This is a genomic window from Peribacillus sp. FW305-BF15 (assembly GCF_058783805.1).
Window position 1 is genome coordinate 1 of sequence record NZ_JBYSYV010000018.1, and the last position, 114,464, is coordinate 114,464.

Genomic DNA, 114,464 nt, shown 5'->3' on the forward strand with positions numbered 1-114,464 from the left:
AACTCTAATGAATATTTTGTCATAAAAAAAGCACCTCCAATTGTTAGATGGTGTCTAACAATTGGGGTGCAGTTCATCCTTTAGCGGAATGGTCTTCTTTTTTATCTTTTATTCCTTAAGAATCCAATTGTTGTACTTGAAATAGGTTGTAGTAATGCCCTTGCTTTTTCATAAGTTCTTCGTGTGTTCCCATTTCCGTAATTTCCCCATTATCGATATGAATGATCCGATCTGCATGGGTGATGGTTGATAACCGATGGGCGACGATGATCGTGGTCCGGTTTTTCGCCAAAATATCCAGCGCCTCCTGGATAAAGTGTTCACTTTCCAAATCCAATGCGGAGGTGGCTTCGTCGAGAACAAGGATTGGCGGGTTTTTCAAAAATACCCTCGCAATGGCCACCCGTTGCTTTTGGCCCCCGGATAATTTAACTCCCCGCTCCCCGACTTTCGTTTCATATCCTTCTTTTAGACCCATGATGAAGTCATGGGCATTCGCCGCCTTTGCCGCTTCAAATACTTCTTCATCACTTGCATCAGGTCGTCCCATAAGGATGTTGGCCTTAACCGATTCACTAAATAAGATATTATCCTGTAGTACCATTCCTATTTTATCTCTTAGGCTGCGGACTTGATATTTACGGATATCCGTCCCATCCAATAATACCCTTCCCTCCGTCACATCATAGAAACGGGAAATCAAACTGACGATCGAGGATTTCCCGCCGCCGCTCATACCGACAAGTGCAATGGTTTCCCCTGATTTAACATCCAGGTTTATATGTTTCAAAACGGGTGCCTCTTTCTCGTCATAAGCAAACGATACATCCTGAAAGGTTATTCGGCCATCCACATGCTTCAGCTCTTTCGCCCCTGGTTCATCATCGATATCATACTTCTCATCCACAAACTCAAAAACCCTGTCCATGGACGCCAATGTCTGGGTCATTGTCGTCGAAGAGTTAACTAAACGTCTGAGGGGATTATATAGCCGGTCAATGAAACCGACGAAAGCAACCATGGTACCCAGTGACAATTGTTCATGAATGACCTGATAACCGGCAAATCCTATCACGAGCAAGGGGGCGATATCCGTGATCGTATTCACGACAGCAAATGACTTGGCATTCCAGCTCGTATGCTTTAGGGCTTTATCGAGGAAATTCTTGTTCTGCTTTGCAAACAATTCCTGTTCCCTGTCTTCTATCGCAAAGCTTTTGATGACTGACATCCCTGAAACCCGTTCATGAAGGTGACTCTGTACATCCGCTAAGGCTTGGGACCGAATCCTTGTATACGTTCTCAGCTTGCCAAAGAAATGCTTAATCGAAAATGCGTAAAATGGAAGCATGATGATGGATACAATGGTTAATTTCACATCCATCGTAAACATGATGACTATCACTATGATGATCGTTGCGATATCGAGCCAAAGGTTCATTAAACCCGTGATGACAAAGTTCTTCGTTTGTTCCACGTCCGTGATCATCCTTGAAATGACCTCGCCCACCCTTGTATTGGAATAATATTTAAAACTCAGTTTCTGTATATGGGTAAATAAATCATTACGAATATCATATAAGATTTTCGTTCCGGTCCATTGAGCGAAATATTGTCTGTAATACTCAATCGGCGGTCTAACTGCAACAAAAATGAATATCATGATGGCCATCGCCCATATAAGGCGTTCGGACTTCACGGCTTTGGACAGATCACCGTTTCCGATGATGTCATCCACTATATACTTACTGAGCAATGGAAGCAAAAGCGGAATCGCGAACTTTAGCAGTCCAATCAGTACCGTTCCGATTATCTGCCATTTATATGGTTTGACGAATTGCAAATATCTCTTAATGCTCCCCACGGAATTCCTCCTTTTCTTAATCAATAAATCCAAATGCTAAAAAAGCCCATAACGGTCATTTGGGAATCTTATATGCACTATTCAATTATATTTTCCTTTTCGGTAATTAACTATCAAAAGGATCACTTTCATAAACATTTGTAGGAGGTTTAATGGTTCCTGCGTATTGAAAGAGTGAATCAGATGTGTAGGTAAGATACACAATGAAAAAGCCTGCCAATTATGCAGCAGGCCTTTTCTATCATCGATAGGTTAAAAAGCGTTCATACCAACTATCAATAAACTCTGCGGAGAATGGTCCTTTTCGCTGGCGTATCATATAAATCAAATAGTCTACGTTCTGTTTCAATATTGAATCGATGGCATCCGGGTAATTCATTTCTTTCCGATGCCTTTCATATTCATCCTCATCCAGCAAATTAAACGTCATATCTGGGAATACTTTAATGTCCAGGTCATAATCAATGTATTTCAATGCTCCCGAATCGTATGTGAACGGCGAACTGATATTGCAATAATAATAAACCCCGTCCTCTCTCAACATACCAATAACATTAAACCAATACTTTGAATGAAAATAGCAAATCGCCGGCTCTCTCGTAATCCAAGTCCTTCCATCTGATTCCGTTACCATAGTACGGTCATTCGCTGCTATCACCAGATTTTGGGTCCCTTTTAAAACGGTTGTCTCTTCCCAGATACGATGGATATGTCCATTATGTTTATAGCTATGGATTTGGATTTTTCCTCCTTCGGCAGGAACAATCCCCATTTATCTCTCCCTACTTTCTATAGACACCCTGACAGCGTACTGTGCCCTATTCCGTTTGCAGTTGTTTTGTGTATTTAAAATATATACTTTTTTCCATTTACCCTATATTCCTATATTATAGCGATTTATTCATAAATTTAAAACAAAAGTGGCTAATCTCCCAGTGAAAATGTGTAAATAAGTCGAAAAAGTCTGACCATCCACCCATTTCATCTAAGAAATTAGCCGGTTATTTATCGTATGGCTGCCTGTCCTTGCTGAAAATAACGGATGACTTCTTCCGTTTGCTTTTCGAACATTTCATGGATACTTTTCAATTCCTGCTTTTTAAGTTGAATCTCTTCCTGAATGGTGACCGCTTCACTCTCCTCTTCAAGGGCAAGGAGTTGCTTCTCTATATCTTGGCATCTTTCGATTTCGGATTGTAAAAGTAAAAGCTTATCCATCGTTTTCAACTGGTTGTTTATAAGCCGGTTAAATTCCTCCATGAATGCACCTTCCTAATCTGTATTTTTTCTATAGTATGTATATTCTATTTTTATCAGCTTTCTCCTTTGACATAAAATGTAAACACGACGAAACATTTGTCGAATCTAATGGAAGGCAAAAAAAAAGCACCCTTCATAAGAAGGATGCTTTTCATCGGCAATTAGCCTTGGTTTTTATTGCTTTGAGATTTTTGGTTTTGTTGTTTCACTTCTTGAACGTTAGTTTCAGAAGCAAACTCTGTACCGAATTGGCCTTGTGCTTGACCTTGGCCTTTTCTTTGTTGAGATTGCGCGTTTTGTTGTCTCACTTCTTGAACGTTAGTTTCAGAAGCAAATTCTGTACCGAATTGGCCTTGACCTTGCTGAGATTGCGCGTTTTGTTGTCTTACTTGTTGAACGTCAGTACCTGCTTGTGATTTATTCATGTTGTTTTTAGCCATTGATATCACCTCCACGATAATAAGATAACCATTATCCAGGAGTGCTATCCAACAAAAATCATTTAAATTTTTCCAGTTACATTAAACAAGCAATGAAATGCCTCCATCAACTATTACGGTTTGTCCACGAATCATCCTGGCTCCATCGGAAATTAAAAACAGGATGGTATTCACCATATCTTCCACCTCGACCATGCGTCCAGCGGGAGTCTGTTCTGCCGCCTCAGCAAGCATTTCATCCCGATTCGGGAAAGACTTCAGGGCATCCGTATCGATCACACCGCCTGAAACGGCATTGACACAAATATTTTTAGCAGCCAATTCGACCGCTAAATATCTTGTCAGGGCTTCAAGCGCAGCTTTGGAGACTCCAACAGCTGTATAATTTTTCAAATAGCGAATGGATCCTAGTGAACTGATGCTGACGATTTTCCCCCCGCCGTTCCTCTCCATTAGTTTCGCCGCTTCCTGTGCGCAGAAAAGGAGAGCTTTTGTATTGATGTCCATGGTCCAGTTCCAATGGGATTCCTCCAGCTCCATCAATGGACGCTGGACGCCAGAGGCCGCATTATTGATGAAGATATCCAAACGTCCGTAATAAGCATCGATTTCCTCGAACATGCCTTTCACTTTCGCAACATCACCGACATTTGCCTTGACTACAAGGGCTTTTCGCCCCAACGCTTCAATTTCGGCTGCCACTTCTAATGCTTTCGACTTGCTCCGGGCATAATTAATAACGAGGTCGTAACCCTCCTCTGCAAGCCTTATTGCCGTGCTTCTGCCTAAACCTTTACTGCTACCTGTAACGAGTGCCACTTTTTGTTCCATTCGTTTATTCATCCTTTCTGAGTAAACACCGAGTAATAAAAATCTTTTTTAAGGAGTGTTACTGTTATGTATGTTGGACGTGATATGACTGAGTTGTCGATGATGAAAAAATCGGATTGGGAAAATAGTGAACTTGCCTATTTTCATCACTCCCTTCAACAAATGGTACCTTATTTAAACCAAGAAGGACAGAGTATCCATAGCGAAATCGTCAAAGAAATTGAAAATAGAGGCGGACTTAACAGGCAAGAAGCCGATTATACTCATGGAACGAAAACCAGTTACGAATGATTTTATACGGTTATTGCTTTGAAAATCAACCAAAGGAAGAGGATATCTTATCGGATATCCTCTTTTATGCATATATCACGATTTCATTCGCTTATTCAATGCACTCCTTTTTCTTTATACGCCTTCATCATTTTTTGGTGGGAGACCGGAAATGCCAACTGCTCCATCTCTGCTTCACTCACCCACTTAAGTTGCTGTTCTTTTAGTGTCTCTTCATCGATGTCCTCTTTGACCACGCCGATATACGTATCCATTTTCCAAACGAGATGTGAGAAAACATGTTCAATTCTTACAAGTGATTCAGTTATTTCCGGTTTGACGCCATACATTTCCTTAAACCGACTCTCGAAGAATTCCCTCTTATGCAAGAGGGATGTATGGTTTTCGAAATTCGGATATTCCCAAAGATTAGCTAGCAATCCTTCTGACGCTCGCTTGTGAATTAAAAATTCACCTTTTTCATTCGTTAAAACGGCGGCTACAATTGGTACATCCCTTGTTTTTTTCTTTTGGATTTTTACCGGCAATTCCGACTGAACCCCTGCTTCAAATGCTAGACAATGACTTTGAACGGGGCATAATAGGCAGGCAGGCTTACCAGGTGTGCAGATTAATGCTCCAAGTTCCATCAAGGCTTGATTGAAGGCAGAGGTATGTTCATGATCGATCAGCTTCCTGACGGCAGCTTCGAATGTTTTTCTTGTCTTTGGCTTTGCTATGTCTTCATATATCATTAATATCCTTGATAAAACACGCATGACGTTTCCATCAACGGCTGGCTCCGGCTTGCCGTATGCGATACTTAGAATCGCACCGGCAGTATATGGGCCGACACCTTTCAATTTGGAGATTTCCTCGGGATCATTCGGTACAATCCCATTGTAGGATGACTTCACTTCCTGAACGGCACTATGCAGATTCCTTACACGCGAGTAATACCCCAGCCCTTCCCATGCTTTCAGGACCTTCTCTTCATCTGCATTGGCAAAGTCCTCGAGTGTCGGGAACCATTCGATGAACCGGTTGAAAAAAGGAATCACCGTATCCACTCTCGTTTGCTGCAGCATTATTTCAGAAACCCAAACGCGGTAAGGGTCCTTATTTTCCCTCCATGGCAATTCTCTTTGTTCTTCAAGAAACCAGGAAACCAAATCTTTTTGAAATTCATCGATTTTTATTTTTTCTATTGTCGGGATCGTTATTTCTTTCACATCAGTTCCTCCAAAGATGTTACACTCTAATCAAAATTGGGAATACCTATAGTAGGCCATTCTTTTTTTAATATCATGTTCATATCCATTTATTTGTAACGGGTCACTTGAAATAAATCAAAATTATATTCATTTGATGGTTAATATATAAATACGGTATGATGAAAGAAGACCATTTTTTTCAAATTGTGGCAGGGAGGTTAGTTTTTTGGATACAGGTACTCACTTTGTCATGGGAATTGCTCTTGGAGGTCTTGCCACATTAGATCCCGTCATTGCGCAGAGCCCAGTTACTGCAAGTGCAGTCATAGCAGGTACGATATTGGGATCACAAGCTCCGGACATTGACACCGTTTTAAAATTAAGGAATAACGCTGTATATATACGTAACCACCGTGGAATCACGCATTCCATTCCCGCTGTTTTACTTTGGCCCTTGATTATTAGCGGAGCAATTTTCGCCATCATACCTGAAGCAAATTACCTTCATCTTTGGCTTTGGACCTTTTTAGCCGTATTCCTTCACGTATTCGTGGATATATTCAATGCTTATGGGACCCAGGCTCTTAGGCCGATTTCGTCAAAATGGGTAGCTTTAGGGGTCATCAATACATTCGATCCATTCATTTTTGGAATACATGTTGCAGGCCTGATATTATGGGGCTTCGGATTTCCTCCAGGCTATTTATTTCTTTCCATTTACGGGATACTCGTCATTTATTACATTTCCAGGTTCAGGGAACAAGCTTTTATAAAAAGAGTGGTCAAACAGCAAATTCCTGGAGCAAGGAAAATTCTTTTATCACCGACGATGCGTTTTCACCGCTGGAAAATTGCGGTGATTACCGAAAAGAATTATTATGTGGCACGAGCCGATAATGGATATGTGAAGATTCTTGATACGTTCGATCGGGTGCCATTGCCTGAAAGTGAAATTCTCGAAGCCGCCAAGAAGGATATCAACTTGGCAGCCTTTCTGTCCTTTTCTCCGGTTTACCGATTCGAAATCGAACAGATAAAAGAATATTACGAAGTCCGTTTTATCGATCTAAGATATCGCAGCAATGGATATTACCCGTTTGTGGCAGTGGTCCATTTAGACAGCGAATTGAATATCTTGAATTCTTATACCGGCTGGATCTTTAGTGAAGCGAAGCTGCAGAAGAAATTGAATATTATTTTATAGTACATTGAAAAAGAGCTGATTCCAGGGAACTCCTCTGGAATCAGCTTTTTTAATGCAGTCGATTCTGCTGATTTAATAACTGCTGATATTTAGGGTTCTTTGCAATGAATTCGTGGAATTGCTCACCGTAGTTATCAATCCAGGTCCTTACAACGCGCGATGTCATTTCTTCACCGGCATATTCATGCCCAGCCTTTGCATAGGTCGCTTCGAAATCTTCCCATAATAATTCCACCCAAGTCAAAGCTTGCTCATACGTGATGTGTTCATTTTTCTCAAGCAGTATCTTGGTTAATCTTTCATGGTAATCATTCATTAGAACCACCTCATTGCCAATATTTTTACAGAATGAACTATACTGTCCCATACCCATACTAGTTGTAAGCGGAAACGCTTCTTTCTTAATCTGATGCTTGGAGGAGAAAAAATTTGCGAAATAAACAAAAAGGATTCCCCAACCAAAACAATAACAAATTCCAAGGCGAGCCTCGTGCAAAGGCAAGATATGCTTCAAAGCGTGCAGATGGAAGTATTAATACACACCCTCAAGAAAGAATGAAAGCTTCAAACGAGCGATCGAATTAAAAGGTACATCAGAAGGAACCGGGTACTTCCCCGGTTCCTTTTTATTTCAGCATTGAAATCGGGAGTGCTTCTTCCTTACCGCTACCGCCCAAGCGGTAACCCCAAGCGAATACGCCGTTCATATAATCAATTTTGAAATAGACACCGGGATCTCCGTCAATTTGATATATTTCACCTTTTTTGAAATCATCAGGATTTAACAAATAGGCCTTGGCCATCGTCACTTTTCGTTCCAATACTGAATATTCATTAACCATTCCCAATTGCTCTGCTTTTCTCGCTTTTTCAGTCAACGCTGCGATTTCCTGTTGCAGTTCATAGGCAGACAGCTTGCTGTATCTTACGTCGCTCATATATATGACTCCTCAAATGAAATAATTAATTTACTTCTATATTAAACAAAATTTTGTGATTTGGCTATTGATGCACTTAATCACCATCAGGATTGGAAAGATAACGCTCAATCAATTCTATTGGAAAACCTTTTCGGTATAATGCCTGCTTCATTTTTTGTTCATATTCGAAGCCTTCATGGTTTTTATATCGGCGTTGCATTTTTTCGGCATGGTGGCAAAGGGAATCCCATTGTTCATCCTCATCCTTTTCCACCGTCACATCTTCAAGTGCTTCATGGATGATATCTCTTGGGAAACCTTTCCGTAACAAGGTTTGTTCAACCTTCAGCCTTAAAGCTCGTTCGGAAATGTTTTTTTCCTTTTTGACCGCTTTTCCAGCCAGATTCCTTGCATGTTCAATTTGAATGTCATAAGGGTATTCCTTCAATGCCTCGACAATCACCTTATCTTGCACCCCTTTTTCCTTAAGCTCAAGCTTAAGGGTAGTGGGCCCTTTATTCCCTCCATTCACATGGGTCCGCACGTAAGCCTTGGAAAATTCAAGGTCGTCTAAATAGTTAAAACTGTATAGTTTATGTATCGCTTCCTTAATGATCGGCTCTTCCGTTTCCTTCTTTTTTAAATAAAGGCGAATTTCCGATTCCGAGCGCATCCGGTATGATAAATAATTAAGTGCATCGGTAAATGCTTTTTGGATTTCATCATGGAATTGTATTTCGGCCAAAAGCAGGTCATCAAGTTCCATACCCTTTTTCAACTGAAATTTCAATAGCACTTCTTCGTCTACACTGAAGGCATATTTTTCGTCAACGAAGATGTTATAACGATCCTTACGTTTCTTTTGGGTTGTTATTTTTGTTATGTTTGGCATAAATCCACCCCCCACACCTACTTTACCCCTTTACGTTTACCATTTCTATATATAGCATGCCTAAAAATGAAAAAAGAACATGGGCATGTTAAAGTGAAGGAAAGACAGGGAAAGGAAGTGGTTTTCATGAAAATAGCCATTGCTGGTGGAAGCGGTTTTGTCGGCACAGCCCTAATTGATGAATTATCAAAAGAAAATCATGATATATATATTTTGACCCGTCATCCCGAAAAATTTAAGAAACAGACTAATTTGACATATATCGGCTGGTTGACCGAGGAGGCAACGCCGGAAATGCACTTGGAGGGGCTCGATGTGTTCATTAACCTTGCTGGTGAATCTCTGAACAGCGGCCGTTGGACACCTGAACGAAAGCGCCGGATTGTCGAAAGCAGGATTGAGGCTTCCAAAGAGATGAACCGGATCATTTCCATACTGCCCTCCAAAGTGTCCGTCATCATTAATGCAAGTGCAATCGGATATTATGGTATTTCGGACGATGAGACCTTTACCGAAACCTCTGAATCCATTGGTGATGATTTCTTGGCCCGTACTGTTCAACTATGGGAAAAGGAAGCGGCTAAATCACGCTCTTACAGTAAAAGGTTGATCTTAACAAGATTCGGGGTGATTCTTGGAGAAAAAGACGGAGCACTGCCAATGATGGCCTTCCCCTATAAACTATTTGGCGGAGGAAAGATTGGCAAAGGGAATCAGTGGCTTTCCTGGATTCATATCCATGACGCGGTCCGTGCAATCATCTTTAGCATGAATGATGCTAGGATAGAAGGTCCAGTCAATTTTACGGCACCGAACCCCGTCCAGATGGATACATTCGGTAAAACGATTGGAACTGTCCTGCACCGGCCCCATTGGTTAACTGTCCCCCCTTTCTTCCTCAAGAAATTGTTGGGGGAAATGAGCATCCTTGTACTTGAAGGGCAAAATGTCCTTCCCACTAAACTTAAAGAAGAAGGATTCACCTTCTCCTTTCCAACCCTTAAAGAAGCCTTACAAAATATCTTAAAAGAAGATTCCCACGTATGAAAGGGTCATTTTAGGAAAAAATAGGGATATTAAGTGAATGGAGATGATCTAATTGCTCAAAAAACACGATAAAGAAAAAAGTAACTTAACTAGTACACAAGCGATTCTTTATGCTCGCGAATTTAAAAAAGCAGATCGAGCTGGTGGATATACCGAGAAGAAATCCCGTCGTTAGGTTTGGAGTTTTTTTCCTTACATTTTGAACAGCCACTCAACACAAAATAAGCTGGAGATGATTAGTGAAATTCATCTCCAGCTTATTTATATTCCAGGGGGCGATAACATGGGACGAAATAACATACACCATAATCGAGATAAGAACACACAGAAACTTCCTCAGGTTCCCAAAAACCTGAAAAGTGACGGACTTGACGTTGAATATTCTTCCGAACTGGCTGACCAGGAAGATATCGAGGCACAAGCCCGTGCAAATGCGGCTGACCGCCGTGCTCATAATCGCCGATAAGCAGAATAAACCAACCCAAGGGGCTGTAAGTTAGCCCCTTGGTCCTCTTTATTTACATAGCTTATCCACAACCCTGTGTATATTGTGGATATATTCTGAAAATACTGACAAAAAATAAGTCCATTAACTCACCTTATCAACATGAAAATAATGTTATTTCTGGATAACCCTGTGGATTATGTGGATAAAGGAGAGATTGGGCTAACCACGCTACATTTTCGTTGTGGATAACTATTCTCTCTCCTTCATTTGTTCCACAAGGTTATTATTTATAAAATAATTTATCCAAATCTTTTTCCAGCAATTCTAAACCCTATCTTGGTATTTCACCGGCTGCTGACCCCGGCATTTAAAGAAGATTCCCCAAACCTTTGCTATCAACATTTTCTTCCAACTGTTTACGAAGCAAGAACTTTTGTATCTTCCCACTTGCGTTCCGAGGCAGCTCATTACAGAAGATATATCTCCTTGGACGTTTATAGTTCGCCAAACTATTACTGTTCTTACACCAAGTTTCTAAATCGCTTTCGGCAAGCATTGGGTCTTTGGCTACGATGAATGCCGTTACCGTTTCCCCCCATTGATCATCTGGCTGACCAAGTACCGCACAGTCGAGGACGCCTTGATTCTCATATAGTGTATCTTCCACTTCACGCGGATAAATATTTTCCCCTCCAGAAATAATCATGTCGTCCACACGGTCCTTGACCCACAGATATCCATCTTCATCCAGGAAACCGATGTCACCGGAATGGTACCAGCCTTTGTAAAGCGCCTTTTCGGTCTCTCTATCTTTTTGAAAGTAACCCTGCATGATACACGGACCCTTTACAAGGATTTCCCCTGTTTCCCCAGGTTCCAGCATATCCTCGGGATCTGATGGCCCATCGTCATTCGGACGGGCAATGATGATTTCATGTTCGGAACATGCCTTGCCGGCAGAACCCGCTTTCCTAATTTGATCTTCCTCCAATAGGAGAGTTATGGCCGGCCCCATTTCAGTCATTCCATAGGCCTGGATGAACTGGATGCCGAGTTTCTCCTGACAGGCACGTACAAGGGATGGAGCCATCGGGGCTGCTCCATAAAGCCCTAACTTCAAGCTCTGGAATTTATACTCCTCCAATTTTTCCTGAATGAGCATGTTCCACATCGTAGGTGCAGCAAAAAACTTGGTGACCCCCTCGGATTCAATCAGTTCCATGACCTTTTTGGGATGAAACTGATGTAATATGACATTAGCTGCACCGACCTGTACACGAGGTAAAAAAGAGCAGTGCAATTCAGCACAATGAAACATCGGTGCAGTAATCAAACCGATATCAGAGCGTTCATACTTCATGGCCTCTATTAAAATCTCGGCTTGTTTGACCATGTCTTTATGAAGGTGAATGACCCCTTTGGGACGTCCGGTAGTTCCGCTCGTATACATGATGGCATAAATGTCATCTTCGTGAACTTCAACTTCATCTGGCTTTGAGGAGATACTGGCCAATTTTTGGCGGTAACCTTTGGCATACCCAGGCACATCCTCATCTATATACCAGAAGGCCGTTTCCGGAAATCGCTTTTCAACCGCGGCGACGTTCGTTTCCAATTCGCGTTCGAATAGAACGACCTTTGGAGCAGCGTCATTCAAAATGAAGGCCAACTCTTCCGGCATTAAACGGAAGTTGATCGGATTGAAGATTGCACCGATTTTTGCACAGGCAAAGAACGCTGTTGCAAGCTCTTCATTGTTGTAAAGGTAAGTAGATACCCTGTCCCCTTTTCGCACCCCTTCCGCTTGAAGGGCCGCCGCCAACCTATTCACCTGTTCATTCCATTGGATGTACGTATAGCGGATATTTCTTCTCACGTCGTAGATAGCTTCTTTAATGGGGAATTTCTGAACCGTCTGATCAAAGATATTTTTAATCGTTACTGACAAATCATTCTCCTCCTCAAGTAACCACCATCAACAGGAAGAATTCAGCAAAGCCTGCCGATGGTCGACTTCATCCCTTTTTCAGCTTTTACTTTCGTGCGAATTACGAATATTCATAAATGGATAGTCCAGCTTCAGTCCATTCTTTCAATGATGGTGGCATTCGCCATGCCGTGGCCTTCACACATCGTTTGCAGCCCATAACGGCCGCCCGTCCTTTCTAATTCATGGATCATGGACACCATCAAACGGGCCCCGCTGCCGCCAAGAGGATGCCCCAATGCAATCGCCCCGCCATTTGGATTCAGCTTCTTTGGGTCTGCCCCCGTTTCTTTTAGCCATGCAATCGGTACAGGAGCGAAAGCCTCGTTCACTTCAAAGATATCGATATCATCAATTGTAAGACCCGCTTTTTCCAAAGCTTTTTGGGTGGCGGGAATCGGTCCCGTTAGCATCAGGGTGGGATCCGACCCGACAACAACCCGTGTATGCACTTTAAAGCGCGGTTTCAATCCAAGTTCTTCTGCTTTACTGCGTTCCATCAATAATAAAGCGGCAGCACCGTCACTGATCTGACTAGAATTCCCTGCATGGATTAAACCGCCTTCTTGAAATGCCGGTTTCAATCCAGCCAGCACTTCAAGCGTAGTTCCGCCCCTTGGGCCTTGATCTTCCGTAACTTCGATTTGATTTCCTTCTTTATCAGTACCCATTACTGATATCAGTTCACGGTTAAAATGTCCTTCTTTTTGAGCACGTATTGCCTTGGCATGACTTTCAACGGAAAACCGATCACAATCTTCACGTGTTATTCCCCACTTGTCTGCGATTCTTTCAGCTGATAAACCTTGGTTGATCACCTCGTAAAGGTCCATATACTTTTGGCTTGTTACAGCACCTTGAAGATTTGACCCCATGGGAACTCGTGACATGTTTTCCACTCCACCTGCCACTACCACATCCATATCACCCGACAGGATGGCCTGGGAAGCAAAATGGACTGCCTGTTGACTTGATCCGCATTGACGGTCAATCGTCGTTCCCGGCACTTCAATCGGAAATCCGGCTATCAGTGCGGCAACCCTTGCTATATCACCGGCCTGTTCGCCCGACTGTGAAACACAACCTAAAATGACATCATCGACAATAGCAGGATCGATGCCCGCCTTTTCAATCAGCTTCTTCAATACTTCCCCTGCCAGATCATCAGGGCGAACGTCTTTCAAGACACCGTTCCTTCTGCCTACCGGCGTGCGAATTCCTTCAACGATAACCACTTCCCGCATATACTCTCTTCCCTTCTCATCTTTACTATAGGCCCAGATTCTTAGCGATGATTTTCTTCATGATTTCATTTGTGCCGGCATAGATGCTTGCTACCGGAACATCCCGATACCTTCTGGCAATTTTGTATTCCTCCATATATCCATAGCCGCCATGGAGCTGCATGCATTCAATGGATATTTTTCTGGCAGTCTCCGTCAAACGCCATTTCGCCATCGAAACTTCCGTTACAACCTGTTCACCAGCCATATGTTTGGTGATCAATTGATCTAGGAAAGCACGCCCCATTTTTATCTCCGTAGCCATTTCCGCGATTTTGAATTGAGTATTTTGAAACTGACTTACAGACTTTCCGAACGCTTCCCTGCCCTTCACATACCCAATCGTATCGGCCAGCATATCCTCAGACGCGGTTTGAGCACAAATTGCCACCACAAGGCGTTCCTGCTGCAGTTTTTCCATTAAATAAATAAACCCCTTGCCTTCTTCACCAAGCAGGTTTTCCTTTGGAACACGGCAATCCTCGAAGATGAGTTCTGCTGTATCCTGACTGTGCAAGCCAAGTTTCTTCAGTTTTCTCCCCCTGGAAAATCCGGGTGTATCCCTTTCGACCACGACTAAGCTAACGCCTTTATGTTTCGGAACGGCGCTGGGATCCGTTTTACAGGCAACAATGATCAAATCCGAATGAATGCCATTTGTGATGAATGTCTTTTGACCATTTAATATGTAATGATCTCCATCCAAAATGGCAGTCGTTTTAATATTGGCCAAATCCGAACCTGTACCAGGCTCTGTCATGGCAATGGCTGTAATGATTTCCCCTGTCGTACATTTTCGAAGCCAGCGCTGTTTCTGCGACTCATTTCCGTAGGAGGAAATATACGGTACGGTGATATCACTGTGAAGTCCGAAACCAATGAACCCAGAACCAACTCTTTCCAATTCTTCATTAATGATAACGGCAAAGCCCCAATCTACCCCGGAACCCCCATAATCTTCTTCAAGGTCCGGACATAAAAAACCCTGTTCCCCCATTTTCACCCAAAAAGACCGGGGAATGATCCTCTCTTCTTCCCAACGTTCATAGTGGGGAACTGCTTCTTTCTCTAAAAACTTTCGGAAGGACATACGGAAAATTTCATGTTCTTCACTTAGGTACGGATGCTTCATCTGTTTTATCTCCTCTCCATTCCTTTGTCGGAGGCTCTTTTTCTAGATTTACAATGGTTTGATTGACAACTTACCTTGGTGACATTCTAATGGCCCCATCCAGTCTGATTGTTTCCCCATTCAGCATTGGATTCGTTATGATGCTTTCCGTTAGTTTAGCGTACTCTTCTGGATACCCGAGCCTTGATGGGAATGGCACGGTTTTCCCTAATGACGTCCTGGCTTCTTCAGGTAATGAATCGAACATCGGTGTATGGAATAGACCCGGTGCAATCGATACGACACGTATCCCTTTGATGGCAAGCTCCCTTGCGATTGGCAGAGTCATACCGACAATCCCTCCCTTGGAGGCACTATATGCGGCTTGTCCGATTTGTCCTTCAAAGGCAGCGACCGAAGCTGTATTGATGATGACTCCACGCTCCCCCTCTTGATTCGGTTCATTTTCGACCATTTTTTCAGCTGCAAGCCGGATTACGTTAAATGTACCGACCAAATTGATTTGCACGACTTTTGAGAACGCTTTCAATTCATGTATGCCTTTCCTGCCTATGACCTTCTCTGCAATGGCAATGCCTGCACAGTTGATGACAGTATTGATGCTACCGAAATTTTTTAATCCTTCATCCAATGCTATAGATACGCTATCTTCACTAGTTACATCCGTTTTAATAAACAGGACCGAATCGCCCAACTCCTGAGCCATTTTAGCGCCATTTTCCTCCGAGAGGTCGAATATGACCGCTTTTCCACCTTTTTTAATGATGTTTCTTACTGTCGCCGCTCCCAGACCTGAAGCCCCGCCTGTCACAACTGCAATGGTTTCTTGAATTTCCAAATTCTCACCCCATCTGTTTCTAGAATATATATTCATCTTTCACTATCATCAAAACCTATTTTCAAGATTAATTTCACCGCTTGCCTGTTTTATCGTTCATTTTCAACTCAAGAAGGGTTTCGGTAAAGCCTTTGATTACCTGTTCAAAATCCTGCTTCAACCCATCCAGCTCTTTAATTCGTTCATTAAGTTCGTTTAACTTCTGTCCTGCAGTTTCAATCGTTTTTTCCAATTGCTTAATGCCTGTCCTATCCTTATCGAATAAAAGGACTATATCCTTTATTTCCACTAACGAAAAACCATACTTCTTACCGCGCATTATGATTTTGAGCTGTGCATATTCTTTCTTTCCATAAACTCTTTTTCCCGTTTCGGTACGCATTGGCCTAAGCATACCCAGTTCCTCATAATAACGGAGGGTCCTTGTCGTCAATTCGAATTCTTTTGCTAACTCAGAAATGGTGTACATGTTAAAACCACACTTTGCAAAGGGATTATTTACCTTTATTCTAACATTAACGTTAACGTAAACTTCAATGAAATATTCACAAAATTTATAATATATGAATCTGCATGGAAGATTTATATTGATATACTATGGGTATATTCTTTTTATAGAAGGGAATGATCGATCAATGCTATGTTCAAAAATATTAGTTGCTTATGATGAATCTGAGTTGGCACTAAAGTCTTTAGAAAAAGCGATTGAATTAGCAAAGCTGGATCCCGCTATCGAAATCCAGGTGCTTCACGCTGTTACACTGCCAATCAAGCCAAGTATATATGGCAGTGCTTTTCAGGAAATTGAAGAATCCATGCTTAAGCATGGCAAGGAAGTGATTAAAAAAGCGGAAGCCCTTTTATCCGAAATCCCGAATGCATCCCAAACATTTGTCGTAGAAGGTTCAGCCATCACGACTTTATTGGAACATGCAAAATCCGAGAATTGTGACCTTATTATCATGGGCAGCCGCGGATTGAGCGGCTTCAAGGAATTCCTGGGCAGCGTGAGCCACTATATCGTTCAACATTCTCCAGTTCCTGTCTTGTTGGTCAAATGAAATTTACGGCAGATATGGCCAGCCCCTTCATAGGCTGGGTTCCCCTTTGGAATCCAGCTTATTTATGCGTGCATGAACTCCAAACTTATCATGTTTTACAAACACTTCCGTTTACGGGTAAAATGAAACTAATTTCAAACGAGGATAACAGGTGACGCAATGGATATTAAACATTTGCAATACTTTATAGAGGTTGCCAATTTCAATAGCTTCACTAGGGCTGCCGATCATTTATTCATTACACAGCCGACCATCAGCAAGATGATTAAAAACCTGGAAACCGAGCTAGGTGTTGAACTTTTTGATCGTTCACGTAAGCAACTGATCTTGACCGATGCAGGCAGGGTTGTCTTAGACCAGGCAAAATTGATCGATAAGGCCTTTCACAATTTAGAAACGGAAATGGACAATTTATTAGGTTTAAAAAAGGGACATATACGCATCGGGCTGCCGCCGATCATCGACGCTTCTTTCTTCCCCCGAATTCTTAGCCGTTTTCACCAGGACTATCCCAATATCACCTTTCAATTAGTGGAGGATGGTTCAAAGAAAATAGAAGAATCCGTCCAAAATGATTTAATCGATATAGGCGTAATAGTCCTGCCAACCAACAACGCGCTTTTTCACCATTTTGCTTTTTTGGAAGAAGACATCAACTTGATAGTTCATCCCTCCCACCCCCATGCTTGTGTGGAAGAAATTGATTTGGCCGACCTGGAAAAGGAATCTTTCATCTTATTCAATAAAGATTACGTCCTTCGAGATCTCATCATTTCATCCTGTAGTGAAGCTGGTTTTTCTCCACATATCGTCACGGAAAGTTCACGATGGGATTTTATTGAGGAAATGGTTTACTGTAAACTTGGCGTTGCTCTATTACCTGAAAGTTTATGCCGTCATGATGATCGCGTAAAGACAATCAAGGTTAGAAACCCCTCCATTAGCTGGAATTTAGGATTCATATGGAGTAAGGACCATTACCTTTCATACGCTGCAAAAGAATGGCTGAAATATACTAGGGAAGCATTGTCCCATAAGTAGTGGATTATCCAGCAAGATTGATGAAAGCACTATCATAGATTTGGGTTATGCACGTAATAACATCTAACCATTTTACAATGAGTTACGGCGGGGGTAGACTAGTATGAGTAAAAAGCACGTTGAATGCTGATGGATTCCATATGTTCTAAAAAGGAGATATTCATGATCACTTTATCTAATGTCGATGAGTTACAGGCATCAGAAGCAGCTCTGGAGAAAATTAAATATTCATACCCCGAACTATTTAATAAACTGCTCCATGTCGTTGCCTTAACACGGGCTCTCCAATTTAAATATCAATTTATGGGCACATTAATCATGGATGAAAACCCTAACGAATACACCCCTGAATTCGTTATGCCCTCCGTTATCGAATTATATATTGAGGAAGTTCAAAAGTTAAAGGATGATCCGAATATCCAGGTATTACTTCAGACCTTCTCCCAAAGTAAAAATATTGGATATGCAAAAATCAGTATGCTTGTGCTCGGTAAAAGCCCTGAATCGCTTTTAGGAGCTTCATGCATAAAATGAAGCCCCCTGATATGCCCCGAAAAAAAACCTCCCATAATGGAAGGTTTTTTTCTTTACGTGTAATTAAAGGACTTTACTCAAAAAGGCTTTAGTTCTTTCCTGCTGGGGATTATTAAAAATCTCACTAGGAATATTTTCTTCAATAATATAACCTTCGTCCATGAAGATCACGCGATCTCCAACTTCTTTTGCAAACCCCATCTCATGGGTCACAACTACCATGGTCATGCCTTCCTTGGCCAGTTGCTTCATGACCTCAAGGACTTCACCGACCATTTCCGGATCCAGGGCGGAAGTGGGCTCGTCGAATAGCATGATTTTGGGTTCCATCGCCAACGCCCTGGCAATTGCGACACGTTGCTTTTGTCCACCTGATAATGAATCCGGATATGCGTTCGCTTTCTCTGCAAGTCCCACTTTCTTAAGCAGTTCCATCCCTCTTTGGGAAGCCTGCTCTTTGGATATCTTGCGGACCTTTATAGGCGCCAGCATTATATTCTCAAGAACAGTCTTATGCGGAAATAAGTTAAAATGCTGAAATACCATGCCAACTTCCGTCCGGACTTTATTGATATTGACCTTCTTGTCTGTCGTATCAAGCCCTTCAATGAAAATATGGCCTCCCGTAATCGTTTCAAGTTGATTGATGCATCTGAGAAAAGTGGATTTACCCGATCCAGAAGGACCAATTACCACGACTACTTCCCGTGGGGAAACGATTGCATTGATATTTTTCAATACATCATTTTCGCCAAATGACTTCTTTAGATTCTCCACCTTTATCATTCTGTTTTCAACCTTCTTTCGAGTCTATTTAATACGAAACTTAAAATGAGGGTCAGGAATAGATAGATGAAGGCACAAGCCAAGTATGGCTCCCACACTTTAAAGTACTGGCTCCCCATCGCTTTCCCCCAGTACATTAATTCCGGGGCAGCAATGACACAAAGCAGGGATGAATCCTTCAATAATACGATAAATTCATTTCCTAACGGAGGAATCATTCGTTTGAAAGCTTGTGGCAATACAACATGTATCATTGTTTGGGCATGGGTCATCCCCAATGAACGCGCCCCTTCCATTTGCCCTTTATCGATGGATTGAATGCCCGCCCGGAATATTTCTGCGATATACGCGGCTGCATTTAACGATAAAGCAATGACACCGGCGGTTACTGCATTCGTTTCCCCGGTAAAAAAGGGCACGATTCCAAAATGGATTAAAAAGATTTGAACTAAAAGCGGTGTTCCGCGAAAAACCGTGACATAACCGTAAAATGGAAAGGCAAGCACTTTGTTTTTCATGATTTTCCCTAAACCGATCAATAACCCCAAAAAAGTTCCGATCAGGATGGAGGAAACCGAAAGCCCAATAGTAAGCAATGTCCCTTTTAATAAGAAAGGAGCATACTCAAAAATAATATCCCAGCGAAAACTCATTTCGTTCCCCTCCTAAAGGCCAAAAAAACTGCGTAACTTCATACGTAAAGTTACGCAATCTTTTACTATCCATTTGTTTTATTGTTGTGCTTTCAACGTTTCAATATCTGGGTCAGTGCCAAACCACTCTTTATAAATTTCTGCATATTTCCCATTTTCATAAATGGCATTCACGGCTTTATCGAACTCCGATTTCAATTCACTGCCTTTTGGGAACATAAGACCATAAAACTCCTCATTGAAACTTTTGCTGTCTTCAACGACTTTCAGTTTTTGATCGGGGTTATTTTTCACATATTCTTCAACAACCGTATTATCTGCAACGACAGCCGATGCTCCGCCCTTCAGTAATTCCTGAATGGCCAGGTTATTATTTTCGAATTTTTTGATATCCTTGTGATTCTTTCCAAGGAGTTTCTCTACCGCTTCCTGTCCAGTAGTACCGGTCTGAACGGCAATGACGTTTCCTTTCAATTCATCTCCAGATTTTATATCACTATCCTCAGGAACGAGAATTTTGTTTGTGGATAAGAAATACGGAACCGAGAAGTCATAAGATTGTTTTCTTTCGTCATTCACTGTAATCGCAGATATGGCGACATCCGCTCTCTTACCTTCGATTTCAACAAAAATCGGATCCCAGCCAACACTTTCCAATTTAACTTCATATCCCGCTTCTTTTGCAACGGCATTGATGAAATCAACATCGAATCCTACAATCTTATCGCCTTCAAGATATTCAAATGGAGCATAGTTGGCGTCAGTCACGATCCTGAGTGTTTTCCCATTTGACTCTTCTTCTTTACCAGTTGTCGAGACTTCCTTATCCTTCCCGCATCCTGTCATGACTAGTAACAAAGAAGCAAACATGGCAAACACTAAAAAAGAAACCTTTTTCAAAATAATCCCCTCTTCTCTCTCGTAAACTCTCTTTTTTTTAAAAAAACAGATAAATCTAACTTTAGAGAACTTTCAGTTTATTCTTTTAAGAATATTATACGTTTATTTGTTTTTTTATGCAATAAAAAGTCGATAAATAACTTTAGTAAAATAAAATTTTAATCAATTAACTCGGTAAATTAAAAACGCAACTGTGCTCTAATGGGGAAAGAGGCAACTTTCTTCCCTTCACTCGAATTAATGGATATTATATTGAAAACAGATAGTGCCACCGTTCAAAAGATTTAATGGAACAAAAATAAGCAGCGGCCATATTAGCGGCCGCTGCTCAAATGATTATTATGGTACTTCCGTATTCCCCTCTTCAATATCCAACATATCCAACAGGAAGATGAATATCGGTATTCCGATGATCAATCCCCATATTCCAAGGAAATGCTCGGAAAACAATAGGATGATGAAGGTGAAAAATGTTGGAAGATTCGTTTTTGCCGACATGAATTTCGGATTTAAAATATAGCTTTCAATTGCATGGATCACAACAATCATGATTAATACAGCAATCACTTTGGGCATGCCGCCGATGCTATAGGCAATCATGCTAAGCGGGATGAGGGAGATGATGACCCCTGCAACCGGAATCAAACCAAGAAAGAAAATCATGATCCCTAGACCAAGCAACTGCGGGAAGCCAAGAATCCATAAGAAAGTTACTGATAGGACGGCATTCGTAATGGCTATCAAGAACTGGACCTCGATCACCTTCCCGAATGAATTGATGAATTTGACGCCAAAGTGGCTTAAGTTTATAAAGAAAGACTTGAATTTGGCGCGCTTGAATTTAGAAGTGAAGCGAATGATTTTATCTTTTTCCAATAAGAAAAATAGACTAAGCAACATGGAAATGAAAATTTGAAATGCCAGTTTACCGAAATCGGATATATAAAGATAGAGTGTATTCATCTGTTTTTGAAGATCGAGCGGAGATTTCAGCTCGTTCATTATATTAATGGCATATTGAATGACCCTGCTATCTGGTGGATGTTGAAAGAAGAAAACGATCTGTGTCACTAATTCCGTGAATTGTAGCGTGATGACCGGTAGATATTTATAAAGAACGATGGCTAAACAAGAAATGACGACTGCATATAAAAAGCTTATAACAACCTTGGAATTGATATGCATCACTTTATTCAGCCGAATCATGATAATTTGCTCCAGCCTTCCCATCAAGAAGGTGAAAACAAATGTGAATAACACGATATTAACCATACTGCCGATGCTTATTAAAAAGAGGACTAACACAATTAATGTAATTAACCTTGAAAAACCTTCGCTTTGCAAATACTCTTTTACCACTTACCTATCTCCTAACTACCGTTCTGCCGTTATAATTCATTTACCTTTTATTTTACACGTAATTGAGGAATTCTACTACAATTACCTTCCATTTACAACAAAATTATTTGAATGATCAGTAAGGCCCATGATGCAGACGTATTTAAAGACCTTTTTCGGAAATTCGACCATTACTTTGACAGCCATTTCTGCATGAAAAAACATCTGACAAATCGGCAGATGCCAGACCTTGGACAAACTCAATGAAAATCGAGTATGTCTAAGGTTTTTTATTGGTTTGTACTATTTGGACGTTGATTTCCGCTCCAGGCACTCGCTTTCCGCGGGCGGTCGGGGAGCCTCCTCGGCTTGCGCCTGTGGGGTCTCCCCTAGACACGCTTTCCCCGCAGGAGTCTCGTACCTTTCACTTCAATCAACTCTGTTCTTAAATTTAGAAAGAACCTACCTATGGAGTTGAAGGTGTAGCCTCCTCGGCTTGCTCCTGCGGGGTCTCCCCTAGACGCGCTTTCCCCAAAGGAGTCTCGTACCTTCCGCTCCAATCAACTCTGTATAAAATTGAGATAGAACCATACCTGTTGAAGCGTTACTTTGGGTCAATTGGTTCGGGAACTTCGATGAAAGATATGTTTTCCGGGCCCCCTTCTATCTACAAACAAAAGCTGAGGCTATGGCCTCAGCTTTTGTTATGGCTGTACAATTTGGGCGTTGATTTCCGCTCCAGGCACTCACTTTCCACGGGCGGTCGCGGAGCCTCCTCGGCTAGAGGCTGTAGGGTCCTCCCCTAAACGCGCTTTTCTAAGCAGGAGTTCTCGTACCTTCCTCCTTTTTGAAACTCAGCATCTGCCAAATGCTAATCTTCATCTTTTACATCGATATCTTCGGGGATGGGTTCGTTATAATAATCCGCTAAATCCTTCTTATATTTCTCCATCTGTTCAAGATGCATATTAAACTGATCTTTAAAAATCAAATGCTGCTCACCATCATGAACGGTGCGAATTTTATTTTGAATGATCAAACCTTCTATATAAGATTCCGGCATCGATAGATATTCCGCAGTCTCTTTTACTGTCAAGTACATGCCTTCACCCCTTTTCCCCTCTAACTATACTAGATATGAGGCATTATTTGAAGCGCTTGATTTTTAACTGAAAATCCCTTACATGCCAAGGAAAGGACGATACCCGATTCAGGGTATTGTCCTGCAACCTCACGATATTAATCAATTTCCGCCAATGGAACATTTTAGATAAAACAACTTACAATCCCTTCCATCAACATGTAAGATAATGTTAAAGCAATATATCCATAGATTAAGAGGAGTGGACAAAAATGACCTTCTTTTATGTCATTCTTGCGGCAATTTTTGCTGTTTTACTTGTCAATTTCGTTAAAGGGCTAAGTGAACCGGCTAAAATGGAACGCTATCAAAATGAATTCCGTAAATACCGTGAAGAAACATTAAATCTTCATGCAACTGAAGTCGTTTCAGAAGCATTGATAGAAAAGCTTAATAAAGCACTGGATTTCGATTATATGGAAAAGGTCAATACTGAATTCCGCCTGAAGCATCCACGGTACTCACAGTTAAAGGTCAATCAGGCCTGGCGTGAATTGAAACGCTATTTGATTATGGCTGCAGTGTTTGGAAAAATTGAAATGTTTAATTCAGTCATCGATGAGTTATGGCATATCATGCTGAACTATAGTCAGGAATATGATGAGTTTTGCCAGGTTTTCATCGGTAGGACCATTCAGCACCATCCTCATTCAGAACCCGTTTTCAAACCCGAAGAGCGCACTCTTTTTGACTTTTACTATGTACAGCTATTTACGGTGGACTCCCATTCCATTCAAAAATGGGGCAAATTTTTCAAACATGATAAAGGGCTAACACTTCTCCGTGATTTTGAAACGTTGGAGCTGGAGCAGTTAAAAGAGAAATATATGCGGAAACCGACCAGTATACAGGCGGAACGGACCTTTGAAGCCTTCACTTCCCAATTTAAAGAAAATCGCACCATGACAGAATTGAATGGGCGGAAAACGTACGATCAGACTGACTACGCAGCTCCTGCCTATTTCACTTATGCAAGCACCGATGATTTTGACAGCGAATTTAAAGATATATTCGGGAATGAACCGAACACAGTTTCCTCCGGCTCCGGCCATGCCGATCATGGTGGCCATACCGGTTCCCATGACAGCAGTTCTGATTCGTCTTCCAGCTGTTCTTCATGCAGTTCTTGTTCGTCTTGAGCTTTCATTTTGAATAAACGTGAAAAAACCACTCTTTATGCTTTCAGAGTGGTTTTTTATGATTTTGATGATATTCTCATATGTATTTCTCCTAATTCTTCACAAACTTTATCTCAGATTTTTTTGAAAGTCTTCAAAACCAGCTCCATGAAAAGTAAGAGAGATTCTACTATGAGTTTGTTTTTTTAGATAATAATTCAAAATTGAAAAGATATTAACCAAAATTGGAACAATGTCCTTTAATAAATTTTATAGAATTTAATTTATAGCTTTTAGATTATTAGTAAAAAGCGAAGAAAAAATGAAAAAACACTTTTTAGCAATTTTAGCAACGACTTTAATGTTTTCCACTATTGCTCCAACATTTGGTTTTGCTGTCGGTAATAAAACAACAGTTAATATTGAAGAAGATGTAAATAAGACTAATGAATATTCAACTAATATAGCAGATTCAGGTTTAACAAATTTTTTCAATTCTTCCTTCTCACTCTCTATTAAATAGTAGTTTGTCTTTAGTTTGGCTACCTAAACCTTATTAGTAAGACAAAAAGAGCCTCAAAAGAGGGTTATTTTTATTCTAATATAGGAATAAATCATCATTTTTATTTCCTTTTTTGTTCAATTGTGTAATAATATTAAAATATTACCAAATAGAGGAAGTAGCTTGATAGTATTTAAATGTTATGGTAATAAACTACATAGGAGGAAATAAACATTGAAATTATTAAAAACTATCGTATTGGTTCTAGTTATTGCATTAAGCTTCTCTAGCTTCTCTATCAATAAAGCAAGTGCTAACGAAATTAGTAAGGAAGAAGAACAAAATATAGTCGAGGAAGCTAACAAAGTAGCTGAACAATACGGATTGACTCCAGTTTCGGAAGATGAAATACTAAATGATCAAATGCTTAATTTTGATTCAGTTGAAGAGTTTGAAGAATTTTTAAAACAGGAGCAGGAACAAGAAGGTAACGGGGAAAATAATTTTGGAACTCCTATGATTAGTCTTATGGCTGCTGGGGGAACAAAAACATATAGTTATCGTGAGTCAAATGCAACAGGAAGTATTACATCATATGCTAGAGTTACAAGAAATACAAAGGGAGTAGTTAGTAAAGTCAACATATGGAGTGAGCAAACAGGTTTAGTTATGGGAATTACTTGGACACAAAATACTACTTGGCATAATTTGAATTCAACTAAAAAAGGTGGTAAAGCATATGTTAGAGGTACCAAATTATACGGAGCTAATGTAGTAGGTCAAACTCTGGGTTATAGTAAATCAGTTACATACACTGTTAATTTCTAAAGGAGGCATAACATGAATGAAACACATGTTGTGAATTGGTTTGATGTAGGATATCAAATTACTATATTCATATTCTTGGTTGCTTTAATTTCTTTCATTGTCTATTTGGTAAAAAGAAAAAAGCGTAATAAAAAATCTAACTCTTAATATCCAAGAGATCTAGTGGCTCAAGACATACTGAGAACGCCTTAAAGGCGTTGAAAGAACATCAAAAAGGTGAAAGTTTTGGAATTAAACTTTCACCTCTTTTTGATGTTCTTCTTTAGCAGTTCTATTTCTAATGATTTTTTTCTAAATTTTTATTCATTTGGATCTTCTTTATACAGCATCATTCATTTTAATTTCAAAACCCTGGAACATGACTTCTCTTTCCTCTTCTATAACCTGGTCTGATGTAGGTTACATCATCTAGAGTAACGCAAGACCCTTATTTTTTTCTTAAAGTAATCTTTTTATTTTTTAAATATCTTACTCCACCATGACTTTTTTTCCTCATTCATGACTTTTCGCACATCATCAATTGATAATGTTGACCATTTATGGTTTTTTACTTCGTTCACGTCTTTCGTCAATCGTTTATTTCCTGTCTTGCTGCTGCAAGTTCTTCCCTTGCTGTTCGAAGTTCCTTTTGTTGTGCTTCGATCACTTGCATAAACCCTGTTTTCATTTCTTTTCTTGTAATGCCAGGGCAACATCTACGGTTTGACGAGTTTGTTTCTGTTCATTTACTAATTCAATTGTCATCGGATGGATATTCCCAAGCTGTTCATCTACATCCTTAACACTCATGCCAGTGTATACAAACGACGTATTTCATGAACGATCCTCAAAGAATCTCGATGAATTTGATAACTGTTACTGCGTTTACGAGTTTTATAAAATTTAAATAAAATATATTTAATTTTTTTAAAAAAAAGGAGTTACAACTGATATGGGTGATAATGAGATCCGAAAACTCAGACCAGTTTTTGTCTATGCAAATTTGGAAAGTAAAAAAAAATTAGTGCAAGGATTAACTGGAGATCGAGTGAAATTGATTCAAGAACTAGAAAAATACAGAAATGTCCTATCACCATTTTTAATTAATGTTTTGCAAACTAATTTAGATCAGTGGGAAATAGAAATTCATGATCGGCAAGAAGACATTAATAAAATAGAAGCAGGGAAAGAGAGCTTTTAAGTGCTCTCGGTTTGCAGGCAAAAGGGGTTCGGAATTTATAAATTCCGAACCCCTTTGAATTTTCGTCCAAGGTTTTGAGCTTGGGTATCTGACGCAATCCATTTCCTTCTTCATTAATTCCACCGATTGAACCAATTCTTGATCCTTTGTTTATTTTTCTCAAGTACCTCCTTCGATGTCCGGTTGTCTTTTTGTTTTTTCCATTCAAAGAAAGATGCAATTCCGATAAGCAGCCCTCCGCCGATGATTAAATACAGCCACCATGGCATCTCGCTCCACATCGAATTGGTATTCATATAGACATTGAATAAAATCGTCCCAGTCCCAGCGATGAAATAGGATTTGTATTTCATCATGAATCCAAAGAGCATTGCTGCCAATGACACGGTTCCGATAATGAGGGCATCATATAAGGTGTTTCCTGCCATAGCATCAATGATCAGGGCTAAAAACAATAGGAAAACAATCCCGCTTTCGATATATTGTGTGATTTTGCCTTTAACAAATATTTTCCTCAGCAAAGTGGTGCTGACAATGAACAGCGGCAGAATATTCACCTCCTCCTCAAATACAGGAGGGATCGTGAGCTGATCGACAATGACCCAATACGGATATAGGCTGAACAAAATCGCTGCTGCCATCTGGGATTTTCTTTCCAACATGCCTGTCGTCGTGCTTCTCATCAAAATGAAATAGGCCGGAATCAGAAGTGCCGCGATGATTTCCAAAATGAAATGTGTCGGTCCCCCCGTCAAAACATCCATGTTCATGGCAATAAGAAACAGCAGACCATAGACTCTGTAAAAATCCAATTGAAGTCCTGCCCCGCCTTTATCAAGCAAGCCATTAAAGAATTTCCTGCTTAGAATTACCATTATGGCCATACATCCAAGAAGGACTGCCGTTCCAACGAAAGGCTGTAATGTGTCCGCGTACATGATGATGATCCAATACGGGTACAAACTGAGAACTCCCGTCAGCCAAACGTAGATGCCCTTTTCTTTTACATCCTTTGAGAAACTTCCAATCAAGATGAAGTAAACCGTGATCAAGAGCGAGACGAAAACCTGGAGTAACTGGCTTGATGTTTCAGTTGCTAGGATTCCCCTATTCATGGCCAGTAAAAACAGCAGGCCATATATCCTGTATGCATCGAAGGTAATTCCTGTTTCTTCCTTTTTGATTAAACCATCGAAATAACGCCAGCTTAAAAGCAGCATCCCTGACATACAGCCAAAAAGGAATAGCAATCCCATTACAACAGATAAGCTGTCGGCATAGCCAACTATGATCAGGAAGGGATACAGACTGATTAGTGCGGCAATATTGGAATAGATTTTCCTTTCTAGCTTTTCCGCTGTCAAGCTTCTCAGGAAAATGAAATAAGCGGTTAACAGCAGCGATACAAAGACTTGGAGTAACTGATGTTTAGTATCATTAAAAACCTCTGCATTCATATCGATCAAAAAGAATAAACCATAAATCCTGAAAGGATCAAAGCTGATGATGCCTGATCCGTTTTTCTTGAGTAATCCGCTGGAATACAGCCTGCTTAACAACAACATTCCTGCCATACAGCCAAAAAGAACAGCCAAACTCATGACGATTGGAAGTGTATGGGCATAATCGATGATATTGATGAACGGAAAAAGGCCGATAATGGCCGCTATTCCCGAGTAAATGCTTTTTTCTTTCTTATAGATTGTGAATCTTCCTATCAGGATGAAGTAGCTAGGCAACAGCAGGGAAACAAAAATCCCCAAAATCACGGAATCTGAGTCACTCGTAAACACTTCCAGATTCAAAGTACACAGATATAGCAAGCCAAAAATCCGATAATAATCAATGACTCTCTTCGTTCCCTCTTCGTTGAGCAATCCTTTGAAAAGGTGTCTGCTAGCCATCAACATCACAACCATACATACAAGCAATACGATAAACGCCATAACCAGAGGCAATGTATTTACATACAAATTATAGAAGATGAACGCCAGGCTTAGAGGAGCGGCAACATAGTTCCGCCAGTTCCTTTGAATGAGCAGATACCACGCAAACAAGAGCTGTACAGTCATCACTCCTACCCAGACTAACTCGCGGTTAAGTGGAAAGTCCCGGATCGCCGTTTCTAAAATGGATATGCTTATCCCTAAATGAATGAATGGAATAAGGTAATACTCCATGATGCCTTTCCAATTCTTATTGGATAACCCCCACAGAATGGTTATGAGTCCTGCTGTAATCATCATGCATATTGATGTAATGAATACTATTTGCTCGATGTTTACCACAAATAAATGGACCTGTAGGAAAAGGGTCGAAAACCCTAGGTAAGTAAAAACGTATTTTTCCCATTTCACATGTGCCCTTAAAGCACTCAAAATATAAATCAAGATTTGTGCAACATAAAGGAACGGAGAACTTTCCGTATGGAAGATGAGCAAATATCCAACGGGAATCGCCAGTAAATTGGCAAGGTGACTCGTATATCGGAAGTACAATTTCCCATTTTTCGAATATTTCCCAAGCCATTCTCCTAAAAGGAAAAAGATAATGGGGCCGAGCAACACGAACGCAATCCTCAGCTCCATTGAAGCAAAATCAAAAACATCGTAGAGTGAGGCATATAAGCTGGCACTTGTAATCACGACAGGCGCCCAGAATATTTGCTTCCGATGTATATGTACGGACCAGCTGTTTATTGCAGTAGCTACGGCAATCACTCCGCTTGCCTCCAAAGGATTCATTGAATCGAAGGGAATCGATATCAAGGAAAGGAAGGAAAGAATCTGTCCGCTATACGCAAAAACTGGAAACAATTTATGGTATCCCTTTTTAAATGTGTAAGCTGCACCGATGGAAATCAGTGAAACACCCATTAAATAGACGCTGAGCGGGATATTTGACCGAACCCATTCTAAACTCTCCGTCAAATATGGATAGAAAGCAACCAAAGCCAGTATGAAAGTAATCGGAAATCCGTATTTGGCGTTTTCCTTCATATGCTTTGATTCGTCTTTTATATAGGTGATGAAGAAAAGCCCAGAGATCATGGCGAGCTCTGCACTAACAGCAGGCCAAGCCATTTCGCTCAATTTACTGGTCAGGATCACTAGCATGATCATTGGGGAGATAAGTAAGATACTCTTCTTAAACAGGCTGTACCTTGGGTGACGGTTATATAGATATACTCCAAGATATTTAATGACCTGAACAACAAATAACAGATTTAAAATGGTAGAAAAAGAGATTGGCAAGGCAAAGAATAGATATAGGAACGCTAAGTCGAAAACAACAACAGCCGGGTACGTGAAGCTTGAATTTCCCGAATGAAGGGAAACATAAGCAAGCTGGGCGGATACTAACATGAGCGCGATGAATATTTGCGCATAGTTATCCTGGTACACCATCGCGTTACTATATAAGAAAACGATCCCGCTCTCAATCAAACTGGTAATCATGAAGTTCTTCGAAAGGTTAGTCCTTTTGACTTTATCCAGATATTTCGATAGCATAGTAAAAATGATTGGAACAAGTGCAAATGCAATGATCATGTATTCACTTATAAACGTGTTATAAACTAGATGGATATATCCATACGTGAAAATGGCGCTAAAAGCCATTTCATAATAATTTTTTTTGAATTTGACCGAAAAAATTAAAAACAAAACAGAAAAGACCATCAACGTTAGCGAATACACCAAGTTGCTTGAAAATAACGTCAGGATCACAAAGGCTTCCACGATGAGCTTAAACTGGATGAATTGAAAAATGAATGGTTTGAATAGCGTTAAGGCTTTTTGATTTTTCAATTGCTCCATATTCCATACTAGTATTAAATTAAGAATGCCAATCGCCAAAAACATCCACTCGATAGTTGGCGTCACAAAAGCCAATCCGAAATAGCAGGTAATGGCAAAAGTGAATATTGAAATGAAAATGAATATTTTCGACTTGAAGTAGTCAGCAATCTTACAATAAATGGCTAAGCAAAGTAATCCCCCAAGAAACCCCAGAAGCCCCCGCCCATCACCATTAAGTGAAAGGTACTCTCCAAAAATCCGATAATATGAAGCTGATAATATCGTAATCGGAATGAACAGCCCCGCTAGCGTCAGGAATGCAAAAGCGGTTTGTTTAATTTTCAGCTTCGACGCGATGAAGGCCATCCCTGCAAAAATGACGGAAACCATTCCAATGAAGAGAACTTTCAAGACCGCATTCAAATCCCCCCATGAAGTGGTTGCTAAAATCAACCCGCCAAACAGAAGCAATATGACCCCAGTGAGCAGGATGACAGAAATATTCCGTTCCCTGATTTGTTCAGGTGTTTTCTTCGGCTTTGCCGGTTTTACCGGTTTCTCCCGCTTGATGGCCTGCTTTTGAATAACCGGTTTCCTATCATTGCTCTCCTTGACAGGTTCAAGGCTCTCCTCGAAACCAGATTCAGTAGGCGCTTCATTCAATCCACTGGATTCCCGTAATTGGAATGAAGATTCTTCGATCAGACTATCCTGAATCCTCTTATCGGCACTTTCACCGATTATCGTTTCAGTTCCATGGGTGGATTTCTTCTTTTCTTGCTCTAAGCGCTTTTGTTTATGGAGGGCTAATTGGAAATGCCGATTGTAAGCCCTGCTAATCCGGATATATTCTGATTTAGGGATGAGCCGCCTTTCCCATAAAACATCCAGCTCTTCTTGGAAAATACGCTTCCTTCTTTCTAATGTCATTTCTTCGTTTGAAGAGTCATTCATTCCAAGCTTCCCCTTCCTTCAAATAGACCTTCTATCATCTTATGTATAATCTCTTTTCGATAATAACAAAGTTTTTCCATTTTTTAAATATTTAGGATAATGTACCAAAGGTGTTCCTGCTGACTCAAAAAAAAGAATGACTTCCATTGAAGCCATTCAACATCCTTATATTGATTTTCCTTTATCCTCGCTCCTGATGATGAATAAATAAACGATCATCGAAATGAAAATCGAGGCGGCCGCCGTGATATAGATGCTCCTATATCCGAAGAGGAAGCCAATCTGCCCAAACACGATGGCACCTATGCCCACTCCAAGATCGAAAAATGAAAAGTATGTGGCATTCGCCATCGCCTTCCGATTGGGTGCCGTCTTTTCAATCGACCATGCCTGCAGCGCCGGCTGAACAGAACCGAATCCAAATCCATAAAGCACTGCCGCAATGTAAAGTACTGCTTCACTCGGCATCCATGCAAGCAGCAGCATTCCAGCCATGATGAGTACCGTTGAAGGCACGAATACGGCTCGATGTCCCCTTCTGTCATATAGTCGGCCCGCGAATAATCTCGTGACCATAAGGGCCATTGCATATACTAAAAAGTACCACTGAATTCCATCTACACCTTTTTCCGCTGTATACAGGGGAAGGAAGGTTGCAATTCCACCAAATGTAACGGAGATGAAGAAAATGAGCAAAGATGGCTGAAGGGCACTTTTTTCATAAATATCAAACCTTTTGGCTCTTACAGCTGCCGAAGGATCACTTTCCACTTTTTGATACCGAATAAGTGATGCTGCAATGATGGCAAGCAATCCTAATAAAGAGCAGATCAAAAACAACTCTTGAAACGGAAGTACCGTAACTAGGAAAAGACCCAATGATGGCCCGAATGCCAGTGCTAAGTTACCCGATAATCCGTAATACCCCATCCCCTCACCCCGCCGTTTCGCAGGGATTATATCGGAAGCAATCGTTCCTGAAGCCGTTGAAGAAAATCCCCAGCCGACGCCCTGTACAATCCGCATCATGAATAACAAGCCGATGCTCCCCATGAAACCGAAGGAACCCACTGACAATGCAAAAATGGCTAACCCGGCAAGAAAAACGATGCGCCTTCCTTTCGTCTCCAATAATCTTCCAGCAATTGGCCGGACAAGCAAGGCCGAAAAAGTGAAGATTCCAAGGACAGCCCCCACAAGACGATCATCACCGCCAAGCTGTTCCACAAACAACGGGAGGGTCGGCATCGTCATTTGAAAACCCATGAAGATGCACATATTTGCCAAACAGATCATGATGAAATCACGTGTCCAGATTTTATCAGTCCCTCTTACCCGTTCATCAACTAAGGTTTCCCTCATATTCCTTCACCTTCTAATTATAATAGTCATTGCCAGTTTACTAAAATTGGTTAAAATAAGCGAATGATTTATTTCGTGTACCTAAATATATATATATAAATAAAAGCCCAATATGACATAGGGCTCCCCCTTTAACTTTCATGATCATTTCCGTCCACTTACCTTCCGTATGCGAACCAATAATTTAGATTCTCCATGCTGTAATGCATTAAACCATTGCCTCTATTCATCCGTAACGGCTCTTAGCTGAAACGCATCCCTCCAGCATAATGGATTTTCCTTACATTCAAATTTTCATAAAACATCCCCTGAAACAACCATTCTGCAAGTGAAGGATGGTTCTACACCCTATCTTATTAAATTCCAAAAACATCTAAAAGGAAAAACTTTAAATGTTTTTCCTTATCTCCTTAAGTAAAGGGGATGCATAAATGAAAAAAGCCAATCCAAATTGGATCGGCTTTTCATGCTTCACGACTATTTCGTTATCTCGATTTTCCCATTATTCGTTTCCAATTTAACTAGATTTTCACCTTTGCCAATGACAGTATCGCCCTCATACTTACCAAGGATATCCACTCTCCCATTGTCAACATGAACGTCGAAAGTTGTATTCGTCGGTTCATTCTCCGTTTTGATCATGATTTTACCATTATTACTTTCGAGTTCGATCTGCCTATCCAAGTCTTTCGTGACTAATGTGATTTTACCGTTATTCGATGAACCAACTAGTTTTCCCTCCACATTATTAAGCTCTACTTTTCCATTAGCAGATTTCACTTCAACTTTTTCGGTTATTATATCATTTAATTCTACCCGGCCATTTTGAGATTTCACATTTAGATTTTCACTTTTCAATCCTGATATTTGCAATTTTCCATTATCGGATTCGGCGACAAAGGATTTATAAGATTCATCAGGCACATACACCTTTAAATGTAAGGATTGAATATGAAAACCAAAGCTAAACGTACGACGATCCTTTAATTGTACCGAAAGCTTCTTCCCTTCCACATCTGCAGTGAAATCCAACTTGGAAACATCCATCCCTTTTGAAACCAACTCTATCCTGGTCTCCTTATCCTTCGTTGGCACAATCTCCACAGCTGCATTGTCAGCGTCGATCTGAATGTCCGTCACGATTTCCGAAATCGTTTTTTCCTCTGTAGTCGTTTCCTTATTCGTCATTTGGGAAAACGTAAACAGACTTCCTATTACCCCGATCAATAACAATACAAGTGCAATGATCGATAATTTTTTTACATTAATCATTTTTCAAACCGCCTTTCACAAGGGAAGCGTTAAATTTTAAATAGCGAATGAATCCTTTAGTTAAAGCACTCGTAGCGACAAACATTCCCATGGCAATGAAAATGCCAATCCCGCATAGTCCCAATGCGAAGAAAAGATCGAATAATTGAAAGCTAACTAACACAAGGTTAAACAGAGCGCCAAGCGGAGCAAGAATGAACCCTATCGCCGAAACCCACCCTGCAATGACAACTCCGATCAAGGCTATAAATGGTCCCAAAACGATCACTAAATTAAAGAACCCCAGACCAATGACTGCCCAAACTGCCCGCATAACATTACCTGCAGAAGTCGTTTGTTCAACCTGACCAAGATGATAGGTTGCCATCAGTTCCTTGGAGATCTGTTTAGGATTCCCAAGGGATTTGGAGATTTCCTGCTCTGACTTCCCTTCTTCCATTCCAATTTCGAAATACTCTTCGTAATCTTGAAGGATATCTTCCCGTTCCTCTAAGGAAAGTCTGGTTAAAGAGGCATTCAATTGTTTTAAAAATTGTTCTTTATTCATTGGTTCACACCTTCCTTGATTAATTGGTTGACCCCATTGGAAAATTCATTCCATTCCATCAGCAGTTCTTGAAGGTATCTCCGTCCTTTTTCGGTTAATGTATAATATTTGCGCGGAGGCCCTTCTGTTGATTCTTGCAAATATGTCGTAAAATACTCTTCCTTCGTCAATCGTCTTAAAAGTGGATATACCGACCCTTCCGATATTTCAATTTGATCCGAAATCTTCTGTACAAGTTCATACCCATAGCGATCCTGCTTATCCAGTAACACCAGAACACACAGTTCCAGGACACCTTTCTTAAATTGTACATTCATAGCACCTTCACTCCTTCCAAAAGTTTTTCAGTATAGTTTAATAAACAGTACTGAACACCGAACAATACATCTTATGTAAATAATTTACCACATGGTACTGTTCATTGCAAGGTACTATAAATATTTTTATGTCTTACACGCATTCTAATAAGGGTAGAAGAAAATTAGCATTATATTCAAAGCCGCAAGAGAATACGATGTATAATAGTAAAATGTGGAAGGAGGAGTTACTTTGGCCAACAAAGCAATAACAAAGAAGCAATTCGATTTTCTTGAACATGAATTTAATTACCTTGAAAAGGAAGGAGTCATCTCCCGGCAAGAGAAAGTGAGGATGTTAGAATCCTATGATGTAAAAGGCAATTTGAACTTCATCACGATTCTATTATCCATTGGGGCACTTCTTTTAGGTTTAGGCGTATTGACCTTCGTAGCCAGCAACTGGATCTATTTAAGTAAAGCGGTTAAATTCCTGCTTATCATTGCATGCCTAATCGGAGTGAACTTTGCTGGCGTGAAGGTGCAGGCACGCTTTCCCAAAACGTCACGAAGTCTGCATTATGTAGGTATCCTGATCTTTGGTGCAGGGATATTTCTAGTCGAGCAGATGTTTAACATTAGCATCAATTTCAACAATTCCTTTTTATTATGGGCGATTGGAACGGTATTCATTGGATACTATTTGAAGGATGTTTTCATCCTCCTTTTTACATCTTTCCTGCTTTTCATTTATTTGAATGGAAGTATATTCGTTGATGAAACATCTTATCCGCTTGCCATTCTTGTGTTTCTACCGGCTTTATACATTCTGTTAAAGAAATTCGATTACCCTAATTATCTGACCTTTTTCATTAACGCTTTAGCCATCAATACAATTGCCTTATTTCTTATGGAATTCGTGCCGAAACTAGGGTTTGAAAATTCGAATACGATTGTCCTTTCCATCTTGTTTGTACTGGGTATCGTGCTTGCCTATATTCCGGTAAGAGCCAAATTACAAAACATCACACACATACAAGGGCATATCTTACATGGTTTAACCGCACTCTTCCTTACCTTTGATTTCTCAATCTGGTTTCCTATAGCTTATTTCGTTTTTCTGCTTTATCTGATTCTAAAAGGCAGTTTGACCAGCATCGTAATAATATGTGCACTGATTTTCAGATATTACATCTACTCCTTTGACTTCCTGCCAAAATCGCTTACATTCATCATCGGTGGAATCATGCTCATCGGTTTTGGCTTCTTCTTTGAAAACCAACGAAAAAAAGGAGGGGAACTCAATGAGTAATCCATCATTCCGGCCACTCATCGTATTTTCCATTCCAGTCTTGATTTTGTTAATCTTGGCATTTCCCCCGGTCTGGACAACAATGACAGGAGATGTAATCAAAATCAAAACAGCCCCGGTCGACCCGACTGATTTGTTTAGGGGAAGCTATGTGGCTTTGAAATACGAAATTGAATCAGTAAAGCCGTCGCAAGTCGATGACTCGATTAAAACCGAGTTCAATACAAGGAATATGGGTGATTATAAAAAGGTATATGTACGTTTAAAACAAAATAAGGATGGACTATATGTTGTCGATTACGTAACGAAAGAAAAACCCGGCGAAGGGGTGTACCTAAAAGGGGAACTGGAAGTCCCTTATGACCTGCAAAATGCTAAAACCATTCAGATCAGATACGGTCTGGACAATTATTTCGCATCCGAAGAAAAAGCAAAGGAAATGGAGAAGGAAGCATTGGCCAATCCTTCAGTGGCCGTCGTAAAAGTCCGTAATGGCCATGTTGTTTTAACCGATATCATCATTGAATGAATGGCCCCTGGATATGACTAGCAAAAAGAGCATCGGTTTTTCGATGCTCTTTTGTTTTCTGGACTATTATCATGTGGAATTCAGATTGTTACTTAATGACCCGTTTTGCCCCTATATATTTTTCTTTCCAATATTCATCACTCATTTTGACCACTTTGACCCCTTTGGTGGTGGTCCCGACAAATGTGCCATTTCCATAATAGATTCCTACAAAAGAGACCTGCCCTTTCTTACCTGTCGCATAGAAGACCAAATCGCCCGCTTTCAAATCTTTTTGCTTCACGGCCGTTCCGGTTTTATACTGGTCCGCACTCGTTCTTGGAATCTTCATTTCTGTGGCGGCATTTTTATATACATATTGGGTAAGACCGCTAGCATCAAACCCTTTAGGGGTCGTTCCCCCATATTTATATTTGCTTCCCACCTGCTTCTTTGCCAAAGCGGCAACTTCATCACCATAATTGATAGAGGCTGAAGCATTAGCCGGACTGAATATGAATGCCGTCAATAATGCCCCTACTAAAACTATGGCTGCAAACCATTTTGAAACTGGTAAACGATAACTCATCCTTTTTCCTCCCCAAACTGAAAATGAACCACAATTTTAAATGTATGTTACATTTCGGTTTTTAGACCAAATCATTTTCGGCGATCGTCATCCCTGCAAAAAAAATAACCAGATAACGCCGTTGTCTAGCTAATACGGTGCTTTCTGGTATACTCTACTTTTCAGTAACTGAAAGAATAGTGTCCATTACTTGGGTTCCTTGTATTGTCGTGCATTTTCACTGTCACTTAAACCTTTAGTTGTATGATCGACCACACCGCCGACCCCAAAGAATGTAAGCGCTATGAAGTTAATGATGCCTAAAGCGCCGTTCAATGCATCATCAGTAATGGTAAAGCCTATAGGAGTAATAAAATTGTTTATGAACGCGGCAACCATCTGCGCCAATATTAAAAGCCCAGGAAGGAGTACAGTGAATATAAACGTAGGGTTCTTAAGACGCACTTTCCAGTTGATCATTGCTTTTCCCCCTCTCTATCCTATTAAGTCCGCTTCATGGAAGATTGTCGCGGACCTGCTATATTTTATGCGGCTTGTCCTTCTTACGTTCGGAAATTCCATTCATAATCTATCGTTTCCCATAAACATAAAAAAAGCCCATCAGAGGATGGACCTTCAAAGTAGTTCTTAAAAACACTAGAGAGCGCCTCACTTTAGCAAGTAAGTAACAGCTTCCTCGAGCTCTATATACTCCTCGGTGTGCTCGTGATCGAACGTTCTTAAAATCTGAATATATTAAATGCTAGATTTTTCACACTCCATTTTTTCCTGCAAAAACACTCTGATCCGTTCGGCAGCTTCAGTCAATCTCTCGGCCGGCTGGACCAAGGCCATCCGGACATACCCTTCACCCTGCTTCCCAAAAGCATCGCCTGGAACGACCGTTACCCCTGCTTTTTCAATCAATGCATAGGCAAAATCCCGTGATTTCCAGCCAGCAGGAATTTGAGCCCAAATAAACATCGTAGCTGATGTTTTCGGTACATGCCATCCCCCTTCCGCAAGACCTGAAATCAAGGCATCACGTCGGGACTGGTATTCCTTAACCTGTTCGGATAGCAGCGAAAGATTGGAAGTTAGCGCCATTTCGGCAGCTTTTTGAATAGGATAAAAAACCCCATAATCGATGTGTGATTTCAGCGTTCCCAGGATGTTCAGCGCCTCTTGATTGCCCACTGCATACCCAATGCGACAGCCGGCCATATTAAAAGTTTTGGAAAGTGAGTTAAATTCAATCCCCACTTCCTTGGCACCAGGAATGGACATAAAACTAATTTGCGGATGATCATCAAAAATCAATTCCGAATAAGCAAAATCGTGAACCACCATTATTTCATTCTTTTTCGCAAACGATATAACGTCCGAAAAGAAAGTCTCATCAGCAAGGGCCGTGACAGGATTTCCTGGATAACTGATGATCATCATTTTCGTCTTTTTCAGTATTTCATCCGGAATTTCGTTGAGCTGCGGCAGGAATCCATTTTCGGCAGTAAGCGGCATCGGATGAATGATTCCGCCGGCAAGTTCCACACTCGCTTCATAAATTGGATATCCCGGATCTGGCACCAGCACATAATCTCCAGGGTTTATCATCGCCGTTGCCAAGTGTGCAAGGCCATCCTGTGACCCCATCAGTTGGAGGACTTCCCTTTCTGCATCCAGCCCCACTCCATAACGCATCCGATAAAAATACCGGACTGCCTCATTGAATTCAGGCGTACCTTTTAACGTATACCCGTAAGAATTGAGATCCTGCGCATACTTCACAAGCGTATCTACTACAAAATCAGGCGGGGGTAAATCCGGACTTCCTACACTCAAATCGATAACATCCAGCCCCCGTTTCATTGCATCCTGCTTGCGGGCCGCCAACTCTGAAAATATTCCTGTTGTGAATCTTCCGACTTTTTTAGATGGAGTCATATTCATTCTGCGATTCCCCTCCATTAATGATTTTCTATCTATCATTATAGCAATCTTTCACGAGTATTTTAAGACTTCATCAGTATCTGTTCGAGAGCCTCATCAAGATGATCGAATTTAAATGCATACCCCGCCTTTTACAATCTCTCAGGTATGACCCACCGGCTTTTTAATATCAATTCCGTTTCGGTCCCGATTTCAAGCATGGGAGTTGGACAGGGAAGTCTATTCGAATATTCATGAGCTTTCTCAAATGAGCCATCAATTCACGATTTGTAACTGGATGCAGCGATGAACAGTTGAACACCCCGCTCAGCTCCTGATTCTTTCTTAGAAAATGGACAATCTTCTATATGTATCCAACTGAATTTCTGATTTCCTGATCCTTTATGGCCTCCCAGTCCGAATTTAACCAAATTCCTATATGGTATCATCACTCCCCCATCTCGCATATAACCAACCACTTTCGTTTATGAGTTAATAGTATGAATAATAACGAGCGCCTTATATGTGAAGTGATTCACATAAATCACACCATGTTATTACATTAAATGGTAGCAACTCCTGCCGCTGTGCAATAATTGGTGAACTTGTCCAAGCAAAAGGGAAAATTACACATAAATTAGTAATGTGGAAATTTATAAAACAAAGGGGATGATTTCAGTGTCAAACAAAAAGCTAAGAAGAGCTGTTAATTCTGGAACTGGTAATTCCGGAACTGGCAATAGCAGCCTTAGGTCTGCCTTGAGAAAAGTCTTACAAAATTTATTAAACAATAATAGAGGTACTTCAATTAAGGAACCTACTTCCATCAAGCAACCCACTTCTGTCAAAGAATTTGAAAATTAGAAGGTTGCTTTTTTGAGATTAACATGGAATCCCTTTGGACTGATCTAAAGGGATTCCGTGTTATGTATTTACATGTACCAGCTATATATGTCTAGTGAATAACTGTTATATCTAATAGAGATAAAGGAGAAGTTATGATGTATTTTTTTCGAGACTGGAAACCTAAAAAGGATATAAAGAAATTAACGGATATCACCGTAAAAAATTTTCGGGTTTCTTCCGATAAAGTGAATGAAATTCTGCAAAAGTCACACAAGGTACTTGTGATTTGTAATGATAAAGGTAAAGTAGTGGGTTTCATTTGTTATAATCTTTATTTATATAAAGTGGCTCATATTAATTATGTAGTCATTGACAAAAAATATAGAGGAAAGGGAATTCTGCAAGCCCTTTTACCCGAATTGGTAGAATATGTGGGAAATAAAGGAATCCTTGTAGTGTCCGGTTTCGTGAACAAAAATAACCATGAGGCATTGCAAAAGTTTAGAGCCCTTGGTTTTAAACCGATTTTTATTTATCATGATGACATTCTAATTCAATCACTGATTTAAGAAGGTTCTCTTTAAGCTTATAGCGTAAATAAGAAGAAAGATCGATCAAAATACATTCTGTTTCACCCCCATATTAACTGGAATTTCATTCCTGATACCAATACAAATAAGCGGGAATAGGATTATAGGGATATATGAACTCCCTGTTCCTCCATGCAATGAATAACTAGGGAAGGAAAGCCTGTAAATTCTACACGGATTCATAGGCATTTTCCCTGTAGTCTCTTCAACCTTACTTATAATCTTACTTCACTCTCCGTTGCTTCTTTTTTCTGCAACATTTCATATATTCAAGGCAATTCTATTAAAAAAACAGTATGCAACGTTTGTCATTCCTAGGCTTGATCGTAGAGTTCCCATTAAAAAGGTCAACCAGTAAACACTAGTGAACCTATCATATGTTTATCTTTTTGAATAAAACTGGAGCGGTACTATATTGGAAGGAATCGCAATAATTCATTACCCTAGTCATAACATTTTTCTATATTTTCAAAATAAACCCATTCCTGTATAGTGAGTGTATACCTTCTAAAAGGGGAGATATAATGAAATCGATAGAACTAATCATCTTAAATCTGGAAGAGGTTAGAAGAAGAAACATTAAACTATGGACTTCAATACCTAAAGGCACACTCCATTGGAAACCGGACGACAAGGCAATGAGCTGTTTAGAAATGGTTAGACATGTCCTTGATAGTGAGCATTATTATCATTTATCCATTAAAAATCAAGGCAGCTTACCAGTTTATGAATCACCATATGAAAAACAGCCGCTTAGCTCCGTGGAAGCGGAATTAAACTTTGCTGAACCATACAGGCGTGATTTTTTGGAAACAATCATGTCCTTCAGCGAAGACGACTTATCCACTATTAAAATTGATCGCTCTGATGTTGGATATATCAGGGATTTAGGAGACATGTTGCTAAGAATCGCTTATCATGAGTCTGTACATACTGGTCAATTATTGGACTATTTAAGAACTGCTGGAGTCCCTAGAATAAGCGTTTGGGATTAATCAAATCATTTTCAAAGGTGTTTCATCATCCTGAAGCACCACACTGTAGGCAACTCGATGAAAATCGTGTTTGTCTGCAGTTTTTTTTGCTTGTACAATTTGGACGTTGATTTCCGCTTCAGGCACTCGCTTTCCGCGGGCGGTCGGGGAGCCTCCTCGGCTTAAGCCTGCGGGGTCTCCCCCAGACACGCTTTTCCCGCAGGAGTCTCGTACCTTCCGCACCAATCACTTTGTATTAGCATTTAGTTAGAAACCATACCCGGGAGTTGTAGGTTGGTTTGAGAACATCATTTGATCAAAGATATGTTTTCCGCCTACAAGCTGCGGGGACCGGTCTGCATGGCCTGCAGTTTTTTTTGCTTGTACGATTTGGACATTGATTTCCGCTTCAGGCACTCGCTTTCCGCGGGCAGTCGGGGAGCCTCCTCGGCTTAAGCCTGCGGGGTCTCCCCTAGACACGCTTTTCCCGCAGGAGTCTCGTACCTTCCGCACCAATCAACTTTGTATTAGCATTTAGTTAGAACCCATACCCGGGAGTTGAGGGTTGATTTGATGAAAGATTTGTTTTCCGCCTACAAGCTGCGGGGACCGGTCTGCATGGACTGCAGTTTTTATTGCTTGTACGATTTGGATGTTGATTTCCGCTTCAGGCACTCTTTATTGTTTTAAATGGAAGTATTTAAACTTGTGGTGATGAGGATGCTTGCTAAGCATGATTCTAGAGATCAACTTGATATGTTTACTTTAAATCAACTGTTGCCGCAGATGCAGCTTATAAATCCCCTGATGCTCCACCATGATCAAACAATCCAATTATCTTCAAGAAAATGTTTCATGCAAGAAAATTGTGGAAAAGTAATGATAGAGGAGGGATAAGAAATGTTATCAAAAAAACCGGCGGCCAAAATGGTCAGCGCCTTTATTCTGACCGGTTCTCTTTTAGGGGCAGGTGCATCGTTTTCAACAGAACCTGTTGAGGCTGCATCCACAATGGATTCCGCTTCTGCCATAGCTAAGGATCACGCTCTTACCACCTTACATGAAATCTACAACAAAGCTTTTTCAGGAGAAATGCCTTATACAGCCATGGGTTTGAAAATTAATGAAAACACCCAAAAAGAAGTATATGAGACATTTGGTTCTCCCCCAGAACCAGGTAACACAGATGAAACTTTTGACTATTACCATGCAGAAATGGGGCATCCAGGTTTTGCATTTGCCTATAACGCTGACAAGACCATCTCACAAATCCGATATTTCGGGACAAATGTGGAACGGGACCATAATCTAGGAAGCATCACACCTAAAGTATTAGGAAATCAACTCGGCAGTGCTGACGAAATTCGCCATATTTCCAGTACGAATGAAATCAACTACATTTACAAGACAGGGAATTATGAACTGCAATTCATTGTCGGTGAAAATCAAACTGTAGATCATATCAATCTACTCGAAGCTAAATAATATGTACGATAAAATAGGTGTCGCAGGCTGTAGAGAAAGAAAATTTTCTCTACAGCCTTTTTTTGCTTACCCCCTTCCCCTTCCCCTTCAACTTCCAACCGCTGTCACTGCACCAAAGCATATAATTGAAGCAATCATTTCATTCATTTACATAAACCATACTCACTCCAAACGGATTCTTAATATTTTTACAATAAAATTAGCTTGTTCAATATTATTTCAATATATGGAGGGTGTCAGTAAAATGATTAATAAGTTCAGGACTTTCACAGTATCGGTTCTAAGCCTGGCCATCCTTTTTCAGGGTCTTCCGGCGATTTCAGCAAAAGATGCAGAAGACAATCAGAGAAATCCAGGAGGCAGATGGATGAAGGGGGAATATCATGCCCATACCACTCAGTCCGATGATGCCGAGGGATCACAGAGCCTTGAAAGCTTGCTGAATAACGCATTTGATAATTATGGCATGGATTGGATGGGAATTTCCGATCACTTGAGGATGTCTTCAAGGGATGATGAAGGTAATTTGATTCCAGGAGGGCCGATACCGTTGTCTCAGGGAATCATTCAATATCAAGCCCCAAAAATAAACCAACTGCAAAAAGAGGGCAAATTTAAAAATAAAGTCATCTTTTCAGGCTTCGAATGGGACATGCCCACATACGAGCATGTCGGCATAGGCATTTTGGGAGATCAGCCGGGCTCGCCTAAAAGTCTGAAAGCTGGCAATCAGTTCGAATATCTGTTCACCAACCAGGATGAAAAGATGTTTGATCCTAAGGATGTAGTCATTTGGAAGTCACAGGATCAAAGAGCCAATAAAACATCCGAGGATGCCCGAACGGCATTGGCATGGCTCGAAAAAAATTATAAGAATACAAGTTATGCCATATTGAACCATCCATCAAGAAAGAGGGTGTACAGCATATCTGATTTTCGCGACTTCAACAATATCGCCCCGGATGTCATGTTCGGATTTGAAGGTATGCCAGGTAACCAGTTGGAGCCGGATAGAGGCGGTTTAAATCTGACAACACCGGAAAACCGGACCTATGGCGGTTCCGATTACATGCTTGCTAAGGTAGGAGGTGCATGGGATGCGCTACTTGGGGAAGGTCGTAAGTTCTGGAATTTTTCCAATTCGGACTCCCATTTTGAAATCAGTGAAAACCGCCTATACTCAAGCGGTTACTGGCCAGGAGAATATTCCAAGAATTATACATGGGTAAATGGCTCATCAATAAAATCTGTCCTTGATGGCATGCGATCCGGAAAATCCTTCTCCGTTTTTGGTGATTTGATCGATGCCCTTGAATTCCAAGCTAAAAACGGAAATAATACGGTAGATATGGGCGGGGACCTTAAAGTGAAGGAAGGACAGATGGTCAAGATCACCGTCCGATTTAAGAGCCCCGAAAAGAACAATAACGGGGACCCCGTCAAGGTAGATCACGTGGATCTGATTTCCGGTGAAGTAACCGGGAAAGCAGAGCCTGGAACACCGGCTTACAATAAAGCCACCAATGATACGACAAAAGTGGTTAAACGCTTTACAAGTAAAGACTGGAAAACCGATCGCGATGGTTTTCATGCCATCACTTACAAAGTCAAAGCCGAGAAGGATCAATATTTCCGTTTGCGCGGCACGAATCTAGGGGAAAATGTCTCTGGAGAAACGATGGACGGTGAACCGCTGATCGATAAAAAGACTGAAATCGAGGATAACGAAACGCGTTTTTCAGAAATAAACAATCGTAACTATAAAGACCTTTGGTTTTATTCAAACCCTATATTCGTCAGCGTAGAGGATAAATAATCATGGTAAACACTAAGTTAAAAAGAATACTGCAATAGTTCTGGACGGCTTCAAAAAGCCCCTCTCCCAATTAGCGGAAGAGGGCTTTTTGACCCCTTAGAATTTTAATGTACACTTCCCTTCCCTTTCGTTTTTTTCACTTCCTTGCATGAAAATCCGTATAATTCACCAAGTTTCATTAACACTAATGATGTAAGTTATTTTCATTGACTTTTTTCCTTTTCTTGTATAGTATCACAGAGTATCAATCCCTATCAGATTACTAGGAGGTTTACCCAAATGAAAAAAATGGTTGCACTTTTATCGCTATTGTTAGCTTTCACGGTCGTACTAACCGCTTGTGGTACCAATACCAAAAATGAGGCAAACGATACCGACAATAAATCTTCATCACAAGAAAGTCTTTATGATAAAGTCAAAAAAGATGGCGTATTAACTGTTGGAACTGAAGGTACATATCCTCCTTTCACATTCCACGATGATTCAGATAAACTAACGGGGTTTGATGTTGAAATTGCTAAAGAAGTGGCAAAACGCCTTGGAGTGAAAGCTGAATTCAAGGAAACACAATGGGACGGCATGTTTGCAGGCTTGGATGCTAAACGTTTTGATATGATCGCAAACCAAGTGGGCATCGATGAAGACCGTCAAAAGAAATATGATTTCTCTGACCCATACATTCAATCAGGGGCCGTATTGCTTGTACACAAAGATAATTCGGATATTAAATCCTTCGATGATTTGAAAGGCAAGACCTCTGCACAATCTTTAACGAGTAATTACAATGATCTAGCCAAATCTCATGGTGCTAAAGTTACAGGTATTGAAGGGTTTTCTCAATCCGTACAGCTTATTGCTTCTAAACGTGTAGATGCGACGATCAATGACAAATTATCGTACCTTGATTATAAAAAGCAACACCCGGATGCACCTATCAAAGTGGCTGATGAGGAAGAAACCGGAGTTGCAAGTGGTTTAATGTTCAGAAAAGACAGCGGCAAATTAGTGGAAGAAGTAAACAAAGCACTTAAAGCAATGAAAGACGACGGCACGTACGCGAAAATCTCGGATAAATGGTTTGGTGAAGATGTTTCTCCTAAGTAATATTTTCACCGACCCCGAGCGTATGAACCAGCTTGTTTCCATCGCTCAAACCTCCCTCTATCCAATGATAGAGGGAGCTATTCAATATACGATTCCACTAACACTAATTTCATTTGTTCTCGGCCTTATTCTGGCTGTACTCACAGCATTGGCTAGATTATCTTCCATGAGGATTCTTCAAATAATTGCGCGAGTATATGTGTCGATCATCCGCGGGACACCATTACTTGTGCAATTATTTATCATTTTCTATGGACTTCCAAATTTAGGTGTAACCATCGATCCTTTCATATCGGCTATTATCGGATTCTCACTAAGTGTTGGAGCATACGCTTCGGAAATTATAAGAGCGGCCATTTTATCGATACCAAAAGGGCAATGGGAAGCGGGCTATTCGATCGGGATGTCATATACCCAAGCGTTAAAGCGGATCATTTTGCCGCAGGCATCACGGGTATCCATTCCCCCATTATCCAATACGTTCATTAGCCTTTTAAAAGATACATCGCTTGCATCACTCATTCTTGTAACGGAATTATTCCGTAAAGCCCAGGAAATCGCTGCAAAAAACTATGAATTTTTACTACTTTACATGGAAGCAGCTGCTTTATATTGGATTTTGTGTACGATTCTATCCTTCATTCAAGGAAGTTTAGAGGAGAGACTTAATCGTTATGTAGCAAAATAAGAACCGCAGTAGTTAAAGGAGATTTTAAAATGATCAACATTAAGAATCTTCATAAATCGTTTGGTGACCTTGAAGTATTAAAGGGCATCGATTTGGAAGTGGAGCAAGGCAAAGTCATTGTATTGATCGGTCCTTCCGGTTCAGGTAAAACAACCTTTCTTCGGTGTTTGAATCTCCTTGAGGTGCCCACGGACGGGACGATTGAAATCAATGAAACGGTAATGGACTTCAAAAAACCCGTTAGAAAAAATTCGATTACATCTTTTCGCAGTTTGACAGGGATGGTTTTCCAAAGCTATAACCTCTTCCCCCACAAAACAGCTTTGGAAAATGTAATGGAAGGCCCCATCATTGTAAAAAACATAGCCAAACATCAAGCGAAAGAAACGGCGGCTGCCCTGCTTACAAAGGTGGGCTTAGGGGAAAAAATCGATTTTTATCCGTTTCAATTGTCCGGCGGTCAGCAGCAACGGGTCGGAATTGCAAGGGCCCTGGCCATGGAGCCTAAGGTGATGCTATTCGATGAACCCACTTCCGCTTTGGATCCCGAACTAGTGGGAGACGTCCTGCAGGTCATGAAAGACCTGGCGAAAGATGAAGGCATGACAATGATCGTGGTAACCCATGAAATGCGTTTCGCCCGCGAAGTCGCCGATGAAGTCATTTTCATGGATGAAGGAAAAATAATGGAGCGGGGAACACCCGAGCAGATTTTCACAAACCCTAAAGAAGCACGCACACGAAAATTCCTCAATATGATTCAATAAAAAAACGGTGCTATTCAAGCACCGCTCGCAAAACCCCCCATTTTTAGAAATGGGGGGTTTTGCCCCTCATTATATCAATGAGATGCTTGGACCTGTTTAGTCTGTGTCCGTGCATGGTATAACTGAAAAAGAATCAAAGCAAAAACGGAAAGGACGGCACCCGATATAAATGGTAAATCAATCGAAATCGAAAATAACCAACCGCCAATCGGAGGACCGGCAATCCTGCCGAACGAGTCGAAGGAAGATAGCAATCCCGTGACACTGCCATGGCCCGACATGGAACTTTTGGTAAGCAGGGCTGAAATGGCAGGCCGGATGAACCCATTACCCACTCCGAAAATCGTCAGGAAGACCGCCGATGTCCAGAACCCGGAAGAAAACAAGATAAGAATGAAACCGACTCCCGAGACGATGATTCCCATTCGTATGACCGCGCCTTCCCCATATTTCTTTGTCATCCTGCCCACTAATCCACCTTGAACGATCGCACTCCCAAACCCCATGATCATAAAGATATAGCCTAATTGCACAAGACTTATATCAGCCTTTTTGGCTGCAAAATAGGCGAAAGTCGTTTCTAGTCCTGCCATTGAAAGGGTGACGATCATTTGCAAAAAGAACATGGTTTTAAGAGGCCCTCTAAAGGCTTTCCACATGGACTCTTTATTTTTTGACTGTTGGGCCCTCTTCTCTACTGTATGTGATTCCTTCAGTATTGCAATCACTAAGAATAAAGTAATCAAAGAGGATATTCCAGCAATGTAAAACGGCAAGTTCAAACTTGATTTGGAGAATACCCCGCCAATCGCCGGTCCAAAGATGAATCCAAGCCCTGTGGCGGCCCCGATGATTCCCATCCCTTTTCCCCGATCTTCCGGCGTCGTGATGTCAGCCACATAAGCCATTGCGGTTGGCATGTTTGCCGATGACAAAATCCCGCCAATGATTCTGGCTGCAAATAATACCCATAAGGAATCTGCCGAAGCCTGGATGAAAAACGAAAGGGCCAGTCCAGCAATCCCGATAATCATGACAGGCTTACGCCCTATCCGGTCAGATATACGTCCCCATATCGGGGCAAAAAATAATTGCATCAGTGAATAAACAGCCATTAAAAGGCCTAGCTCTGTAGGACTGCCACCAACCTTTTCAGCAAGAAACGGAATGACGGGAATGATGATCCCAAATCCGACCATGACTAAAAACATCACTAAAAAAAGTACGGGTAACACCTTTTTTGTTTCCATTATATATTTCTCCTTTTATTCTTCCACATTCGCTACGTACATTGGAACGAATTCCGAAAATCCCATTACTTAGCATAATCTTCCTAGCAATTCTTTAAACAGTTTATCATACAACCTTTACCAAATCAGTATGAAGCACGATCTTCTTTCGGAAACTCCCTTAAATAAATAAGAACCAGGCATAAATATCCTCAACTCTACAGTCATTTTTCATGTAATGGCACTTCGTTATTTTCACCTGTGTTTCGTGAAATCAATGGCAAGAGTTCGTTAAAAATCTTTTCCTCCCCTTATTTTTTCTTAAGGGGTACTCTATACTGTAGGGTATGATTGATGTTTGGGAGGTAGAAGAATGTCTAATGATCAGTGGATTTTAATTATTGACGATGAAGAAGATTTGGCACGTCTCATGGAGACAGTTTTACATAAAGAAGGTATCCCCAATATTATTACGGCGGGGACGATTGCGGATGGGTGGGCAAAGTTTCAGAAGTTCGATCCATCACTAGTCTTGCTGGATATCATGCTGCCAGATGGTGAAGGCTATGACTTATGCAAGCAAATTCGTGAAGTGTCGAATGTGCCGATTTTATTTTTGTCGGCAAAGGATGAGGAAATTGATAAGCTTTTGGGGTTGGCGATTGGCGGGGATGATTATATTACCAAACCATTCAGTCCGAAAGAAGTTGCCTATCGAGTAAAGGCGCAGCTAAGGCGGGCGGGCTATACAGAGGAAAAAACCTCACCGAAAAGATTGCAAATTGGTCCATTTGAGCTTAGTTCAAATGAAAATGAAGTGAAAAAGGATGGCAAAACCCTTGAGCTGACAGCTAAAGAAATTGGTCTGATGAGCTGTTTTATGCATCATCCGAATCAGATCTTGAGCAAGGAAACTTTGTTTGAACATGTGTGGGGCGATGATTTCTTTGGCTCTGATAATACAGTGATGGTCCATATTCGCCGTTTACGCGAAAAAATCGAAGCAGATCCTTCAAAGCCATCTTTTCTAATAACCGTTAAAGGGCTTGGTTATAAATTACAAACCAAGGGTGAAACAAGATGAAGTGGAAATTGACACGGCGCTTTTTAGGATCCGTTGTGATAATTGTCGTAATCGTAGGAATCGTAAATACAATTTTACTTTTATGCTTACTCTTTGTTCATTTCGACACGGAAGAGGAATCTGCGGAAAACTTTAGCCGATCTTTTTCACAATATGTTGAACTAATAGATGACAAACCAAAGGTAAATGAAGAAGGACTGGAAAAACTGCGGAACACGAACGCATGGATACAATTTTTGAATGATAAGGGTGAACAAGTAGCAGCCTATTACACACCTCAAAAATTGCAAACCGTATATTCTCCAATTGAAATCGTCCAAATGTATAAGTATAAAGAAATTGATGCAGAGACGACTGTTTTTGCCGGCGAAGCTCATGATTTCAGCTATTTTGTAGGGGTTAAAGATCGAGGAATAGGCCGATATGTACTGTCCTATAATTATGTTCACATTTTAAAGTACTTCAACATCATACTTTTACTGTTTTTAACGGTGGATATCATTATTGCCCTATTCATTGGACTATTATTTGGTAAAAGATTAACGACACCACTTAACACTTTAATAGAGGGAATTCAGCAGCTTCGTGAAAGACGTTTTAAAAAGATGAGTATACCAAAAGGCGTTTATGAAGATGTATTTCACAATATGAATGAACTATCGGTAAAGTTAGATCAGTATGAAAAAGAACGTGATCAACTCGATCAAATGCGTGAGGAATGGATTAGCAATGTTTCTCATGACATGAAGACACCACTTGCATCCATCCATGGTTATACAGAATTGATGAAAGACAATGCCACTGAATTAACACCACAAGAATTGTATGAGTTTACATCCATTATTAATAGACAGTCCGTATATATGAAAAATCTGTTGGATGACCTCAATTTAACGATGCGTTTACGCAACCAACGACTTCCCTTGCAATTTGAAGATGTTGATATCGTTGGGTTTATAAGAGAAATGACGATAGAGCTCTTAAATGATTCACAATTTGGTGATCGACAGGTCGAATTTGAGGCAAATGTGGATAAAGCAATGCATAAAGTCGATAAAAATTTACTGAAACGGGCAATTTTTAACTTTATCTACAATGCGCTCGTACATAATGATGAAAATGTCGTCGTGAAAATACAAATTGATGATATTCATCTACAATCAGAACATCATACCCAGATTACCATTGCCGATAATGGCCGCGGTATTCCCTCCAAAGATTTGGATCAGGTTTTTGAACGCTACTATCGAGGTACGAATACTGCCAGTAAACATGGGACCGGCTTAGGAATGGCCATTGCAAGGGACATTATCCTGGCTCATAAAGGTAAACTGGATTTGACTAGCATTGAAAATAAGGGAACAACCATCACGATACTTATATAACTTATTTTTCCTACAGAGAAAGGGCTGTCCATAACAGACAGCCCTTCTTTCCTATTTATTTTGGTTGTGCCTTTTTTGGAATATCTTCAAATTTCACTTCATCATATGACGAAACTTCATCACCGTTTTTCACGTACATCTTTAAGTAAGCATCTTTTCGAAGATTTTTTTGTGCCGTGAATTCAAGCGGTATCATTTCACCATCTGCATTTTTGGCGTCAAGTTTATAAGAATAGGAAGTCATCACTGTACCATCATCCAGTTTGGTTTCATGCTGCACCCCATCCTCTGTAATTTGCAAATAATAATTATCGGCATTCATGCGATTAAAGTCAATTTTAGTAAGCGCGAATACTCCTGCCGCTCCAAGTATGAACAATATGCCAACTACCATAAAAAATTTCTTCATTTAGATCATCCTTCTGTTTTATTATTTTGTGTGATAATACGATTATAAGAAGCTACCGTTAAGATATAATACAGACCGTAAATAATCGTATAAGCGATCATCCAGATTAATACAGGTTTTGCCAGATTCATCATCAATAACCCCGAGAAGGCTTTTAACGCAACCGCACTGTGCAATAGCCCGACTGCCAGCGGGACGAAAAAGATTACAAACACTTGGGATGCAATGGATTTCCGCATTTCTTTTGCGTTAACGCCCATTTTATGAAGCATATTGTATTGTGATTTATCTTCCTCAGCTTCCGTTAGAACTTTAAAGTAAATGATACTGCCTGTTGCCGCTAAAAAAACCAGACCAAGAAAACTGCCGATAAAGAGCAATGATCCTACACTTTCAATGCTTGCTTGAAAATCTTGAGGCGCACTGGAAAATAGAGCTTCTTCAGGTATTTGTTTTGATATTTTTTCAGATAAATCCACGGAGGCTTGATCAACACCGATAGCACGATAGTTCAGGGCCTCCCCTTCTTTTTGCAATGATTTAAATTGATCATTCGATACAACCACTGCAATGCCTGCTGTTTTGGCATTTAAAACCGTTTGTGTTTTAAAGCTTTGGAATGTTATCGCCGTGTTGTCTTCTGTCCTTATCGTCTTGTCCTTGTATTCAGGTGAGAATCTTTTGTCATATCCAATATCTAAAATGACTGCTTTGCCATGATTCACATGCAATGCTTCCTTACCTTGTACATCTGCCAATTTGTTATATGTTCTTTCATTGATTACCGTGTAAATCCTTTTATCCGAGTTATCGAATGCTGATTCCTCGCTAAGTTCTTTCGTATTAAATGTGATAGATAGTGCTTCAACATTTTCATCATACTTTGTATCTGGCAATATGGCGGTGACTTGATGATCGCTTTTTACATCCGTTTGCTGATACATGAAGGTATTCGGATCAACGGTCATAACTTGGTCATTCGCGTTGTAATAAAGACCATAGACCGCACCTCCAGCCGTTACCGTTGTAGCACTTAACACCGCAATTACGGTCAATGTCCTTGCATTCCCCCGAATGCGATAAAGCAATTGCGAGACCGTCATCAGATGCAGGCCTTTCCATAGCCATTTTTCATTTTTCTTGATCACGGCTAACACAAAGCCTGTCACGCTATGAAACAATAAGAATGTACCGGCAATAACAGTTGTCAAAATAATGAGTGCCGTCATCAAAAAGCCAATCTTTTCCCACACTTTAGAAGTAAAAAGATCTTGCATCGCCAACCAATATCCGATGACAATCAGGAAAATTCCCAGAAAGGCTACAATCATAGATGGCTTCGGAGCCGCTTCCCCCTTTTTCGATGCATGGAAAAGATCAATTAGTTTAAATTGGTATATTAAACGATAGCCCTGGAATGATGTCACCAAGAAAATAATAAGAAATACGATAGAGGTGTTCAAAGCTGCAGATCCTGAAAATGTAAAAGGTGCGATGACATCATAGCCCATTAAATAGATCAAGATCGTCATGAACCCTTTTGAACATAGAAATCCAAGTAAAATCCCTACAACTAATGAAACCAAGCCTAGCAATAGATTTTCAAAGAAGAGCATAAAGCCAATCTGGCGATTACGTACGCCAAGCAATGCATATAATGCCACTTCTTTTTTACGCTTTTTCATGAAAAATGAATTGGAATAGGCAATAAAAATGGCAACGAAAAAAATCAGGATGACGGCCGCACCACTCATTAATGAACCTAGTTTCTGTGATGAAGCCGTTTGTTCTGCAACTGCATCACTATATTTCAATGTTACAAATGTGAAGTAGATGATAATGCTAAATACCATGGATGCGATATATAAAAAATATTGGGAAAGGTTCCGGGCAATATTTTTTCTCGCCAGACTAAATAACGTCATCTACCTCACCTCCAATTGTTGCAAGGACATCCATGATTTCTTGGAAGAAAGCTTTACGTGATTGGCCGCGACGATAAATTTCTGTTGAAAGTGTACCATCCTTGATGAAAATTATCCGCCGGCAGAAGCTTGCGGCATATGCATCATGTGTCACCAACATGATGGTGGAATTATTATTTTCATTTAGTTCACTTAAGCTTTCCAGCAGACCTGTTGCAGATTTTGAATCAAGTGCACCTGTTGGCTCATCTGCCAGGATCAATGCCGGCTCTGTCACAAGCGCTCTGGCTGCAGCTGTTCTTTGCTTTTGCCCACCGGAGATTTGGTATGGATATTTAGCTAATAAATCTTCAATCCCAAATACTTTAGCAATACGATTCACCAACGCAGTAATTTCTTTCGCTGGAATTTTCGCAATCGCCAGTGGCAATAATATATTTTCCTTCACAGTCAATGAGTCTAGCAAATTGTAGTCCTGGAAGATGAAACCCAGATTTTCACGTCTGAAATCCGTTAAGTCCGCCCCTTTCATATCGTGAATGCTCGTATCATTCATATAAATTTTCCCCTCAGTCGGCGAGTCGATCGTTGCCAACATATTGAGCAAAGTCGATTTCCCCGCTCCAGAAGGTCCCATGATTCCTACAAACTCCCCTGCATGAATGTCAAAAGATATATTTTCCAACGCCGTATAGGCAGCGCTTGATTTACCATATGTTTTTTTTATATTTTCCACTTTTAATAATGGTTCCATTTGTTTCACCTCTTCAGTATTGTTGATACATTTATCTTACATGCTCATTCTTACAGCATCTTTGTGCCAACCTTACAGCAAGCTTAAATCCATCAAAAAAACGCCTTCCACTTATATGGAAGACGTTAAAGTAAAAGTATTTAACTTTGCTTCAGCAGCCTGCGGTCGATAACAAAATTACCAAATGGAATGAATGAAACGATGAAAATCATCGCCATTTTTAAAAAGGACCATTTTGATATGATGCTCACATAAAGTAATAAAAGCCCAAACACGACAAACAGGAAACCATGGATGCTGCCTAAAATGAGTGTTGCTTCCCCAATATCCAATATGTACTTAATGGGCATACCAATGGCAAGCAATAATACATATGAGATTCCCTCAATTATTGTAATAAACCGAAACCATCCAATAGCTGTCGAAAACATTCACTCATCCCCTTATTGTCCAAGTATGGCATACAAATTCAGCTTCCTGTCCCAATCCAAAGCCCGTTACTCTATCATATAATATTACGGTGACACCCACTAATAAATAGTACCAGGTTTTCCTAAAAGTAGAACAACAAAAGAAGCCCAATCAAAGGATTGGGCCCTTAACAAAGTAGGTGAAATTTTACTTAAAGATGTTCAATTCCGAAACCAATTCGCTCCCCCATCCATGTGCACGAAGGGAATATCCGTATCAATTACACCTTTGATTCGTTCTAAATTAACATCTTCCCCTTCGAGCCATTTCGCAAAATCTATGGAAGTGGGCTCTTGGTTCCCTCCCAAGGCAATCCAAGCTTTCATCTCTTTAGGTAAATAAGCGGATGTATGAATCGTTCCCGCCCAGCTGCTATATAAATCCGAGAAGACACCTTGATTGGTATCATTAAACAACCGATAAGCATCGTAGGCTGAAGAAAGTTTCCCTTCATGATCTTGGATGATCTCCAATCGGCGTTTCGAATCGATAAGATGGTTACGGTTTTCATTTTTCATGATTTCAAAGTGATTGGTACAGGCATTTGACGTGCGCACCTCTACATTTCTTGGGGAGGTCTCCACAATATAGGTACTTCCGCTTTTATCATAGACGACGTAAGTGAAAGAATGACGATGCGGGATTTCCTTCAGCATCGCCACCGCTTCCTGAACGTCCGCACAAGATTCAACAATCAGTCTGCCAATCATGCAGCAGATGAAACCATCACCAGGGTTCTTGCGATTCATGAAGTTATAGCCTATCACCAACCCTTTTTCGTTCATTCCATCCATCCGGCCAGTCCCTCGCTGACTAGGGCCGATACTTGAATACCCTTGATCGGTTGGCTGGAATAAGACATAGCGTCCTTCATAAGTCTTCGGGTGGTAATCATAATTGCGAATGAGATAATCATTGCCTGTCATGATTGAACAGCCCGACCGGACATAATCCAATCGGTATCCACCGAACTCTTGCAGCACGCGTTCCATTGGCCATTTCAACGCTTCTTGCAATCCGAGTAATTCTTCCCAAACTCCAGGGGCGAATTGTGTAATGGCTCTCTTGACCTCTTCTTCTTCAACCGTAAACCTCGGCTGCCTGATCTTCCATTGATCTTCACGGTTCTTTACCGTTAGTGAATCTTTTAATTCCTCCCCTTGCATGTATCCAAACTCATAATGTGTACCCCGAAATTGTATGACATCACTATATATTTGCTTCACGGCTTATCCCTCATTTACAGTAGTTGCTATTCAAATTAAGGATACTTGAACTATTGTTGAAAATAAAGAAGATAAGCCTTGAATCATGTCATTAGTTGAGAAGTATTTTCCCGTTATCTTACTATTGATGGAGACACGAATAAAGGCAGTGTAACGGTAAAAAGCATCTTCATAAATTAGGAAAATAAGCGGTTTTTTCGTGCTATATTAGTTATAATTTAAATTTTTGAATTAAAGGAGGGTCTTACTTTGAGTACTCATTGGAACAATACTTTTATCAATTAGCCTTTTATTTTGGTCTTTTTCTAATTTTGACAATAACTATCCAACAAGAGAATTTATACTTGTACATATAATAGTTAGTATCGTTGCCATTTTTATATTACTTTCATCATTAATTCAATATATTAAAAATCCAAATGAAAAAATATAAAAATCATGCCCCACCTTATACAATTGGGGGATATCTCCCCACCCTGTTTAAACCATCTGAGTATTGCTGTACACTGATAGTCAATTCCTAACAACAAACTTCTTACTTACGGAATAAGCTAAATTTATTTAATTTGTTATAATTTAGCCCCTACTCTAGATGAGTAAGGGCTCAGACTATTGAAAACGTATAAATAAAAAAGGCGAACTTCTCAGTTCACCTTTCAATCTACTTTTTCTTCTTTAATTTTCTACTGACTGTTTTTGCGATCTTCACTATAATAAATACCACTACAACAAGAATAATGATATCAATTATACCATTTACTATATTAATACTGTGCAATGTCTTCCACTCCTTAAAATGCGTATTTATTAAATGTACCAGTTTTAGTTTTAGTAGCAACTTGTACATACGCATCGGTATATGTGTATACGAATGCTAATCCAGTATATTTAACTGTTTTATCCATATTCCATGTAGTTTGTGTTTTTGTAGTACTACTAGTTCCAGCATTGTCTTCCTTTCCGTTAATAATCTTATTCTTTATTTTGAATAACAACTCTAAAGGAACCAAAAGTTTGTTGACTCTCATAATTATCAGCATTTACTTCATAAGGAAATGGGAAGGCGATAAGTTGGAAATTTTTTTCGCTTTCAACGTCGGGTAGATTAAAATCAAAAAGATGTCTAGTTTCTGGTGGAACATTTGTATATAAGACTTCTGTGTTATCTATGACCGGAACTTGTTCCCAATCTTTTAAAGCTATGATAGCATATCTGATCTCATCATTCGTCTCATTTCCGGCAGAGAGCTTAAGCTTCTTGCCTTCTTTTTCAGTCATAATTGATTGCAACTTTTCTTGGCTATTTGTAATAGATATACTTTCATTTAATCCATCCTTCACAATAGCATCTGGTTTTACTTCCTTTACTTTTTTAACATCTTTTTCGCTGTCAGCTTTGTTGATGGAATACCGCATACTTAAAACTTGTTCTAAAATACCTGCCTTAATTAGATCGAGCTCCTTCAATTTATACTCTGGCTTTTGCACGATTACAAAAGTCAATTCACTTGAGTCGGAACGAATAGGTACAGCAACATTAAAGTTTATAGAGCTGTTAGGTTTCATATCAAAGAAATATTTATTTACGTCCTGCCCCTTATTTTCAGCTTTGAAATTTACTTGTTTATAATCTTCAAAAATAAGTAAAGCATACTTTCTGTCCTCATCAATGTCATTGTCTACTGAGGCAACAACTCTCACTTCATTGTTTTTACTATTAAGTGCACTTCCTTCATTTATAAGTTTACCATTCAAATCTTTCAAACCATACCCAACCGAACCATACTCAGCCGCATTCGTTTCTTTGCTTTCTTTTTCAATATCATCATTATTAGACGTGCTTAATCTTAATTCTTTAGGTGGAGATGAAGCATAAAACCAGTAAAAAACCCCAAGCAATATCAAAACAGATAATGCAGCTATGTAGTATTTTTTCATAAAACCAATCTTCCCCTAATTAAAAGAGATATGCAATGAGCATATCTCTTCATTATTTTTCTACTACCAATAGCAAAATCATTCCTGAAGTATGTTGAACCGTTCAATGTTTTAACTCCAATAGAGTCCGTCTTTGTAACTTGCCGATTTAGTTTTGATTAAAGAACCATCACCATCAAAGGTTTTAGCTCGTGCGTAAATCTAATCCTGTTCCTTTATACACGAGCATTTGTTCCTATTAAAGACAGAAAAAATCCTTCTCCGGTTAAGAGAAGGATTTCTTTCAGTAATTAGGAAAATCACTTACATTACAATCCATCTGTAGTCTAAATAATCATATTTCTTCGGATATACATACGTTGTTTCCATAAAAGTACTACCAATATACGCGTCTTGTTTAACCTTATATTTCTTATACACAGGTCTCCACTGAATCATATATTTTTTTCCTTTAGGTACTTTAACAGTGTATGATGCTGTTGTCGATTTTGAAGAAGTTATGTTAAATCCGACTGAAGCACTTACATCTTTTTTACTAGCTGATAATGTTCCAGAATATGTATTAGCAACTGTAACAGATTTAGCAAGTGTTAGACTTGCAGGACCTGATCCACTTGTTCCATTTTTCCATGAACCGTAAGCTTTACTTTGATACCCCTGATTAAATGTTAAATACCAGAGTGACGAATAAGCACTCATTCTATTATCTGTAGAAACTTTAGTTTCAACCCCACTAGCAAAAGCAGAATTACTAAACATAGATAATGATAGAACCAAGCCAATTGATAAAACCAAAAACTTAAAGAATTTAACAATATTTTCCTACTCTTTAATTTCTATACTATAATAACAATAATATTCCAATTTTGTAAATAGCTAATTTAAATGTTATTATTATATAGTCAAAACTTAAAATGAAATGAGAATCCAACATGTTATTAGCCCTAGGAGTTTTTTGTATAATTATAGCTTTGTTAATGTTACTCTTAATTAATTTATTTTCTCAGGCTTTTCCTTCTAATGTTTTAGTAGGGAATGAAGAAGTTCTTAGAAACTTTTTCACTATGGATAACCTGATTTATCCAATTGCGACAATCATTATAGGATTAATTTTTTTGATATATCATTTTACAAGAAGAAAGAACTAACATAATTATATTAAATTAATGTTATCAAAAGTTTTAGGGATAGCTGTCGCCAAGTCGACAGCTATCTTTCATATTTACTTTTTTTAATATGCATAAAACAATTGTTTAAAAGATTCTTTACCAGCCTTTTTATCTGCAGTTATCACTTTAGCCTGCTGAAACTTATACAATGCCGACTCAGTACCTTTGCCAAAGGTTGAATCTAGTGATCCAGGGTTAAATCCTTCCAAATAAAGTGCAGCTTGTAGGATCCATGTGAGATTGCCTTTTGCACCTTTTCAACAGTAACAATGGCAGCCTTAGTTTTAGCTCCCCATTTACCATCCACAACAAGCTTTTTATTGAATTGTTTATTGAGTTCCGTTTGTAAAGCTTTGATTAGTGCTGATTTGGTTTTAGGGCCATTGAATCCATCCACAATAAGAACAGCATTATAACGGCTATTTAACGTTATTTGAATGGACTTAACTACTTCATCTCCACTATTTGAAGATTCATCATCCTCTTTTTTATCAGGTTGTACAATAATTTCTTTAGCATTTCCAAAATTGATTTTCTGACCAATTTTTAATTTAGTTGGATCAATACCAGGATTCGCTTTAATTAAATCTTCAACTTGAACTCCGCCTGCACCGTCTTTATGTGCAATGCTCCATAAAGTATCGCCTTCTTGGATTGTATAAACATCAGGAGCCGGTGCTGGTTTGGCTGGAGTTTTTGAACCTTTCCAATCAAAAGCATCTCTGTAGTTATACTGACAACAAGCTTTCCAACTATAACCTGGCATTTCATTATGGGCCTTATACTATTTCCCAATCCCATCTTTAACAAGTGCAGCGTGTAGATCTGCAATACTCGCAAGTGTGCCATCGTCCATCTTGTCATAGCGATAATCACCAGCAACACAAATTCCAAGTGAGAATTGATTGCTGTTTCCAACATGGTAAGTCCTTTGGTTAATGTCATTTGCATATACAATCCTGGCCCTCTTACCATTCGGTGTATTAATTAGATTCTTAGGCTCTATTACAAACGTATAGCCACATCCAGGCCAACCGAGTGTATTTACATGGTAATCTGCAAAGCTTGCAGCATCAGATCCACCCAAATTCTTTTTTGTTAATGAATGATGCCATACACGGTGAGTAATTGATTTTGTTCGCTTTGAGTAAGTACCATTTGATTTTAACTTGCCTCTCATATCAACTAATTGTGGAAGGTTATTAAAGTTCATTTACTTACTTTATACGGATGATAGCTGATTCAGTAGGATTATCTTATACAACATCCCCCTATTTCAACTAAGTCTTAAGCAAAAGAAAAAATACACCCTGTAATCTCCTCTTAAATTCGATATTCACATCATAAGTTGTAAATAAGATAAGCCTTTAAAATTTTTGAAACAACTCACCACCCCATACCTCCTTCATAATCTGTAACTAGGCACATTTATGAGGGGGACGAATCATGGAGATGGAATTAACGGCACTCCATTGGATTTATGTTGTTTTTATTGCATTGATAATCGGGTTTATGGTAAAACGTCGTGATACTACCCTCATCTGCATAATTGGGATTTTCCTTTTGGCTTTAGTGGCTACAGGCAGTTTAGCCTCTTCCATAAGCGGGATATTCAACAGCTTCATTTTCGCAATAACGGAATTAATGGCAACGATTTTAATCATTTCCATCATCGTTGCCATGAGTACGGTTTTGACGAAGTCGGGCATTAATGATGTCATGATTGCACCATTTGCGAAATTCATTAAGAACCCTACACTTGCTTTTTGGGTAATTGGAATCGTCATGATGGTGATATCCTGGTTTTTCTGGCCATCACCTGCCGTTGCCTTACTTGGGGCAGTCCTGCTCCCAGTTGCCTTACGGGCTGGTTTACCTGCACTTGGGGTGGCGATGGCGATGAACCTTTTTGGTCACGGAATCGCATTATCAGGGGATTTCATCATTCAGGCTGCTCCTAAACTAACGGGCGATGCGGCTTCGATACCAGTCGGTGATGTCATCGCTGCGAGCATACCCCTTGTCATTACGATGGGGGTTGTCACCACCCTCTCCGCCTTTATCCTTTTAAAGCGGGATATGAAGCTTGGAAGAATCAAGGCGGATAATGAGGGATTTGTCCAAGATCAAACAGTCAGTGAAAATCTGCTTACACTGGCACAAAAGAAATTTTTTGCCGTTTTCATTCCGATTGCCTTTCTGTTGGATGTTGTGGCATTGTCGATTTTGAAGTTGCAAGGCGGAGATGCAACCGCGTTAGTTGGCGGTACAGCGGTTTTCATTTTGCTGATTTTATCCCTTGTCGCACATAAACAGCAAGGGCTTGAAAAATCAACGGGCTATTTGATTCAGGGTTTTCAATTTGGCTTCAAAGTATTCGGACCCGTCATTCCGATCGCCGCATTCTTTTATTTAGGTGATTCTGGATTCAATCAGATCATCGGTGACTACTTACCGAAAACATCCCTCGGCATCGTCAATGACCTCGGTGCCGCATTGGCCGCCTCCGTTCCTTTAACGAAAGAAATAGCCGCCGTCACATTAACCGGCATCGGTGCCATCACCGGCTTGGATGGATCGGGCTTCTCAGGCATTTCTTTAGCGGGATCTGTCGCTAAACTCTTTGGCACGGCAATCGGAGGAGGAACCGCCACCTTGACTGCACTCGGGCAAATAACAGCGATTTGGGTTGGCGGAGGTACCCTCATTCCATGGGCACTGATTCCGGCAGCTGCCATATGTAATGTCAGTCCCTTTGAACTTGCCCGCCGGAATCTGCTTCCGGTAACCATTGGTTTAGCAGTGACTACAATAGTAGCAATGTTTCTCATTTAATCGAATTGCGCCGATTTGTTTGGACTCCTAAAAGGAGGTTCGATTGTTTTTTACTTTTTTATAAGGATGGACCCATCATTGATTGAAGAAATTAGCGACATTCCTGCCGAATAACTGGCTAGCCGGGACCCCACAGGCGCTTCCGTCGAGGAAGCTTAGCAGACAGTCGGCCGTGGGAGTGGATTTCTGAAAATAACTGGAGCTTTATAAATTTGTCTACAGTAAAAAGGACTGAAATAAATCAGTCCTTTTTTAGATGAAGATTGGGTTTCATTGGTATCCAAGCGGATGCTTACATTAGAGCAGGTTTTGGTGCAAGGCAGTCAGTCCGCTCTCTTAAATCAAGACTCCACAACGACTATTGAGTACATACTCTTGAATGATTTTTAAAACGATATCCTGGTTTTGCTTTATATAGAAATGATCACCCTTTAATATATGCAATCCTTCAATATGTTCAATGTATTCATTCCAGCTTTCGATACTTTCCTTCGTCACGGTATCATTCGATCCCAATAGCAAAACGGCTTTGTTTCCCACCTTTTTATCGCGTTTTTTTTCATGGTGATAGTTGGATAATACATTCAAGTCGGACTGGATTATCGGAAGGAATATATTCATGAAATCTTCCGTTTCCAGGAGTTCCTTGTTTGTTCCCCCGATTTTTTCAAGCGATTGTTTTAAATGTTTTGTATTAGAGCAATCGATTTGGTCTACTTTATACTCTGGGGATGACTTACTTGAAATGAATAAATGTTCAACTTTATTATCATCTCTCTCTTCTAATTTTGCCGCAATTTCATAGGCTACGATCGCACCCATGCTATGTCCAAACAAAGAGATGTTTTCCAGTGAATTCATTTGATGTTTCGTTTCCATTTCCTTCAATAATATATCCGTCAAATCCGTCATATGTTCACATAATGGTTCACTATATTTACTGCCATGTCCAGGGTATTCCAGCGGGACTACCTCTATCACGTCATCCTCAAATTTCCACTCTCTATAAAAAGATGCACTTCCCCCAGCATAAGGGAAACAAAAAAGTGTTTTCTTCAGTCCTTCCATCCCCCTTCTCTTACGATCCATTATTTCAACATGTACTTCATAAAGCTTTCAACATACCTTGAATCGATTTCCGGCATTTTCATTGATAGCAGTTCCATTTCCTTCTTGGTTTTTCCTTGCAGGATTTCCGACTCTTTTAATTTTGTTGATTCATCTATTAACTGGGACAAAGCACTTAATGAATGAATCTCGTTAGATTGTGTCTTTTCTTTTAAAGATTGTAACCACTCTTCCAAATCCATATTGGAGTAAGGTATTTCATTCTTTTCGAAGAAGGAGGTCACGAATTCACTTGAAACCCTCTGATCATTGAACATATGATAGATCCCGAGCTTCTGATTCTCTTTCAATCTTGATATTTTGTAAATAAACTCACTTACAAAATCGACTGGCATCAATTCAAAATGAATTTCCTCTTTAAATGGCAATATCCTTTGTTCAATAAATGATTCAAAAACCTTGTACAACATATCCTTCTCGTTCCAAACCCCATTTGAATTAGATGAAATCCTACCTAATCGGAAAATATCGATTGTCAGTCCGAGTTCCCTTGCTTGAAGAAGCAATTTCTCGGCAACCCATTTGGACTGGCTGTATCCGATCATTAAATCGGGGGAATAAACCAATTCGTCTTCCTCGTCCCATTTCCTTTCTCCGGTCAAGACAGAAAGCGTTGATGCATAATAAATGTTTTTCCGATTGCATGATGAAGCAAACTTAATGACTTCCACTACGCCATCCACATTCGATATTTTTGATTTGCTATACGGCTCGAAGAAATTCGTTTCAGCACCGACATGATACACATGAGAAACATCATTGCTTAATTTCTCATATGTCACATCATCCAGACCGAAATGATGTTTACTAAGATCCCCTTCAATGACAACGATTCGACTTACGAATTCATCCTGCCAAAGACCATATTTCATTAAAGTATCTTTCAATCTATTTCTTGAAGGAAATCTAACCAAACAATAGATTTTGACATCTTCCAATTCCAGTAATAATTTGTTTAATAAGTGTGCTCCCAAAAAACCTGTTCCACCAGTAATCATCATATTTTTTTCAATTTGAACTGGTTTAGTGGATATTTCCCTTATTTTCTCCATCAATTCTCGATCGAGCACGGAATCCTTCTCCATCACTGCTTCCATGCTGCAAGAATAATCGACTTCAAGTGCTTCAACAAATTTATTCACTGTATTATTTTCCAATAAGATTTGTAAAGTGGCTTCAGGAAGTACAGTTTCCTTCATTACATAGACCAGTTTGGTAGCTAAAATGGAATGGCCTCCATGTTCAAAGAAGTTGTCGTCCAATCCTAGACTTTGATTTCCTAATACATTTCTCCAAATCTCCAATACTTCTTTTTTCTTTCCAGTTTCTTGATTGGCTAAGGAAGTTTTATTTTGCACAATCTCCATTTCCAATAATTTCTCTTTATCGACTTTACCGTTGGCATTAAGCGGGAAATCATCCACCCTGACAAAAAAATGGGGAATCATATATTTCGGCAATTCATTGTTCAGATAAACTTTAATATCCTTTTCAGCGTTTTCCGCTTTTTCATCCTCATGTTTGTAATAAGCGATCACATAATTTTCATCATTGATGTTTTTAACAGCAACGACTGAACTTTCAATCTTCATGTATTTATCAAGCTTATCTTGAATTTCATTCAGTTCAATTCTAAAACCGCGAATTTTCACTTGACTGTCTTTCCGACCTTTATACAGGATCTCACCATTTTGTAATCGGATGCCATGATCACCTGTTTTATACCACTTCGTCTGATTCAAATCATCCTTGATCAACGCTTGCTCCGTTAATTGCGGCTGATTTAAATAGCCTCTCATGACCCCTTGACCGCCAATGTAGATTTCGCCTATTTCCCCATCTGCTACCTCGACTAGTCCTTCAGATAGAATCTTGATTGCTACATTGCTCAATGGTTTTCCAATGGGAATAACATCTGCATCTTTGTCTTCGACCTCATGACATATGGCAAAAGTGGTGCATTCAGTTGGTCCATACCCATTAATCAAGGAGAAGTGACCGATTGTTTGCTTCAATCTCCTCACATGGGAAACCGAGATTTTATCTCCGCCAACCACAATTTTCTTTAATCCTTTAAAAATCATAGGATCCTCATCTACCATTGCATTGAAAAGACCTGTCGTAAAAAAAGCTACATCCACCTTTCCAATGGATATCGCTTCTTTCCAATCATCAAAAGAAGTGAACTCATTCGGCATCAGGAATAAAGTCGCTCCATTCAATAAAGCTCCCCATATCTCAAAGGTGGCGGCATCAAAGCATGGGTTGGAAAATTGAGCCACTCTATTATTTTCATTAATTTCTAGTATTTCAGAGTTCAGTACTAAATTGACTACACTTTTATGCTCTATCATTACACCTTTTGGCTTTCCAGTCGTACCTGATGTATAGATAACATATGCGAGACCATTCTCCGAGGAACGGTTAACGGGGATATGGCAGTCCCTGCTTAGTTCATTCATCTCAAATGGAATTGGTTCAATATTCAATTCCCGGAGCTTCCCTTCTTGACCATTAAACGATAAGAAGAACTTCATATCCGTATCTGCAAGCATATATTCCAATCTTTTTAATGGGTACTTTTCGTCGATTGGAACATAGCAACAGCCTGACTTTATTATGGCAAGCATCCCTATGATCAGTTCCATTGACCTTTTGCTTGGAATACCGATCATTGTTTCTTCTTGAATCCCCAGATCAATGATCCTTTTGGCAAGATTATCTGAAAGCATGTCTAGTTCTTTATAAGTAATTTGACGTTCATTTTCGCAAAGTGCCGCTTTTGATTGATTATCTTCCGCGATTTTTTTAAAAGCTTCAGTTATTGATATCAATTTATTCGTCGTCATCGATTTACTTATCATCGGGCCCCAACTTTCAAGTGATTTATTAATTTACCAATAGACGGTAGTGTTGCATTTTCTGTTAGTTTTAAGAATATTTCCTGCATGGAATCCATAAAACGTAAAATTTCATATTCGGTGAATTTACTGTCTTTATAAATGATCTTATAATGCAGCTTGGTTTGCACTACAGCCGCAGAGAACGTAAGATCAAAATTGGTCGATTCACTTCCGACTGAATTTTCGATCATGATTCGCGAATCCTCTGCCGATTCTGTGCTCGGATAATTTTCGAATACAAATATATGTTGGAATAATTCCTTATCCCAAGGAATTTCAGCGTATCGCTTTATATCCGTAAGTGAACTGAACTCATACTCCCTCATTTGTAATTGCTTGTTTTGAATCGCAGTAAGATAGGATTGCAAATCATCTTCCCAATCGATTTTCAACGAGAATGGCAGAGTATTAATCAATAAGCCTACAGCTTTTTCAATATGCGGAATGCTGAGGTTCCTTCCTGAGCTTGTCACCCCATAGCATACTGAGTCGCTCTCACTTAGGCACGATAGAACGATGCTCCAAACTCCTTGAACAACGGTATTGATCGTCTTTCTATGCCGCTTGGATAATTCTATTAATCTATCGGTAAGCTCTTCAGGCAGGCTATATTCAATAACTTTATCCGCTGTAAAAGCTTCCTTATCCGTTTTCTTACCTATTAGTGCTTTTACTTGTTCAAAATCCCTCAATTCTTCATTCCAAAAAGCTGCTTCATCCTGTTTATTCATATTCCTGACATGATTCATGACTTGCTTATAGGCAATCTTATGTTCATCACTGTCTTTTACCATATTGGATGGGTTTCGATAATTATCCAAAAAATGATTAATGACGATTTGCAGGCTCCAGCCATCCATTAAAGCATGATGATGTGTCCATATGAATTTATAGCGATGATCCGATAGCTGGATCAAGGTGATGTTCATGAGCGGACCATTCTCTAAATCCATTTGTCTGTTTTTGCTATGCTCTAAAAGATTTTCTATCTTGGATGCCGATTCGTCTTCACTAAACATCGTTAGATCCACATGATTGAACACATAATAAATGTCATTTAGGATGATTTGGTAACGGTCCCCCAATTGATTGCGCCTGAAAACGGATCTAAGAACGTCGTATTTTCTACAGGTTTCATTCCATGCTTCTTCCAATTTGTCCAAGTCCAGATCACCTATTAAATCAATGGATAGCTGTGAAATATATTCAGGACTTTGAGTTACTTCACTATGGAATAACATCCCTTCTTGAAGTGATGTCACTGGGTAAATCTCTTCAATGTTATTAAACTTATTAATGAAATGGGTGATCGTACTTCCATCGACTATCTTCTCAGCTTGAAAATCCGTTTCGACAATGGAGTCATTCAAATCTGCGCTTCCACTTAAAATATTGTTTAAGTGTACTTCAACTTCTTTACATATCATTTGGTAGTTTTCATTGCTGCTATCGCCAATAATATTCAGCATGAGCCTATTGTTTACGATGCTGGCGACAAAATTGAGCTTATATGGAAATGTATAGTTCAAATCGATATTGCTGCTATTTGTTTGTTCCATATCACCAGTGTTATTAAATTGACCTAGATAGTTGTAACTCACAAGGCTGTCTGGATAGTTATGATTCCGAGTGGAAATATACTTTAGGATTCCAAAGTCAAACCCTTTGTTTGGCACACTTCTTAATCTGTTTTTTGTATTTCTCAAGGTTGAGCCCAAAGACGGCATTCCTTTAATCCTTACTGGATAAATGGAGGTGAACCATCCTACTGTCCTTGATAGATCAATATCATCTTCAATATCCTCTCTGCCATGACCTTCTAAATCAAGCCAAAATTCATCAATTCCCATTATATTGGAAACTGAATGGGCAATAACGGATAATAAAACCTCATCAATCGTCGTTTTATGTTTTCTTAAAGTGTTTTTAATGAGGTTTTGCGTTTGGTCCTCATCCACTTGTATTTTGTACATGTTTTCAAAATCACATGTTTCTCCTAAGCTATGCGTCAGCGGAGAAACTGGTATATTCATTTCCTTTTCCCAATATTGAACGGCATCTTCCGGCAGGCCAGTGTTCTGATACTCGTTCAGTTTCTCGGACCATTGTTTATAAGAAGTCGTTTTTAAAGGCAGTGATGGTTCTTGTCCATTCTTTATCTGTTGATAGCATCTTTCGAAATGATCAAGAAGTATCCTCCACGAAACACCATCAACCACAAGGTGATGAATCACCCAAAAAATCCTTACGTCCTTTTGATCCCTGAATAGAAGGAACTTCATCATGGGACCGTTGTGTATGTTTAAACTTTGTTGGGCGTTTTCTTCTAGCTCCTTAATTACTTTCAGACTATTTTCATCTGTAAAACTTGAAACATGATACTCATGAAAACCGCATGCCGTATCAGCATTTGATATATTGCCAATATAAGAATCACCATGTTTTTCAAATAATGTCCTTAATATGTCGTGCTGATCAATTAATTTCATGATGATTTGTTTATATTGTTCGGTCGCCAATGCATGATCTTTCATCAAAACGACTGACTGATTCCAATGATGGATATTGTCGTGATTTTCATTAAAAAACCAAGATTGAATAGGCGTCAACGGAACATAACCTGATATTTTTTCTTGGACCACTTGTTTTTGTTCCAGCTCATTTACAATATTCCCTAGCTCACGGACCGTTTGGTATTCAAATAAATCTTTAGGCGTTATAAATAGATCTTTTTCTTTTGCAGCCGAGCATATTTGAATGCTGATGATTGAATCACCGCCACATTCAAAGAAGTTATCTTCCGGTCCTATAGCGGGATCGTTTAATACATCTCTCCATATTGTCAGAAGCTCTGTTTCAGTTTTGGACAGCTCTTGCACATCCGGCACTTTTTTATTCCTCTCATCCAACTGTTCCGTCCATTTCGGCAGGGATTTCCGATCAACTTTTCCATTCGGCGTCAAAGGGAATTTATCCAGTTGCATAAAATGAGCAGGAATCATGAAAGCAGGCAGTGTTTCTTTCAGTCTTCTTCTGATTGAATCCACCGAAACCTCATCATTCACCGTATAATAAGCAATTAGCCTTTTATTCTCAAATCCATCTTCCATTGCCGTTACATAACTATCTTTGATTTCTGCTAGTTTTCGTAATGAAACATTAACCTCCGATAGTTCAACACGGTATCCTCTTATTTTCACTTGGTCGTCCGCTCTGCCTATATAAACTAATTCCCCAGCTTTATTATGCTTAACTAAATCCCCGGTTCTGTATACTTTTTCAGCAGGATTGAATGGATTGGATATGAATCTTTCATTTGTCAGGCTCTCATTATTCAGATATCCCCTCGCTAACCCAATTCCTCCGACATAAAGTTCACCAACCGCTCCTGCCGGCACTAGTTTCCGGTTTTCATCCAGCACAAGTGCAACCGTGTTAGTCAGTGGCCTCCCAATTGAAACAACGAATTCATCTGTAGCATCCTCATTCGGGGGAAACATTTTAAAACTTGTACACACCGAATATTCAGTAGGCCCGTAGCCATTGAAAAACGATATATGCTTAAACTTCGAAACGAGCTCGACTGGACATTCAGAACCTGCAGATCCCAACACTTTAAGCGTGCTCAATTCATTGATTGGCAGTTCCTTCAACACAGCAGGCGGTAAAATGATATGAGAAATTCCATCACGCTTAATTTGTTCAACAAGTTTATTCATGTCAAATTGATTTTCTTTATCTACGCTTATATGCAGCTCGGCACCGAACAATAGTGTGCTGAAAATCTCTATGACGGATGAATCAAAATTAAACGTAGCGAATTGCAGCACTTTAGCTGATGTATCTAAACACATCATTTTATTTTGGTTATGAACCAAGTTAATGATTCCCCTATGTTCCAACATGACTCCTTTTGGCCTGCCTGTCGTTCCAGAGGTATAAATGACATATGCTAAGTCCCGCTGATCTGCAATGTGAAGATTCTCTGTCATTGACAAATCCGAATCATTTTCAATATTTTCAAAATATATTATTTTTGATGGGTCAATCAAACCATTCTTTCCGAGTTCTTTGTGACTCAAGCAATAGGAAATAGACGAATCTTCAACCATGTAGCTTAATCGTTCATTAGGATAATGAGGATCCAATGGAACATACGCAGCACCTGCTTTAATTACTGCCAACATCCCCGTCACCATATCAATTGATCGATTTACATAAATTCCGACTCTTTCTTCTTTAGAAATCCCTTTGCTTAGTAAATAGTGTGAAAGCCGATTGCTCTTATCATTCAATTCGCGATATGTAATGGTTTCGGAACCATCAACAATGGCTACCTTATCAGGAAATCGCTCAACAATTTTATGGAAGGCTTGTGGGATTGTGTCATTGATCCCCTCAAAGCGAATGGTTTCTCCCTGCCATTCTTCCAATAATACTTTCTCCTGCTTCTTACTCACGACGGATACCTTGTCAATGGATTGTTCAGGCTGATAAGTAATCTTCCTGATCCACTCCAGGAAATTTTCAGCTAATGATTGAATGGTTTGTTCATTGAAGATCCCTGAATTATACTCAAAGGCGAATAATAGCTTATCTTCATATTCTTCTGCAGCTAAACTCAAATCGAATTTTGCTGCCTTTGATTTTAATACTTCAGGCGTTATCTTTATGTATTCACTTTCCAATGCAGCTTTGGCATTATTTTGTAAAATGAAGACGGTTTGAAATAAAGAAGTGCTTGCTAAATTTCTTTCAGGGTTAATGACTTCAACGATCTTCTCCAATGTCATTTGCTGATGATCATAGATGTCGATGATATGGCCTGTATTTCTTTGAAGTATCTCTTCAAATGTTTCCTCATGTCCCAGCTTTAATCTAAAGGGCAGTGTATTGACAAAATAACCTATCGATTTTTCTGTCCCTTCAATCATTCTATTCGCCAAAGGACTACCAACGATGATATCGTTTTGGCCTGTATATTTTGCTAGGAAAGACTGGTACATCGTTAGCAGTGTCATGAATAATGTCGAGTTTTTTTCCAGGGACATCCGCTTTAAACCCTGGAGCTCTTCCCTCGTTAGTTCCACTATAAAACTACTGCCATTATTGCGATTTTCTTTTGTACGAACCGTATCTAAAGGAAGCTCCAATTTAGGTAATTCCCCAGATAAGTTTGTTTCCCAAAATTGCGATTCTTCTTTCATGTTATTTTCCAACCAGTTTTTCTGCTCTAATGCAAAATCCTTATATTGTTTAAAGTCATTTCCAAGGATAAGTTCCTTTTCATTCACTTCACTGTCATAAAACGATAACCATTCATCTAAAAATATACTCACTGACCATCCGTCAAAAACGAAATGGTGGAGATTCACAAATAAAACAAAATCCTTTTCACTCAATTTAACAAGTTTCACTGTCAGGAGAGGACCTTTTTCAATTTCAAAGATTTCCGATTGGACATCGTCTTCAATTTGCAGCATACGAGTCTTTTGCTGTTCGGGCTTTAACGCAGAGAGATCGATTTCATCTATTTTTATGTACAAATCTTCCCTGATTTCCTGATAGCCTTTACCGGCTTTTTCATGGACGGTGGTCCTCAAAATCTCATGTCTGGTAACGACATGATTTAAGGCTTTTTCCAGCATTGAAGTATCCACTCTTCCAGTAATTTTATATTTCTGAGGGATATTATAATTGGCTGTCTTACCGTTGAGTTTTTCGTTGAACCATAAAGCCTCTTGGTTACTGGATAAAACATGATTTTCTTGTTGCGCTTCTATGTGCTCTTTGTCATGATCTGAAATTTCATTAATGATGAAGTCTGTCAACGAATCGATTGTTGAATTTTGAAAAATATTTTTCAAAGTTAGAATTTGATTGTATTCTTTGTTTAATTTGGTCAATAACTTCATGGCTAAAATCGAGTGTCCGCCCATTTCAAAAAAATCTGCATCTTTATCGATTTGACTTGTTGATAAGATTTCCAAAAATGTCTTTTCCACGAAAGATGAAACGACCTGCGTTTCATTTCTTGGAGGTGTACTCATTTCCGGAAAGATCTTATGATTTAGCAATTTCAATGTAGGATTTTCAAACAAATCAGCTAATTTCATATTCGCATCAAGTCTTTTATTTATTTTAGACACCATTTTCATGGCTGTTATCGAATGACCGCCCAATTGAAAGAAATCGGAATCCGCATTAATATCGCTGTTCAAGAAAAACTCTTGCCATATTTCTTTAAGTTCATGATTAACCGATGGGGAGGAAATAGCATGGTCATTTGTTGCTTGATAGTTCTTGCTCACATTATTTTTTAGTTTTGAAAAGTCAATATCCACATATATTTCATCAATTTGCTGAGCTTCAGTAATTTGATGGGCAATCTGCATGAAGGCTGATTGGATATCATATACTAGCGAACGCTGTAAGAAGCAGGTATTAAAGTACAATTTGCATGTAATCGTTTCTTTATTATCCTGGGCTTGTAACGATAACGGGAAGCTATGTGACTCTTTTCCGCCTTCGACCTCCCAGTCAATGCTAAAGCCTTCATCTTTCGCTTCCGGATAATTTTCATAAACAAATAAAGTTTCGAAAATCGGATCTTCCTTCTTTAATTTCGTATGCCTTTTGATATTCACTAAAGAAATTTGGGAGTAATCCAGCATATTGTTCAATGTTTCCTGGAATCGTTTCAGTAAATCGGTAACGCTGTCTGTATCGTTTATTTCAGCTATCATAGGAATCGTATTAATGAGCATCCCAACGATTTCTTCCGATTTGAATAAGTTGTTCGACCTGCCAGAGCTGACGATTCCAAAGACGATTCGATTTTGATTGGACATTTCCTTTAGGACAATTGACCAAATTAACTGCAGTAATACATTAAGCGTTACATGGTTTTTAGCGGCAAATTCTCTTAAAAGCTTACTTTGCGTTTTATCCAGCTCCCAAAAGAGATCATTGTCCTGGTGGTTTTCCTTCACATGTTTCAAGACGGAAAATGTGATCGTCGGCTGCTCAATATCCTTTGCAAGCTCTTTCCAAAAACGATTTATATCTTCCGCATCTGTTTTATTCATATACCGGATAAAATCTCCATATTGCTTTGGCTTTTCAATAAGTCCTTTGGTGTCTTTTCCTACAATTCGGCTGTAAATAACAAAGAGTTCATCGATGACTATGCTGGTACTCCAGCCATCCAAAATTATATGGTGATGAGTCCAAATCAAGATAAACTGATTTTCTTCAATTTTTACTAATTGGAGTCTCATCAAATTGGAGTTATTAACATCCATCTCCTGGGATTCGGAAGTCACTCTTTTAATTTCCATTAATTGTTCATGTTCACTCAACTCTGTCATATCGATCATTTCTGGTTGATAATCCATTGTATTGAAGACAACCTGAACATTATTTTCAATATTTTTAGAGATGACCTTCATTCTTAATGCTTCATGTCGTTCTACAACCTGACTCCACGCCTCGAACAATGCATCTACTTCAAGAGCGCCCGTTATCCTGATTCGCATTTGAGAAATGTAAAGGTTCTCTGTTGAATTGTTCATTTCCAGTTCATAAAGGATTCCTTCTTGAAGCGGAGTTAATGAGTAGATATTCTGAATAGATTTCTCCAATTTTGCGCCTCCCGATTCCATTATCTTCGTGTCATCCATACCCGCTGACCACAATCATTCTATTAAACCAGTAATCACCTTATTTATTAGAATTCAATATATGAAACAAATCTTCCTCAGTGAGCATTGCATCCGGGAAATCACTTTCTATTAAAGAACCTTGGTCAAATTCAGTTCCCTTGATTTCCATGACAATATCACCAAAAGCTTCCATTATTAGATTCATCTTTTCTTCGGCTAATTTTGAAATTATTTTTATGATTAGTTTTCCATCCTGGATAAATGACAGGAAATGCAGTTTTGGTTTATTTTCAAATTCACCAAAGTCCCTGCTATTGGATGATTCAAATTGAGAATCCAATCTTCCTAAGTAATTAAAAGTTACGTAGATATCCGGCTCCTGAATGACCCCAGGCCGTAAATACTTGATGACGCCATAATCAAAACCTTTATTTGGGATTTCCCTTATAGCATTCTTCGTGTTTTTTAAAGTATCGTCAAACGTCCCATCTGAATGGAGCAATATTGGATACATCGCAGTAAACCAGCCAACGGTCCTAGTAACATCGATTGTTTCATCCACCATTTCCCTGCCATGCCCTTCTGCTTCCAACCAGAAGTTCTTCACTTCAAAAGATTGTTTCAAACCCTTTGCGATTAATGTCAACAATACTTCTTCCACAGTCGCTTTCGATTGCCTTGATAATTCCTGGATCAAGAATTCAGTTTCTTCCTCACTGAATGATTTCTCCATCGTTCTTTCTTCTTTAGCTATAAAGTCTTCCGCTATCTTAAAATCCGTTATTTCACTTTTTGTTTTTTGTTCCCAATAACGGAGTGTTTCAGGGTCCATCAACGATTCATTGTATTTCTTCAAGAAGTTTGACCAGTCTTTGAATGATGACGTTTTATAAGCAAGCCTTCCTGTTTGATTGTTTAATGCCTGATCATGGAGAGTATTGAAATCCTCAAGTAAGATCCTCCAGGAAACGGCATCAATCAATAAATGGTGGATTACCCAAAAGAAGCGATACTTGTTCGGCTGTTCTTTTAAAACAAGCATTTTCATGATCGGTCCATTACTTATGTCCAATGAACCTTGAGCCTTACTTTCCCATTCATCTCTCACCCTTATTCGCGTTTCCTCATCCAAATGATGTATATCCTTATAGACTAACTCCCATGTTTTGTGTTCGGAGTCTATATTCCCGATATATTTATCGTCACGTTTTTCAAATAGGGTTAACAATCCATCATGATGTTCCACGATATGTGATAGAATTTTTTCAATGTCCTCCATTTGAGCACAGGAATCTTTACTAAAAACAATGGACTGGTTCCAATGATTGATGGAAGCAGTGTGCTCCGCAAAGAACCATTCTTGGATGGGGGTCAGTTCCACATTCCCTCTAGTGGCTATAGGTTGAATCATGACCTTGTTTTCAGTTTTCGCTATCGCTGCCAGCTCTGCTACCGTTTGATTTTCAAAAATTGATTTTGGACTGATGATTATACTTTCCTGCCTTGCTAGTGAACATATTTGAATGCTCTGAATGGAATCGCCGCCAAGTTCAAAAAAGTTATCCCGGATACTGATGTCATCCAACCCTAAGACACTTTTGAATATTTGAAGAAGCACTTTCTCATTGAACGTCTCAGGTTCTTCCAATGTATTGCTTCTGGTTACGGGTACCGGAAGAAGTGCTGAATCAATTTTCCCATTTGCATTTAACGGGAATTTGTCCACTTGCATAAAGAATGAAGGAATCATGTAGCTTGGTAATCTCTCTTTTAAAAATGCTTTTAAGTGATCGTAATCAACTTGTTGTTTGGATGTGAAATAAGCGATTATTTGTTTATTTAAGTTTGGCTGATCCTGAACCTTAATGAATGAGTCACTTACTTGCGGATACGCATTGAGGTTGACCGAAATCTCATCCACTTCGACACGGAAACCTCTGATTTTCACTTGATTATCTTGACGCCCCAGAAAAATCAACTCACCATCGCTCGTGAATTTTGCAAGGTCACCGCTGCGATATAAACGCTTTCCAGCTTTAAAAGGATGTTCAATGAACTTTTCTTTTGTTAAATCATCATTATTTACATATCCAACAGCTAACCCTTCACCGCCAATATATATTTCCCCTGCAGCACCGATTGGTACGAGTCTTTGCTCAGGACTCAATAAATAGACGTCAGTATTCAGGATGGGTTTGCCTATCGAGACTTTATTATTGGTAGTCCCATTATTTTCATACGCTTTAAACATTTCAATCGTGGTCCATACTGAATATTCCGTTGGACCGTAGGCATTATAGAAATTTATACTTTGATAGCGATCCAGCAAGGTTAATGGACATTCAGACCCGGCTGAACCGACGAATTTCACATGGGAGCCCTCTATATTGAGCTCTTGCAATACTGCTGGCGGCAATACTAGATGTGTTAATTTTTCACTTTTGATTTGATTTTCCAATGCGTATAAATCAAACATTTCCTCCTTATTATTCCCAATATGCAGCTCTGCACCATTTAATAAGCTTCCAAAAATCTCATATATAGAAGCGTCAAAATTAAAAGTGGCAAATTGTAATACCTTTGAGGTCTCATCAAGTTGTAAGTACTTGTTTTGGCTTATTATTAAATTCACTACGCCTCTATGGGATAACATGACACCTTTTGGTTTTCCTGTCGTTCCCGAAGTATAGATTATGTAAGCTAGATCTGAAGGTGCAATAGATTCGTTACAGCACTTGGTAGCCACGTAATGTACGGATTCAAGATCAATCACCTTAGCTATTTTTTTAATGGCAGGAGCCTCAATTTGATTCGTAATGCATATATCCATTTTCGAATCATTGACGATATATTCCAATCTTTCAGCTGGCATCATAGGATCAAGCGGAACGTATGCACACCCGGCTTTAATGATTCCCAACATGCCGATTACCATATCAATCGATCTGTTTACATGCAGGCCAACCTTATTAGAACCGTTTTCGGTATGATTTCTGACCAATTTCGCAATCACATTCGATCTTTGATCTAATTCCGAATAAGTAATGGTCTGACCATTATCAGCAACGGCTAATTTGTTTGAATGCTTCTTGACGATTCTTTTGAATATGGAGGTGATCGTCTCATTTTGATGCGCATCCGAAACCTCACCTTGCCACTCAAATAACAATTGATTCATTTGATTGTCATCTAAATACTCCAAATGACAGATAGGTTTATCCGCATTTCTGCAAATTTGGAATAACCATTTTTCGAAACTCAGCATGAGTCTTTCAATTGTTTCCCGCCTGAAAAGTTCATCGGAATACTCGAATTCCAGGATTAAATCATGAGAACCCTTCACCTTTATAGTCAGGTCATAATTTGAATAAGGAATTTCGAATTTGTCTTGTTCAAGAGTGAAGAATGCGTTGCTAAAGTTCCCATCAAAGCTTTCTTCCATTGCCAAAGCTGTTTGGAACAATGGGGAATGACTGAGATCCCTGTCTGGATTAATGATTTCAACGATTTTTTCAAATGGAAAAGCCTGATGTTCCAATACATCCAAAATCACTTTACGATTCCGGTTCAATATTTCATGAAATGATTCTGATGGATCAACGGTCAGCTTCAATGGCAGCGTATTGACAAAGCATCCAACTGTCCGGGCAAATTCTTCTTGGCCACGGTTTGCCACGGTACTCCCGACAATGATTTGCTTCTTTCCGGTATACCGACTTAAAAACACTTGATAGGCAGTCATCATAAAAGCATATAAAGTCGTACCATTCTCCTTTAAAACCCTGTCAATCAATAAACGAAGTTCATTCGTTATGGCCATTTCCAGTCTTTCGCCTGAGTAAGAAGGTGATTTTGGACGTTGAAAGTCAAACGGAAGTTCTAATGCTTCTTCCTCTTGATCTAAATAACTTTCCCAAAACCTCCTTTGGCTTGGCGTACTTTCCTTGACCCACTCCTTATGCCAGACAGCATAATCTAAATATTGCATGTCCAGAGGGGGAATATCCCCAACCCTGCCTGTTTGAATTCTTTCATAAATCTCCAATAACTCTTCGAAAAAGGTGACAAACGATACTCCATCAAAAATGATATGGTGAAAATTGCATACCAAATAATGTTTTTCTTCATCAACTCGAAATAGTTTCATATTAAATAAATGATCATTTTCCAGGTCGAAGCATCTTTCCATTTCTTCAGTAAGATGGGAGGTGACCATTATATCGCTGACTTCTGGATCTAATCCCCGACAGTCTTCATAGGCAATCATGTTTCGGCTTTTTTTTGATAAGAATTGAAGGATTTGATGTTCTTCTCCTTTGAAATTAGTTCGCAAAGTTTCATGGCGTTCAATCATGAAATCTAATGCCTGTTGCAGGTCATCAATGTCCACAACGCCATTTAAAATGAATTTAAATGGCATATTATAGAGCATTTTCCTTTCATCCAGGCTGTCGAACAGATACATTCTATCTTGATTATGAGAAAGCATTCCTTCACTTTTCCCACGTTTATAAGGCTTATTTACCTCGTCTTCCCTCATGTCGAGGAGCATGTCCAGAAAACTTGCCAGTTTTTCTATATTCCATTGACTTGAAATGATTTCCGGTGTTAATTGAATACCAAACTCCTGTTTTATCGAAGACAAAAACTCATCTATTTTTTCATTTGTCCTTAGTGATTCATTCATGTCCTCTACTAGTGATAGTTTTAAAGGTTCAATAACAATTGAAATCAAGTTTAATAGCCTATCTTCCGTTTCACTGATCATCCTGTTCATAGAAAAACACCTCAATTCTTTTCCATTCAACTTAACCTATGCATATCGTCCAATTGTTTGATGAGTACTGATAGTTCCTTTATGGTGGATTGTTCGAACATCACCTTGATTGGTAATCTCACTCCCAGGTTATTCTTCACCATTTGAATAAATTGCATCGCTAAAAGGGAATTCCCACCTAAGTCAAAGAAGTTGGAATCTGTATCTATTGTCTCTTGTTCTAAAATTTCTTTCCAAAATCCAATAAGTTTTTCCACAATTAACCTTTCCTTCACCGCAATTGTTGTCTCCATATATTTCCCCTCATTTCACTTTCGATTTTTCCAGCATTTCACTTAAGATTTGATTAAATATAGAAAGTACGGATGACCTTAACTTTGGATTGACCGCTGCCTCATTAAATTTAATTTGAACACTTGAACCAGGGGTGATGATGATGACGATTGGATAATGGGTCGTTTCCCGTCCTTCTTTCAAACTCACATTGATTTCATCATTATTAGCTAGTTTCATCGGATAGTTTTCAAAAGCATATAATGATTCAAATAGTTGGTTTTCCAAATTAGCCCACTCATAAATCTCTGATAAAGGTGTATTCTCATAGGCACTTAATTCCAAAAATTCATTTTGAACCTCATCCAGTATTTCCATGTAGGTCTTTTCGTGGCTGATACGCTTGATGAACGGCACAGTGTTGATAAATGGACCAACCATTGCCTCAATATTTTGGATAGGGATATTCCTGCCGGATGTCACTACGCCGCAGCATACATTTTCCGTACCTTTTACTTCTTTCAAAGTAGCTAGCCAAACGGTTAGAAAGAAAGTATTCATGGTAATCTTGTATTCTTGACAGAATCGTTGAATGGAATCACTTAATTCCTCATCCAATACTTTCAAATAGCTATTCTCAATGTACCCTTCGCCTTCTTGCCCTCCCATTAAACTGGATCCGGAATTTCGAGCACCTTCCAACTTTCCTGCCCAATAGTCCCGCAGTTCCTTATTACTTGTATAATCTTTCATATATTCAACATACTTTTTAAATGAAGGACTCACGGATGATGTTGGTGTTATTGAATGATAAGCAGCAAAAATGTCATTAATCACCATCGAGTAACTCCAGCCATCCATAATAATATGATGGAATGTCCATATTAATTGGTATTGATTTTCCGCAAGCTTAACGATCATGAAGCGATTCAGCTTATTATTCTCGATATCTATGATCTTATATTGATCTGCTAACAGCTTTTCCAACTTCTCTTGATGATCGATCATTTCTTCATATTCAATCTCGGTATCCATGGAACTCATTAACAGTTGGTAGAATACCCCTTTTCTGCTTGAATACAATTTGGTTTTTAAAATGTCATGTTTCCCTGCAGTTGTCACAATGGCATTGGTTAATTTTTCGACGTCCAGAAAACCTTTAATATCAAAAATGAGCTGCACTTTATACTGGCTGCTTTCACTATCAAACAAGCTATGGTACAACATCCCTTTTTGCAAAGCCGTCAATTCATAAATATCAATAATGCCAGTTTCGTTGTGCAAGAGTTGGTTAAGTTCCTCTTCGGGCATATCCACCAATGGAAAGTCTTCCGGACGGTACATCTGTTTTCCCCTTGTTTCTTCTTCCAATGTCCGTAACAATTCCTGCATATTGTGTTGCATATATTGCTCAAAATCTTCTCTTACGAAATGTCTGTTATAGTTTATTTTTATGGTTTGCTCCTCATTCACTACAAGCAATTCGATATCGACTTCATGTTCGGTATAGGAATTATGTTGAATATCTTGTTCACTAAAAAAGGTGACCTCTTTTGCAGCCCATTCATTGTTTTGGTGAAATCTACCTAAATTATTGAAACTGATGATCGGCCTATTTTGTTTCATATATGTCTCGTTGCATAATTCGGTTATGATCCCATACTCAATCCCTTTATTAGGCAGGGTCCTCAACTTTTTCTTTGTACCTTGAATCGTGTTCGAAATCGATTCTTTATTTTCTATATAAACCGGGCACATGGTCGTAAACCAGCCTACTGTCCTGGACAGATCGACACCTGGAAATAACTCTTCGCGGCCATGTCCCTCCAAAGTAAAATGAATATCTTTTTTATTGAAATATTTCCCGATTAGCGCTGCGAAAATGGATAAGTATATTTCATCGATAGATGCTTTATACGCTTTTGTCATATCATTATAGATTTTGCTTGTAATCTCTTTATTCAGCTTCATTTCAAATGATTTTCCATCGTAAACATTTCCTGTTTTGACCAGGGCGTTTTCATATACCGTTTCATGTTCATTCAGCCAGTACTCTTTAATGCCTAAAGGAATGCGATTTTTATATTCATTGAGGTTATTCGCCCATTCCTTATATGATGTCGTTTTATTATCCAGTTTTAGTTCCTGATTGTTCATATCCTGAATATATAGCCGGTCAAAATCTTCGATCAAGATTCTCCAGGAAACCCCATCAACAAGTAAATGATGAATGATCCAAATGATTACATGCTCGTTTTGCCCCGTATTGATGCATACTATTTTCATTAGTGGTCCGTTTGAAATGTTAATGCCCTGTTGTGCACCAATCCCGAGTCTAGCTATTTCCCGTCCCTGCTGGTCCTTATTCAGGTTTGATAGATTCACGTAATTCAAAGTCCAATTTTCAGACGGGCCGATATGCTTTTCCACCTGCGAAAATGATTCTTCTCTATTGAACCGTGATCTGAGCCCATCATGATGTCTGACGATATGGGCCATGATTCTTTGCAGCCGTTTCTCATTCAATTGCGGGTAGCCCTTTAACGTTACAGATTGATTCCAATGATTAAAATTATTTATTTGTTGAGTGAAAAACCAACTTTGAATAGGTGTAAATGGTACCTTTCCAAAAACATCAGACTGATTTATCGTTACATCGCCCGTCAATTCCACAACCTTTGCCAGCTCTTCGATACTTTGTTTTTCAAAGATGTTTTTTGATGTGATGAGAAGATTTTCTTTCTTGGCAAGTGAACAAATTTGAATGCTTAGGATGGAATCTCCCCCACATTCGAAAAAGTTATCAAAGATGGTTATTTCCTGATTATTCAGTACCTCTTTCCATATCTTTAACAATTTTTGTTCCGTTCCATTCATGACACTTTTACTGTTAGTTCCTTCCGGGTTCGTTTTTGTATCCGGCAAGCTCTTCGCATCCACTTTTCCGTTAACGGTTAGCGGAAAGGACTCCATTTTAATGAAATAAGAAGGAATCATATAATGGGGAAGATGATTCTTCATATAATCCCGGATATAAATTTCTTCAAGGTCATTGCCGGAGATATAATAGGCTATGATGAATTTCTTCGATTTAGATTCATCTTTTATCGCTATAAAGCAATCCTTTATACCAGGGCATTTATTTAGAACTGCACTGACCTCCCCAAGTTCGATACGATATCCGCGTATTTTCACTTGGTCATCAGCCCTGCCTGCAAAAAGTAGATTTCCATCCTCGGCATACTTAACCAAATCTCCAGTTTTATATAGTTTCCTTGAGGGATTGAACGGATTTTGAATGAAGCTTTCATCGTTTTTCCCCGGATTATTTATATATCCCCTTGCAATGCCTTTCCCGCCGATATACAACTCGCCTATTTGACCTTTAGGAACAGGCTTCATCCTGGAATTGAACACGTATGCTTCTGCATTTAAGATTGGCTTTCCGATCGGAATCACTGTATCATCACTTGGAAGTACCTTATATGCTGTTGCAACGACAGTGCCCTCCGTTGGACCATAATTATTATATAAATCAAAGCTCAAACGATCGGGTATCGTTTTTAAACGATCTCCCCCTGTCAAAATAGCTCTGATTGATTCTGGAAATTTCATATCGTTAATAAATAATTGCTCGAGCAGCCCCGTTGAAAAAAACGCGAGTGTGACCTTCTCCTTTTCCATCTTCTCCGAAAGGATCTCTACATCCAATAAATCATAGTAATCCAGTATCAGGAGTTTATTCCCATTCGTCAGATAAGGGAATATCTCCCAAACAGAAGCATCAAAAGATGTATTCGAAACCAGTACTGCTGCATCCTTTCCATCTACTGAATAATAATTGATATGCCAATTACAAAGGTTGGCCAACCCTCCATGTTCAATCATGACCCCTTTAGGTTTTCCCGTTGTTCCTGAAGTGTAGATGATATACGCCAGATCACTTTCCGATATCTTTGTTGAATCGAATACTGTGCATTCAATTTCTGGTTCTTTTAGTATGTCTTCGATACATAAAAGTTTTCCTTCATCACCGGGATACTTTGAAAGTCCTTCTTCATTACTTAAACAATATGTGATTTGAGAATCCTCAATCATATGTTTCAACCGTGACACTGGCTGTGAAGGGTCCAAAGGCACATATGCCGCCCCAACTTTCATAATGGCTAAAATGGCCGTAACCATATTGATCGATCGATCCATAAAAATCCCAATTCTCTCCTCTACACCTACATGATTTAGGAATAAGTGTTGTGCCACTTGATTTGCCCGGACATTTAACTCGGTATACGTCACTTGATCATCACCATGAACAATGGCAACATCATTGAAATTTGTACTCACTTTATTCTCAAACCTGGTTATTACATCTTCAAAACGATGATCTTCCACTTCTTGAGTTACATTGCCTGTCCCCATTTCGATTAATGATCGCAACTGTGCAGGCTCTAGGTAGGTAATGTCCTTTATCCGCTTGCTTTCCTTGGTTGTAATCTCTAACAGCCAATGCTGAAAATTACTAGCCATCCTTTGAATCGTCGTTTTACTGAATAATGCTTTGTTGAATTCAAACGAAATGAGTAATTCATCCTCATCCATTTCTTCTGCCTGAACAACCAAATCAAATTTAGCTTTAAAGGTATTGATTTTTTTCGGTTTTAACTTGAAATTCCTATATGCCAGCTTTTCTTTTTGGTTATTTTGCAGGACGAATACTGTATCGAACAATGGCGTATTTTCCATGGTTCTTTCTGCCGATAAATATTTCAAAATCTCCTTAGTAGGTAAATTTTGATGGTCAAAAACACCTGCAATATTTTTTATGTTTTTTCGCAAAATCCCTTCAAATGAATCTTCCTGGGATACATGTAATTTAAAGGGCAAGGTGTTGACGAAATATCCTATCAATTGTTCAGTATCCACATGGTTTCTCTTCGCCAAAGGGCTGCCGACGACAACTTCCTCTTCATCAAAGTAAACTGATAAAAAGGTTTGATAGGCAGTAAGTAAACTCATGAACAAAGTCGATTTCGTTTTTTTATGAAGACTTTTAAGGTTGTCTTGAATTTCTTTAGGTAACAAAAAGCTGATAATATCGGACGTGCTTTTACCTTCTCCGGTTTTTTGATGATCATATTGTAAAAAAGACTTTTGCCGTAATGCCGTTATTTCATTACTCCAGAACTCATTATCTTTATCTGTTACATAATTTGGTGAGTTTTTTTGCCATAAAGCATAATCTCCATATTGGATTGATTGGTTATCTCTATCATTTCGGTCGCCATTCTCGATTTCCTCATAAATGGCAAACCAATCATTGATCAATAATGGAATCGACCAACCATCAAAAATAATATGGTGGATGTTACATAATAATTGATATTCACTTTCATTCCTCTTCACTAACGTCATTGATAGGAGGGGACCATTTACTAAATCAAATTGCCGTTCCGTTTCTTCCTTCACAAAGTGATTCATTTTTTCTTCCTGCATGTCTAAAGGAAGATCCGAAACATCGAAATAATTAATATCATGATGAATCGACTCATCGAAAACCAAGATGCCCGCTCCAGCTTCTTCCCTAATGACACTTTTTAAGATTTGATGTTTATTGCTTAGCTTATCTAACGATAATTCCAGGTTTCCTTCATTCACTTCACCTGCTATTTCATACGAAAAAACGATGTTATATAATGATTTGTCTACATTGGTTTGATGAATGAACCACAAATTTTCTTGCTCATATGTTAAAGGATATGTATTTCTGGCATTGATATGGATAGGTGTATAATCTTGCTTTACCTCTTCTTTTTGACGAGCTTCTATGACTTCGGATAATTTCATAATCGTATCGTTTTCCAATAAAACGGAAGGAGCAATTTCAATATGAAATTGATTATTAATATTGACAATCAATCTCATTATCGATAATGAGTTCATTCCACTTTCAAGTAGCGACTGATTATTTTTTATAACCCCATTGCCTATGATGCTAACCACTAATTCCCTTACTTTTTCGCTTATTGTTTCATCTGCTGGATTCTTGAAATTCGGTGTAGTTTCACGGTCTTTTATTATGAGTTTTGGTAATGAAGATTTATCCAGTTTTCCATTTACAGTTAGGGGGATGTTGTCCACCTTGATAAAAAAGCTTGGTATCATATACGCTGGCAATGAGCTTTTTACACTTTCCCTCAAATAATCAGCAGCTAATTCTTCATCAGCAACATAGTATAAAAATAAATGCATATCATCATTAAACGCTTTATCCATCGTAACAACTGCGTTCTTGATGTTTTGCAATTCATTATACGCGCTCTCAATTTCCCCTAATTCAATCCTGAAACCTCTTAGCTGCACTTGCTCATCATTTCTGGAGATATATTGCAGATCACCATCATCCAACAGTTTCACTATATCCCCTGACTTATAGTAGCGGACATTATCGATATCCGTAAATTTCATCTCATTCATCATCGGGTTTTTATAGTAGCCAAGCGATACACCTTTTCCTGAAACGTATAACTCGCCCTCTTCATCTCCAGTTACTTCTTCTCCATTTTGATTCATCACTTTGAACCCAAGATGAGGCAGGACTTTTCCGATATTGGTCATTCCTTTTTCAACATCACCCTTAGCGATTTCTTTATAGGTTACATGAACGGTGGTTTCAGTTATTCCATACATATTTATTAGCTTTGGCAGCCTGCCATTTTCGGGTGAAAACCACTGAGCCAATTTCTTGAAGTTTAATGCTTCCCCTCCAAAAATAATGTATTTTAAACTTAATTCATTTTGACGATTTATGAGCTCACCACTCACTTCGAAGAAAGCGCTTGGCGTACAATTAAAAACGGTTGTTTGTGTATTTATCAATAATTCAACAAAGGATATTGGATTTCTGCTTTCTTCAAATGAAACCACAACAACTTCTCCGCCATATATCCAAGCCCCCCACATCTCCCATACGGAGAAATCAAATGCGTAGGAATGGAAAAATGTCCATTTATCTTTATTAGTAAACTCGAACAAATCGTCGCAGCCATAAAACAAGTTCATGACGTTTTCATGTGAAACACAAACTCCTTTAGGCTTTCCTGTTGAGCCCGATGTAAAAATGATATAGGCTGGATCTTCTGGTTCAATTAAAGTATGTACATTCTCACCTGTCATACCTTTTGATTTATCCATCACTTCATCAATGGATACATAATTACAACCAATGTCGCTAATCCGGCTTTTATCCCCAATTAATAACTTCAATTCTGAATTCTTTATTATATGCTTTACTCTTTCATCAGGACTTTTAGGGTCGATAGGTACATAAGTAACACCCGATTTAAGCAGGGCTATGATCAAAAATAAAACCTGCTCGGATTTTTCAATATAGATTCCGACATTGTCTCCTTTATTTATCCCTTTGTCCTTTATGTACATTGCCATTTTATTTGCCAAGATATTCGTTTCTTTATATGTAAATTGCATATCCTTATTTCTTACTGCAATATTGTCTCCATATTGCCTGACACTTTCTTCAAATAAATTCGCTAAAGAATTCATATTCATCATTTTCCCCCATTATTTTAAATATGTGCCTGATGCAACTGTCAACATATGAAAAACCAAAGAAACCAAAGCGATTACAATCGTTATGATCCATGCATTTCTTCTCTTAATGAGCGCCAATTTTTCCAGACTATAGCTGAATAGAATTAAACTGACAATGTAAAACAACTCAAACTCAGCCATGAATGTGTGAAGGATGGAGCTTTTATCATGCACCAGTAAGGATAAACTAGTGAATGTCGTTTCCTTGCTCTTAACCAATAATGCGATGATTGCATTAACACCGGATCCAATCACGATGCATACCCCTGCATTTATGACAGCTTGGCAAACCCCTTTTATATTTACCGGTCTTTCTTTTAAAACTAAAAATAATAGGCACACAATTAATATTTGAATGATGAATGTAACCAATAATCCAAGAGCTCCCATTACAATTGTGTTAATGGCAAAACTAAGGGCTCCGATCTCTGAAATGGACATGCCATTTAATACGTTCATCCCTTTTTGATCTGCAGAATATAACAAAAGCGTCGTTTCGATACCTGCTATTAAACTGAGTATCAATAACGAAATGATTAACTTGTGAACTCTATCCTCTTTTTTAAAAAGATATTGTACTAATTTGTTTTTGGTTTTTAATTCAGCATTTGCTGCCATTTTTAATTCCATTGGTATTCCCCCTCAATTATTTTCGTAGAATTTATCGGAAAGGTAACACTTCTTATTTCATCATTCACGAGTACAACCGTTGATTTATATTGGGTGAAATTTTTATAGAAAAGTGAGATGTTATCATGATCCATGTCAACCTTGGAAATTTCATAGATTTCAAGTGGAGAGGTCAATCCTGTTTTTAGTATCTTTGATAGACTTTCTTTTGCACTAAAGAAAACTTCTTTACTTAAAACACCATCGCTTTCCTTAATCATTTTTTTCTCGGATTCCGTTAAGTAGGTTTCTAAAAATTCAGAATCGGATTTCGTTTTAGTCTCAATATCGATTCCCATTGGATGCAGTTGATCAAAAAGCAATATTCCGAATGTTTTATCCGTATGTGTGATGGATATACCTATGTTCATTAAAAAGAACAAGCTTGTAACAATAACCGGCTGTCCAAAGACTCCTTTCAACAGGGATACATTTTTTATTTCATCCAAACCAATACCAAAAAACTCCATAATTGCTTTTTTTCCAAAGTACAAACTTTTCTTTGCTTCGATGGATCTTTTGGGACCATTTTGCAAATTTAAATAATTCCATTCTTTTTCGTTAAAAATATCATCAATATAGTCCAAATTGACTGAATCCGCATCATAATACTTGATATAAGATTTATAAATTTTTTTCTTATTCATAAAGTATTCAATCATTTATAATTTTCCTCCCCTCTTTTTTCTAGAAATCCGCATTTTTTCTCCATTTTTTTCCTCTAAAATTTCTTTTTTTAAACAAATATTTCATTTTCTGGGTCAAATATTACCTATTATCATTATCGATAACACTTTATCACAACAATTTTGCCGAGTCCATTAAAAATTTGTAAATTATCTACATTACATAATAACTTTACCATTTTTCATTATTTTTCTACTTTAGTAGTATTTTCATAGGACTTATCGTGTGAAATTCAGAATGAAAAAATCAACTTGAAATTTTCTAATTAAAAAAGCCATATTTTATTTTTCACTATAATTTGTGAAAAATAAAATATGGCTTTAATACTGTTCAATCATTTTGGTTGTTTAATGAAAATGTGCATGGCCTTTTTTAATATCTCATTCTCTTCTTGTAGATCTTTAATTATTTTATCCTTTTCCTCTTTCATACTGAGCCCTGAAAAACCATTACTGGAGTCCGCCGAGCCAACTTCATTTGTTTCTTTATAGATATTGATCCAATTTCTTAATGTAGGTATGGATATGTTAAGTTCTTCGGCCAATTCTCTAGGCTTTCTGCCTTCTTCCAATACTAATCGAGCAGCATAAATTTTAAAATCTTTATCATGGTGCTTCCCCATAATAAGACACTCCTTTTTTAAATTTATTTAGTGCCGATTTTCTGTACTTCCTTTATCAAACGAAAATGTTTTTCTAATATAAAGACTTTCATAAATTTAATTTCAATCTATTAATCAAAATGGAATTGATCGCTATTGCGATCACTAAAATCATTAGCGCTCCAATCAGGGGTTGGACACTGAACCAAACCAAGCCAAAATGAATCGCTGTTACCAAGATCAATAATGGCAATCCATAAAGCAGGCTTATTAATACATTGGGGTTGGATTTAATTGCAGCAGATGGGTTCTCCCATTCAATACTAGGATTTTTCATATCATATAATGGTGTTAGAAGATTATAGCAAACTACTAAACAAGAAGTGATTAATAACATGACTGCATTTTCCATTTCCCAATAGCCAAATAGGGCAAATATCAAAAAGCTGATCACCACGGCTATAATACTGATGATTGATGAAAATATCACTTTAGAAAAATAAACATATTTTTCATCAAACGGGACGCTTTTCAGTAAATAATGGTATTTACCTTCTCTTGAATATGGGGTTCCGCTTATATTATTTATACAACATAAGAAAAGGACCGAATAGGAAAAGTATTTATCGAAGACTCCCTCTTTCGTTATATTCAAATTATTCGGGAATACTTCATTCTGAATCAGCAATAACATGACAAGTGAAAAGATCGGAGGCAAAAGAAGACCTAAAGCGATTTGCATCTTAAAATATGCTTCAGACTTAATGATCCATATCTCTCTTTGTAAATAGTTACTCCATTGATTTTTTGATATATTAACCTTTGAGTTTTTCATATTCGTTTTATTGTTTCCCAATATCCCATTTTTAAAGTAATGAACAGAAATGTTCTCTATAATCATTGAATACAAAAGGAAACCTATTACCATTATCGAAATATAAATAATGAAAAATTGAACGGTTATTTCATTTGATACAAAAGCATCCAATATCCATTTGATCACTGGAATCATATTTGCGGTTTCAAATATATGTCTCATTAACAATTCCAACGAGTTTTTTAGCCCTTCAAAAGAATTCAAATCTATTTCCGAGATGAACTTTGAAATGGTAACTGATGATTTTCCTGCAAAATATACAATGGAAATAATCATAAGCGTTAGGATGATAGCAATGTTAACCATTAAGTATGCTACTTTACTTTTGAATCTATAATAATGCCTATTCATGCACGATAGGATAAAAAGCAGGAACAAGGCCGTTAAACCATTGACAATTGGTAAAAACGTGATTAATTTAATCGCTTCGATAAACTTTAGATCGACTATCAAGAAGCCTAATGTTGGCACTTGGATCATCATTGATAAGATGATCGGGACCCATAAGCTACTTAACACTTTGGCCCTTGATATTTCCTTATAGGTGAGTGGCAGAGGTGCCAATACTTTAAATTCATCATAAGAAAATATTTGTGATGTGGACAAATAGCAAACCAACGCAAAGACGAGAATGCTGGAAATCGTTAAATTATAAAACAGGAAGACCTGGGTATCTCCAAGAAAATAAACAAAGGCGTTAACGACAGTCAGCTGCAAAAACATATAAAAAACGGCTATTATCAGGACAGCCTGCAACATTGTCTGCTTGGGCATTTTATAGAAGGAAGAAACGAAAAATCTAGTTAACTGAAGTTTTTCCTTCATATACCTGAGCCTCCATAAAGGTAGATTCTAATGAACTTTCACCTATTATATTTTGTATCTCATCATGCAGGATGATTTTTCCCTCTTTTAAAATAGCCACTGTATTACAAATTTTCTCTGCCACATCCAGCAGATGCGTCGAGAAAAACACTGTACCGCCCATTTCAACATATTGTTTGATTAACCCCTTAAAAACTAAAACAGCGTTTGGATCTAATCCGTTCAATGGTTCATCCATAATGATGATCGGGGGATTAATGGTAAAAGCCGCTATCAGGGATATCTTATGCATCATTCCATAAGAATAACTTCCCATTGGCTTTTTAATGGACTCCTGCATCCCAAACCGATTGATATATTTCCCCAACCGTTCTTTGTCATCATTTCCATATAGGTTCATCAAGAAACGAATCCAATCAAATCCCGAAACATTGTTAAACACATTGATAGTATCAGGAATGAAGAAAAATTGTTTTTTATATTCTATGCCGTCTTCTTTGGTCAGGCCATTTATTTCAACCTTTCCATTTTCTGAATCTAAAATGCCTGTAATGATGTTCAGCGTCGTGGTTTTCCCTGCACCATTTGCTCCTATAAAACCTAAGGTTTCCCCTTTTTTGATTTCTAGATTTACACCATTCAAAATCTTCTTGGCCGAGTAGCTTTTCTCCAAATTTGTGATGCTTAACAAAGTTATCATCCTCCCATCACTTCATGATTAACACATTTCCATCCTCAACTTATTCATTATTGAATTTCTTTTTAGAAATCCATATGTTCGTTATCAATATCGCTACTGCCGTCCATGCAAGTGCAGCTAATGCACCCCAAACCGCTTGTGAATTGACTGTGCCTAAAATCAGTACTTCCATGGCATGCTTACTCATGCTTGCCGGATTCACATTGTCTATTACCGGACTTAATCCAACTATGATTCTGCAGCCGAGGAGAAATACTATCGAAATTAATGCAATGATACCCTGGCTATTAAAAATGGTACTGATCATCGTCGTGAATGAAACGATGAATAGGATCCACAGCAGATAGAACAGTAAAGCCACTATTAAATCCCCAAAATCAACACTCGTAAACAAAAAAACTACATACAGATATGAAACCAAATATCCCAATGCCACACTGCAGGCAACAAACAGGTAATTGGAAATGATTTTCCCGCTTATATAAGATCCAACCGTCACAGGCCTTGTAAGTATGAAAGCAAGCATCCCATTTGCTTTATCGGATTGAACGACTCCCATCATGGAAACGATGATGATCATGACCCCTAACTGATCAAATTGAGACCCTAAAGTACTGGCAAGAACTTCGCCGCCTTTTTGGGCAGCCATGCTTGGATCAATGGTGATCCCTTGGCCCCCGCCCAGTGCCTCTAATATTGAAGGTAAATAATAGCTTACAACTGGTTGAGTTATTCCTAAAAATATAAATACGAGCGGCAGCCAAATCACTTTAAATTCACGTACCATCTGAACAAATTCCTTTTTAGCTAAAACGGCAAAGTTATTCATTTTTCCACCACCAATTTTAAGAATATCTCTTCCAATGTATCGTTATCTATTTCGAACCTGACAAGATCAACATTATGCTCCAAAGCATTCGCCAGTAACATATTCTTGTTTGACTCAATATCTTCCACTTCTATCTTCAATTTGTTCCCCATTACTTCTACACCTTTGACGAAGTTCAAGCTTTTAACGTTTTCAATCCATTTTTGACTTTTAGAGGTTATGTCGACATTGATTTTATTCCCGCTATTCCTGTTCAATAATTCTGACATCGTTGTGTCCTCAATTTTTTTACCGCTTTTTATAATGACAAACCTCTCACATATTTCTTCTGCATCGCTTAATATATGCGTCGATAATAAAATTGTCGTATCTTTCTTTATCTCTTTTATGATATTCAACACTTCTCTCCGGCCGATGGGATCTAATGCCGAAACCGGTTCATCCATGACAATCAATGCCGGTTTATGTAACAGCGCCTGTGCAATACCAAGCCTTTGTTTCATTCCGCCCGAAAAAGTCCGCACCTTTGAATTCTCTTCCCCGCTCAACCCAACTTTCGACAATATCTCTGGGATGCCGTTTAATAATTCTTCCCTCTTGATACCCGAAAGCTGCCCCATGAAAGTAAGGGTTTCTTTGGCTGTCATCCATTGAAAGAAGTTAGGGTATTGTGGTAAGTAGCCTATTTCCTTTTTCATTTTTGAAATTTTCTTACCATCTAGCAATACTTCTCCCGTACTTGGATCTATAATATCTGCAATCACTTTTATCAGTGTCGATTTACCAGCCCCATTTGGCCCAATCAATCCAACACATTCCCCTGATTGCAATTCCATTGAAAAATTATTGACCGCTGTTTTTTCTTTGAATTTTTTTGTAACATTTTTAATTTCTAATTTCATATTCTTTCACTGTCCTTTCTACCGATAACGAAGTACAGAATTGGACCGATAGTATTTGCAAAAATAATGATGAGTGTCCACAATAAAACATTTTTCCTCGTCTTTCGATTTCTGTATAAATCAATTAATGCTATAAGCACTAAAATCATTCCAATTGCAATTACCGGTAAAATGATCGGCAGAATAGACATGAAATCAATATCTTTCAATTCGTTCCATCCATAATGCAATTCCATATATACCACTCCTTTGGTAACGAAATATTATTATCATTATCGATAATGATAACATCTAATTTGGAATTTTGCACCTATTTTTTTCTTAACAAAATATTGTTTTAGTTTTTATTGTTATTTATAATGATAATATTATCATAATGAATAATAATAAAAATATAGCGATATTTATTAATTTTCATTAAATGTAGACATTTTTTTAAAAATTAAAATAATAAAAAAATACCTTATTATTTACTTAGAAAAAATATTTCGGTACTATTATTTTTCGAACCGTGTCATTTTCATGTAAATGACAATGATTCAAACATTACAATATATGAAGAATTAAACGTATTATTCATGACCAACAGGAAAGTTCACTAAAAATTATCCAGTTATAATTTCCAATGTGAGGAGAATACGATGATTAATAAAGCTGAAATTTTAATGCACCCAGTAAGAATAAAGATTACCCAAGCTTTAATGAGAAATAGGGAAAATGGTTTAACACCATTAGAAATGTTAAAAATCATTAAAGATGTACCCCAAGCAACATTATATAGACATATACAGGTTCTTTTGGATTCAGGGGTCATTCGCATAGTAAAAGAAAAAAAAGTGAGGTCCGTTTCCGAAAAATACTACGTTTTAAATGAAGAAGAAGCACGACTTAGCGGGGAAGAATGGAAAAAATCCTCTAATGAAAAAAAGGTGAACTATTTTTCTTATTATCAATTATCCCTTATGACCCAATATCAAAACTATCTTACTAAATTGGAAGAAAGAGACTGCGCAGAAGATGGTTCAACCTTTTCCCTTTTAGAACTAAAGCTTGATGATGAAAGCTTCCTTAACTTCCAAAATGAATTGAACGATCTAATGTTAAAATACTACAAAGCAACGAATCAAAGTGCGAAACAAGACTCTCCTATTCGAACAATCGGCGTTACAATTATTCCAGAATCATAAAAATGAAAAGGCTGTTCCAAAACCTTGGACTCAAAAACGAATATTATAGAAAAAACCGTTAGGAAACATATCTATATATTCACCAACCAGTCAGGTTGCAGTCCGTGTTTTGAAACAGCCCAATAATTCCATAATGGGCTTACCACCCGTTATGGGACATGACTAAAAGTGATGTACCCGCAATCAGCAGTTCCCCAATGTTTCCTTGATACTGCTGTATACTTCGTCCCACAGGTGTTTTTCTTCAGCAAAAGCCGCAGTTATCTTTTTAATAACTGCTTTTTGCTCTGCCTCGAAACGTTCATCATCCTTGGCAGGCAGGTCAGACCTTAACTCCATTACGAACTCTTGTACCTTTGGTGCACGAGGTCCCCAAACAGCTTTTTCTTCACCATCCTTATCAATGAATATAAAAATGGGAATCGAACGCGCTGTTCCATTCGTTAAATATTGATCCATCAGTTCAAGATTTTGATCTCGTAAAATCATGCGAGTTTCGATATTTGCCGCTTCAGATATATTCAGCAGAATAGGAATATTCATCATCGCGTCCCCGCACCAGTCTTCAGTAATGACAATAACTCGAAGTTCCTTCTTCTTTAATGCATCAAAAAAGTCTTGGTCCTCTGCAGAAGTGGAAAAACCTTGCTGGATCGATTGTAAGTTTTCTTTATGAACTTTCATCGAAGATACAAATTCTTGAGCAGGAATCCCCTTTTCAAACCATTCATTCAGTGTCGTCATCGTATTTCTCCTAACTATTCTTTAAATTAAAAGTACCATAAACCACTTATTATTTCATTGTTTCCATCCCGAAAAATAAAATGACAAATTGGTAAATTAAATCCATGTTTTCTTTCCCGTGTAAAGGGAAAACTATACACATTCAATAGCTTACTAACTATTTTATATTGATAGAAACATTGTTTTCTAGTTTAGGAGATGAAATTTTGTGGAAGGCTTTCTCTTTGCGCTACTCCCTGCATTGACATGGGGCAGCTTAGTGCTTGTTTCCGAAAAACTCGGAGGCAACTCTTATAATCAAACACTTGGCATTACAATCGGTTCATTACTGTTCGCCATCATGATGACTTTCATCAATCCGCCGGAATGGAGCAGTCTAGTGTGGATTGTCGGCATCATTTCCGGGATAGGCTGGGCATTCGGGCAGTTATTTCAATTCAATAGCGTCAAGGAAATCGGGGTATCGAAAACCGTTCCAATCTCAACAGGACTGCAAATTCTAGGAAATACATTTTTTGCGGTCATCATTTTCAGGGAATGGAATGACAAGATGACAATCATCATCGGCATTGTTGCAATCATCTGTTTGATTACAGGTGTCTTGCTGACAAGCTATGGCGATGGTGATAACAAAAAAGAAGGAAACATGAAAAAAGGGATTATTTACCTTGCTATTTCTACGGTGGGTTATGTTACATATGTCATCGTCGTCAGATGGAATGAGGTTGACGGATGGTCGGCCATCCTGCCGCAAGCAATTGGCATGTTCCTGGCTGCCTTGCTCCTTTCCATCAAACATAAACCGTTTAATAAGTATGCCGGACGAAATATTCTAACCGGAATGATGTGGGCTGTCGGTAATATCGGTCTCCTGCTCGCTAATCCTAAAGTGGGCGTGGCCATCGCATTCTCATTTTCCCAAATGGGAATCGTCATTTCCACTTTAGGCGGCATCTTTCTTTTAGGAGAGAAAAAATCCCAAAAGCAAATGGCCTTTGTCATCATCGGGTGTGTACTCGTAATTGCTGGCGGAATCATGATTGGCTTTACAAAAGAATAGTCAAAGGAGAGCTGAACGATGTATGAAGATTTAGAGAAAAAAGTCGTCGTGATCACTGGCGCGGCAAAAGGATTAGGAAAAGCCATGGCCGAAAGGTTCGGTAAAGAAAAAGCACATGTCGTATTAAATTATCACACTGAAAATGGTGACCATAAGGAAATCATCAAAACGATTGAAGCAGCAGGCGGGAAAGCCGCAGCCATTCAAGGTGACGTTTCAAAGGAAGCGGATGTGAAGAAATTGCTTTCTTTCGCTGTTGACACCTTTGGTACTATCGACATCATGATCAACAATGCTGGTATTGAAAATGAAGTGCCCAGCGAAAAATTGACTCTTGAAGATTGGCAGAAAGTCATCGATGTAAATCTAACGGGGATGTTCCTGGCAAGCAGGGAAGCAATCAGTTATATGCTCGATCATGGCATTAAGGGCAATATCATTAATATGTCTTCCGTTCATGACCGGATACCTTGGCCTCATTTTGTCCACTATGCAGCAAGTAAGGGCGGAGTCAAGATGATGACAGAAACCCTTGCACTAGAATATGCTCCTAAAGGGATCCGCATTAATAATATTTCACCTGGTGCAATCGACACACCCATCAATGCCGAAAAATTCAATGACCCGAAAGCTAAACAAGAAGTAATCAACCTGATACCGATGGGATACATCGGAAAACCGGAACAAATTGCCGCTTGTGCCGCTTGGCTTGCTTCCGCCGAATCGAGCTATGTAACGGGAATGACCTTATATGCTGATGGCGGAATGACCAAATATCCAGGTTTCCAAGCAGGAAAAGGCTGAACTTAACTTGTTAGTTTTAGTAGCGATTGATATTTAGGAGAAAAGAATTTGAGGGACTAGGATTTCTCCTATGTCCCTCATTCCTTTTTACTCCCATTATATATGACTTTAATGATTCTAATGAAAATGCGAGATATCCCTTATTCCAAATAATTTGATATTTCTTCATTAGCAAAGCGATTTTTTGGATTCTTTAATCCAAGGTGATCACGGAGAGTGTCTCCTTCATAGTCCAAACGGAACAAACCCCTCTCCTGTAAAATTGGAACAACCTTCTCGACGAAATCCTCTAAGTCGCCTGGTAACAATGGAAATTGAAGCATAAAGCCATCTGCTGCTTTTTCAGTAAACCATACCTCCATTTCATCAGCTACTTGAGTTGGTGTACCGACAAATCTATCTCGTCTGGCAGGACTGAAAAATCTCGCATATAATTCACCCACTTTTATGTCTTCTTCACCAATAATTTTCTTCATTTCATTAAAGTTACTTTGTATGCTATTTACTAATGGAAATTCAACATCCTTCGCTGGTGTATCTAAAGAATATTTTGAAAAATCCACGTTGCCCATATAACCAGAAACGAATTTCAAACTCTCATAAGGGTCGACGAGACTTTGGAGTTTATTGTATTTTTGAATGGCTATTTCCTCGGTTTCTCCGATAATAGGGGAAATGCCGTGAAGGATGTGGAGCTCTTCCACGCTTCTTCCAAAGGGCATTAAAGACGATTTTAATTCTTGATAATATCGTTTGGATTCTTCAATGTTATCCCAATGTGTGAAAACGACTTCGGCTGTTCGAGCGGCTAATCGCTGCCCTGGTATAGACGCACCCGCTTGAATGATAACCGGCTGCCCCTGCGCCGAACGTGCGATATTCAATGGACCTTTTACCGAAAAATAGTTGCCTTTATACCGAAGCTCATGCACTTTATCAGGATCAAAAAATTGTCCCGTTTCTTTGTTATGCACAAACGCATCATCTTCCCACGAATCCCATAATCCTTGGACAACGTCGATGAACTCCTCCGCTCGTTCATAACGATGATCGTGCGCCAAATGTTTATCACGACTGAAATTCAAGGCCGTCTCTCCGGTCGCATCAGCTGTAGTAACAACATTCCATCCCACCCGTCCGCCGCTTATATGGTCAACAGAAGCAAATTGGCGAGCGAGTACATATGGTTCACTATACGTTGTAGAAGCTGTCGCCCCAATGCCGATTTTTTCTGTCGCTGCAGCTAATGCTGTAATTAGTACAATCGGATCAAATCGATTAAGTATCTGAGGATGCGATTCATGATTAATGGCCAAACTATCTGCCACAAAGGCAAGGTCAAATTTCCCTTTTTCTGCAATTTTCGAGAGTCTTTGCAAGGCTTTCACATCAATACTTGCATTGGGATTTGATGCAGGATGCCGCCACGACGCAACATGCATACCTGTTCCAATCAGATAAGCAGCTAACTTCATCTGTCTGTCTTGAGCCATTTCTAATCTCTCCTTTCTTATTTATTAGAATAAATCTCCTTATAACTGCTCAATTCTTTCAAGGTAATGAATGTTGGAATATAGTTTCCATTGTAAGTCTCTTCAATAAATTTAGCCGTTTTCTCTGATTGATAGAGATCAACTAATTTTCGGTAAACTTCATTGTCTTGATCTTCACTCCTAGCCGCTATGATATTAATATAAGGCTTTGCAGTACTGCTTTCATAAATAAGAGCATCTTTTAAATTTAGTCCCGCTTCTACCGCAACTCCATTATTAATCACCGAACCAGCTGTATCTTCCATCACACGCGGGGCACTGGCACCATCGACAGGAACAATTTTGATTTTCTTCGGATTTTCCTTAATTTTGTCCTGTCCGCCATTCCCGTCAAAGTCATCCACAACCTCTAAGAGTTTTGCTTCTTGTAATAGCAATAAAGCTCTTCCCCAGTTAGCTTGGTCATTGGGCACAGCAATTTGTGCACCATTTGGGATCTCTTCCACCGATTTATATTTGCTTGAATACAAACCGAGAGGAGCAATAATTGTAGTCCCAATTGGAACGATGTCTGTATTATTGTTCGCATTAAATGAATCTAAATAGGCAACATGTTGAAAGGCGTTGATATCAATATCCCCTTCTGCCAGCGCTTCGTTCGGATCATATGCCGAAGAGAAATTAACAAGTTCAATTTCCACCCCTTCTTTTTCAGCCTGTTCCTTTAAAAATTCCCATGTTCGAAGTTCAGAATTTCTAATCCCTACCTTCACTTTCTGTTTCCCTCCTGCATTCGTTGAATCACTTGAGCAACCTGCCAATAACACCCCCAAGATAAGCAGTATAAGTAAAATGCATTTTTTCATCATTCATTCCACTCTCCCTTTGTACACTACCGCCACTACACTCTTCTAATTTTCCGTTCGAATATATTTCCTAAACTTTGTACTCCCTGAACAACAATTACTAGAATTACAACGGTGACGAATATCGTAATAGTGCTAAAGCGTTGATAGCCATATGTTATCGCTACATCTCCAAGTCCACCGCCACCTATAGCTCCTGCCATGGCTGTAGCGCCCACTAAACCAATTGTTGCAGTTGTTATACTTAGAATTAATGACGCAAAAGCCTCAGGCATTAAAAACCTGAAAATAATTTGTATCGGCGTTGCTCCCATGGCTTTCGCGGCTTCAATAATGCCTTCATCCACTTCCAATAGCGAATTCTCCACAAGTCTTGAGATATATGGGCCAATATGAAGCACGAGTGGCACAATTGCTGCTGTTGTACCAATCGACGTACCAACCATTAGTCTTGTAAATGGAATAATCGCCACAAGCAAGATAATAAACGGAATCGATCGGAAGATATTCACAATCGGATTCACGATAGAAAAAATAAATCTATTTTCATAAATATGACCTTTTCTTGTTACAACCAATAAAATGCCTAAGAATATTCCAATGATGCTTCCAAAGAAAAGTGAAATACTAACCATGTACAGCGTTTCCCACAAGGCGTTTAAAATGAGCTCTTTGCTTACTTCCATCCTTCGTAACCTCCTTCACTTTGACATTTTGATTCTTTATAAACTGTAATGCCCGATCAATTTCATCCTCATTTCCTATTATTTCAACAATTAAATTACCAAATGGGATGCCTTGTAACTCAGTAATATTGCCGAACAGAACGTTTATTTCCACATTAAACCTCTTCGCTGTTTTTGAAACGATAGGCTGCCCAGAGCTCAATCCCAAAAAATCAATTTTAAAAATTCGACTGAAATAGGCATCCTCATTGAGCAATCCATATACACTTGATGGCACTTCATCGCGAACAACCGATCGAATGAAGTTACGTGTTGTTTCTGTTCGTGGACGGGCAAAAATATCGATCACATTTCCTGATTCAATCACGCTCCCATCCTCCATCACTGCAACCCGATTACAAATTTCTTTAATCACTTCCATTTCGTGTGTGATAATTAGAATGGTAATTTTATATTCTTCATTAATCCGTTTCAACAGATTCAGGATTGATTTTGTTGTTTGTGGATCCAATGCCGATGTTGCTTCATCGCATAATAAAATCGAAGGGTTTGTAGCCAAAGCACGGGCAATCCCGACACGCTGCTTTTGTCCACCTGAAAGTTGATTTGGATAGTTCATTGCTTTGTCTTCTAGACCAACAAAACGGAGAATCTCATTAACTCGTTCTTCAATCTCTTTTTTCTTTTTTTTACCTAACAATAATGGCATCGCCACATTATCAAAGACTGTTTTGGAATTAAGTAAATTAAAATGCTGAAAAATCATGCCAATATTTTTCTTAGCTTCACGCAAATCTTTTTCAGACATCTTGGCAAGGTCTTTTCCTTCTACAATCACTTCACCTGAAGTAGGATATTCAAGTAGATTCACAGTTCGGATGAGTGTACTTTTTCCGGCTCCACTAAAACCGATAACCCCGAATATATCCCCTTTTTCAACGGTTATATTAATCTCCTTTAACGCTTCAACTTTCTTCTCCCCGCCATCAAAAACTTTTGAAACCCGACGAAATTCTATCAAAGTGGCCACCTCCTCATATTAACTAGCTTGGTATAGACACCCCTTAAAATGCGGGCACGACGGCTCCTTCATATTGATCAAGAATAAATTCTTTGACCTTTTCCGTCGTTAATGCATTCGCAAGCTTTTGGATCGCTTTATCGTCCTTATTGTCTGGACGAGCAACTAAAATGTTTACATATGGTGAATCCTTCCCTTCAATTATCAGTGCATCATCGAGAGGTTTTAACCGTCCTTCCAGAGCATAGTTTGTGTTAATGGCCGATGCTTCCACATCATCTAGCGAGTGAACTAAAAGAGGGGAATCGACTGGAATGAATTCTATTTTTTTATCATTTTTTGTAATGTCCTCAATCGTATAATCCCCTGACTTGGAAGCATCCAACTCAATGATATTATTTGCCGCAAAAAGCTGTAACGACCGCGAAAAGTTTACTGGATCTTTCGGTACGGCTACTTTCGCTCCGTCTGACAATTCACCTATAGACTTAATTTTTTTGGAATAGACACCAAATGGTTCAATATGTACACCCTTCACATTAACCAAATTCAAACCACTATCTTTATTTACTTGCTCTAAGTAAGGGGTATGTTGGAAGAAGTTTGCATCCAATTCTTTGTCTGCTGTTTGTTGATTCGTTTGAATACCATCCGTAGAAATCACTACATCCAGTTTCACGCCTTGTTTTTCTAAATCCGGTGCGATAAACTCTAAAATTTCTGCATGTGGTATTGAGGCTGCACCAATTTTCAAAGTCACTTCCTCATCCTTGTCTCTTGTACTCTCCGATGATGTTTGCTCATTACTTCCACAAGCTCCTAATACCAGCAATACTACTGTTAAAACCGTAACGGACAGCCATTTAATTTTCTTCAATGTTTCTCGCTCCTTTTTTATCCTTTTATATTGGAAATAACAAATATTTATCAGCTGCTTCATGCCCTCTGGATCTTTTCTATATGTTGGTCTCTTCCCCTAAGAGAAGCGGACTCAACAACTGAAAGGATTGGATCCGTTCTGCTTCTCTTCGAAGCGGTGTATGCAAAATAAATTCATCCACCTGAAAAACTTTCTGAATTTCCTTTAAAGTCCCGTTAACATATCCTGGAGTCCCAGCAATAATACTTGCGTTCTGCTCTTCTATTTCATAAGCTTCACCAGCCTGCTTCTCAAATGACTCAGCCTGCTCACGTGATTGAACTGTCAGCGTCCGGCCACTTTGTAGATGAACTTTAAATAGTTTGTGTTCGCTTGCCAGCTCCTCTGCTTTTTGTTGGGTAGGAGCTGCCACAACCGCTACTGATACGATAAAGCGACCTTCTGGGTACTTGCTTCGGTAAGCAGAAGACGCTTCATACAGCTTGGTATCATCACTATTGATAAATCTGGCGAATACAAAATCCATTCCGAGGTTAGCGGCTAGTTGTGCGCTGTCTGAACTAGCACCAAGCAGAAAGATTTCCGGCTTTTCAGGCGGTATCGGTGTTGCTTGAATACCAGAGAGCAAGTGAATATCATCGATTGAATTTTCAATTATCTTTTGCAATAAGGCTGCACGTTCCCCAAAATCTTTTCCATCATTCACAGTTCCAAATTGTAACGCCTTTGTTGATAAAGGAAATCCACCTGGTGCTTTACCAATGCCAAGATCTACCCTGCCCGGGGCAAGAGTGGATAAAACATGAAAATTTTCAGCGACTTTATAAGGGCTGTAGTGCTGAAGCATGACACCTCCCGAACCTACACAAATGGTTGTGGTTTTCGATAATAAATAAGAGATTAATACTTCCGGTGAAGACCCAGCAACTTGTTCCATATGATGATGTTCCGATACCCAAAAACGGGTATATCCCCATTCTTCAGCTTTTTGAGCTAGGTTTACGGTTTGCTTAAGTGCATCAACTGCCGATTCCCCAGGAAAAATGGGGCTTTGATCTAATATTCCAAGCTTAAAACTCATATGACTTTCTCTCCAATCATTAATACCTAGTTAACAAATCGAATTAGTTGTTTTTAATGTAATTGAAATTCATCCTAACATTGTAAACAAGCACTTGACAACATCTTATTTGATAGAAAAATTTATTTAATTGATAAAAAAATTCTATTAATTGCTTATGAATTTGGAATGCCTTTGCCTAATAATTAACCATGCTCTCGCCTATCATGGTTTGAGATTTATTCTTCTTACCGCTATCAGAATAGAATTAATCAATGAGAGGGAGAGGAGTCTATGAAAAGCTGGAATAAAAAAATGAAGAGTGACTATGTATGGAAGCTAAAATGGGGGGAATGTTCGCATCATGAATATGCTTTGAAATCAAATTGGACCGAAACCTTAGGAATTACAACAACAAAGGTGCTAGGCACAAAATTGTGTCTGGCACCTTTGTCATGTATATTCACCACTTACCATGGTTATATAATAAATCCTTGGCACTTTCAGATAAAAAATAAGCGGCCTTAATAATGGCATTTTCATCAATAGTAAAAGCTGGATGATGCCAGTCTTCGTTTCCGTTTGTACCAAAAAAGGCAAAGGTACCGGGGATATGTTGAAGGTAATAAGCGAAATCTTCACCACCCATTGAAGGTTCTGGATTGATTACATGCAATGATTGCTGCCGAGCAGACAAGCGGGCCATCTCTGTGATTGCTGGATGATTATGAAGCGCGGGTGGTCCAGGAAACCAACCAATCACAGGTTCCTGTGAAAAAGCAGCGGCGATATGATTCACAATCGAATAAAACTTTTCTTTTACTTCTTCGCGTATCTCAGAACTAAAGGTTCGAATCGTTCCTTCCAATATGACGTCACCCGGAATTACATTCCACGTGTTTCCACCTGTTATTCTCGTAACACTTACCACGGCACTTTCTAAAGGGGATACATTCCGGCTGACGATAGTTTGAAGAGCGGTAATAAGCTGAGCCGCTGCTGCTATTGGATCTTTTCCGTGTTGAGGGATGGCCGCGTGGCTCCCCTTCCCTTGAAGAACAATATGAAAACGGTCTACTGCCGCCATTAACGGACCATCTTTTATCCCAATGGTGCCTACAGGCAAATTGGGTTTATTGTGCAGCCCAATCACAGCCGCTACATCGTCAATTTGACCATCTTTTATCACATGTACCGCTCCGCCGCCTAATTCTTCTGCGGGTTGAAAAAGCAATCGCACTGTCCCGCACAACTCTGATTGATATTCTTTCAAAAGGTAGGCAGCACCTATAACGGCTGCCGTATGAAAATCATGGCCGCAAGCATGCATCACCCCTTTTACTTTCGAAGCAAATGGAAGCCCGGTTCGTTCCTCAATTGGAAGAGCATCAATATCCGCCCTTATAGCTACTGTCGGTCCGGGTCTGCCACCCTTTATATCTGCAAAAACACCTGTTTTCAATCCTGTATGACGGATTTCAATGCCCTCTTCCTCGAGCCACGTTTGTATAGATTTTGTCGTTTCAAATTCTTCATTTGATAATTCCGGATATTGATGTAAATGGCGCCGTATCGATATTAAGCGCTTTTCCAGCTCTCGACTCATACAGTCGCCTCCTTCTATAAATCCAAGCGATAGCATTTTACTAAAATATCCTGATTTTGAAATTCTTTAGTTCGATCCCTTTTAAAGCCAAACCATTCATATAGTTTAATGGCCTTATGCATCTTATCAGTAGAATGTAGATACAAACTGGACGCACCTTGCGATTTTGCATAATTTACACTAGCCTTTAATAATTCCTGAGCGATACCGCGTCCCCTTGATTCGGGATGAACGGCCAACAACCGAATGATTGGTGAAAAAATCCCAAGTTCCGGCTTTTCATATGCTTTTTCAGATGATTGAAAAAGCTGTAATGTGCCAAGGATATCCTGATTGCACTTTGCAACCAACACCTTATCAACATGTGGATTATCCAACGAGGATTCAATATTTTTTAAATATCCTTCCCAAGCTTCCGGGTTCGAATATTCATGTTCATATTGTTGATAACTTTCTACCAATAAGCGGCGCACCGTCTCTTTATCTGCTTCAATCAATTCACCGACTACGATTGTATTAATCATACGTCCTCCCTTGGCCCCTTCCTTTAATTGGCCCTTTCTTCTAAAAACGATACAGAAAAATCTCTTGATATCCGATTTAAAAATTGTCGTGTTCGATCTTCCTTTGGAGCGTTGAAAATTTCCAATGGTGAACCTTCTTCTACAATCACCCCGCCATCCATGAAAAGAACACGATCCGATATCTCTTTAGCAAAACTCATTTCATGGGTTACAATCACCATCGTGATGCCTTCCTGTGCAATTGTTTTTATGACAGAAAGCACCTCCCCAACCAACTCAGGGTCGAGTGCCGACGTTGGCTCGTCAAATAGAATGACCTCCGGATTTAAAGCAAGTGCCCTGGCAATTCCAACACGTTGCTGTTGACCTCCTGACAATTGCGAAGGGAAATGGTTATGCTTATCTCCCAAACCTACTTTTTCCAATAACAGCTCACTTTCCCGTTTCGCCTCAGCTTTCTTATATTTTTTTGTAACAATTAACCCTTCCATTACATTTTCCAAAACAGTTTTATGAGCAAATAAGTTATAATGCTGAAAAACCATTGCCGATTGTCTCCTAAGGGACAAGATTTCCCTTTTCGTCGCCTTCTTGGACTTCACCTGTATATCTCCCACTTGAACGATACCCTCTTCTGGTTTCTCCAGAAAATTCAAGCACCTAAGCAAGGTCGTTTTCCCAGATCCACTTGGTCCTAGAATGGTAACTACTTCTCCCTTGCCTATTTTCAAATTAATCCCTTTTAAAACAGGCTGCTGGTTAAATGATTTTTTTATATCTTTTAAATAAATCATTGTACTCCTCCTCGATTATAGGCAGTGGCCTTTTTCTCAATTAAAAACGAAAGCCCCTCTGCAATGATTGTGAGACCCCAATAAATTAAACCAGCAGCGATAAAAGACTCCAAAAATTTCAAATTGGTGGATGCAACAATATTGGCTGCTCCTGTCATTTCTTTTTGGGATACAATGAAAGCAATGGATGACGTATGCAGAAATCCAATGAAAATATTCGTGAAATTCGGGATGGACTGAGCAATGGCCTGTGGCAAAACAATTCGCGTCATGGCTTGAAACGAATTCATCCCCACGGAATAGGCTGCCTCCATTTGGCCATTGGAGACACTGATAATTCCCGATCTGAATATTTCTGATAAATAAGCACCCGCACTCAACGATAAGGCGGTTAAGACAAATAAAATGATCGGAATGGAATTAGATTGTATACCCAAATCAAACTTTTTAGAAATTTGATCGATTAATAATGGAAAACCGAAATAGATGAGCATGATGTGCATGATAATCGGTGTTCCTCTAAAGAAGGAAACATAGCCATTTGCAATTCCACTTAGAAATTTCACTTTATAAATCCTAATCAAGGCAACAGCGAGGCCGATAATAAAACCTGCAAGAAGAGGAAGAATCGTTAAGATAAGTGTGATTGGAAGTGCTCTAATAATCTCCTTAAAAGCAGTCCAAATGAATAATATATCAATCGTCAAGTCCTTCCCTCCTCCCTTTGTTATCCAGTAATAGACACATCTACAGATTGATGCCGATTAATGCGGTTTTCATAAAGTCTGAATATCTTCTCGAACAATAGCACGACTGCATAATAGATAACGGCCAATGAGAGATAGACTTCGAGAGCATGTGCAGTTGCGGCAATCAATGTCTCTCCCCTCCCCATCATATCCATTACGCCAATGGTAAAGGCAAGTGAGGTATCCTTTAAGGATCCGATAATAGAGTTTGCGATATTCGGAAAAGCAATCCGTATGGCCTGAGGAAGCACAATTCTAAAAAAGCTTTGACTATTATTCATTCCAACAGAATAGGCTGCTTCCGTTTGCCCATAATCGACAGCCTTAATCGCTCCCCGGAATATTTCTGCAAAATGTGCCCCATTACTTAATGCATACGTAATAATGACAAAATACAGAGCATCCATTCTTGAAATATCAATATTAATGAATAACAGGATTGCAGGCAGTCCATAAAAAACTAGAAATAATTGTATTAAAATAGGCGTTCCCCGAATGAATGAAATATATAATATGACAAATTGATTCAAGACAGGGATACGAAATACTCTCAGGATGGCTGCCGCTATCCCGATGACCATTCCTAATAAAACGGATGCTGCCAGAATTTGCAATGTTACTCCAAGATAATATATTAATGTCGGAATGAAATCGACGATTAATGAAGGATCAAATGCTTTCCCCATGCTTTAGCACCTCCGCGCTTACTACTATCTAATTAAAATCCCACTGAATAGTCTGCGCCCAGCCACTTTTTACTTAGTTCGCTAACTACCCCTTCTTCTTTCAGTTCCACAAGTGCTTCATCAATTCTCTTCTGTAAAGGCGTTTCGTCTTTTCTTAGCAAAAAGTATACTTTTGAATTTAGAAGCGGCTCACCCACAACCTTTTGCTGTGCATCTGCTTGTTTATTTAAGAAGTCGACGGCAAATGGTGTAGTAATGGTAGCATCCGCCCGACCAGTTTTGATTTGATTCTTCGTATCATCTGCGCCTTGGCCAGAATAGACAATTTCAATACCGGCATTATTTTCTTTATTATACTTTTCAAGAAAAACAGCAGAGTTGCTCGTTGCACTCACTATCGCTTTTTTTCCTTTTAAATCTTTAATGGAATGGATATCATTGTTGTCCTGATGAACTGTAACTTGAAGCGGAAAGACATTGTATGGTTCTTTATTAAATAGAAATTTTTCTTCCCGTTCATCATTCACTTCCATTTGATGAGCAACAAAATCTATTTTGTTCGTTTCTAAACTTAATAATAGATTAGAAAATTCCATCGTTTTAAATTCAAATTCATATTCAGGCAGTTTTTCATCGATTTGACGAACCAACTCGACATCATACCCTGTCAGCTTACCATTACTATCCAAAAAGCAAATGTTAGGGAACTGCGTCCCTGTTCCAACAATGATTTTCTGAACTTCTTTATCTTTTGAATCCCCAGATTTTGCTGTACTGGTTGTTTCTTCTGAAGAGCAAGCTCCTAAAAAAGTTAGTAGCAGTGCCATGACAATTAATAACGTTTTTTTCATCTCAATTCCCCCGAATATTTTTAATTACTAACAATTGGTTCTTTATTTTCAATAATGCGATACAGCGTTTCATCTAGAATTTTACGAAGATACACAATTTTTTCTCCATCGTGATCTCGTTCTGCAAAAATCTCATAGCCTCTTCTTTCATAAATGGAAACAAGCCAAGGATGACGTTCAGCTGTCGCCAAATAGACGGCCGGCGCTTTCACCTGTTTCCGAAGTATGTTTTCTTCCACGTAGGTTAACAAAGTCGAGCCAAAACCTTTTTGTTTATAAAGGGGGTCGACTGCAAACCACCAAATGAATGGGTACGGACTGAAATGATCAGGATCATTCCATGGATGACGAACTGTCACGGTGGAAACAATTTGGCCCTCCTCCTCTAAAACATAAGTGAGATTCCGCCTAATATTATTCGTCACTAGCTGCAAATCAGCTGTCGCAGCCAGAAAGTTAATATTCAATTCCCTGATTGGTTCATAAGCCCGAAGTGTGACGTTTAGCACTTCTGGAGCATCGTTTACAGTGGCAAGACGGATTAACTGTGTCATGATTAACTCCCCTTTTCTATAACATATTATTTACACAAGAATAGTCGGATTTATTTTTGCAATCTTTCCTTAATTCAATCAGTCATACTTATAGACTCAGATTTAAGAGCGTGATATTTTTTGTTATTGTACTCGTTTGAGTACTTTTTCAAGATGAGGAATTCCAATTTCCGTAACGCTCTCATATATACTACCTCGCCCAATTTCAATAATGGGCACATACCGAACTCCATATTTGATTTCTAAAATATCTCGCAGGTCATCATGATTGGTAACATCCACCGTTTGATAAGCGATTTCCTTTTCTTTTAAGTATTGTTTAACCTCCTCGCAATAGTGACATCCTTGTTTTGACCAAACGACGACAGATAACGCTTCTCCCATTTCTTATTCCTCCTTCAATTTTTAAATTGATTCTTCAATCATTGATTAATGCTTTCTTTCGCATAACGATTTTCCGGGAATGGAAGGCCCAAGTTGCCTCTTAATGTTTCTGCTTCATATTCAGTACGATATATTCCCCTTTTTTGAAGGATAGGGATCACATAAGATACAAAGTCACTTAAAGCATTGGGAACACTTGAAGCAAAGATAAATCCGTCCGCACCCTTCTCTTCAAACCATTGCTGAATCAAATCCGCCACTTTCTCTGGAGTTCCAATAAAAGAAGTCCGGGGTGTAGTCTCTTTAACTGCTACTTGACGGAGCGTTAACTGTTTCTCCTTGGCTTCCTGTTTAATTCGATCAGTTGTACTTCGGAAACTGTTTTTTCCGATGTCTCCGAGATCTGGGAAAGGTGCATCCAGTTCATATTGGGAAAAATCATGATGATCGAAGTATCGTCCTAAATAGTCAAGCGCCTTATCTATAGAAACCAGGTTAGCGAGTTCTTGATATTTGTGCTCCGCTTCTTCCTCAGTTGCACCAATGATTGGCGCGATACCTGGCAGAATAACAATTTCATCAGGATCTCTCCCGAATGCAATAGCCCTGTTTTTTACATCTTGATAAAAAATCTTGGCATCTCCCAAAGTTGGTTGACCTGTAAAGATTGCATCCGCTTCTTTTGCCGCAAGGTTTTTTCCAGCTTCTGATGAACCTGCTTGAAAAACGACTGGTCTCCCCTGTTTTGATCTGGCAATGTTGAGTGGTCCTTGCACGGAGAAAAATTCTCCTTTATGCTTTAATTGATGCATTTTAGAAGGATCAAAAAACTCACCGGACTCTTTATCCCGAGTAAACGCGTCATCCTCCCATGAATCCCAAAGTCCCTTGGTGACTTGTATATATTCTGATGCAATCCGATAACGTTTGGCATGATCAGGGTGTTCTTCAATCGTTTTGTTATAGTTCAAGGCCGTACTCTCAAGAGGGGTAGTAACAAGGTTCCATCCGCCACGACCTTGACTAATGTGATCAAGTGAAGCAAATTGCCGGGCTACAGTAAATGGCTCACTGTATGAGGTGGAAACTGTTCCGACAAGCCCTATTCTTGATGTAAAAGCAGCGAGTGCGGATAAAATGGTAAGTGGTTCAAATCGATTTAAAAAATGCGGAATTGACTTCTCATTGATAAACAATCCGTCAGCAATGAAAAGTAAATCGAACTTACCCTCTTCAGCCTTCTGGGCCTGCTCCTTATAAAATTCAAGACTTACACTGGCATCTGCTTGAATGTCTGGATGTCTCCAACCCGATATACTCCCTCCAACTCCATGAATAAGCGCTCCAAATTTCAACTTTCTCTGTTCAGACATCGATACTCCTCCTTTAATTAATCGGTTTTCAACTTTGCTACATCCCACATCTCCCCTAATTGCTGAGGCCTTTTTAATTTTGGCTCGTAACGTGTTTCTCTTCAGATAAGGCTAATTGAAGTGGACTCAACAATCGAAAAGATCTGAACCTTTCTGCTTCCTTTAAAATCGGCGAATGTAGGATAAACTCATCTACCCCGTACTTTTCATGTAAATTTGCTAAGACTTCTTTTACATAAGAAGGAGTTCCAGCAATAATATTGGAATCCTGTTCTTCTATTTCGTAAAGCTCCCCAGACTGCTTCCCGAATAACTCAGCTTGCGCTAAGGTTTGGACTGTGACAGAGCGACCGCTTTTGAGATGAACTTTCACAATCTTCTGATCACCTGTTAACTGTTCCGCTTCTTGTTGTGAAGGAGCAGCAATCACTGAAACCGATACCTTAAAGCTACCAGTTGGATAGATACTTTGGTAAATGCGTGCAGCATCTTCAAGTACAGTCTCATTACTGTTGATAAATCGAGCAAATACATAAGCTATCCCAAGTTCAGCTGCTAACCTGGCACTGTCAGCACTTGCACCAAGCAGAAACATCTTAGGCTTTTCGGAAGGTAGCGGTGTCGCTTGAATGCCTGCAAGCGGGTGAGTTTCATCAACTGAGTTCTCGATTATTTCTTGCAGGAAAGATAACCGCTCTTCGAAATCTTTTCCATCATTCACAGTTCCAAACTGTAGCGCCTTCGTTGATAAGGGGAGCCCACCTGGTGCCTTTCCGATGCCAAGATCTACCCGGCCTGGCGAAAGATTCGATAATACGTGAAAGTTTTCCGCCACTTTATATGGACTATAATGCTGAAGCATAACACCTCCGGACCCTACCCGAATCGATTTTGTCTGGGCCAATAAATAAGAAATCAATACTTCCGGGGAGGACCCCGCCAGCTGTTCGGCATGATGATGTTCCGATACCCAGAAACGGGTATAACCCCACTCTTCTGCATGTCTAGCCAGGTTAATGGTTTGCTGCAGTGCATCAAATGCTGAAGCTCCTGGAAATATCGGGCTCTGGTCTAAAATGCCAAGCTTATAACTCATATTCTCTCCTCCGATTTAATTCAAAGTTCACTTATGCGAATAATTATATTTTGACATATCCTATCACCTAAAACATGTTAATGGCAATGGTTTTACTAATAGAAAAAAATATTGTATTGATAGAAAATATCTATCAATTAGATTGTATCTGTAATTGCTGATGGGTTTTCTCAAATTTCTGAATTGATAAAAGAATGTCTTTCCATAATAAAGGGGATTCCATCCCGTGATTTAAATGCGTCAGATAGATGTGCTGCTTTATCTTGATTAAATGTGACACATCCACTTCAATCAAAGTTCCCTGTTCTAACTCTTTTTTAATACATAAGTACGGTAAAAATCCGATACAGCTTCTGCTAAGAATTAGCGACTTCGCCACTTCCAGGTGATCAACCTGAAAATCAATGCGCGGCTCTACATTTGATACTTCAAAAATTTTATGAACGTGGTTCCAGTCAAGCGCACCACACTCAAAAAATACCAACGGCTCCATTGCTAATTCCTGTACTGTTAGCCCAGTTCGAAGTTGAAATGGATGTCCTGGATACACGACTAAACGAATTGAATTATCAAGGGTTTTGTAATTTTGCAGACCACTATGTGTAACATCCTTCATAAAGGCTATATCAACCTGTTTCTGAAGCAATTTTTCCATTAATGCATCATTTGTTGCTGAAATGAATTTAAAGCGTAAATTTGGGTTTTCCTTTTTCCATAGAGGAAGAGCAAATGGAATAAAGTATTGCGATGTAATGATATTAGCCCCTATCGTTATTTCCTCCAGTTCGCTTCCTGTCTTCAACTGCTTTTTCCCCTGGTGAAAGGTACGAATAATTTGATCCGCAAATGGAATGAAGGCTTTCCCTTTTTCGGTTAAAATAATCCCTCTTCCCTGCCTCTCAAATAGTACTGAATCGAGTTCACTCTCAAGCGTCTTAATTCTTGCCGAAACCGTTGGCTGTGATAAAAACATCGCCTCTGCGGCTTTATGAAAACTATTAAGGTGAACAACATACATAAACGCTTCAATATGATCAATATTCATCTAGCCAGCTCCTTTTTCCAAAATGAACGCAAAAAGCTCCTGTTCGCTTATCGCGTTCAGGAGCTTTCGGTTGTCCAATCAGCTCATCCTCTTATAATAATTCTTTCTCCGATTTTAATCTGATAAAACCAATAAGTAAAGTATAATTTAATTGACTTAACAAAGAATAAATCACCTTTTTTTTGCATTATCTTACAATTTTATTCAAGGGACGCAATCTATTTATGCAGATGAAAATTTCAGGATTCTAAGTAAATAAAACGAATAATCCCATTCTCTTATTGCCCGCTTTTCAATCCTGAGTGTGCATCTTTTTTTATAATTTGGATTGAACTTTTCCAAGCTGTCCATCCTGTCAACGTTATATTTTTTTCTCCTTATAAAATAGAAAAGAACGGTCATCCTAATGGAGCAATAATGACATAAGGAGAGAAACTACATGCCTCAACAACAAATTGATATCAATCAATTAAATCAAGCAAAAGCAACGTTACCCTTACGCAAACCTAACTTTCACAAGCAATTGAAAAATCTTCCTCTGATCCAACTTTGGCACAAGAAGCCATTAAACAAGCTGCTCAAGAAATTGCCCAAGCCCAATCTTCCGTAAATCAGGTTTACAATACAGTACAGTACAAGCTCAGCAAGCGGAATGATCTTGGGGATTATCTCGATTAATTGATTCAAAACAAGAAGAAAGAGGCCTATATCCAAATTCAGGAATAGACCTTTATATAACGAATGTTTTTGGTGAAGCCAAGCTTTTTCAACCCCACTTATTTAATGGCGGTATGCTTTGTGGGAACTTAAACGCATTGTATGGATCATACCTCGTTTTCACTTCCCTAAGCCGTTTGAAATTTTCTCCATAATACGCAGTTGGCCAATCTTTGATTAGAGTATCCGGCCAATTTACATAGTCACCGGTAGTAAATGGTGACAAGGCATGCTTCAGGTCCTTGATCCAACGAATGTTTAGCCGCTCTTCTTCTGGATTGGTCCATGTAGCCTGATACTCCTGGGCGATGATGGCATCCCGATAATAAAAAGCTGTCTCCTTTGGATCTTTAAGGCCCGCCACTCCTCCTAGGGATTGGTGCCAAATGGCTGCATTTTCATTTGGAGCATTTCCTAAAAAATGTTTCATAGTTACGATTGCTTGCTGTGGAAAAGCTTTTTCAATGAAAGATCCTGACCTCTTTCGATGCGCCGGTTGATTTCCAGCTGGATAATCAAAGAATCTTACGGCTTCAATGTATGGGACTTCCTTTATCATGACATTTATTGGTGAACCGGTTTTTGTCAAAGGCTTTAATAGCTGCTTCAATCTATGTGACGTTCCAACAAATTCACCTTTAGCAAAAATTTCGTTTGCTTCCTTTGCCTTGAATTCTATTTCTGAAGTTAAGCCTTCATCAGCTTGAGTGGCCCAATCCTGCCAGGCTTCAAACACCGCCTCGAAATCTTCCCACTCCCATGTGACGGAGAAAACGGAAACCCTTGATACGGGGGTTACCCTGAAAGTAAGAGAAGTGACTATGCCAAAGTTTCCCCCTCCTCCCCCGCAGCATGCCCAAAATAAATCACTATTGATTTTCCTATTCGCTTTAATGAGTTTGGCTCCCCTCTTTCCACAAGCCCTTACCATTTCTATTTCAAGTAGATTGTCACAAGTAAGTCCAAAGCGCCTCGTTAACATACCTATTCCACCGCCGAGCGTAAGACCTACAACACCAACACTGCTTTCGGTCCCTGCCGGAATCGTCGTGCCATAGTTCCATAACGTATTATATACTCGCCCTAAATCAGCTCCGGCTTCAATTTTTGCGATCATTTTTTCACGATTGACCTTGATATTGTACATTTCACTAATATCAATGACTAGACCGCCATTCACTAATGAAAAATTTTCATAACTATGCCTGCCGCTCCTAACCCGGAAAGGTGCATGATTTTCCCGGGCCCACTTCAATGAATTCAACACATCATCGGAACTTTGACAAAACACAATGACCTTTGGGAATTTAGAAAAACTTAAGTTATTATTTATCCTGGCACGCTCATACTCAGCATCATTAGGTGTAACGATACGCCCGGTAAGCTTTGTTCTTTCCAAAAGATAACCCCTTCCTCGGGTAAATATGTAACATCCTATGAAAAAACCTGGCATGAAGATACATTCCCCTTGCTGTCCCTCCCTTGTTACGAGGTCAAATTAGCTACACTCGTGAGTTTCGCCGTTTTACTCGTGAATTCGACGACTTTACTCGTGTGTTTCGCCGTTTTACTCGTGAATTCAACAACTTCTCGTGAATTTCGCTATTTTACTCGTGAATTCGACGACTTTACTCGTGAATTTCGCTGTTTTACTCGTGAATTCAACGACTTTACTCGTGAGTTTCGCCGTTTTACTCGTGAATTCAACAACTTCTCGTGAATTTCGCTATTTTACTCGTGAATTCGACGACTTTACTCGTGAATTTCGCTATTTTACTCGTGAATTCAACGACTTTACTCGTGAGTTTCGCCGTTTTACTCGTGAATTCAACAACTTCTCGTGAATTTCGCTATTTTACTCGTGAATTCGACGACTTTACTCGTGA

At 39.1% G+C, this 114,464-nt stretch carries 106 protein-coding genes and 1 pseudogene; 31 read left to right on the forward strand and 76 right to left on the reverse strand.

Annotated elements, in window-relative coordinates; all coding sequences use genetic code 11:
- Positions 1 to 115: 115 nt before the first annotated feature.
- From AC3WLU_RS18395 to fabL, 5 genes are all read right to left on the reverse strand, one after another.
- On the reverse strand, positions 116 to 1,864 hold the full coding sequence (locus tag AC3WLU_RS18395; RefSeq protein ID WP_492597699.1) for an ABC transporter ATP-binding protein: 1,749 nt from the start codon (positions 1,862 to 1,864) through the stop codon (positions 116 to 118).
- A gap of 241 nt (positions 1,865 to 2,105) precedes the next feature.
- On the reverse strand, positions 2,106 to 2,636 hold the full coding sequence (gene ntdP, locus AC3WLU_RS18400; protein WP_048685440.1) for a nucleoside tri-diphosphate phosphatase: 531 nt from the start codon (positions 2,634 to 2,636) through the stop codon (positions 2,106 to 2,108).
- A gap of 233 nt (positions 2,637 to 2,869) precedes the next feature.
- On the reverse strand, positions 2,870 to 3,124 hold the full coding sequence (locus tag AC3WLU_RS18405; protein WP_048685443.1) for a YgaB family protein: 255 nt from the start codon (positions 3,122 to 3,124) through the stop codon (positions 2,870 to 2,872).
- A gap of 161 nt (positions 3,125 to 3,285) precedes the next feature.
- Positions 3,286 to 3,564 (reverse strand): gamma-type small acid-soluble spore protein, encoded by a 279-nt coding sequence (locus AC3WLU_RS18410; RefSeq protein WP_048685445.1) that lies wholly within the window; start codon positions 3,562 to 3,564, stop codon positions 3,286 to 3,288.
- A gap of 81 nt (positions 3,565 to 3,645) precedes the next feature.
- Positions 3,646 to 4,395, reverse strand: a complete 750-nt coding sequence (fabL, locus tag AC3WLU_RS18415; protein ID WP_034305373.1) for an enoyl-[acyl-carrier-protein] reductase FabL — start codon at positions 4,393 to 4,395, stop codon at positions 3,646 to 3,648.
- Positions 4,396 to 4,461: 66 nt separating this feature from the next.
- Between fabL and yfhS the strand changes: the two genes are divergently transcribed.
- A complete protein-coding gene (gene yfhS / locus AC3WLU_RS18420) occupies positions 4,462 to 4,686 on the forward strand; it encodes a mother cell protein YfhS (protein WP_034305377.1) in 225 nt (74 codons plus the stop codon).
- A 95-nt stretch (positions 4,687 to 4,781) separates the two neighbouring features.
- On the opposite strand, the gene mutY is transcribed toward yfhS, so the two are convergent.
- Positions 4,782 to 5,897, reverse strand: coding sequence for an A/G-specific adenine glycosylase (mutY, locus tag AC3WLU_RS18425; protein ID WP_492597700.1), 1,116 nt, complete (start codon positions 5,895 to 5,897; stop codon positions 4,782 to 4,784).
- A 208-nt stretch (positions 5,898 to 6,105) separates the two neighbouring features.
- Between mutY and AC3WLU_RS18430 the strand changes: the two genes are divergently transcribed.
- On the forward strand, positions 6,106 to 7,083 hold the full coding sequence (locus AC3WLU_RS18430) for a metal-dependent hydrolase (RefSeq protein WP_048685454.1): 978 nt from the start codon (positions 6,106 to 6,108) through the stop codon (positions 7,081 to 7,083).
- A 49-nt stretch (positions 7,084 to 7,132) separates the two neighbouring features.
- Here the strand turns inward: AC3WLU_RS18430 and AC3WLU_RS18435 are convergent, their stop codons facing one another.
- Complete coding sequence (locus AC3WLU_RS18435) at positions 7,133 to 7,399, reverse strand: YfhJ family protein (protein ID WP_034305384.1); 267 nt, start codon at positions 7,397 to 7,399, stop codon at positions 7,133 to 7,135.
- Positions 7,400 to 7,512: 113 nt separating this feature from the next.
- Between AC3WLU_RS18435 and AC3WLU_RS18440 the strand changes: the two genes are divergently transcribed.
- Positions 7,513 to 7,668, forward strand: coding sequence for a small, acid-soluble spore protein K (locus tag AC3WLU_RS18440; RefSeq protein ID WP_034305387.1), 156 nt, complete (start codon positions 7,513 to 7,515; stop codon positions 7,666 to 7,668).
- Positions 7,669 to 7,709: 41 nt separating this feature from the next.
- Here the strand turns inward: AC3WLU_RS18440 and AC3WLU_RS18445 are convergent, their stop codons facing one another.
- Both AC3WLU_RS18445 and recX read right to left on the reverse strand, forming a co-directional pair.
- Positions 7,710 to 8,021, reverse strand: coding sequence for a YfhH family protein (locus AC3WLU_RS18445; protein WP_034305394.1), 312 nt, complete (start codon positions 8,019 to 8,021; stop codon positions 7,710 to 7,712).
- Between the two features lie 76 nt (positions 8,022 to 8,097).
- The gene (gene recX, locus AC3WLU_RS18450) at positions 8,098 to 8,895 is read right to left on the reverse strand and encodes a recombination regulator RecX (RefSeq protein ID WP_492597701.1); all 798 of its coding nucleotides are present in this window, start codon (positions 8,893 to 8,895) and stop codon (positions 8,098 to 8,100) included.
- Between the two features lie 126 nt (positions 8,896 to 9,021).
- On the opposite strand from recX, the gene AC3WLU_RS18455 reads away from it, so the two are divergent.
- From AC3WLU_RS18455 to AC3WLU_RS18465, 3 genes are all read left to right on the forward strand, one after another.
- Positions 9,022 to 9,942: a TIGR01777 family oxidoreductase gene (locus AC3WLU_RS18455; RefSeq protein ID WP_057278744.1), complete on the forward strand. Its 921-nt coding sequence runs from the start codon at positions 9,022 to 9,024 to the stop codon at positions 9,940 to 9,942.
- A gap of 52 nt (positions 9,943 to 9,994) precedes the next feature.
- A complete protein-coding gene (locus tag AC3WLU_RS18460; RefSeq protein ID WP_081088510.1) occupies positions 9,995 to 10,117 on the forward strand; it encodes a YfhE family protein in 123 nt (40 codons plus the stop codon).
- Between the two features lie 108 nt (positions 10,118 to 10,225).
- Positions 10,226 to 10,408 carry a YfhD family protein gene (locus AC3WLU_RS18465; protein ID WP_057278714.1) on the forward strand — a complete coding sequence of 61 codons (183 nt, stop codon included), beginning with the start codon at positions 10,226 to 10,228 and terminating at the stop codon, positions 10,406 to 10,408.
- 349 nt (positions 10,409 to 10,757) lie between these two features.
- Here AC3WLU_RS18465 and AC3WLU_RS18470 read toward each other — a convergent pair whose 3' ends face one another.
- From AC3WLU_RS18470 to AC3WLU_RS18490, 5 genes are all read right to left on the reverse strand, one after another.
- Positions 10,758 to 12,338 carry a fatty acid--CoA ligase gene (locus AC3WLU_RS18470; RefSeq protein WP_492597702.1) on the reverse strand — a complete coding sequence of 527 codons (1,581 nt, stop codon included), beginning with the start codon at positions 12,336 to 12,338 and terminating at the stop codon, positions 10,758 to 10,760.
- Positions 12,339 to 12,469: 131 nt separating this feature from the next.
- Entirely contained in the window at positions 12,470 to 13,621 is a 1,152-nt protein-coding gene (locus AC3WLU_RS18475) for a thiolase family protein (protein WP_063577344.1), read from the reverse strand.
- 25 nt (positions 13,622 to 13,646) lie between these two features.
- On the reverse strand, positions 13,647 to 14,792 hold the full coding sequence (locus AC3WLU_RS18480; protein ID WP_492597703.1) for an acyl-CoA dehydrogenase family protein: 1,146 nt from the start codon (positions 14,790 to 14,792) through the stop codon (positions 13,647 to 13,649).
- Positions 14,793 to 14,862: 70 nt separating this feature from the next.
- The gene (locus AC3WLU_RS18485; RefSeq protein ID WP_492597704.1) at positions 14,863 to 15,630 is read right to left on the reverse strand and encodes a 3-hydroxyacyl-CoA dehydrogenase; all 768 of its coding nucleotides are present in this window, start codon (positions 15,628 to 15,630) and stop codon (positions 14,863 to 14,865) included.
- 73 nt (positions 15,631 to 15,703) lie between these two features.
- Positions 15,704 to 16,099, reverse strand: coding sequence for a MerR family transcriptional regulator (locus tag AC3WLU_RS18490; protein WP_098187153.1), 396 nt, complete (start codon positions 16,097 to 16,099; stop codon positions 15,704 to 15,706).
- 118 nt (positions 16,100 to 16,217) lie between these two features.
- Between AC3WLU_RS18490 and AC3WLU_RS18495 the strand changes: the two genes are divergently transcribed.
- The 3 genes from AC3WLU_RS18495 (at position 16,218) to AC3WLU_RS18505 (ending at position 18,266) form a co-directional block, all read left to right on the forward strand.
- Positions 16,218 to 16,691: a universal stress protein gene (locus tag AC3WLU_RS18495; protein WP_492597705.1), complete on the forward strand. Its 474-nt coding sequence runs from the start codon at positions 16,218 to 16,220 to the stop codon at positions 16,689 to 16,691.
- A 159-nt stretch (positions 16,692 to 16,850) separates the two neighbouring features.
- On the forward strand, positions 16,851 to 17,732 hold the full coding sequence (cidR, locus tag AC3WLU_RS18500; protein WP_063577348.1) for a cidABC operon transcriptional activator CidR: 882 nt from the start codon (positions 16,851 to 16,853) through the stop codon (positions 17,730 to 17,732).
- Positions 17,733 to 17,894: 162 nt separating this feature from the next.
- A complete protein-coding gene (locus tag AC3WLU_RS18505) occupies positions 17,895 to 18,266 on the forward strand; it encodes a hypothetical protein (RefSeq protein WP_034305408.1) in 372 nt (123 codons plus the stop codon).
- Between the two features lie 63 nt (positions 18,267 to 18,329).
- Here AC3WLU_RS18505 and AC3WLU_RS18510 read toward each other — a convergent pair whose 3' ends face one another.
- From AC3WLU_RS18510 to AC3WLU_RS18530, 5 genes are all read right to left on the reverse strand, one after another.
- The gene (locus AC3WLU_RS18510) at positions 18,330 to 19,052 is read right to left on the reverse strand and encodes an amino acid ABC transporter ATP-binding protein (protein WP_048685484.1); all 723 of its coding nucleotides are present in this window, start codon (positions 19,050 to 19,052) and stop codon (positions 18,330 to 18,332) included.
- Positions 19,049 to 19,705, reverse strand: a complete 657-nt coding sequence (locus AC3WLU_RS18515; protein ID WP_054397812.1) for an amino acid ABC transporter permease — start codon at positions 19,703 to 19,705, stop codon at positions 19,049 to 19,051. Before AC3WLU_RS18515 ends, AC3WLU_RS18510 begins: the two co-directional genes overlap by 4 nt.
- 78 nt (positions 19,706 to 19,783) lie before the next feature.
- Positions 19,784 to 20,605, reverse strand: coding sequence for a basic amino acid ABC transporter substrate-binding protein (locus tag AC3WLU_RS18520; RefSeq protein WP_413001293.1), 822 nt, complete (start codon positions 20,603 to 20,605; stop codon positions 19,784 to 19,786).
- A gap of 339 nt (positions 20,606 to 20,944) precedes the next feature.
- On the reverse strand, positions 20,945 to 21,964 hold the full coding sequence (locus tag AC3WLU_RS18525; RefSeq protein WP_057278705.1) for an AI-2E family transporter: 1,020 nt from the start codon (positions 21,962 to 21,964) through the stop codon (positions 20,945 to 20,947).
- Between the two features lie 850 nt (positions 21,965 to 22,814).
- Entirely contained in the window at positions 22,815 to 23,045 is a 231-nt protein-coding gene (locus AC3WLU_RS18530) for an excisionase family DNA-binding protein (RefSeq protein WP_034305425.1), read from the reverse strand.
- A 251-nt stretch (positions 23,046 to 23,296) separates the two neighbouring features.
- Here AC3WLU_RS18530 and AC3WLU_RS18535 point away from each other — a divergent pair, with 251 nt between their 5' ends.
- Positions 23,297 to 24,223 (forward strand): UCP032817 domain-containing protein, encoded by a 927-nt coding sequence (locus AC3WLU_RS18535; RefSeq protein WP_492597706.1) that lies wholly within the window; start codon positions 23,297 to 23,299, stop codon positions 24,221 to 24,223.
- 258 nt (positions 24,224 to 24,481) lie between these two features.
- Here AC3WLU_RS18535 and AC3WLU_RS18540 read toward each other — a convergent pair whose 3' ends face one another.
- On the reverse strand, positions 24,482 to 24,697 hold the full coding sequence (locus AC3WLU_RS18540) for a hypothetical protein (protein ID WP_413001300.1): 216 nt from the start codon (positions 24,695 to 24,697) through the stop codon (positions 24,482 to 24,484).
- Positions 24,698 to 24,938: 241 nt separating this feature from the next.
- On the opposite strand from AC3WLU_RS18540, the gene AC3WLU_RS18545 reads away from it, so the two are divergent.
- Complete coding sequence (locus AC3WLU_RS18545; RefSeq protein ID WP_413001302.1) at positions 24,939 to 25,532, forward strand: hypothetical protein; 594 nt, start codon at positions 24,939 to 24,941, stop codon at positions 25,530 to 25,532.
- Positions 25,533 to 25,544: 12 nt separating this feature from the next.
- Positions 25,545 to 25,679: a hypothetical protein gene (locus AC3WLU_RS18550; RefSeq protein ID WP_283929969.1), complete on the forward strand. Its 135-nt coding sequence runs from the start codon at positions 25,545 to 25,547 to the stop codon at positions 25,677 to 25,679.
- A gap of 516 nt (positions 25,680 to 26,195) precedes the next feature.
- Here AC3WLU_RS18550 and AC3WLU_RS18555 read toward each other — a convergent pair.
- Positions 26,196 to 26,321: a hypothetical protein gene (locus tag AC3WLU_RS18555; protein WP_283929968.1), complete on the reverse strand. Its 126-nt coding sequence runs from the start codon at positions 26,319 to 26,321 to the stop codon at positions 26,196 to 26,198.
- 142 nt (positions 26,322 to 26,463) lie between these two features.
- Here AC3WLU_RS18555 and AC3WLU_RS18560 point away from each other — a divergent pair, with 142 nt between their 5' ends.
- Entirely contained in the window at positions 26,464 to 26,712 is a 249-nt protein-coding gene (locus AC3WLU_RS18560) for a hypothetical protein (RefSeq protein WP_413001304.1), read from the forward strand.
- Between the two features lie 113 nt (positions 26,713 to 26,825).
- Here AC3WLU_RS18560 and AC3WLU_RS18565 read toward each other — a convergent pair whose 3' ends face one another.
- The 5 genes from AC3WLU_RS18565 to AC3WLU_RS18585 all read right to left on the reverse strand — a co-directional run bounded on the left by AC3WLU_RS18565 (position 26,826) and on the right by AC3WLU_RS18585 (position 34,964).
- On the reverse strand, positions 26,826 to 31,466 hold the full coding sequence (locus AC3WLU_RS18565; protein WP_492597707.1) for a hypothetical protein: 4,641 nt from the start codon (positions 31,464 to 31,466) through the stop codon (positions 26,826 to 26,828).
- 165 nt (positions 31,467 to 31,631) lie between these two features.
- Positions 31,632 to 32,828, reverse strand: coding sequence for an MFS transporter (locus tag AC3WLU_RS18570; RefSeq protein WP_048687223.1), 1,197 nt, complete (start codon positions 32,826 to 32,828; stop codon positions 31,632 to 31,634).
- Between the two features lie 477 nt (positions 32,829 to 33,305).
- Positions 33,306 to 34,100, reverse strand: a complete 795-nt coding sequence (locus AC3WLU_RS18575; RefSeq protein ID WP_063577353.1) for a DUF4097 family beta strand repeat-containing protein — start codon at positions 34,098 to 34,100, stop codon at positions 33,306 to 33,308.
- On the reverse strand, positions 34,093 to 34,647 hold the full coding sequence (locus AC3WLU_RS18580; protein WP_492597708.1) for a DUF1700 domain-containing protein: 555 nt from the start codon (positions 34,645 to 34,647) through the stop codon (positions 34,093 to 34,095). The genes AC3WLU_RS18575 and AC3WLU_RS18580 overlap by 8 nt, the downstream gene beginning before the upstream one ends.
- Positions 34,644 to 34,964 carry a PadR family transcriptional regulator gene (locus tag AC3WLU_RS18585; RefSeq protein ID WP_034305446.1) on the reverse strand — a complete coding sequence of 107 codons (321 nt, stop codon included), beginning with the start codon at positions 34,962 to 34,964 and terminating at the stop codon, positions 34,644 to 34,646. Before AC3WLU_RS18585 ends, AC3WLU_RS18580 begins: the two co-directional genes overlap by 4 nt.
- Positions 34,965 to 35,196: 232 nt before the next feature.
- On the opposite strand from AC3WLU_RS18585, the gene AC3WLU_RS18590 reads away from it, so the two are divergent.
- Entirely contained in the window at positions 35,197 to 36,255 is a 1,059-nt protein-coding gene (locus tag AC3WLU_RS18590; protein ID WP_492597709.1) for a DUF2157 domain-containing protein, read from the forward strand.
- On the forward strand, positions 36,248 to 36,784 hold the full coding sequence (locus tag AC3WLU_RS18595; protein ID WP_053533769.1) for a GDYXXLXY domain-containing protein: 537 nt from the start codon (positions 36,248 to 36,250) through the stop codon (positions 36,782 to 36,784). Before AC3WLU_RS18590 ends, AC3WLU_RS18595 begins: the two co-directional genes overlap by 8 nt.
- An 88-nt stretch (positions 36,785 to 36,872) precedes the next feature.
- Here AC3WLU_RS18595 and AC3WLU_RS18600 read toward each other — a convergent pair whose 3' ends face one another.
- The 4 genes and pseudogenes from AC3WLU_RS18600 to AC3WLU_RS18615 form a co-directional block, all read right to left on the reverse strand.
- A complete protein-coding gene (locus tag AC3WLU_RS18600; protein ID WP_413001311.1) occupies positions 36,873 to 37,352 on the reverse strand; it encodes a C40 family peptidase in 480 nt (159 codons plus the stop codon).
- Positions 37,353 to 37,538: 186 nt separating this feature from the next.
- Positions 37,539 to 37,811 carry a phage holin gene (locus AC3WLU_RS18605; protein WP_063577356.1) on the reverse strand — a complete coding sequence of 91 codons (273 nt, stop codon included), beginning with the start codon at positions 37,809 to 37,811 and terminating at the stop codon, positions 37,539 to 37,541.
- Between the two features lie 276 nt (positions 37,812 to 38,087).
- The gene (locus AC3WLU_RS18610) at positions 38,088 to 39,281 is read right to left on the reverse strand and encodes an LL-diaminopimelate aminotransferase (protein ID WP_413001313.1); all 1,194 of its coding nucleotides are present in this window, start codon (positions 39,279 to 39,281) and stop codon (positions 38,088 to 38,090) included.
- Between the two features lie 131 nt (positions 39,282 to 39,412).
- Positions 39,413 to 39,721, reverse strand: a pseudogene (locus AC3WLU_RS18615) (epimerase); the annotation flags it as partial.
- Between the two features lie 217 nt (positions 39,722 to 39,938).
- On the opposite strand from AC3WLU_RS18615, the gene AC3WLU_RS18620 reads away from it, so the two are divergent.
- The 3 genes from AC3WLU_RS18620 (at position 39,939) to AC3WLU_RS18630 (ending at position 41,691) form a co-directional block, all read left to right on the forward strand.
- Entirely contained in the window at positions 39,939 to 40,124 is a 186-nt protein-coding gene (locus AC3WLU_RS18620) for a hypothetical protein (protein WP_411739500.1), read from the forward strand.
- A 137-nt stretch (positions 40,125 to 40,261) separates the two neighbouring features.
- On the forward strand, positions 40,262 to 40,675 hold the full coding sequence (locus tag AC3WLU_RS18625) for a GNAT family N-acetyltransferase (RefSeq protein ID WP_440438078.1): 414 nt from the start codon (positions 40,262 to 40,264) through the stop codon (positions 40,673 to 40,675).
- Between the two features lie 545 nt (positions 40,676 to 41,220).
- On the forward strand, positions 41,221 to 41,691 hold the full coding sequence (locus AC3WLU_RS18630; protein WP_134784232.1) for a DinB family protein: 471 nt from the start codon (positions 41,221 to 41,223) through the stop codon (positions 41,689 to 41,691).
- Here the strand turns inward: AC3WLU_RS18630 and AC3WLU_RS18635 are convergent, their stop codons facing one another.
- Complete coding sequence (locus AC3WLU_RS18635; RefSeq protein WP_141554874.1) at positions 41,692 to 41,880, reverse strand: hypothetical protein; 189 nt, start codon at positions 41,878 to 41,880, stop codon at positions 41,692 to 41,694. It lies immediately after the preceding gene.
- 57 nt (positions 41,881 to 41,937) lie between these two features.
- Complete coding sequence (locus AC3WLU_RS18640; protein ID WP_492597710.1) at positions 41,938 to 42,150, reverse strand: hypothetical protein; 213 nt, start codon at positions 42,148 to 42,150, stop codon at positions 41,938 to 41,940.
- Between the two features lie 420 nt (positions 42,151 to 42,570).
- On the opposite strand from AC3WLU_RS18640, the gene AC3WLU_RS18645 reads away from it, so the two are divergent.
- The 5 genes from AC3WLU_RS18645 to AC3WLU_RS18665 all read left to right on the forward strand — a co-directional run bounded on the left by AC3WLU_RS18645 (position 42,571) and on the right by AC3WLU_RS18665 (position 47,530).
- Positions 42,571 to 43,155 carry a YjgB family protein gene (locus AC3WLU_RS18645; RefSeq protein ID WP_268563741.1) on the forward strand — a complete coding sequence of 195 codons (585 nt, stop codon included), beginning with the start codon at positions 42,571 to 42,573 and terminating at the stop codon, positions 43,153 to 43,155.
- Positions 43,156 to 43,399: 244 nt separating this feature from the next.
- Positions 43,400 to 44,971 carry an S-layer protein gene (locus AC3WLU_RS18650; RefSeq protein WP_492597711.1) on the forward strand — a complete coding sequence of 524 codons (1,572 nt, stop codon included), beginning with the start codon at positions 43,400 to 43,402 and terminating at the stop codon, positions 44,969 to 44,971.
- 279 nt (positions 44,972 to 45,250) lie between these two features.
- Positions 45,251 to 46,075, forward strand: a complete 825-nt coding sequence (locus AC3WLU_RS18655) for an amino acid ABC transporter substrate-binding protein (protein ID WP_187050462.1) — start codon at positions 45,251 to 45,253, stop codon at positions 46,073 to 46,075.
- Entirely contained in the window at positions 46,059 to 46,763 is a 705-nt protein-coding gene (locus tag AC3WLU_RS18660; RefSeq protein WP_411740230.1) for an amino acid ABC transporter permease, read from the forward strand. Before AC3WLU_RS18655 ends, AC3WLU_RS18660 begins: the two co-directional genes overlap by 17 nt.
- 29 nt (positions 46,764 to 46,792) lie before the next feature.
- Positions 46,793 to 47,530, forward strand: coding sequence for an amino acid ABC transporter ATP-binding protein (locus AC3WLU_RS18665; protein ID WP_063577365.1), 738 nt, complete (start codon positions 46,793 to 46,795; stop codon positions 47,528 to 47,530).
- 74 nt (positions 47,531 to 47,604) lie between these two features.
- On the opposite strand, the gene AC3WLU_RS18670 is transcribed toward AC3WLU_RS18665, so the two are convergent.
- Positions 47,605 to 48,780, reverse strand: coding sequence for an MFS transporter (locus AC3WLU_RS18670; RefSeq protein WP_492597712.1), 1,176 nt, complete (start codon positions 48,778 to 48,780; stop codon positions 47,605 to 47,607).
- Between the two features lie 352 nt (positions 48,781 to 49,132).
- Between AC3WLU_RS18670 and AC3WLU_RS18675 the strand changes: the two genes are divergently transcribed.
- Together AC3WLU_RS18675 and AC3WLU_RS18680 are read left to right on the forward strand one after the other, a co-directional pair.
- Positions 49,133 to 49,843 carry a response regulator transcription factor gene (locus AC3WLU_RS18675; protein ID WP_063577367.1) on the forward strand — a complete coding sequence of 237 codons (711 nt, stop codon included), beginning with the start codon at positions 49,133 to 49,135 and terminating at the stop codon, positions 49,841 to 49,843.
- On the forward strand, positions 49,840 to 51,228 hold the full coding sequence (locus AC3WLU_RS18680) for a sensor histidine kinase (protein ID WP_492597713.1): 1,389 nt from the start codon (positions 49,840 to 49,842) through the stop codon (positions 51,226 to 51,228). The genes AC3WLU_RS18675 and AC3WLU_RS18680 overlap by 4 nt, the downstream gene beginning before the upstream one ends.
- A 55-nt stretch (positions 51,229 to 51,283) precedes the next feature.
- On the opposite strand, the gene AC3WLU_RS18685 is transcribed toward AC3WLU_RS18680, so the two are convergent.
- The 10 genes from AC3WLU_RS18685 to AC3WLU_RS18730 form a co-directional block, all read right to left on the reverse strand.
- On the reverse strand, positions 51,284 to 51,637 hold the full coding sequence (locus tag AC3WLU_RS18685) for a YxeA family protein (RefSeq protein WP_492597714.1): 354 nt from the start codon (positions 51,635 to 51,637) through the stop codon (positions 51,284 to 51,286).
- 5 nt (positions 51,638 to 51,642) lie between these two features.
- Positions 51,643 to 53,562, reverse strand: a complete 1,920-nt coding sequence (locus tag AC3WLU_RS18690; protein ID WP_492597715.1) for an ABC transporter permease — start codon at positions 53,560 to 53,562, stop codon at positions 51,643 to 51,645.
- Positions 53,549 to 54,316 carry an ABC transporter ATP-binding protein gene (locus AC3WLU_RS18695; RefSeq protein ID WP_057278685.1) on the reverse strand — a complete coding sequence of 256 codons (768 nt, stop codon included), beginning with the start codon at positions 54,314 to 54,316 and terminating at the stop codon, positions 53,549 to 53,551. The genes AC3WLU_RS18690 and AC3WLU_RS18695 overlap by 14 nt, the downstream gene beginning before the upstream one ends.
- Positions 54,317 to 54,456: 140 nt before the next feature.
- The gene (locus AC3WLU_RS18700; RefSeq protein WP_034305497.1) at positions 54,457 to 54,747 is read right to left on the reverse strand and encodes a DUF3817 domain-containing protein; all 291 of its coding nucleotides are present in this window, start codon (positions 54,745 to 54,747) and stop codon (positions 54,457 to 54,459) included.
- Between the two features lie 201 nt (positions 54,748 to 54,948).
- Positions 54,949 to 56,013: a C45 family autoproteolytic acyltransferase/hydrolase gene (locus tag AC3WLU_RS18705; protein ID WP_492597716.1), complete on the reverse strand. Its 1,065-nt coding sequence runs from the start codon at positions 56,011 to 56,013 to the stop codon at positions 54,949 to 54,951.
- 972 nt (positions 56,014 to 56,985) lie between these two features.
- Entirely contained in the window at positions 56,986 to 57,951 is a 966-nt protein-coding gene (locus tag AC3WLU_RS18710; RefSeq protein WP_492597717.1) for a hypothetical protein, read from the reverse strand.
- A gap of 303 nt (positions 57,952 to 58,254) precedes the next feature.
- Positions 58,255 to 58,710 carry a hypothetical protein gene (locus AC3WLU_RS18715; RefSeq protein ID WP_492597718.1) on the reverse strand — a complete coding sequence of 152 codons (456 nt, stop codon included), beginning with the start codon at positions 58,708 to 58,710 and terminating at the stop codon, positions 58,255 to 58,257.
- Positions 58,711 to 59,182: 472 nt separating this feature from the next.
- The gene (locus AC3WLU_RS18720; RefSeq protein WP_369316016.1) at positions 59,183 to 59,329 is read right to left on the reverse strand and encodes a peptidoglycan-binding domain-containing protein; all 147 of its coding nucleotides are present in this window, start codon (positions 59,327 to 59,329) and stop codon (positions 59,183 to 59,185) included.
- Positions 59,302 to 59,886, reverse strand: coding sequence for a PGRP and LysM peptidoglycan-binding domain-containing protein (locus tag AC3WLU_RS18725; RefSeq protein WP_369316015.1), 585 nt, complete (start codon positions 59,884 to 59,886; stop codon positions 59,302 to 59,304). The genes AC3WLU_RS18720 and AC3WLU_RS18725 overlap by 28 nt, the downstream gene beginning before the upstream one ends.
- A gap of 18 nt (positions 59,887 to 59,904) precedes the next feature.
- Positions 59,905 to 60,300 (reverse strand): peptidoglycan recognition protein family protein, encoded by a 396-nt coding sequence (locus AC3WLU_RS18730; protein WP_230300421.1) that lies wholly within the window; start codon positions 60,298 to 60,300, stop codon positions 59,905 to 59,907.
- A gap of 266 nt (positions 60,301 to 60,566) precedes the next feature.
- Between AC3WLU_RS18730 and AC3WLU_RS18735 the strand changes: the two genes are divergently transcribed.
- Positions 60,567 to 61,955, forward strand: a complete 1,389-nt coding sequence (locus AC3WLU_RS18735) for a hypothetical protein (protein WP_492597719.1) — start codon at positions 60,567 to 60,569, stop codon at positions 61,953 to 61,955.
- A 336-nt stretch (positions 61,956 to 62,291) separates the two neighbouring features.
- Here the strand turns inward: AC3WLU_RS18735 and AC3WLU_RS18740 are convergent, their stop codons facing one another.
- The 14 genes from AC3WLU_RS18740 to AC3WLU_RS18805 all read right to left on the reverse strand — a co-directional run bounded on the left by AC3WLU_RS18740 (position 62,292) and on the right by AC3WLU_RS18805 (position 92,634).
- Entirely contained in the window at positions 62,292 to 63,023 is a 732-nt protein-coding gene (locus AC3WLU_RS18740) for a thioesterase II family protein (protein WP_492597720.1), read from the reverse strand.
- 20 nt (positions 63,024 to 63,043) lie between these two features.
- The gene (locus AC3WLU_RS18745; protein WP_492597721.1) at positions 63,044 to 65,947 is read right to left on the reverse strand and encodes a non-ribosomal peptide synthetase; all 2,904 of its coding nucleotides are present in this window, start codon (positions 65,945 to 65,947) and stop codon (positions 63,044 to 63,046) included.
- Positions 65,944 to 73,629 (reverse strand): amino acid adenylation domain-containing protein, encoded by a 7,686-nt coding sequence (locus AC3WLU_RS18750; protein WP_492597722.1) that lies wholly within the window; start codon positions 73,627 to 73,629, stop codon positions 65,944 to 65,946. Before AC3WLU_RS18750 ends, AC3WLU_RS18745 begins: the two co-directional genes overlap by 4 nt.
- Before the next feature lie 79 nt (positions 73,630 to 73,708).
- Positions 73,709 to 78,427: an amino acid adenylation domain-containing protein gene (locus AC3WLU_RS18755; protein WP_492597723.1), complete on the reverse strand. Its 4,719-nt coding sequence runs from the start codon at positions 78,425 to 78,427 to the stop codon at positions 73,709 to 73,711.
- Positions 78,428 to 78,453: 26 nt separating this feature from the next.
- On the reverse strand, positions 78,454 to 78,720 hold the full coding sequence (locus tag AC3WLU_RS18760; protein ID WP_278089479.1) for a phosphopantetheine-binding protein: 267 nt from the start codon (positions 78,718 to 78,720) through the stop codon (positions 78,454 to 78,456).
- 10 nt (positions 78,721 to 78,730) lie between these two features.
- On the reverse strand, positions 78,731 to 86,266 hold the full coding sequence (locus AC3WLU_RS18765; RefSeq protein ID WP_492597724.1) for an amino acid adenylation domain-containing protein: 7,536 nt from the start codon (positions 86,264 to 86,266) through the stop codon (positions 78,731 to 78,733).
- Positions 86,267 to 86,278: 12 nt separating this feature from the next.
- The gene (locus tag AC3WLU_RS18770) at positions 86,279 to 86,938 is read right to left on the reverse strand and encodes a hypothetical protein (RefSeq protein ID WP_063577390.1); all 660 of its coding nucleotides are present in this window, start codon (positions 86,936 to 86,938) and stop codon (positions 86,279 to 86,281) included.
- Positions 86,929 to 87,639: a 4'-phosphopantetheinyl transferase family protein gene (locus AC3WLU_RS18775; RefSeq protein WP_063577391.1), complete on the reverse strand. Its 711-nt coding sequence runs from the start codon at positions 87,637 to 87,639 to the stop codon at positions 86,929 to 86,931. The genes AC3WLU_RS18770 and AC3WLU_RS18775 overlap by 10 nt, the downstream gene beginning before the upstream one ends.
- Before the next feature lie 359 nt (positions 87,640 to 87,998).
- On the reverse strand, positions 87,999 to 88,286 hold the full coding sequence (locus AC3WLU_RS18780; RefSeq protein WP_034305533.1) for a transposase: 288 nt from the start codon (positions 88,284 to 88,286) through the stop codon (positions 87,999 to 88,001).
- An 88-nt stretch (positions 88,287 to 88,374) separates the two neighbouring features.
- Positions 88,375 to 89,967 carry a hypothetical protein gene (locus tag AC3WLU_RS18785; RefSeq protein ID WP_413001353.1) on the reverse strand — a complete coding sequence of 531 codons (1,593 nt, stop codon included), beginning with the start codon at positions 89,965 to 89,967 and terminating at the stop codon, positions 88,375 to 88,377.
- Positions 89,942 to 90,658, reverse strand: coding sequence for an ABC transporter ATP-binding protein (locus AC3WLU_RS18790; RefSeq protein ID WP_492597725.1), 717 nt, complete (start codon positions 90,656 to 90,658; stop codon positions 89,942 to 89,944). Before AC3WLU_RS18790 ends, AC3WLU_RS18785 begins: the two co-directional genes overlap by 26 nt.
- Before the next feature lie 49 nt (positions 90,659 to 90,707).
- Positions 90,708 to 91,496, reverse strand: coding sequence for an ABC transporter permease (locus tag AC3WLU_RS18795; protein WP_492597726.1), 789 nt, complete (start codon positions 91,494 to 91,496; stop codon positions 90,708 to 90,710).
- Positions 91,493 to 92,398: an ABC transporter ATP-binding protein gene (locus tag AC3WLU_RS18800; RefSeq protein ID WP_034305544.1), complete on the reverse strand. Its 906-nt coding sequence runs from the start codon at positions 92,396 to 92,398 to the stop codon at positions 91,493 to 91,495. The genes AC3WLU_RS18795 and AC3WLU_RS18800 overlap by 4 nt, the downstream gene beginning before the upstream one ends.
- Positions 92,395 to 92,634 (reverse strand): PLD nuclease N-terminal domain-containing protein, encoded by a 240-nt coding sequence (locus AC3WLU_RS18805; RefSeq protein WP_034305547.1) that lies wholly within the window; start codon positions 92,632 to 92,634, stop codon positions 92,395 to 92,397. The genes AC3WLU_RS18800 and AC3WLU_RS18805 overlap by 4 nt, the downstream gene beginning before the upstream one ends.
- 405 nt (positions 92,635 to 93,039) lie before the next feature.
- Between AC3WLU_RS18805 and AC3WLU_RS18810 the strand changes: the two genes are divergently transcribed.
- The gene (locus AC3WLU_RS18810) at positions 93,040 to 93,585 is read left to right on the forward strand and encodes a helix-turn-helix domain-containing protein (RefSeq protein WP_034305549.1); all 546 of its coding nucleotides are present in this window, start codon (positions 93,040 to 93,042) and stop codon (positions 93,583 to 93,585) included.
- 183 nt (positions 93,586 to 93,768) lie between these two features.
- On the opposite strand, the gene AC3WLU_RS18815 is transcribed toward AC3WLU_RS18810, so the two are convergent.
- Positions 93,769 to 94,329: a thioredoxin family protein gene (locus AC3WLU_RS18815; protein ID WP_095678642.1), complete on the reverse strand. Its 561-nt coding sequence runs from the start codon at positions 94,327 to 94,329 to the stop codon at positions 93,769 to 93,771.
- Between the two features lie 208 nt (positions 94,330 to 94,537).
- Between AC3WLU_RS18815 and AC3WLU_RS18820 the strand changes: the two genes are divergently transcribed.
- Together AC3WLU_RS18820 and AC3WLU_RS18825 are read left to right on the forward strand one after the other, a co-directional pair.
- The gene (locus AC3WLU_RS18820) at positions 94,538 to 95,389 is read left to right on the forward strand and encodes a GRP family sugar transporter (RefSeq protein WP_098864676.1); all 852 of its coding nucleotides are present in this window, start codon (positions 94,538 to 94,540) and stop codon (positions 95,387 to 95,389) included.
- 18 nt (positions 95,390 to 95,407) lie between these two features.
- Entirely contained in the window at positions 95,408 to 96,193 is a 786-nt protein-coding gene (locus AC3WLU_RS18825; RefSeq protein WP_072272388.1) for a glucose-1-dehydrogenase, read from the forward strand.
- Between the two features lie 140 nt (positions 96,194 to 96,333).
- On the opposite strand, the gene AC3WLU_RS18830 is transcribed toward AC3WLU_RS18825, so the two are convergent.
- The 17 genes from AC3WLU_RS18830 to AC3WLU_RS18910 form a co-directional block, all read right to left on the reverse strand.
- The gene (locus AC3WLU_RS18830) at positions 96,334 to 97,686 is read right to left on the reverse strand and encodes an LLM class flavin-dependent oxidoreductase (RefSeq protein WP_492597727.1); all 1,353 of its coding nucleotides are present in this window, start codon (positions 97,684 to 97,686) and stop codon (positions 96,334 to 96,336) included.
- 17 nt (positions 97,687 to 97,703) lie between these two features.
- Positions 97,704 to 98,555 (reverse strand): MetQ/NlpA family ABC transporter substrate-binding protein, encoded by an 852-nt coding sequence (locus AC3WLU_RS18835; RefSeq protein ID WP_492597728.1) that lies wholly within the window; start codon positions 98,553 to 98,555, stop codon positions 97,704 to 97,706.
- A gap of 32 nt (positions 98,556 to 98,587) precedes the next feature.
- Positions 98,588 to 99,238, reverse strand: coding sequence for a methionine ABC transporter permease (locus AC3WLU_RS18840; RefSeq protein ID WP_057278667.1), 651 nt, complete (start codon positions 99,236 to 99,238; stop codon positions 98,588 to 98,590).
- The gene (locus tag AC3WLU_RS18845; RefSeq protein ID WP_034305564.1) at positions 99,180 to 100,259 is read right to left on the reverse strand and encodes a methionine ABC transporter ATP-binding protein; all 1,080 of its coding nucleotides are present in this window, start codon (positions 100,257 to 100,259) and stop codon (positions 99,180 to 99,182) included. The genes AC3WLU_RS18840 and AC3WLU_RS18845 overlap by 59 nt, the downstream gene beginning before the upstream one ends.
- Before the next feature lie 43 nt (positions 100,260 to 100,302).
- Complete coding sequence (locus AC3WLU_RS18850; protein WP_492597729.1) at positions 100,303 to 101,136, reverse strand: MetQ/NlpA family ABC transporter substrate-binding protein; 834 nt, start codon at positions 101,134 to 101,136, stop codon at positions 100,303 to 100,305.
- Positions 101,137 to 101,215: 79 nt separating this feature from the next.
- Positions 101,216 to 102,220, reverse strand: coding sequence for an LLM class flavin-dependent oxidoreductase (locus AC3WLU_RS18855; RefSeq protein ID WP_492597730.1), 1,005 nt, complete (start codon positions 102,218 to 102,220; stop codon positions 101,216 to 101,218).
- A 442-nt stretch (positions 102,221 to 102,662) separates the two neighbouring features.
- Positions 102,663 to 103,805, reverse strand: coding sequence for an amidohydrolase (locus AC3WLU_RS18860; protein ID WP_492597731.1), 1,143 nt, complete (start codon positions 103,803 to 103,805; stop codon positions 102,663 to 102,665).
- A 14-nt stretch (positions 103,806 to 103,819) separates the two neighbouring features.
- The gene (locus AC3WLU_RS18865) at positions 103,820 to 104,329 is read right to left on the reverse strand and encodes a GNAT family N-acetyltransferase (protein ID WP_413001365.1); all 510 of its coding nucleotides are present in this window, start codon (positions 104,327 to 104,329) and stop codon (positions 103,820 to 103,822) included.
- A 23-nt stretch (positions 104,330 to 104,352) separates the two neighbouring features.
- On the reverse strand, positions 104,353 to 105,123 hold the full coding sequence (locus tag AC3WLU_RS18870) for an amino acid ABC transporter ATP-binding protein (RefSeq protein ID WP_492597732.1): 771 nt from the start codon (positions 105,121 to 105,123) through the stop codon (positions 104,353 to 104,355).
- The gene (locus AC3WLU_RS18875; protein WP_063577403.1) at positions 105,120 to 105,830 is read right to left on the reverse strand and encodes an amino acid ABC transporter permease; all 711 of its coding nucleotides are present in this window, start codon (positions 105,828 to 105,830) and stop codon (positions 105,120 to 105,122) included. Before AC3WLU_RS18875 ends, AC3WLU_RS18870 begins: the two co-directional genes overlap by 4 nt.
- A gap of 20 nt (positions 105,831 to 105,850) precedes the next feature.
- Positions 105,851 to 106,558, reverse strand: a complete 708-nt coding sequence (locus AC3WLU_RS18880) for an amino acid ABC transporter permease (protein WP_063577404.1) — start codon at positions 106,556 to 106,558, stop codon at positions 105,851 to 105,853.
- 32 nt (positions 106,559 to 106,590) lie between these two features.
- Positions 106,591 to 107,409, reverse strand: a complete 819-nt coding sequence (locus AC3WLU_RS18885; protein WP_057278661.1) for an amino acid ABC transporter substrate-binding protein — start codon at positions 107,407 to 107,409, stop codon at positions 106,591 to 106,593.
- A 20-nt stretch (positions 107,410 to 107,429) separates the two neighbouring features.
- Entirely contained in the window at positions 107,430 to 107,963 is a 534-nt protein-coding gene (locus tag AC3WLU_RS18890) for a GNAT family N-acetyltransferase (RefSeq protein ID WP_098864667.1), read from the reverse strand.
- 123 nt (positions 107,964 to 108,086) lie between these two features.
- Positions 108,087 to 108,347, reverse strand: a complete 261-nt coding sequence (locus AC3WLU_RS18895) for a glutaredoxin family protein (RefSeq protein ID WP_492597733.1) — start codon at positions 108,345 to 108,347, stop codon at positions 108,087 to 108,089.
- A 38-nt stretch (positions 108,348 to 108,385) separates the two neighbouring features.
- Positions 108,386 to 109,720: an LLM class flavin-dependent oxidoreductase gene (locus tag AC3WLU_RS18900; protein ID WP_400450452.1), complete on the reverse strand. Its 1,335-nt coding sequence runs from the start codon at positions 109,718 to 109,720 to the stop codon at positions 108,386 to 108,388.
- A 73-nt stretch (positions 109,721 to 109,793) separates the two neighbouring features.
- On the reverse strand, positions 109,794 to 110,816 hold the full coding sequence (locus AC3WLU_RS18905; RefSeq protein WP_492597734.1) for an LLM class flavin-dependent oxidoreductase: 1,023 nt from the start codon (positions 110,814 to 110,816) through the stop codon (positions 109,794 to 109,796).
- A 133-nt stretch (positions 110,817 to 110,949) separates the two neighbouring features.
- A complete protein-coding gene (locus AC3WLU_RS18910; RefSeq protein WP_106028092.1) occupies positions 110,950 to 111,861 on the reverse strand; it encodes a LysR family transcriptional regulator in 912 nt (303 codons plus the stop codon).
- Positions 111,862 to 112,300: 439 nt separating this feature from the next.
- Here AC3WLU_RS18910 and AC3WLU_RS18915 point away from each other — a divergent pair, with 439 nt between their 5' ends.
- Positions 112,301 to 112,471, forward strand: coding sequence for a hypothetical protein (locus AC3WLU_RS18915; RefSeq protein ID WP_492597735.1), 171 nt, complete (start codon positions 112,301 to 112,303; stop codon positions 112,469 to 112,471).
- Between the two features lie 156 nt (positions 112,472 to 112,627).
- On the opposite strand, the gene AC3WLU_RS18920 is transcribed toward AC3WLU_RS18915, so the two are convergent.
- Positions 112,628 to 113,977 carry an FAD-binding oxidoreductase gene (locus tag AC3WLU_RS18920; protein WP_492597736.1) on the reverse strand — a complete coding sequence of 450 codons (1,350 nt, stop codon included), beginning with the start codon at positions 113,975 to 113,977 and terminating at the stop codon, positions 112,628 to 112,630.
- Between the two features lie 193 nt (positions 113,978 to 114,170).
- On the opposite strand from AC3WLU_RS18920, the gene AC3WLU_RS18925 reads away from it, so the two are divergent.
- Complete coding sequence (locus tag AC3WLU_RS18925) at positions 114,171 to 114,422, forward strand: hypothetical protein (RefSeq protein ID WP_492597737.1); 252 nt, start codon at positions 114,171 to 114,173, stop codon at positions 114,420 to 114,422.
- Positions 114,423 to 114,464 lie beyond the last annotated feature (42 nt).

Excerpts from the sequence above, each read along its gene's own strand:
- ntdP (WP_048685440.1), bottom strand. The coding sequence starts at position 2,636 with ATGGGGATTGTTCCTGCCGAAGGAGGAAAAATCCAAATCCATAGCTAT.
- AC3WLU_RS18405 (WP_048685443.1), bottom strand. The coding sequence starts at position 3,124 with ATGGAGGAATTTAACCGGCTTATAAACAACCAGTTGAAAACGATGGAT.
- AC3WLU_RS18410 (WP_048685445.1), bottom strand. The coding sequence starts at position 3,564 with ATGGCTAAAAACAACATGAATAAATCACAAGCAGGTACTGACGTTCAA.
- fabL (WP_034305373.1), bottom strand. The coding sequence starts at position 4,395 with ATGGAACAAAAAGTGGCACTCGTTACAGGTAGCAGTAAAGGTTTAGGC.
- yfhS (WP_034305377.1), top strand. The coding sequence starts at position 4,462 with ATGTATGTTGGACGTGATATGACTGAGTTGTCGATGATGAAAAAATCG.
- AC3WLU_RS18435 (WP_034305384.1), bottom strand. The coding sequence starts at position 7,399 with ATGAATGATTACCATGAAAGATTAACCAAGATACTGCTTGAGAAAAAT.
- AC3WLU_RS18445 (WP_034305394.1), bottom strand. The coding sequence starts at position 8,021 with ATGAGCGACGTAAGATACAGCAAGCTGTCTGCCTATGAACTGCAACAG.
- recX (WP_492597701.1), bottom strand. The coding sequence starts at position 8,895 with ATGCCAAACATAACAAAAATAACAACCCAAAAGAAACGTAAGGATCGT.
- AC3WLU_RS18455 (WP_057278744.1), top strand. The coding sequence starts at position 9,022 with ATGAAAATAGCCATTGCTGGTGGAAGCGGTTTTGTCGGCACAGCCCTA.
- AC3WLU_RS18465 (WP_057278714.1), top strand. The coding sequence starts at position 10,226 with ATGGGACGAAATAACATACACCATAATCGAGATAAGAACACACAGAAA.
- AC3WLU_RS18475 (WP_063577344.1), bottom strand. The coding sequence starts at position 13,621 with ATGCGGGAAGTGGTTATCGTTGAAGGAATTCGCACGCCGGTAGGCAGA.
- AC3WLU_RS18480 (WP_492597703.1), bottom strand. The coding sequence starts at position 14,792 with ATGAAGCATCCGTACCTAAGTGAAGAACATGAAATTTTCCGTATGTCC.
- AC3WLU_RS18490 (WP_098187153.1), bottom strand. The coding sequence starts at position 16,099 with ATGTACACCATTTCTGAGTTAGCAAAAGAATTCGAATTGACGACAAGG.
- cidR (WP_063577348.1), top strand. The coding sequence starts at position 16,851 with ATGGATATTAAACATTTGCAATACTTTATAGAGGTTGCCAATTTCAAT.
- AC3WLU_RS18505 (WP_034305408.1), top strand. The coding sequence starts at position 17,895 with ATGATCACTTTATCTAATGTCGATGAGTTACAGGCATCAGAAGCAGCT.
- AC3WLU_RS18510 (WP_048685484.1), bottom strand. The coding sequence starts at position 19,052 with ATGATAAAGGTGGAGAATCTAAAGAAGTCATTTGGCGAAAATGATGTA.
- AC3WLU_RS18515 (WP_054397812.1), bottom strand. The coding sequence starts at position 19,705 with ATGAGTTTTCGCTGGGATATTATTTTTGAGTATGCTCCTTTCTTATTA.
- AC3WLU_RS18530 (WP_034305425.1), bottom strand. The coding sequence starts at position 23,045 with ATGTACTTGACAGTAAAAGAGACTGCGGAATATCTATCGATGCCGGAA.
- AC3WLU_RS18535 (WP_492597706.1), top strand. The coding sequence starts at position 23,297 with ATGACCTTCTTTTATGTCATTCTTGCGGCAATTTTTGCTGTTTTACTT.
- AC3WLU_RS18550 (WP_283929969.1), top strand. The coding sequence starts at position 25,545 with ATGAATGAAACACATGTTGTGAATTGGTTTGATGTAGGATATCAAATT.
- AC3WLU_RS18555 (WP_283929968.1), bottom strand. The coding sequence starts at position 26,321 with ATGAGTGTTAAGGATGTAGATGAACAGCTTGGGAATATCCATCCGATG.
- AC3WLU_RS18560 (WP_413001304.1), top strand. The coding sequence starts at position 26,464 with ATGGGTGATAATGAGATCCGAAAACTCAGACCAGTTTTTGTCTATGCA.
- AC3WLU_RS18565 (WP_492597707.1), bottom strand. The coding sequence starts at position 31,466 with ATGAATGACTCTTCAAACGAAGAAATGACATTAGAAAGAAGGAAGCGT.
- AC3WLU_RS18570 (WP_048687223.1), bottom strand. The coding sequence starts at position 32,828 with ATGAGGGAAACCTTAGTTGATGAACGGGTAAGAGGGACTGATAAAATC.
- AC3WLU_RS18575 (WP_063577353.1), bottom strand. The coding sequence starts at position 34,100 with ATGATTAATGTAAAAAAATTATCGATCATTGCACTTGTATTGTTATTG.
- AC3WLU_RS18580 (WP_492597708.1), bottom strand. The coding sequence starts at position 34,647 with ATGAATAAAGAACAATTTTTAAAACAATTGAATGCCTCTTTAACCAGA.
- AC3WLU_RS18585 (WP_034305446.1), bottom strand. The coding sequence starts at position 34,964 with ATGAATGTACAATTTAAGAAAGGTGTCCTGGAACTGTGTGTTCTGGTG.
- AC3WLU_RS18595 (WP_053533769.1), top strand. The coding sequence starts at position 36,248 with ATGAGTAATCCATCATTCCGGCCACTCATCGTATTTTCCATTCCAGTC.
- AC3WLU_RS18600 (WP_413001311.1), bottom strand. The coding sequence starts at position 37,352 with ATGAGTTATCGTTTACCAGTTTCAAAATGGTTTGCAGCCATAGTTTTA.
- AC3WLU_RS18605 (WP_063577356.1), bottom strand. The coding sequence starts at position 37,811 with ATGATCAACTGGAAAGTGCGTCTTAAGAACCCTACGTTTATATTCACT.
- AC3WLU_RS18610 (WP_413001313.1), bottom strand. The coding sequence starts at position 39,281 with ATGAATATGACTCCATCTAAAAAAGTCGGAAGATTCACAACAGGAATA.
- AC3WLU_RS18625 (WP_440438078.1), top strand. The coding sequence starts at position 40,262 with ATGTATTTTTTTCGAGACTGGAAACCTAAAAAGGATATAAAGAAATTA.
- AC3WLU_RS18630 (WP_134784232.1), top strand. The coding sequence starts at position 41,221 with ATGAAATCGATAGAACTAATCATCTTAAATCTGGAAGAGGTTAGAAGA.
- AC3WLU_RS18645 (WP_268563741.1), top strand. The coding sequence starts at position 42,571 with ATGTTATCAAAAAAACCGGCGGCCAAAATGGTCAGCGCCTTTATTCTG.
- AC3WLU_RS18650 (WP_492597711.1), top strand. The coding sequence starts at position 43,400 with ATGATTAATAAGTTCAGGACTTTCACAGTATCGGTTCTAAGCCTGGCC.
- AC3WLU_RS18655 (WP_187050462.1), top strand. The coding sequence starts at position 45,251 with ATGAAAAAAATGGTTGCACTTTTATCGCTATTGTTAGCTTTCACGGTC.
- AC3WLU_RS18660 (WP_411740230.1), top strand. The coding sequence starts at position 46,059 with ATGTTTCTCCTAAGTAATATTTTCACCGACCCCGAGCGTATGAACCAG.
- AC3WLU_RS18665 (WP_063577365.1), top strand. The coding sequence starts at position 46,793 with ATGATCAACATTAAGAATCTTCATAAATCGTTTGGTGACCTTGAAGTA.
- AC3WLU_RS18670 (WP_492597712.1), bottom strand. The coding sequence starts at position 48,780 with ATGGAAACAAAAAAGGTGTTACCCGTACTTTTTTTAGTGATGTTTTTA.
- AC3WLU_RS18675 (WP_063577367.1), top strand. The coding sequence starts at position 49,133 with ATGTCTAATGATCAGTGGATTTTAATTATTGACGATGAAGAAGATTTG.
- AC3WLU_RS18680 (WP_492597713.1), top strand. The coding sequence starts at position 49,840 with ATGAAGTGGAAATTGACACGGCGCTTTTTAGGATCCGTTGTGATAATT.
- AC3WLU_RS18685 (WP_492597714.1), bottom strand. The coding sequence starts at position 51,637 with ATGAAGAAATTTTTTATGGTAGTTGGCATATTGTTCATACTTGGAGCG.
- AC3WLU_RS18690 (WP_492597715.1), bottom strand. The coding sequence starts at position 53,562 with ATGACGTTATTTAGTCTGGCGAGAAAAAATATTGCCCGGAACCTTTCC.
- AC3WLU_RS18695 (WP_057278685.1), bottom strand. The coding sequence starts at position 54,316 with ATGGAACCATTATTAAAAGTGGAAAATATAAAAAAAACATATGGTAAA.
- AC3WLU_RS18700 (WP_034305497.1), bottom strand. The coding sequence starts at position 54,747 with ATGTTTTCGACAGCTATTGGATGGTTTCGGTTTATTACAATAATTGAG.
- AC3WLU_RS18710 (WP_492597717.1), bottom strand. The coding sequence starts at position 57,951 with ATGAAAAAATACTACATAGCTGCATTATCTGTTTTGATATTGCTTGGG.
- AC3WLU_RS18715 (WP_492597718.1), bottom strand. The coding sequence starts at position 58,710 with ATGTTTAGTAATTCTGCTTTTGCTAGTGGGGTTGAAACTAAAGTTTCT.
- AC3WLU_RS18725 (WP_369316015.1), bottom strand. The coding sequence starts at position 59,886 with ATGCCAGGTTATAGTTGGAAAGCTTGTTGTCAGTATAACTACAGAGAT.
- AC3WLU_RS18730 (WP_230300421.1), bottom strand. The coding sequence starts at position 60,300 with ATGAGAGGCAAGTTAAAATCAAATGGTACTTACTCAAAGCGAACAAAA.
- AC3WLU_RS18735 (WP_492597719.1), top strand. The coding sequence starts at position 60,567 with ATGGAGATGGAATTAACGGCACTCCATTGGATTTATGTTGTTTTTATT.
- AC3WLU_RS18740 (WP_492597720.1), bottom strand. The coding sequence starts at position 63,023 with ATGGAAGGACTGAAGAAAACACTTTTTTGTTTCCCTTATGCTGGGGGA.
- AC3WLU_RS18745 (WP_492597721.1), bottom strand. The coding sequence starts at position 65,947 with ATGATAAGTAAATCGATGACGACGAATAAATTGATATCAATAACTGAA.
- AC3WLU_RS18755 (WP_492597723.1), bottom strand. The coding sequence starts at position 78,427 with ATGAACAGGATGATCAGTGAAACGGAAGATAGGCTATTAAACTTGATT.
- AC3WLU_RS18760 (WP_278089479.1), bottom strand. The coding sequence starts at position 78,720 with ATGGAGACAACAATTGCGGTGAAGGAAAGGTTAATTGTGGAAAAACTT.
- AC3WLU_RS18765 (WP_492597724.1), bottom strand. The coding sequence starts at position 86,266 with ATGAATATGAATTCTTTAGCGAATTTATTTGAAGAAAGTGTCAGGCAA.
- AC3WLU_RS18770 (WP_063577390.1), bottom strand. The coding sequence starts at position 86,938 with ATGGAATTAAAAATGGCAGCAAATGCTGAATTAAAAACCAAAAACAAA.
- AC3WLU_RS18775 (WP_063577391.1), bottom strand. The coding sequence starts at position 87,639 with ATGATTGAATACTTTATGAATAAGAAAAAAATTTATAAATCTTATATC.
- AC3WLU_RS18780 (WP_034305533.1), bottom strand. The coding sequence starts at position 88,286 with ATGGGGAAGCACCATGATAAAGATTTTAAAATTTATGCTGCTCGATTA.
- AC3WLU_RS18785 (WP_413001353.1), bottom strand. The coding sequence starts at position 89,967 with ATGAAGGAAAAACTTCAGTTAACTAGATTTTTCGTTTCTTCCTTCTAT.
- AC3WLU_RS18795 (WP_492597726.1), bottom strand. The coding sequence starts at position 91,496 with ATGAATAACTTTGCCGTTTTAGCTAAAAAGGAATTTGTTCAGATGGTA.
- AC3WLU_RS18800 (WP_034305544.1), bottom strand. The coding sequence starts at position 92,398 with ATGAAATTAGAAATTAAAAATGTTACAAAAAAATTCAAAGAAAAAACA.
- AC3WLU_RS18805 (WP_034305547.1), bottom strand. The coding sequence starts at position 92,634 with ATGGAATTGCATTATGGATGGAACGAATTGAAAGATATTGATTTCATG.
- AC3WLU_RS18810 (WP_034305549.1), top strand. The coding sequence starts at position 93,040 with ATGATTAATAAAGCTGAAATTTTAATGCACCCAGTAAGAATAAAGATT.
- AC3WLU_RS18815 (WP_095678642.1), bottom strand. The coding sequence starts at position 94,329 with ATGACGACACTGAATGAATGGTTTGAAAAGGGGATTCCTGCTCAAGAA.
- AC3WLU_RS18825 (WP_072272388.1), top strand. The coding sequence starts at position 95,408 with ATGTATGAAGATTTAGAGAAAAAAGTCGTCGTGATCACTGGCGCGGCA.
- AC3WLU_RS18830 (WP_492597727.1), bottom strand. The coding sequence starts at position 97,686 with ATGGCTCAAGACAGACAGATGAAGTTAGCTGCTTATCTGATTGGAACA.
- AC3WLU_RS18835 (WP_492597728.1), bottom strand. The coding sequence starts at position 98,555 with ATGATGAAAAAATGCATTTTACTTATACTGCTTATCTTGGGGGTGTTA.
- AC3WLU_RS18840 (WP_057278667.1), bottom strand. The coding sequence starts at position 99,238 with ATGGAAGTAAGCAAAGAGCTCATTTTAAACGCCTTGTGGGAAACGCTG.
- AC3WLU_RS18855 (WP_492597730.1), bottom strand. The coding sequence starts at position 102,220 with ATGAGTTTTAAGCTTGGAATATTAGATCAAAGCCCCATTTTTCCTGGG.
- AC3WLU_RS18860 (WP_492597731.1), bottom strand. The coding sequence starts at position 103,805 with ATGAGTCGAGAGCTGGAAAAGCGCTTAATATCGATACGGCGCCATTTA.
- AC3WLU_RS18865 (WP_413001365.1), bottom strand. The coding sequence starts at position 104,329 with ATGATTAATACAATCGTAGTCGGTGAATTGATTGAAGCAGATAAAGAG.
- AC3WLU_RS18870 (WP_492597732.1), bottom strand. The coding sequence starts at position 105,123 with ATGATTTATTTAAAAGATATAAAAAAATCATTTAACCAGCAGCCTGTT.
- AC3WLU_RS18880 (WP_063577404.1), bottom strand. The coding sequence starts at position 106,558 with ATGGGGAAAGCATTTGATCCTTCATTAATCGTCGATTTCATTCCGACA.
- AC3WLU_RS18885 (WP_057278661.1), bottom strand. The coding sequence starts at position 107,409 with ATGAAAAAAACGTTATTAATTGTCATGGCACTGCTACTAACTTTTTTA.
- AC3WLU_RS18890 (WP_098864667.1), bottom strand. The coding sequence starts at position 107,963 with ATGACACAGTTAATCCGTCTTGCCACTGTAAACGATGCTCCAGAAGTG.
- AC3WLU_RS18895 (WP_492597733.1), bottom strand. The coding sequence starts at position 108,347 with ATGGGAGAAGCGTTATCTGTCGTCGTTTGGTCAAAACAAGGATGTCAC.
- AC3WLU_RS18900 (WP_400450452.1), bottom strand. The coding sequence starts at position 109,720 with ATGTCTGAACAGAGAAAGTTGAAATTTGGAGCGCTTATTCATGGAGTT.
- AC3WLU_RS18905 (WP_492597734.1), bottom strand. The coding sequence starts at position 110,816 with ATGAGTTATAAGCTTGGCATTTTAGACCAGAGCCCGATATTTCCAGGA.
- AC3WLU_RS18910 (WP_106028092.1), bottom strand. The coding sequence starts at position 111,861 with ATGAATATTGATCATATTGAAGCGTTTATGTATGTTGTTCACCTTAAT.
- AC3WLU_RS18915 (WP_492597735.1), top strand. The coding sequence starts at position 112,301 with ATGCCTCAACAACAAATTGATATCAATCAATTAAATCAAGCAAAAGCA.